Below are 111,889 nucleotides of genomic sequence, written 5' to 3' on the forward strand. Positions count from 1 at the left end.
GCAGCCCGAGAGCGGTGACGGACATCATCGCGGTCTGGTGCCAGAGGAACACGGTCATCGCGGACAGGTTCATCAGGGCCACCTTCGCCCAGCTCCGGGGCCGGAGCCGCATGACCCGCGCCAGCGGCCCGCGCACCAGCAGAGCCAGCCCGCACTGGGCCAGCCCGAAGGCCACGGCGGCGAGCGTCGGAGGGTTCAGATTGGACACCGCCGCCCCGGGCACCCCCACCATCGACGCCGGATACCCGCCCCACAGGACCAGTGCGGCGGTGGCGGCCGCGCCCCCGCCCAGCAGCAGCAGGGCCGGACGGCGCCGCTTGAACGCGCCCCCGGCCCAGGCGGCGCCCAGGGTGTAGGGGACGAGCCAGCCCGCCGCGACATTGACCCAGCCGATCCACTCCGGCCCGCCCAGGCCGAACCTCCACACGTCGACCCCCGCCACCACGGCCACCGGCCACAGTGGGCTGAGCCGGGCCGCCAGCGGGGTGGCAGCGGTCAGTGCGGCGAACACCAGCAGGAACCACAGAGGCGACCACACCAGCCGGAGCAGGGTCCGGACGGTGTCCCACTCCGCGCCGCCCAGCAGCAGCCCTCCCGCCACGACGGCCCACAGCACGAGCACCGCCGCCACCGGACGGAACAGCCGGCCCAGGCGCCGGCGGACCCAGCTCCCGTACGTGGTTCCGCGCGCCCGCGCCGACGCGTAGCCCTGGGCCGCGACATGCCCACCGACCAGGAAGAATACGGCCAGGGTCTGGAAGACCCAGGAGACCGGCGCCAGCCAGGGCATGTGGGCCAGCGGACTCGCCCCGCGCAGACCCCCGTCGGTACTGGTCAGCGAGGTCACCAGCCAGTGCCCGAGGACCACCCCGAGGATCGCCAGGGCCCGCAGGGCGTCCACGGACCGGTCCCGGTGGGCCGGCGTCGCGCCCTCGACGCGGTCGGCGAGGTCCGACCAGCGGCGGTGCAGCCTACGCATGAGGGGCCTCCGCTCCGAGGACGATGCGGGCCAGGCCGGCGAGGGACTCGGTGCCGGGCTTGAGGTAGTCGCTGTGCCCGGCGGAGCCCGTCGCGAAGACCCGCGCCCCGAACGCGGGATCCACGGGATCGGTACCGAACCCGACCCTGCCCAGCCGGACATGGGGAACACCGCCGATCCAGTCACCGGCACCCCGGCCGGCCCACACCCGGGCGGTGGTCGGCAGATCCGACGCGGAGGCCGCTCCCGCGCCCGGACTGCCGTAGAGGGCCATGTCCGTGACCTCGGGGCCGGTACGGGTCCGGCCGCAGACCACCGAGCCGTACGAATGGCAGAGCAGGGAGACACGGGCGCCGGCCGGCGCCAGGCCCCCCAACCGGGAGAGGAACGGCCCCAGTTCGGCTGCGGCCCGGTCGGCGCGAGCGGCGGTCAGCACGGTGGTGCTCACCGTGCCCGGCGTGTCGTAACCCAGCCAGGCCACCACCGCCGCGCGCGGATGCTCGGCCCGGAGCCGCCGCTCGAGGACGAGCGCCCCCTCGCGGAAGCGCTGGTAGGTGTCCAGGTTCGTATCGGAGCCCGGTACCAGCACCGCGATCCGGTCCGCGCTGCCCAGATCGCCGAACACCTCTATCGCGCGGCCCTGTCCGCGGCCGTCGAAGGTGAGGAACTGCGCTCCGGACCCCGCCATCGCCCGCAGTCTCGACGCCCGGCCGCCATGGCCCGTGTCCGCGGCCGTCCGCGCCGCCTCGGTGATACCGGTGAGGGCGGCCGCGTACCGGCGCTGCAGGGTGGCGGACTCGGGGACGGCGCCCGGCGCCGGCGCCGGGATCCGCGGGGACGCGGCGGCGGACACGGGGAGCACGACGGCCGCGGCGACGAGACCGGCGAGCAGGGTGCGGCGGAGGCGGCTGCCAGTGCTCATGTCGGGATCCTCTTCCTGTCCTTCGTTGCCAGGGCGGGCAGGCGCCCGCTCTGGCAACGAAGTTAGGAATCCGAACCCCTCGTCGGCGTCACGCTGCGGAGCGGCCTTCAGAGGTGGCTCTCAGGTATGACCGGCACTACCCGAGAGCCAGCCCACAGCCGTTCTCCACCGGTTCACGAACACCGCGACGGGCACACAGCACCCCACGCCGCACGGTCGCGGACGAACAAACCGGCCTCCAACGCGGTCGGTTAGGGTCTCGGAATGAACGGAACCGACTGGCGGCACGACCGCATCGGCAGCGCCCACCGGGGCGAGAACCCCACCGTCCTGCGCCGCCTCGACGCCGGGTTCGCGGTCATCGGGGACCGGCAGTTCCTGCCCGGGTACTCGGTGCTGCTGACCGACGACCCCGCCGTGACCCGGCTCTCCGAGCTGGCTTTGGCGCGCCGGATCGCGTACCTCACCGACCTGGAGCGGCTCGCCGAGGCCGTCGAGCGCGCCTGCGCGCGGCTCGACCCGGCCTTCCGCCGCGTGAACATCGAGATCCTCGGCAACACCGACCCGTACCTGCACGCCCACATCTGGCCCCGCTACGACTGGGAGCCCGAGGACCTCGTCCGGATGCCGGTCTGGCTCTACGAGGACGAGGAGTGCTGGCGCGGCGACCGCCACGCGCTGGCGCCCCGCCACGACGGGACGAGGGCCGCCATCATCGAGGAGCTCGACCGCCTGCTGGCATAGCCGCCGTGCCCCGGCCCCCTACCCGGGAGCTACGCCGTGGACGTGGCCACGCGCACCCCGAAGCCGATCAGGACGATGCCCGTCACCCGGTCCATCGCCCGGCGGACGCGCGGCCGCGTGAAGAACCGCCGGGCGCGCGACAGGACGTAGACGTACGTGCTCAGCCAGACCAGCGTCAGCAGTACGTGGACCAGGACGAGGAGCGCCATCCCCGCCGCCGGGCTCAGGTCCGGCGGCGCGAGGCTGGGCAGCAGACCGGTGTAGAACACGGCGATCTTCGGGTTGAGGGCGTTGCTGACCAGACCGGTGCGCCAGGCACTGCCGCGGCCGCGCGCGGCGCGTCCGCCCGGCTCGGGGGCGGCGTCGTCCAGGACGGCCCCGGCGCCCGGGCGGCGCAGGGACTGCGCGCCGAGGAAGCAGAGGTACGCCGCTCCCGCCAGCTTGACCACGAGGTACACCTCGGCCGAGGCGGCGAGCAGCGCCGCGAGCCCGGCAACCGTGAGGGCGCCCCACAGCAGCAGCCCGGCGGCGATCCCGCCGACGGTGCGCAGCCCGTCGGCCCGTCCCCTCGAGACGGCCCGTCGGGTCACGATGGCCATGTCGGGGCCGGGTACGAGGGTCAGCAGGGCGAGGACGCCGGTGGCCGCGGCGAGTGGCGTGAGCACACGGCTCAGTCTGCCACCAGGGGTTCGACGTAAACGGCTCTCCAGCGGGGCGCAGGGTCCTGTCCAGGGCTCGTCCAGTACTCGCGGGCTCCGACGACCTGTCCGTCGCGCACCGTCCACAGGGATACGGCCCGGTAGAGGACGTGGTCCTCGGGTATCTCCACCTCGGTGACGACGAGGTCTCCGTCCGCGAGGATGCGCAGGACCTCGACCGAGCCGATGGACCGCTCCTCGGTGCCTCCCGTGCCGCCAGTGCCGCCGGTGCCGCCTGTGGCTCCCGTGCCGTCCGTGCCGCCGGTGCCGTCCGCCTCGTCACTGAGGACGGCGATGAAGTTGGTTCTGCCGACGATCCGCTCGCCGCTGACCGGCCATTCGATGACCGCGTCCTCGGCGACGAGCCCGGCCACGCCGTCCCAGTCGCGTTCCTCGATCCGCTCCCACAGTTGTGCCACTACCTTCAAGGGCTCCATGTGCCGCAGTGTGCGATGGGCGCCTCGTACGCAACAAGGTCTGTTTGCAGGCTTATTGACTTCGACACAAACGGCTTCCGGCTACTCCCTTTCATGCCTGAGAGGGGGATTGGCTCCCCCGTCCAGCTCGCGGAGCAGGCTTCCGTCGGACAGCAGCAGCAGCCGGCTCCAAGCCGCCCGGGGTGCAGGTGGGTGGGGTGCCGGAGGTAACGGTGGAGGCGTCGAGTTCCACCGGGTCCGGGGCACTGCGCAGGGTGGCCCGCCAGGAGCAGGAGTACGCCGGGTTCTCGACCCGCAACGTCATGACGGAGTCGCCGACGGCGGCGGCGGGAGGGAGGTGGTGGGCGGGCGGCCGTGGACGTGGCCGCCCGCCCGGGCTCAGGAGGCTTCCCGGTTCTCCGAGGCGATGGCCGCCAGGGCCGCCGAGAGGCGTTCCAGCGCGGCGGCCGTTTCGGCGAGGCCGGTTTCGCCCAGGGCTGCCGTCAGCCGGCTGGCCAGCGCCGTGTGGCCCGGGTCGATGCGGGCGATCGCGGCGCGGCCCGCCTCCGTCGGGCGGAGCAGCTTCGCGCGCCGGTGGGCCGGGTTCTGGACGTACTCGGCGAGGCCGTCGGCCGCCAGCAGGTCGGCGACCCGTTGCACGCTCTGCCGGGTGATCCCCATGGCCCGGGCGATGCCGGCGACCGGCAGGGGCTCCCGCAGTACGGCGCCCAGCACCTGCCAGCGCGCGGCCGTCAGTCCGGCCGGGCGGGCCAGTTCCTCCGAGACGGAGAGGAACTGCCCGTTGAGCCGGAAGACGCCGAGCGCGGTGCGGCTGAGGAGGTCCTGCCGCGCCGGTACGGAGAGCGGGTCAGGCATCGCCCGCCTCCGCGGCGGCCATGAGGACCGGGAACGCGCTCGCGTCGGAGTCGTGGAAGAGGCGGTACCAGGCGTCGAGCACGTCCGGCTCGTACACGCCGAGCCGGGCGAAGACCTCCCGCGCGAAGGCCACCGGTTCGGTCGGGCCCGCCGTGATCAGGTCGCCCGCCGTCACGGCGTCGGCCTCCACGTACTGCCCCGCGCCGCCGTACCCGGGCTGCTCCGCGAGGTAGAACGCGGCCGCGCTGGTGTGCGGGCGCCCGTCCAGCAGGCCTTCCCGCGCGAGGCCCGCCGTGGCTCCGCAGATGGCCGCGACGGGCACTCCGGCCGCCAGGAACTCGCGGGCCTTGGCCGCGAAGGGGGCCAGGTCGTCGCCGGTGTCCCAGAGCGCGGCGCCGCTCAGGACCAGCAGTGAGGAGTCCTCGGGCCGCAGGTCGGCGAGGGACAGGTCCGGCAGGATCCGGACCCCGCCCATCGTGGTCACGGGGGTGCCGGCGGCGAAGCCGACGGTGCGGATCGCGTGGCCGCGCTGGGCGAGGTGCGCGGTGGTGTGGCCGGTCTCCCAGTCCGCCCAGGTGTCGTAGACCGCGAGGTGGACGGGCTTGGCGGGGGTCTCGGTCATGCTCGCCTCCGGACGCAGGACGAAATGTATGACAGAAGGCTGTCATTTTGGGAGTGTGCTGTCAATGGCGGTGCCGGCAGACAGACTGCCGAGAGCCGCCCCCCACCCCCATACAGTCCGCCGATATCCCTTCCGACCTGCGCACTTCTAGCGTGACCGCATGACCCCTCATGTCACCGGCGCGTCCGTCAAGGCCGCCGACCGCGCTCACGTCTTCCACTCGTGGTCCGCCCAGTCCCTGATCGACCCGCTGGCCGTCGCCGGCGCCGAGGGCTCGTACTTCTGGGACTACGACGGCAATCGCTACCTCGACTTCTCCTCCCAGCTGGTCAACACCAACATCGGCCACCAGCACCCCAAGGTGGTCGCGGCCGTCCAGGAGCAGGCCGCCAGGCTCTGCACCCTCGCGCCCGGTTTCGCCGTGGACGTCCGCTCGGAGGCCGCACGCCTCATCGCCGAGCGCACCCCCGGCGACCTCGACAAGATCTTCTTCACCAACGGCGGCGCCGAGGCCGTGGAGAACGCCGTACGCATGGCCCGGCTGCACACCGGCCGTCAGAAGGTGCTCTCCGCCTACCGCTCGTACCACGGGGCCACCGCCGCCGCGATCAACCTGACCGGCGACCCGCGCCGCTGGCCCTCGGACACCGCCTCCGCCGGTGTCGTCCACTTCTGGGGGCCGTACCTCTACCGCTCGCCCTTCCATGCCGCCACCGAGGCCGAGGAGTGCGAGCGCGCCCTCGCCCACCTCGCCGACACGATCGCCTTCGAGGGCCCGCAGAGCGTGGCCGCGATCATCCTCGAGTCGGTGCCCGGTACGGCCGGGATCATGACCCCGCCGCCCGGCTACCTGGCCGGCGTGCGCGAGCTCTGCGACCGCCACGGCATCGTCTTCATCCTCGACGAGGTCATGTCGGGCTTCGGGCGCACCGGGGCGTGGTTCGCCGTCGACCACTGGGACGTCACCCCCGACCTGATCACCTTCGCCAAGGGCGTCAACAGCGGCTACGTGCCGCTCGGCGGCGTCGCCCTCTCCGCCGCCATTGCCGAGACCTTCGCCACCCGCCCCTACCCGGGCGGGCTCACGTACTCCGGCCACCCCCTGGCCTGCGCCGCCGCCGTCGCCACGATCAACGCGATGGAGGAGGAGGGCATCGTCGCGAACGCCGCCCGCATCGGCGCCGAGGTGATCGCCCCGGGGCTGGCCGACCTCGCCGAGCGGCACCCCTCCGTCGGGGAGGTCCGCGGGCTGGGCGTCTTCTGGGCGCTGGAACTCGTACGCGACAAGGAGACGCGCGAGCCGCTCGTCCCGTACAACGCCTCGGGTGCCGCCAACGCCCCCATGGCCGAATTCGCGGCGGCCTGCAAGGCGTCCGGGCTGTGGCCTTTCGTCAACATGAACCGTACGCACGTCGTCCCGCCCTGCACCGTGACGGAAGCCGAGGCCAAGGAAGGCCTGGCCCTCCTCGACGAGGCGCTGACGGTGGCCGACCGCCACACGGTCGGGGCGTGAGGTACCAGAGGGCGGGCGATATGTCCGCATACCGGTCCTAGACCGCTCGGTTTCAGCCGCGCTGTCTGGCCTAAGGTGTCCGAAGATCTATGGAGGAGCGGACCCCTATGCCAGGCAGCCGGAGCGGAGGTGTCACCCGCAACACCCTTCGGCAGCAGATCGCGGACGCGCTGGGTGACGAGGTGCTCGCGGGGCGTCTCCCGCCGGGGACCGAGTTCACCGTGAAACAGATCGCCGAGCAGTACGAGGTCTCGGCGACACCGGTGCGCGAGGCGCTGGTCGACCTCTCGGCGCAGGGGCTGCTGGAGTCGGTGCAGCACCGGGGCTTCCGGGTGCGGGTCTACACGGTTGACGACTTCCGGGGGATGATCGAGGCCCGGACGCTGGTCCTCGACGGGATCTTCCGGCGGCTCGTCGAGCGCGGCGCCCCGCTCGGCACGGGAGAACCGCTGGTCTCCGTGCGCCGCCGGGCCGAGGAGGCGCGGCGGGCGGCGCGCAGCGGTTCGCTCGAAGTGCTGATCGGCTACGACCTGCGCTTCTGGCGGGAGCTCAGCGAACTGGTCGGCAACACCTACATATCGGACTTCCTGCACCGCATCCGCGTTCAGTGCTGGGTCTTCTCGGTGCCCCACCTCCAGGGGGCCCCGGAGCTGCGGGCCGCGCTCTGGGACGGGCACAACGAGCTGGTGGACGCGGTGACGCTGGCCGACGCCGACGAGGTACGGCGCATCGTGCGCGCGTACAACCAGCACGGGCTGGACTGGGCCGCGAGCCTCTGACCCCGCCGGCCCGACCGGCCGGGTCCTGCGCACCCCTTCGCGGAGCGTGTCCGGAGCATTACCCTGGCCCGATCGGCGGCAACGACTGATCGGAGCCCGCGTGGCCTGTGACCTGTGGCTGGTCCCTCTTGTCGACGTGCTGTGCCACAGCCCCGACAACCCCTTCGCGGAAGAGATCGCCTCGTACGACAAGGCGCTGGGCGAGGCGGGCCTGCCGTCGGTGCCCGTGTTCGCGTACATGCCGGGCCTGAGCGGGGACGTGGCCCCGGTGGCCGGCTTCGACTACGACGCCCTGCACTTCCTGCGGCGGGCGTACCTGCTCCAGATCTGCGGGCTGCCGGTGACGCCGGTGGACGAGCTGGGCGGGGACTACGAGCAGCTGCTGGAGATGTTCGAGGCCACGGCGCAGCAGTCGCACCTGGTGTGGCACTACGACCACGCGGGGGCGTACGTCCCGGTGGACTTCACGGCGCCGCTGGCGAACGAGGAGCTGCTGGCCGGGGGCGGCCCGCTGGGCTCGGCGCAGGGGCTGCTGCGGGAGCTCGCCTTCGTGGCCCCCGCGATCGGGATAGACCCGGCGAACCCGCCCGCCGCTCCGGCGCCGCCCGGGGGGCCGACCTCGCTGGAGGAGCCGGCGGGGCCCGTTCCGTACGACGAGAGTCCCTTCGCCCGGGAGCGGCACGTGTGGCTGGGCCTGCACGCGGCGGCGACCCGCAGCCTGGGCCAAGGCTCGATGATCATCTTCAGCTGACCCGCCTGACCCGCCCCACGGCGCGCCGCCCCGCGAGCGGCGCGCCCCGTGTTCAGCGGGGCTGTTCCGGGGGCCGCTGCCGGGGCATGTTGGGGCGGGTGCCCGGGGGCAGCGGGAAACGGGCCGGGGGGATGCCGGGGTCCGGGCGGGCGGGCGCCCCGGTCAGGGACTGCATGAGCAGCGGCGCCGACCCGGCCCGGAACTCCACCATCCAGTCGGCCGTCTCCGAGCGCACGAGCTCCGTGATGTCCTCCGAGAAGCGGCGCAGCACGGTCAGGCACCGCTCGGCGGCCTCACTGGCGGTCCCCTCGGTGGGCCCCAGGACCTCGCGCACGTTCTCCGAGGCCCAGTCGAACTGGAGCGTCTGCAGGCGCCGCTGCACGGCCTGCGCCGTCGCCACGTCCCGCATCCAGCCGGAGGTCAGCCCGAAGAACCGGTCGCAGGCCAGGCAGGCCGCGGCCAGCAGCAGCGACAGGTAGCCGTACGAGGCCGCGCCCGAGGCGGAGCCCGTCAGCTCCAGCAGCGGCATCGCCGCGCCCGTGACGGCGCCGACGGCCGCACCCGCCCGCAGCGTCCACGCGCCGCGGCGCTTCCACGCCCGGTCGGACAGGTACCACTCGGCCGTGCGCAGCGCATCGGCCTCCACCCGCCGGTAGAGCTCGTCGAGCCGCTCGGCGGGCTCTCCCCAGTCCCCGAGAGGGAACGGCCGCCCGGTGAGGTCGCCGTCCTCTGCGGGATCCCGGGGTGGCCCCTCGGGCTGCATCTCCGGCTGACTCACCCGGCACTCCCTCTGCCTGCGCTGACGTGTGGTGCGCGTGTGCGCAATGGTGCGCATGCTCTTCCTACCTTCGAATGACACGCGATGGACGACGAATCCCCGGTTTTCCGCCCGCAAGGAGGGCTTCATCAGGTGCGCGCACGCCCGGCCTCTCACCCGAAAGAGTTGGTCCTCCCGGCGTAGGGCGCGGCGCCCGGGGAGCACGTAGGCTCGGATTGACCGAGCCTTCCCCGAAGGCGATCCGCAGCCGTTGCGACGTACGGAGTGAGTACCTGTGATTCCCGGTGGTGGCCAGCCCAACATGCAGCAGCTGCTTCAGCAGGCCCAGAAGATGCAGCAGGACCTCGCGGCGGCCCAGGAGGAGCTGGCCGTGGCAGAGGTCGAGGGCCAGGCCGGCGGCGGTCTCGTGAGGGCGACCGTCACCGGTTCCGGTGAACTGCGCGCCCTCGTCATCGATCCGAAGGCCGTGGATCCGGAGGACACCGAGACCCTCGCCGACCTGGTGGTCGCGGCGGTCCAGGCGGCCAACGAGAACGCACAGGCGCTCCAGCAGCAGAAGCTGGGGCCGCTGACCCAGGCGCTGGGCGGCGGCAGCGGCATCCCCGGCCTGCCGTTCTAGTCCCGCCGCCCCGGCACACCCTCCCGCAGCCCCCCTGCGGACACCCCTCCCGCCCGATACGAAAGAAGGCAGTCCGTTGTACGAAGGCGTGGTCCAGGACCTGATCGACGAACTGGGCAGGCTGCCCGGCGTCGGGCCCAAGAGCGCGCAGCGGATCGCCTTCCACATCCTGCAGGCCGAGCCCACCGACGTGCGGCGCCTGGCGCATGCGCTGCTGGAGGTCAAGGACAAGGTCCGGTTCTGCGCGGTGTGCGGGAACGTGGCGCAGGAGGAGCGGTGCGGGATCTGCCGTGATCCCCGCCGCGACACGACGGTCATCTGCGTGGTGGAGGAGCCGAAGGACGTCGTCGCGATCGAGCGGACCCGTGAGTTCCGGGGCAAGTACCACGTCCTCGGCGGGGCGATCAGCCCGATCGAGGGCGTCGGACCCGACGACCTGCGCATCCGTGAGCTGCTGGCGCGACTGGCGGACGGGACGGTGACCGAGCTGATCCTCGCGACCGACCCGAACCTGGAGGGCGAGGCCACCGCCACCTACCTCGCCCGCATGATCAAGCCCATGGGCCTGAAGGTCACCCGCCTGGCCAGCGGGCTCCCCGTCGGGGGAGACCTGGAGTACGCGGACGAGGTCACGCTCGGGCGGGCCTTTGAAGGAAGGCGACTTCTCGATGTCTGACGCAACGCTGCACGCCCAGGGCCAGGATCCGGACGACTTCGCCGTCCAGATCGCGGACCAGATCGAGTCCTTCATCGTCGCGGTCACCGAGGTGGCCAAGGGCGAGGACCCGGACAGCGCCGTTCCCTTCCTCCTCCTGGAGGTGTCCCAGCTGCTGCTGGCGGGCGGCCGGCTCGGCGCGTACCAGGACGTCCTCCCCGAGGAGCGCTACGAGCCCGACCTGGGCCCGGAGCCGGACGTGGACGACCTGCGCGAGCGGTTCGCCCTGATGCTGGAGCCGGTCGACGTCTACTCCGAGGTCTTCGACCCCTACGAGCCGCGCAAGACCCCGGTCGCCCACCGGATCTCCGACGACCTGGCGGACGTGGTCGCCGACCTGCGGCACGGGCTCATCCACCTCCAGGAGGGCCGGGTGACCGAGGCTCTGTGGTGGTGGCAGTTCTCGTACTTCACCAACTGGGGCCCCACCGCCTCGGCGATGCTGCGCGCCCTCCAGTCGCTGATCGCCCACGTTCGCCTCGACCAGCCGCTCGCCGCCCTGGACGGCCTGGACACGGACGAGGACATGACCGAGGACGACCTCGCGGAGCAGGCCGGCGCGGTCATGGCCGAGGAGCTCGGCCAGCTGGGCCGCAAGTAAGCGAGTGCGTGCCGGGTGGTTTCCGGTCGGTTCCTGCTGGTATCGGCCGGTTAGTGGTGTCCGTGGGGCAACCGTTCCGCTGATCTTTTCATCTCATGATGTGGTACGGGGCGGTCGGATCCCGGCCGCTCGTTAGACTGCACCAGCAAATGAGACGGACCGAGCGAGGAGCGCACGTGGGCCTTGTCGTGCAGAAGTACGGAGGCTCCTCCGTAGCCGATGCCGAAGGCATCAAGCGCGTCGCCAAGCGGATCGTGGATGCCAAGAAGAACGGCCACCAGGTGGTCGTCGTGGTTTCCGCGATGGGCGACACGACGGACGAGCTGATCGATCTCGCCGAGCAGGTATCCCCGATGCCTGCCGGGCGTGAATTCGACATGCTGCTGACCGCCGGAGAGCGGATCTCCATGGCCCTGCTGGCGATGGCGATCAAAAACCTGGGCCACGAGGCCCAGTCGTTCACCGGCAGCCAGGCAGGCGTGATCACCGACTCGGTCCACAACAAAGCGCGCATCATCGATGTGACGCCGGGCCGTATCCGCACCGCGCTGGACGAGGGCAACATCGCCATCGTCGCCGGCTTCCAGGGCGTCTCCGCGGACTCCAAGGACATCACCACCCTCGGCCGGGGCGGTTCGGACACCACCGCCGTCGCGCTCGCCGCGGCGCTGGACGCCGAGGTCTGCGAGATCTACACCGATGTCGACGGCGTCTTCACCGCGGACCCCCGCGTCGTGAAGAAGGCCCGGAAGATCGACTGGATCTCCTCCGAGGACATGCTGGAGCTCGCGGCCTCCGGCTCCAAGGTGCTCCTGCACCGCTGCGTCGAGTACGCGCGCCGCTACAACATTCCGATCCACGTCCGTTCGTCCTTCTCCGGACTGCCGGGTACCTGGGTCAGCAACGAGAAGCCCGAGTCGCAAGGGGACGAGCAGGTGGAGCACGCCATCATCTCCGGAGTCGCCCATGACGTCTCCGAAGCCAAGATCACCGTCGTCGGCGTTCCGGACAAGCCGGGCGAGGCAGCGGCGATCTTCCGCGCCATCGCGGACGCCGAGATCAACATCGACATGATCGTCCAGAACGTGTCGGCGGCCTCCACGGGCCTCACGGACATCTCCTTCACCCTCCCCAAGACCGAGGGCCACAAGGCCATCGACGCCCTGGAGAAGGCGAAGGCGCAGATCGGCTTCGACTCCCTGCGCTACGACGACCAGATCGGCAAGATCTCCCTGGTCGGCGCGGGCATGAAGACCAACCCGGGCGTCACCGCCTCCTTCTTCCAGGCGCTGTCCGACGCGGGCGTCAACATCGAGCTGATCTCCACCTCCGAGATCCGCATCTCGGTCGTCACCCGCCAGGACGACGTCAACGCGGCCGTGATCGCCGTCCACACGGCCTTCGGCCTCGACTCCGACAGCGACGAGGCCGTCGTCTACGGAGGCACCGGACGATGAGCCCGCACCGGTCGGCCCCGGCGCTCGCCGTGGTCGGGGCGACCGGAGCGGTCGGATCGATCCTGCTCCAGATCCTGTCCCAGCGGGCGGACGTCTGGGGTGACATACGCCTGATCGCCTCCCCGCGCTCGGCCGGCCGGGTGCTGGCCGTCCGCGGCGAGGAGAACGAGGTGATCGCCCTCACCGAGGACGCCTTCGAGGGCCTCGGCGCCGGCGATGTCGTGCTGTTCCTGGCACCGGCGGAGGTGTCGGCGCGCTGGGCCCCCGTGGCCACCGCGCGCGGTGCCGTCGTCGTGGACCAGTCCGCGGCCTTCCGGGAGGACCCCGGGGTGCCCCTGGTGGTGCCCGAGGTGAACGCCCACGCCGTACGGAACCGGCCGCGCGGGATCGTCGCGGGCCCGGACTGCGTGACGGCCGCGATGATCGCCGCCGTGGGCGCACTGCACGCCGAGTACGGGCTGGCCGAGCTGGTCGTCTCCTCGTACCAGGCCGCGAGCCGGGCGGGGCGGGCCGGTGCGGAGGCGCTGCGCAGGCAGCTGACCCAGGTGGCCGGGAGCCCCCTCGGGGAACTGCCCGGGGACGTACGCCGTGCCGTGGGCGAGGACACCGGGCCGTTCGCGGCACCGCTCGCGCTGAACGTGGTGCCGTGGTCCGGCGAACTGCGGGCGGACGGCTGGTCCTCGCACGAGCTGGCCGTACGGGCGGAGACCCGGCGCATCCTCGGTCTGGAATCGCTGCCGGTCGCGGTGACCTGCGTACAGGTCCCCGTGGTGACCGGGCACTCCCTGACGGTGCGGGCGCGCTTCGAGCGGGAGGTGGCCGCGGTGCGCGCCCGGGAAGTCCTGGAGGCCGCGCCGGGTGTGGTGCTCGTCGACGATCCGGCGGCGGGGGAGTTCCCGACGCCGGCCGACGCGGCCGGTACCGATCCGGCCTGGGTGGGGCGGCTGAGGAGCTCGCTCGACGATCCGAGGGCCCTGGAGTTCTTCGTATGCGCGGACAATCTGCGCAAGGGCGCGGCATTGAATGCGACTCAGATCTCGGAACTGATCGCGGGTGAATCCGCGTAATTCGCTTTGTAGGATCGGTGGCGATCCCTTGATCAAGGTGATGGTCCGACTGCCGCCTGGATGAATGGGGCAATCGGGAAGAGCGGGTACGCATGAAGGCAATCGGGAAATTGCTGAAGACTCTGCCTCGCGCGTACAACCCTGACGGGGGGACGCGTGTCCAACGGGCGTGGCAGAGGCACTGTTGGACGCGGCCGTCCTACCGGCGCGCAGCGGGATCGTTCCCTCGCGGCGGCGCCCAGGCGCGCCCGGCGGCGGTTTCCCTGTGATCGTGCCCGTCCCGCCGGCCAGCGTGCCACACGTCGCACCACCGACCCGGGGCGGCCGCGTGCCCTCGCCCCGCGATAGCGCCGACACCCCCACGAGTCCGCAGACGCCCGGTGCCCTCCCCCCGGAAGCCCTGATACCCGCCGACACCGCAGCCGTCGGCGCGCCCGGTGCCGGAGCCGACGCCGGCACCGTCGGCGACGCCGAACGGCCGCTCGTGGCCGGTACCACCGTCGACCACCTCACCGAGACCTACCAGGCCCACTACCGCTCCCTCCTGGGCCTGGCCGCGCTCCTCCTCGACGACACCGCCTCCTGCGAGGACGTGGTCCAGGAGGCCTTCATCCGTGTCCACTCGGCCCGCAAGCGGGTGCGGGACCGCGACAAGACCCTGGCCTATCTCCGCCAGACGGTCGTGAACCTCTCGCGCTCCGCGCTGCGCCGCCGCATCCTCGGGCTCAAGCTCCTGTCGAAGCCGATGCCGGACATGGCCAGCGCGGAGGAGGGGGCGTACGACCAGCTGGAGCGCGACGACCTGATCAGGGCGATGCGCGGACTCCAGCGCCGTCAGCGCGAGGTGCTCGTCCTGCGCTACTTCGCGGACATGACGGAGGTCCAGGTCGCCGAGACGCTCGGGATATCGCTCGGCTCGGTCAAGGCGTACGGATCGCGGGGCATTGCCGCGCTGAGGGTGGCGATGGAGGCCGCGCAGTCATGAGGGACGACCACAGGAACCCGCCCGGCCCCGCCGGGACGGCCACGGCCGACGAGCAGGCGCTGCGCGGCCTGCTGGCCGGGGCCGTTTGTGGACTGGAGCCTTCCGAGGGGGCTCTGGAGCGGCTGCGGCACGCGGTGCCCGCCCGCCGGGCCCGCAAACGTCAGGCCCTCCTCGCGACCGCCGCGGCGGCGCTGCTCGCCGGCACCGCGGTCCCGGCCGCGCTGCACCTGGGCTCCGACGAGGGGACGGCGGCCGGGCACTCGGCCATGGCCGGGCACGGGGAGTCGCAGGGCGGCAAGCCGGGTGACCTCTCCGGCCCCCGCCAGAACGACTCCGAGGACGTGGCCGGGCCCCGGCCGGTGGCGTCCGCGGGCAAGGGCCGGGACGCCGGCGCCGGGCGCCCGTCCCCGCAGGCGAGCGGATCCCCTTCGGGCGGCGCGGTGGCTGGTCCCTCCAGCACCGGAGCGGGCGCCCCCACCGGCGGCGCCGGCCACGGCCCGCTGCCGCCGCTGGGGGCCGTGCCCGCAGCGCCGGAGTGCACGGCCGACCAGCTGGGCGTGTCGGGCAGCGCCCGGCCCCCCGGGACCGACGGCAAGGTCTACGGCAGCTTCAAGGTCACCAACGTCTCCGCCCGGGGGTGCACGGTCTTCGGCCCGGACACCGTGACGGCCGCCTCGGTGGCCCCCGCTGGCCCGCCGCCCGCGCAGCCGGCCGCGCCGCCGGTGACGGTGACCGGCCACACGGCGGGGGACCCGGCGAGCGCGCTGCTGCCCGACCCGTCCGCCGAGGCACCGGTCGTGCTGCTCCAGCCGAACAGCGCCTACGAGGTGCGGTTCGCCTGGGTGCCTTCCGCCCGGTCCTGCCCGGCGGCCACGCCCAGCGCGTCGCTCAAGCCCCAGCCGCAGCCCGCCACCAGCGAGCGGGGCGGTACGGCGGACGGTACGGCCGGCGCCGGCGAGACGGCGGGCGCGGACGCGGTGCCGGCCAAGGACCCGCAGAGCGGCTCCGAGGGCACCGGGGTGGAGGTCTCCCACACCCCGGGCGCGGGCGCCCCCGTCACCCAGACCACCATCCCGGAGGCCTGCGGCGGCACGGTCTACCGCACGGGTCTCATTCCGCCGGGCGCGCCGTAGCCGGCGCCGGTGCGGGCTCAGTGAGCGGTTCCGTGGCCGCCTCCGTGGCCGGGCCGGTGCCGGGGGTCGCGTCCGTGGCCGCCCGCGCCGCCGGGGCCGGGCCGCCGGCGGGCAGAAGCCCCGCCTCCGCGTCACGCAGGGTCTCCACCTCGCGCCGGTAGAGCCGGAACCACATGAAGAGCACGAAGACGACGAAGACGAACCACTCGCCGGTGTAGCCGAGGTTCTGGAAGGCCTTCAGGTCCAGCCCGGTGTTGGCCGGTGCCTTCGCCGGCACCGGGGTCATCCCGTCCACCGGCGTCTGCACCGTCAGCCAGGCGTCGTACAGCGGATCGTGCACCAGGTTGACCAGGGTGGCCGCACTGATCACCCCGAGCTGGCCCGGCGGCAGCCCGCCCTGCGCGTGCACGCCCTTGGTGCCCGAGTTCTCCGAGGCCTGCAGGGCCCCCGTCACCTCGACCCGCCCGGCCGGCGGGGCCGGTGCCTTGGCCGGGTCCGCCGTCCCCGGCAGCCAGCCCCGGACCACGGGGATCGTCTTCCCGGAGTCGGCGCGCAGCAGGGTCAGGACGTAGAAGCCGGGCTTCCCGCCGAGTTCCCGTTCGGGGACCAGGAGCTGCTGTCCGTACTCCCCGGCCGTGGAAGCGAGCTGTCCGGAGGTCCTCGTGTCCACCGGGAGCAGCGAGTCCAGCGGGGCGGCCGCGCGGGCGGCGGGACGCTCGGCCGCCGCCTCCTTGTGGCTGCCGACGCGGTCCTCGAACCGGCCGAGCTGCCAGGTCCCCATGAACAGGCAGAAGGGGATGGCGAGCGCGACGAAGATGTTGATCCCCCACCAGCGCGGGGTCAGGAGAAACCGGTGCACCCCACCAACGGTACGGGGGGTGCGCCGGCGCTCCGGTGCCGGGTCAGCGCGGCAGGCCCTGCGGCAGGTGCTTGAGCGCGAATTCGAGGTCCATCCGGACCTGCTTGATGCGCTCCTCCACCACCAGCGAACCGTGCCCCGCGTCGTACCGGTACACCTCGTGCACCGCGCCGCGCGCCGCGAGCCGGTCCACGTAGTTCTCGATCTGCCGGATCGGGCAGCGCGGGTCGTTCACGCCCGCCGCGATGTGCACGGGCGCCTTCACCGCGTCCACGTAGGTCAGCGGCGAGGACGCCTCGAAGCGCTCCGGGACCTCCTCCGGGGTGCCCCCGAAGAGGGTGCGGTCCAGGGCCTTCAGGGCCTCCATCTCGTCGTGGTAGGCCGTCACGTAGTCCGCCACCGGTACGGCGGCCAGCCCGACCGCCCAGTCGTCGGGCCGCATGCCGATGCCCAGCAGCGTCAGGTAGCCGCCCCAGGAACCGCCGGACAGCACCAACCGCGCCGGATCCGAGAAGCCGGAGGTCACGGCCCACTCGCGGACCGCCGTGATGTCCTCCAGCTCGATCAGGCCGACCCGGTGCTTGAGGGCGTCGGTCCACTCACGGCCGTAGCCCGTCGAGCCCCGGTAGTTGACCCGCACCACCGCGAAACCGTGGTCCAGCCAGGCCGCCGGGGTGGCGGCGAAGGCGTCGGAGTCGTGCCAGGTGGGACCCCCGTGGATCTCGAAGATCGTCGGGAAGGGCCCGTCACCGTGGCCCACGGGCCGCTGGGCGAGTGCGTGGATCCGCCCGCCGGGTCCCTCCACCCACACGTCCTCCACCGGTACCGAGCCCGGCGGCCGCATGCCCGGAGGGTCCAGGACGACGCCGCCGGCCGTGGACCGTACGGCGGCCGGTTCGGCCGCCGAGGACCACTGGTACTCCACCGTCCCGTCCGGGCGGGCCGTCGCGCCGGACACCGTCCCCGGCGGAGTGTCCACCCGTACGAGTTCCCGCGCGGCCAGGTCGTAGCGCCACAGCTCGCTGCGGGCCTCGAAGCCGTGCGCGATGAGCAGCGCGGTCCCGTCCGGGTACCACTCGGCGCTCACGTCGCCCGGCAGGTCGATGGCCAGGTCCTCCTCGGTCCCCGTGGCCACGTCCCACACCATCGGCTCCCAGCGGCCGCGCCGCTGGTGCCCGACCAGGAGCCGGGTGTCCCCCGCGACCGGTGCGAAGCCGAGCACCTCGAGGCCCAGTTCCTCGGTGCCGCCCCGGGAATCGTCCAGTTCCGCGACGGTGGCGCCGTCGAGGGTGACCACGCGCAGGGCCGAGTGCATGGCGTCGCCGTGCTCGGTGTGCTCGATCGCGAGCAGGGTTCCGTCGCGGGAGAGGTCGCCCACGCCGGCCGATTCGCGGTGCCGGTAGATCACCTGCGGGGTCCCGCCGCCCGGGCGTACGACGTGGATCGTGGTGCCGTCCTCGTCGGTGGACCGCCCCACGACCGCCGTGCCGTCACGGCCGATGGCGAGACCGGCCGGGTAGGAGGGCTCCAACCCGGGCGCGGCGGGCTCGTCGGGTCCGCCCGCGAAGGGCTGGCGGACCCAGGTGCCGAACTCGTCGCCGTCGGTGTCCGAGAACCACCAGATCCACTCCCCGTCGGGGGAGAGAGCGCCGTCGGTGGTGCCGTTGGGGCGGTCGGTGGCCTGCCGCTGCGTACCGGTGGCCCGGTCCCAGGCGTAGAGCTCGTAGGTTCCGGTGGCGTTCGAGACGAAGAGTGAGCGGTCCGGGGCGTCCTCGGCCCAGTCGGGCAGTCCCACGCGCGGCGCCCGGAAGCGCTTCTCCCAGTCGGGCATCCCGGAACTGGAGTCGGTGCCGGGGGTCAGGTCGCTGTCGCTGGTCATGCGCTCCATTCTCACGGGTCCTATCGCACCGGGCGGCCGGGATGCCGAGTGCGCCGAACGGGCGCATGGTGGTGTGCGTACGACGAGCGTTTCCGAGAGGGTGTTGATCATGGCCAAGAAGGCCCGTACCGGGCACCACGGCCACCAGGATTCCGAACGCGCGCTGGCGAAGAACACGGCGGCCGAGGCACGTGCCAAGGCGGCGGGCAGGGAAGCCCAGTCGCTCTCGGCGAAGACGCGCGGCATGCAGCAGAAGGCACAGGCCAAGCGAGGCTGAGCAGCGGCACGGGCACCGGTCGGCCCGGCGCGTTCCACGTGAAACATGGGGGTGTCGTTCCACGTGAAACGTCCGGGCGGGTGCGTTCCACGTGAAACACCGGGCGGCGTGCGTACGCTGGACCGCATGCGGATGATCGTCCGAGGAGCCCGGCTGCTGCACGAGCACGGCCTGTCCGACGTCGAGGTCGCCGAGGACGGCCGGATCGCCCGGGTGATCCCGCACGACGACCAGAAGGAGCCGCCGGCCACCGGCGTGCTCATCGAGGCCCACGGCGGACTGCTCACCGCCCCCTTCGCCGAGCCCCACATCCACCTGGACACCGCCCTGACCGCCGGTCAGCCCCGCCCGAACGCCTCCGGCACCCTCTGGGAGGGCATCGCCTGCTGGAGCGAGCGTAAGCGGACCCTGACCCGCGAGGACGTGATCGCACGGGCCACCGAGGTGCTGCGCTGGCAGGCGGCCAACGGCGTGCTGCACGTCCGTACGCACTGCGACGTCACCGACCCGTCCCTCACCGCGCTCGACGCGCTGCTGGAGGTCCGCGACCGGGTGCGGGACATCATGACCCTGCAGATCGTCGCCTTCCCGCAGGAGGGCATCGTCTCCTTTCCCGGCGGCGAGGCGCTGCTGCGCGAGGCCGTCGCGCGCGGGGCGGACGTCGTCGGCGCGATCCCGCACTTCGAGGACACCCGCGAGGACGGTGTCGCCTCGCTGCGGACCGCCTTCGCGGTGGCCGAGGAACACGGCCTGCGCGTGGACGCCCACTGCGACGAGATCGACGACGAGCAGTCCCGCTTCGTGGAGGTGCTGGCGACCCTGGCCCTGCGCTCGGGCCTGCGCGAGCGCGCCACCGCCTCCCACACCACGGCCATGGGCTCCTACAACGGCGCCTACAGCTTCAAACTCCAGCGCCTGCTGGCCCGTTCCGGTATCAACCTGGTCGCCAACCCCTTCGCGAACCTCAACCTCCAGGGCCGCTTCGACGCCTACCCCAAGCGGCGCGGACTCACCCAGGTCAAGGAGATGCTGGCCGCCGGGGTCAACGTGGCCTTCGGCCACGACGACGTGATGGACCCCTGGAACGCGCTCGGCACCGCCAATCCGCTCCAGACCGCCCTCGTCGGCCTCTACGCCGCCCAGCTCACCGGCGCCGACGACATCCCGCTGGCCTTCTCGATGGTGACGGACCGTGCGGCCCGCGTCCTCGGTCTGTCCGCCTCCGAGTACGGCATCGTGGCGGGCGCCCCCGCCTCCTTCGTCCTCCTCCCGGCGCCGGGCCCCGAGGAGGCGATCCGCCGGCAGGTCCGGCCCCGGTACGTGGTCTCGCGCGGCAGTGTCCTCGCCGAGACCCCGCCCGCACCGGCCCGGCTGTGGTGGCCGGGGGAGACGGGCCCGTCGCAGGTGGACTTCAGCCCCCGCGTCTAAGGTGCGGTCCATGACGTGGACCCTTCACAACCTTGACTCGGACACGGCCCGTTCGGCCTTCGAGGTCGCCTCGGAGTACGCCGACCCCGCCCTCCTCAACCACTCCGTGCGCTCCTACGCCTTCGGCGCGGAGTACGCGCGCGTGCACGGCCTCACGTACGACGCCGAGCTGCTCTATGTCAGCGCCCTGCTCCACGACCTGGGCCTGACCGCGCCCTTCGACAGCCACACCCTGCCCTTCGAGGAGGCGGGCGGACACGTGGCCCGGCTCTTCACGGCGGGCCTGGGCTGGCCCCCGGCCCGCCGCGCCCGCGCGGAAGAAGTCATCGTGCTGCACATGCGGGACGACGTCACCGCCGCCCAGGACGTGGAGAGCCACCTCCTCCAGGTGGGCACCAGTGCGGACGTGTCGGGCCTGCGCGTGCCCGACTTCGACCCGTCCTTCGTGACGGGCCTCCTGGAGCACTACCCCCGCCTCGGCTTCGGCCCGTCCTTCCTGGCCCTGGTCGAGGAGCAGGCGAGCCGCAAGCCCACCTGCGCGGCGGCGGCCTACGTCGTGGCCGGCGCGGCCAAGCGCATAGCCGCCAACCCCCTGGACGCGTGACGCCCGCGCGGCTGCCGCGCTGAGGGGTGTGTGAACCCCACCCGCCCCTCGGCGCAGTACCTCCGACCCACGCCGTGGCGTCACCACGGGCCACCCACGCGGCGAGCTGCCCGCCCCGCACGCCCCCTCTAGAGCCCCCGCTCGATCATGGTGATCACGTCCTGGCCGGCGTCGTGCGCCTGCTCCGGGGTGATGCCGCGGAGGGGGCCGTCGATGATCAGGGAGGCCAGGCCGTGGACCGCCGACCAGGCGAGGAACTCCGCGCCCGGGCGGCGGGAGTCCGGCAGGACGCCGGTCTCCACGAGGGCGTCCAGCGAGGCGCTGAGCAGCTCGAACGGCGTGAGCCCGCCCGCCCCGGCGGCCGTGGCGTCGGCGGCGTACGTCATGTCGTCCGGGACGTGGAAGGCCGTCCGGAACCAGCCCGGCTCGGTCACGGCGAAGCGGATGTAGCCCGTCCCCACCGCCCGGAAGCGGGCCCGAGCCCGTTCGGCGGGGGTCGGGGCAGCGGGCAGGGCCTCGATCTCCGCCTCCATGGCCAGGGCCACGCGGGCCATCGCGGCCTGCGAGACCCCGTGCACCAGGGCGCCCCGGTCGGCGAAATGACGGTAGGCGGCGTTCGGCGACACCCCCGCGCGCCGGGTGGCCTCGCGGAGCGAGACGGAGTCCGGTCCGCCCTCGCGCGCCAGCTCCAGGGCCGCTTCGAGCAGCGCGTTGCGCAGGTTCCCGTGGCGGTACGTGCTGCGCTTGGGCGGCGGAGGCGGTTCGGTTTCCGCAGGCATGGGGTTGGATTCCTCACTGGATGTGGACGGCGTCAACTTACAGGTATAGCCTACGGGGGAGATGTGGACGCCGTCCACATGATGTCAGGGGGTCAGACCGTGCAGAAGGCCATTTCCCGCGACGGGACCGTCATCGCCTACGACCGCACCGGCGAGGGTCCCGCCCTCGTCCTCGTGGGCGGCGCCTACCAGGTGCGGGAGGACCCGAGGTGGGCCACGCTCGCGGGCCTCCTCGGCGACCGGTTCACCGTGGTGACGTACGACCGGCGAGGCCGTGGCGACAGCGGCGACACCTCCCCCTACGCGGTGGAGCGCGAGATCGAGGACCTGGCGGCCGTCATCGCCGAACTCGACGGCCCCGTACGCGTGATGGGCATGTCCTCGGGCGCCGTCCTGGCCCTGGAGGCCGCCGCGCACGGCGTCCCGATGAAGGAACTGGCTCTGTACGAACCCCCGTTCGTCATCGACGACAGCCGTCCGCCCGTCCCCGTCGACTACGTCGACCAGCTGGACGCGGCCATCGCCGAGGGCCGGCGCGACGACGCCGTCACCCTCATGCTGACCACCGCCGTGGGCGTCCCGGCCGAGTTCGTCGGGCAGATGCGCGCGAGCGGCATCTGGAGCCACTTCGCGGCGCTGGCCCACACCCTCCCGTACGACGCCCGCGTCATGGGCGACACCATGTCCGGCCGCCCCCTGCCGGCGGACCGCTGGGCGGCTGTACGGATCCCCGTACTGGCCATCGGCGGCGGCGCGAGCGACCCCTGGCTCCAGTCGGGTGCCCGCGCCCTGGCGGCCCTGCTGCCGGCCGGCTCGCACCGCACCCTGGACGGCCAGACCCACGACGTGGACCCGTCCGCCCTGGCCCCAGCCCTGGCCCAGTTCTACGCCCCCACCGGCCCCACGGCCTGACACCTGCGGCAACCCGACCCACGGCCGGCAGCGGCCCGATAGCCGCTGCCGGAACTGGCGCGAACACCAGACAGGGGCCTGATCAGCCGAGCGCATCAGGCCCCTGACCTAGCACGACGCCCGGACGGGAGGGCCCGTCGATGGCCTCGCTCAGCGAGCCCCAGACCAGATCGCTCAGCCGCCCGCTCCTCCCCCAGCAGCTGTAGCGAGTGGTGCTTCCGTCGGTGGCACAACCGGTCCTCCGGGCTGCCTTGATCACTCTTCGGAGTGGATGTGTGCCTGCTGGAGAGTCCACCAGCCATCTGGAGGAGTTCCGCCCTCTGCAAGGACAATCCGTCGGAAGGGCACCAGACATGGTCGGCCATCTCGCAGTCCGCGTCACCACAGCCATCGCCGCAGCCGCCGCACTCGCGTTCTTAACCCCGTTGCAGGCACACGCCGGTGCCATCGGCTCCACCCCCGTGGCCACCTTCGACTACCAGGTCGGAGGCGTCACCATGAAGGTCCCCACAGGGTGCATGTTCACGCACATCATCCGCGGCGAGGGCAAGAAGATCACGTACCAGAACGCCGGGGTCGACTGTGGGTTCGTCGGAGCCCTCAATGCCGGCTTCTGCAACTGGCGCATCGACTTCACGTACGCCGACACCGACAGCAAGACGTACAAGACCTCTCGCGGCAAAACCCACACGGAATGCAAGATCAACCCCATGCGGGACAACGCGCCCCAGACGCTCCCTCGCTACGGTAAGGCCTGCGCCCACCTCAACGTCAATGGCGTCCGCCGGGTCAGCCAGTGCCACCACATCACGAAGTGAGCAGCACATGACCACCCAGTCCACCCCCGAAGGCCCCGAGCAGGATGCCAGGCGCCGCCGCGCCGGCATCGTCGCGTTCGTGGTCGGAACCGTCGTGTCCCTCGCCTTTTTCGCGTTCTTCCCCGGTCTCCCCCACGTCATCGACTGGGGCGCGATTCTCGTGTCCCTGTCCGTCGGGGCGCTCGCGCGTTGGGCATACCGAGCATGGGCCAGGAAGAGTCGACTGCCTTCGAGGTGATCGGCAACAGCCCGCGCCGTACCGCGGCGCCCGCAGTGGGACGTGGCTCAGTCGTCGAGCAAGCGCCGGAGCTCGTCCAAGGCAAGGCGCGCCTCCTGGGCGGGCGGCAGGGCCTGAGCTGAATTGGACGCCTTCGGTCGTCAGGACGCCAGCGGGTGAGTCCGTGCGGGTGGGGTCGGTCCAGCGGAAGCCGGGGCTGACGTGGCCCGCAGCGTTGAGGACCCGCCAGGCGTTGGGGTACTGGCGGCAGGTTGCCAAGTGACGCCGACCGGGACGGCGTGGCTGCTGATCACGGCTGCTACGTGGCCGCTCTCGCGTCGGCCGCCCCGAGCCTACGTGCGGGACGCTCCCCGGGTCAGTTCGCTGCGGTAGATCGCGGAAGGGTCCGGGAGCCGTCGGGGAGCCGATTCCGTAATGGCTTTTCGACGGCTCCCAAGACAGGGGCAAACGCCAAACAGGGGCCTGATCCGATTTCTCGAATCAGGCCCCTGACCTGGTCTTACGAAGTCGGGGTGGCGGGATTTGAACCCACGACCTCTTCGTCCCGAACGAAGCGCGCTGCCAAGCTGCGCTACACCCCGATCGTCGCCCTGAAGTGTTCCTGTCCTGGCGACATCGATTACTTTAGCGGACCCTCGGCCTGAGACGAAATCCGGTTTCGCGCGGGTCCGGCGCGGGTGGTCAGGCCTTCGGGGCCAGGGTCAGGAGAGTCGCCTCCGGGGGGCAGGCGAAGCGGACCGGGGTGAAGCGGTTGGTGCCGCAGCCGGCCGAGACGTGGAGGTAGGCGCGCCGGCCCTGGGTCTCGTATGTGGAGAGGCCCTTCACCCGCTTGGTGTCGAGGTCGCAGTTCGTGACCAGCGCCCCGTAGAAGGGGACGCACAGCTGACCGCCGTGGGTGTGCCCGGCGAGGATCAGGGGGTAGCGGTCGGCCGTGAAGGATTCCAGCACCCGCAGGTACGGGGCGTGCACGACGGCCATCGAGAAGTCCGCGTCCGCCTCCGGCCCGCCCGCGACCCGCTCGTAGCGGTCCCGCTTGATGTGCGGGTCGTCCAGCCCGGTGAAGGCCAGCTCCACCCCGTTGACCTTCATCCGGGCCCGGGTGTTGGTGAGGTCCAGCCAGCCCGCCGCGTCGAAGGCGTCCCGCATCCCCTCCCACGGGTTGTGGACGGCGCCGACGACCGGCTTGTTGCCGTTCAGCCCGTGCCGGCCCTGCGCCTTCTCGATCAGGTAGCGCCCCGGGTTGCGCAGCCGCGGCCCGTAGTAGTCGTTCGACCCGAAGACGTACACGCCGGGGAAGTCCATCAGCGGGCCCAGCGCGTCGAGCAGCTCCGGCACGCCCTCCGTGTCGGAGAGGTTGTCGCCGGTGTTCACGACGAAGTCGGGACGCAGCCCCGCCAGGGACTGCAGCCAGGCACGCTTCTTGCGCTGGCCGGAGACCATGTGGATGTCGGACACCTGCAGCACCCGGAGCGGCCGTGCGCCGGCGGGCAGTACCGGGACCGTGATCCGGCGCAGCCGGAAGGACCGGGCTTCGAAACCGGCGGCATAGGCCACACCCGCGGCCCCCACCGCCGCGATGGAGGCGGTCACCTTCAGGGGGACTCCGTAACGCGCACGCATGCCCCCATCGTCGCAGACCCGGAAAACGGGTGGGCGCCACGGCCCCGGCACCTGGCAGACTCAGGGACATGACCACGCTCAAGGCCAAGCTCCAGGAAGACCTCACCACCGCCATCAAGGCGCGCGACGAACTCGGTTCGTCCACCCTGCGCCTGACCCTCGCCGCCATCACCAAGGAGGAGGTCGCGGGCAAGGAGGCGCGCGTGCTCTCCGACGAGGAAGTCCTCAAGGTGATCGCCAAGGAGGCGAAGAAGCGCCGCGAGGCCGCGGATGCCTTCGCCCAGGGCGGTCGCGCCGAGCAGGCCGCGCGGGAGACGGCGGAGGGCGAGTTCCTGGACGCCTACCTGCCCAAGCAGCTCAGCGATGACGAGCTGACCGCGATCGTGGCGCAGGCCGTCGAGGAGGCCCGGGCGGCGGGTGCCGAGGGGCCGCGGGCCATGGGTGCCGTCATGAAGATCGTGAACCCGAAGGTCGCGGGTCTGGCGGAGGGCGGCCGGGTCGCCGCCGCCGTCAAGAAGCAGCTTTCGTAGGGACCAGCAGGGACCAGCAGGGACCAAGGGGAGGGCCCCGGTCGGTGATCCGACCGGGGCCCTCCCCTTCGTTCTGCCCTGCCCGTGCGCCTACTGGGTCTCGCGGCCGCCGATCAGGCCCGGCTCCACCGGGACGACCGGGTCGGTCGGGGCCTCGGGGGTCTGGGCGCCGCCTCCGGTGAGGGTCCCGCCTCCGGTGGACCCGGTGGTGGTGCCGCCGGTGCGGGTGTCGCCGGGCTTGCCGTCACCGCCGGGCCTGGTGGGCTTGCCGGGCTTGCGGGGGGTGGCCGGCGGGGTCGTGCCGCCCCGGCCGCCGTTGTTGCCGCCGGTGTTGCCACCGGTGCTGGTGCCGGTGCCGCCGCCCCCGACCGAGGGCTCGGGGACACTGACCCCCGCGAAGCTCGGGGCCTCGCGGCCGGACAGCGCGCCCGTGACCGCGTCCTTCCAGATCGGGCCGGGCAGACCACCGCCGAAGACCTTCGGGTAGTACTGGCCGCCGATGGTGATGTCCTCCATCGAGATCTTCTTCGAGCCGCCGGAGCCCACCCACACCGCGCCGGACAGGTTGGGGGTGTAGCCCACGAACCAGGCGTTGTAGCGGTTGTCGGTGGTGCCGGTCTTGCCCGCGTTGTCGCGGTCGGTCAGGCCGGCCCGCTCACCCGTACCGGAGTCGACCACCCCGCGCAGCAGGTGGTTGATGGTGTCGGCGGTGTCCTGGGACATCGCCCGGTCGCACTTGGCCTTCGGCACCGCGAGCGCCTTGCCGTGTGCGTCGGTGATCGACTCCAGGGCGATCGGGGTGCAGTAGACGCCCCGATTGGCGAAGGCCGCGTACGCGTTGGCCATCGTCAGCGGGGACATCTCGGCGGAGCCGAGCGCGATGGACGGTGTCTCGGGCAGCTTCGAACCGTCGGCCGGGACCACTCCGAGCTTCTGCGTCATCTCCATCACCGGGCAGAGCCCGATGTCCGAGATCATCTGCACGAAGTAGGTGTTGATGGACTTCTCCATCGCCGTCTTCAGCGCGTACGGACCGATCTCGTCCCGGGTCTCGTTCTCGGCCGTCTCCCGCTTGCCGCCCACCGGCACGTTCTGCCAGGCCGGGCCGGAGCACCGCGCCACCGGGCTCGGGTACTCCATCTTGTTCGGGGCCGAGTAGACCTTCGTCGGCTCCATGCCCTGCTCTACGGCGGCGGCCGCGATGAACGGCTTGAACGTGGAGCCCACCTGGAAGCCGAAGTTCGAGCCGCCCATCCGCTTGTCCACGGAGTAGTTGATCTGCGTCTCGTTCTTCCCGAAGCCGTACGGCTTGGACTGGCCCATCGCCAGGACCCGGCCGGTGCCCGGCTGGACCATGGTCACGGCCGTGGCGATCGAGTCGTCCTCGTTGACGTGGTCCTTGATCGAGGCGTTGGCGGCTTCCTGGGACTGCGGGTCCAGGGTGGTGCGGACGGTCAGGCCGCCCTGGTTCCAGACCTTTGCCCGCTCCTCGCGGGTCTTGCCGAAGACCGGGTCCGAGAGGAAGGTGGCGCGCACGTAGTCACAGAAGAAGCCGGCGCCCTTGACGGCGGTGATGCAGCCGTTCTTGGGCCGGGTCACCTTCAGCGTGACCGGCTTCGCCTTCGCCTCGTCCGCCTCGGCCTGCGAGATGTCCTTCACGTCGGCCATGCGCTGGAGGACGACGTTGCGGCGCTTCATCGCCTCCTGGCTGTCGTTCACCGGGTCGTACCGGCTCGGCGACTGCACGAGGCCGGCCAGCAGCGCCGACTCCTCCAGCGTCAGGTCCTTGGCCGGCTTGCTGAAGTAGCGCTGGGAGGCGGACTCGATCCCGTACGCCCCCTGCCCGAAGTAGGTGATGTTGAGGTAGTTCTCGAGGATCTTCTTCTTCCCGAGCTCCTCCTCGACCTGGATCGAGTACTTCAGTTCGCGGATCTTGCGGCCGAGGCTCTTCTCCTGCGCCTCGCGCACCTTCGTCTCGTCGTCGCCGGCTTCCTCGACGAAGACGTTCTTCACGTACTGCTGCGTGAGCGTGGAGGCGCCCTGCGCCGCCCCGCCCTCCTGCGCGTTGCGGTTCACCGCGCGCAGGATGCCCTTGAGGTCGACCGCGCCGTGCTCGTAGAAACGAGAGTCCTCGATGGCGACGATCGCCTTCTGCATGTACGGCGACATGGCCGTGAGCGGCACGACCTGACGGTCCCGTGAATAGACGGTGGCGATCAAGCCACCCTCGGCATCCAGAATCGTGGTGCGCTGGCTCAGCGGAGGCGTCTTCAGATTGGCCGGGATCTCATCGAAACCCTCGACCGTGCCCTTGGCGGCGAGGCCCAGCGCACCGGCGCCCGGGATCGCGATACCGGCAAGTACGACTCCGGAGAGAACCGACACACCGAGGAACTTGGCGGCCTGCTGCGGCCCCGTCAGCCCTGCGCCCGAGCGCTTCTTTCCCATAGAGGGCAGCCTACGTTCTCATTCGCCGGACACGCGCGAATGCCTTGGCCTAAGCTGTCCCCAACTGTCACAGCAGCGCGGTGCGACATCAACCCCTCGGCTTGATTTTCACCCTCCCCGAAGGGGTGGACTCATGTCCGAATCCCGCCCTTCCCTCTGACGGCCGCTTACCGGAGCCTCCCCGATTTCACCCGAATCGCCGGAATGGCCGGGCATGTCGCCGGATCACTCCGTCGGGTGATCTGCCGCTTACCCATAGTCCGTTCGGACCATTCAAGATTGGGCCCGTCGGGGGTGTTGCACTGTGTCCACCTTCCGTAACGTCCTCAACTGGCAGCGGTGAATATGCCGCTACCGCCGTGGGGGAGCCTCGATTCGGGAGAGGACGGCACCGGGATGGGCTGGGTTACCGACTGGAGTGCGCAGGCAGCCTGCCGCACTACCGATCCGGATGAACTGTTCGTTCAAGGAGCGGCACAGAACAGGGCCAAGGCGGTGTGTACCGGATGTCCGGTGCGGACCGAGTGCCTGGCCGACGCACTCGACAATCGCGTCGAGTTCGGAGTGTGGGGCGGCATGACCGAGCGGGAACGACGCGCCTTGCTGCGCAGGCGTCCCACCGTCACCTCGTGGCGGCGGCTGCTCGAAACCGCCCGCACGGAGTACGAGCGCAGTACGGGCATCCTCACCGTGGATGTCGACGCGGAGATCGACGTGACGTACGAGACCTACGCGGCAGCCGGGTAACCACCCGGGCACCGCGTCGGCACCCCTCGTACGCACGCCTACGCTCCGGCCGGCACCCCGGCCGAGAGTCGCTCTCCGATGGCCCGCAGCCCGGCGAGGTCGTGCACATCGCCGGGCAGGGCGGCCACTTCGGCCACCGCCACCTCGGGGTGAAGCGAAGTGAAACGGTCGCGTGTGCGCTGCTCACGCGCGATCACCTGCATCCGCTCGGCATGCAGGCGCAGCAGTCCTGCCGTGATCCGGTCCACGTCGTCCACATCGGCCGTGCCCTCCGCGTCAGCGGTCGTCCCGTCCGTGTGAGCCGCGCCGTTCATGCCGGGGGAGCCGTCGTCGGCGGCGTCACGAAGTCCAGCTTTCCCGGACTCCTGATCGACAATGCCGCCCTCTTCAAGATTCTCCGCGGCGGCCAGCGCCCGCTCCGCCGACAGCTGTTCCGCGTCACTCCCGTGCACCCGGTTCAGCACCAGGCCCGCCAGCGGCATCCGCTCCGCGGCGAGCCGCTCCACGAAGTACGCCGCCTCGCGCAGCGCGTCCGGCTCGGGAGCCGCGACCACCAGGAACGCCGTGCCCGGAGCCTGGAGCAGCCGGAACGTCGCGTCCGCGCGCGTCCGGAACCCGCCGAACATGGTGTCCATCGCCGCCACGAAGGTCTGTACGTCCTTCAGCAGCGAGGCGCCCATCAGCTTGCTCAGCGTGCCGGTCATCATCGACATGCCGACGTTGAGGAACTTCATCCCCGCCCGGCCGCCGACCTTCGCCGGAGCCATCAGCACCCGGATGAACTTCCCGTCCAGGAACGACCCCAGGCGCTTGGGCGCGTCGAGGAAGTCCAGCGCGGACCGGCTCGGCGGGGTGTCCACGACGATCAGGTCCCAGTCGTCCCTGGCCCGCAACTGCCCCAGCTTCTCCATCGCCATGTACTCCTGCGTGCCCGCGAAGCCGGCCGACAGGGACTGGTAGAAGGGGTTCGCCAGGATCGCCCGCGCCCGCTCGGCGTCCGCGTGCGACTCGACGATCTCGTCGAAGGTCCGCTTCATGTCCAGCATCATGGCGTGCAGTTCGCCGTCGCCGCCGGTACCGCCCTCTATGCCCGGCACCCGGCGCGGGGTGTTGTCCAGCGAGTCGATCCCCATCGACTGGGCCAGCCTGCGCGCCGGGTCGATGGTCAGCACCACCACCCGCCGCCCGCGCTCGGCCGCCCGTACGCCGAGCGCCGCGGCCGTCGTGGTCTTGCCGACCCCGCCCGCGCCGCAGCACACGATGATCCGGGTCCCCGGGTCGTCCAGCAGCGCGTCGACCGCCAGCCGCTGCGGCGTGTCCAGCCCCATGCTCTCCCCGCCCTCGCTCATTCGGCGCCCACCTGCTTGCGCAGCTCCGCCGCCAGCTCGTACAGCCCGGCCAGTTCCATTCCCGAGCCGAGCAGGGGGAGTTCGTACGTCGGCACGCGCAGCCCCGCCAGCACCGCGCGCTGCTCCCGCTCGAGCTCGACCCGGCTCGCGTGCTCGGTGGCCTGCGTGAGAAGCGGGTCCACCAGCCGCTCGGCCAGCCCGCCCCGTCGCGCACCGCCCAGCCCGGCCCGGGACAGGGCCTTGGCGATCTCCGTGCGGCGGCCGTCCGCCGCCGCGCGCAGGGTGTCCTCGTCGAGGTGGTGCGGGCGCACCATGTTGACGATCACCCGGCCGACCGGCAGGCCCGCCGCCACCAGCTCGTCGATGCCGTCCGCGGTCTCCTGGACGGGCATCTCCTCCAGCAGGGTCACCAGGTGCACCGCCGTGTCGGGGGACTTGAGCACCTTCATGACGGCCAGCGCCTGGTTGTGGATCGGCCCGAACCGGGCCAGCCCCGCCACCTCGTCGTTGACGTTCAGGAACCGGGTGATCCGCCCGGTCGGCGGCGCGTCCATGATCACGTGGTCGTAGACGAACCGTCCCGCCTTGTCCTTGCGCCGGACCGCCTCGCACGCCTTGCCGGTCAGCAGGACGTCCCGCAGACCGGGCGCGATCGTCGTCGCGAAGTCGATCGCGCCGAGCTTCTTCAGGGCGCGGCCTGCCGAGCCCAGCTTGTAGAACATCTGGAGGTAGTCCAGCAGCGCCCGTTCGGCGTCGATGGCGAGCGCGTACACCTCACCCCCGCCCGCGCCGGGCGCGACGGCGATCTTCCGCTCCTCGTAAGGGAGCGCTTCCGTACCGAAAAGCTGTGCGATGCCCTGCCTGCCCTCGACCTCCACGAGAAGAGTCCGCCTGCCCTCGCGCGCGAGGGCCAGCGCGAGTGCCGCGGCGACCGTGGTCTTGCCGGTGCCGCCCTTGCCGCTGACCACCTGGAGCCTGCTCACAGCGTCCGAGCCTAACCACTCCCGCTCAGGCGTTACGCTCGCCCCCATGACCAAGAAGTTCGAATATGCGACGGTCCCCCTGCTGGTTCACGCCACCAAGCAGATCCTGGACACCTGGGGCGAGGACGGCTGGGAGCTCGTCCAGGTCGTGCCCGGCCCGAACAACCCCGAGCAGCTCGTGGCCTACCTCAAGCGGGAGAAGGCATGAGCGGCGCCGTCGAGGCCCGGCTCGCCGAGCTCGGCCTGACCCTGCCCGAGGTCGTCCCGCCGCTGGCCACGTACCAGCCTGCGGTCCGGTCGGGCGCGTACGTGTACACCGCGGGCCAGCTGCCGATGGTGCAGGGCAAGCTCCCCGTGACCGGCAAGGTCGGCGCCGAGGTCTCCGCGGAGCAGGCGAAGGAGCTGGCGGCGACGTGCGCCCTCAACGCGCTGGCCGCCGTCAAGTCCGTGGCCGGTGACCTGGACCGGATCGCCCGTGTGGTGAAGGTGGTCGGCTTCGTCGCCTCGGCCCCCGACTTCACGGCGCAGCCGGGCGTGCTGAACGGTGCGAGCGAGCTGCTGGGCGCGGTGCTCGGCGACAAGGGCGTGCACGCGCGCAGCGCGGTCGGTGTGGCGGTGCTGCCGCTGGACGCGCCGGTCGAGATCGAGATCCAGGTCGAGCTGACCGACTCCTGACGCCCGGGCCCCGCGGCGCGCGGCGGCGCCGGATCTTCCGGCGTGCCGCCCGCGGGGCAGGGCCCTGCCGGCTCCGCCGCCGCGCGGGGCCGCGTCCGCCGGGGCGGGACCGTCAGGGAGCGGCCGGGGTTCAAGATCGGCCGGCCGGGCCGGGGCCTCGAACATCGGGCCGGATGGCCGTAGCATCCCGCCATGCCGAATGGTCAGCACGGTCAGCCCTCGCCCAGCCAGCCGCCCGCGGGAGGGCAGTGGTACCCCCCGGAGTGGCCGGACCGCATCCGCGCGCTCGCGGACGGGGCCCTCACGCCGGTGGAACCCAGACGAGCCGCCACCGTGATGCTGCTCCGTGACACCTCCGCCGGTCCGGCCGTGCACATGCTGCGCCGGCGCTCCTCCATGGCCTTCGCCGGCGGCGCGTACGCCTACCCCGGCGGCGGCGTCGACCCCCGCGACGAGGACCACCGCATCGGCTGGGCCGGACCCGGCCTGGAGCTCTGGGCGCGGCGCCTCGGCACGGATGCCGCCGGCGCCCAGGCGATCGTCTGCGGAGCGGTGCGCGAGACCTTCGAGGAGGCCGGGGTCCTGCTCGCGGGCGAGACCCCGGACACGGTCGTCGGCGACACCACCGGCGATGACTGGGAGGCCGACCGCGAGGCCCTCGTGGCGCGCGAGCTGTCCTTCGCCGAGTTCCTCGACCGGCGCCGCCTGCTGCTGCGTTCCGACCTGCTCGGGGCGTGGGCCCGCTGGATCACCCCGGAGTTCGAGCCGCGCCGCTACGACACCTGGTTCTTCGTGGCCGCCCTCCCGGAGGGCCAGCGCACCCGCAACGCCTCCACCGAGGCCGACCGGACCGTCTGGATCCGCCCCGCCGAGGCCGCCGCCGGGTACGACAAGGGCGAGCTGTTGATGATGCCGCCGACCATCTCCACCCTGCGCTCCCTGGAGCCGTACGCCAGCGCCGCCGACGCGCTCGCCGGGGCCGGTGCGCGGGACCTGACCCCGGTGCTGGCGGAGGCCTCGCTGGAGGACGGCGTGGTGGTGCTCAGCTGGCCGGGCCACGACGAGTTCACCAAGCGCGTCACCCTCGGGGGCTCCGCATGAGCGATGCAGTGGCCCTTCCCGGCCAGCCCCGCGGAGTCGTCGCCTCCGGGCCCGCCACGGCCCGCGCGGTCAACATCCTGGCGCCCAACCCCTCGGCCATGACCCTGGACGGCACCAACACTTGGCTGGTCTCCGAGCCCGACTCCGAGCTGGCCGTCGTCATCGACCCCGGCCCCCTCGACGAGACGCACCTGCGGGCCGTCATCGCCACCGCCGAGCAGGCCGGCAAGCGGGTCGCGCTGACCCTCCTCACCCACGGCCACCCCGACCACGCCGAGGGCGCCGGCCGCTTCGCCGAGCTCACCGGTACGAAGGTCCGCGCCCTCGACCCCGCGCTGCGCCTCGGCGACGAGGGCCTGGCCGCCGGGAACGTCATCCGCACCGGCGGCCTGGAGCTGCGGGTGGTGGCCACCCCCGGGCACACCGCCGACTCGCTCTGCTTCCACCTGCCGGCCGACCGGGCCGTCCTGACCGGCGACACGGTCCTCGGCCGCGGCACCACCGTCGTCGCGCACCCCGACGGCCGTCTCGGCGACTACCTGGACTCCCTGCGCCGCCTGCGCTCCCTGACCGTCGACGACGGGGTCCACACGGTCCTTCCGGGGCACGGGCCGGTCCTGGACGACGCGCAGGGCGCCGTCGAGTTCTACCTCGCCCACCGGGCGCACCGCCTCGCGCAGGTCGAGACGGCGGTGGAGAACGGTTTCACCACGGTGGAGGCCGTCGTCGCCCACGTCTACGCGGACGTGGACCGCTCGCTGTGGCCGGCCGCCACGTGGTCGGTCGAGGCCCAGCTCGAGTACCTCCGCGATCACGGACTGATCCCGGGGGGACCCGACTGAAAACGCGGAGGGCGACCGGGCGGGGGCGAAGCTCTAGGCCGTCTCTTCCGGATCTTGCTCCCCCAGCTACCGCTGGGAGGTGCCCCCAGACCCGCGGCGTCTGGCACGGCACCTCGCCGCGTTGTCGGCGCAGCCGAGTACGTCCAGTACGCGCGCTGTGCCTCCGCCTTGCGAGGCACCGCACCAGACGCCGCGGGCTTGACCGGCAAGATCCGAAAGAGACGACCTAGGCGCGCGGCGTCTTCGTCCCGAGCCGGGCCGTGTACTCGTCCGCGAGCCACGGCCCGAGGTCGTCGAGGTAGGCCCGCGCCACGGCCGGGTCGTCGACCGGGTCCAGCGCCACGGCGGCGGCGCGCCGCAGCTGTGCGGCCCGCTCCGGGTAGTACGCGCCGAAGATCTCCGCGGACTCGGCGAGGTCGCTGGTCCAGCCGCCCCACCGGGGCATGACCAGGGTGAAGGCGGTCCGCACCAGGTGCCGTGAGAAGAACCGGTTCATCCTGAGGAACTCGGCGGGCTCCGAGGCGGCCTCGAAGCGGGCCCGCCACCGCGGGAGCAGGGCGGCCAGGTCGCCGTTCGCCTCGCGGGCGAGCAGGGCGTCGGGCCGGTACCGGGGGAGGTGCTCGGCCAGGTCGTCGCCGAGCAGCGGGGTGCACAGGCAGGCGAGGAACCAGCCCAGGTCGTAACGTTCCTGCTCGCTCAGCAGCCGCTCCTTGCCGTACAGCAGGATGCCGGCCCCGTCGATCTGCGGGAAGTCCTGGTCGAGGCCCCGCCCGAGCACCTCGGCGGTGTCCCGGTCCTCGTGGCCCGGCTCCCGGTGCAGGGCGATCAGCAGGTCGAGGTCGCTGCGCCCCGGCCGGGCCGTCCCGCGCGGTACGGAGCCGTAGAGGTAGGCGCTGTGCAGCCGGCGCCCGTACGCCTCCGCGACGCGGGCGCGGGCGGCCGCGACCGGGCCCGCGAACTCGGGCTGGACCCGCCCGAGGGCTCCCTCCCGCTCGAAGTAGCCGTCCGCGTCCAGCCCTCTGCGCTCCATGGCCCTACTCTGCACGCCGACGGCCCTGAGGGGCCGGCATTTACGGTCCGGTGTCCCGTCCCCGGGTCCCGCGCCGGAAACGGGCGGAGGGGCCCCGTCCGTACCCGGACGGGGCCCCTCCGCGAAGACCCGAAGGCCGCGCCGCGTCAGCGTCAGCGCGAGCGCTTGGCGAGCCGCTCCACGTCCAGCAGGATCACGGCACGCGCCTCCAGGCGCAGCCAGCCGCGGCCCGCGAAGTCGGCCAGCGCCTTGTTCACGGTCTCGCGGGAGGCGCCGACGAGCTGGGCCAGCTCCTCCTGCGTCAGGTCGTGGACGACGTGGATGCCCTCCTCCGACTGCACGCCGAAGCGGCGCGACAGGTCGAGGAGCGCCCGGGCGACACGGCCGGGAACGTCGGAGAAGACCAGGTCGGACATCTGGTCGTTGGTCTTGCGCAGGCGCCGGGCGACGGCGCGCAGCAGCGCGGTCGCGACCTCGGGCCGGGCGTTCAGCCACGGCTGGAGGTCACCGTGGCCGAGGCCGAGGAGCTTGACCTCGGTCAGGGCGGTGGCGGTGGCGGTGCGGGGGCCCGGGTCGAACAGCGACAGCTCGCCGATCAGCTCGCCGGGGCCGAGGACGGCCAGCATGTTCTCGCGGCCGTCGGGGGAGGTGCGGTGGAGCTTCACCTTGCCCTCGGTCACGACGTACAGCCGGTCACCGGGGTCGCCCTCGTGGAACAGGGCGTCGCCGCGCGCGAGGGTCACCTCGGCCATGGAGGCGCGGAGCTCCGCGGCCTGCTCGTCATCGAGCGCCGCGAAGAGCGGGGCGCGCCGCAGAACGTCGTCCACGAGTCTCTCTCCTATGTCGACCAGCCAGTGGGGACCGCTCCCCATTTTGCCGGACGGCTCAAACAGTGCGATCAATCACAAGGATGCCGGACGGATGGGTGTGCTGTGCGGCGAGAGGCCGATCGGGGTGGTGTTACCTGAGGTCCGGGCGGGTGTCGGCGCCCGGCCTTAGGCTGGTCGGGTGTCCAATAAGCCGGTGAGAGCACAGGCCAAGGGGTCCGCGGGAGTGACGGCGGGCCTGAATTCAGCCGTGGGCGAACAAGCCCGACCAGAGGCGTCCGAAAAGGTCCGACCTGTCCCGTTGGGCAAAGGTTCGGCCAAGAAACCGTCGGCGGCGAAGCCGGAATCCCGTCTGGCGATGGTCCGCCGGGCCCGCCGCATCAACCGCGAGCTCGCCGAGGTCTACCCGTACGCCCATCCGGAGCTGGACTTCCGCAATCCGTTCGAGCTGCTCGTCGCGACCGTCCTCTCCGCGCAGACCACCGACCTGCGCGTGAACCAGACGACCCCGGCCCTCTTCGCCGCCTACCCGACCCCCGAGGACATGGCCGAGGCCGTTCCGGAGGAGCTGGAGGAGATCATCCGGCCGACCGGGTTCTTCCGGGCGAAGGCGAAGTCGCTGCTCGGCCTCTCACAGGCGCTGCGCGACGACTTCGGCGGTGAGGTCCCGGGCCGGATCGAGGACCTCGTCAGCCTGCCCGGAGTCGGCCGCAAGACGGCCAATGTGGTGCTCGGCAACGCCTTCGGAGTCCCCGGGATCACCGTCGACACCCACTTCGGCCGGCTGGTGCGCCGCTTCAAGTGGACCGAGCAGGAGGACCCGGAGAAGGTCGAGTCGGAGATCTGCGCGATCTTCCCCAAGAGCGAGTGGACGATGCTCTCGCACCGCGTGGTCTTCCACGGCCGCCGCATCTGCCACGCCCGCAGGCCCGCCTGCGGTGCCTGCCCCATCGCCCCGCTCTGCCCGGCCTACGGCGAGGGCGAGACGGACCCGGAGAAGGCGAAGAAGCTGCTGAAGTACGAGAAGGGCGGCTACCCGGGCCAGCGCCTCTCCCCGCCCCCGGACTACCCGGGCCTCCCCGCACCGCCGCTGGGAGCCCGTACGGAGCCCTGAGGGCGGCCTGCAGGGGCCGGTACGGCGCCCGGGCCGGCGGACTCCGGGGGCGCGCGGCGGGCGCCGCACGCGCCCCCGGCGGAACGAAACCGGACCCGGGCCGCGTTCAGCGGTGTGGAGACGGTGTCGACAGAGGAACGCGGACAGGGGTGCCCATGACGCGCGGTACGCAGGACGAGACCACGGCAGCCGCCCGGGAGGGCGACGGCCTGGCCCTCACGACGGCGGGTCTGCCCGCCTGGCTCGACCCCGTCGTGGAGGCCGCCCGGAGCGTCCGGCCGCGCCAGCTCAGCCGCTTCCTGCCCCCCGAGGACGGCCGCGGCCGGCAGTCCGCCGTACTGGTCCTCTTCGGCGAGGGCCCGCGCGGCCCCGAGCTGCTGCTCCAGGAGCGGGCCGGAAGTCTCCGCTCGCACGCCGGGCAGCCCTCCTTCCCCGGCGGCGCCCTGGACCCGGAGGACGGCGACCCGCACACCACCGGCCCGCTGCGCGCCGCCCTGCGCGAGGCCGAGGAGGAGACCGGCCTGGACCCGGCCGGGGTCCAGCTCTTCGGGGTGCTGCCCCGGCTGTACATCCCGGTCAGCGAGTTCGTCGTGACCCCCGTGCTGGGCTGGTGGCGCGAGCCCTCGCCGGTCGGCGCGGTGGACCCGGCGGAGACGGCCCGGGTCTTCACGGTGCCCGTGGCGGATCTCACGGACCCCGCCCACCGGGTCACCGTGGTCCATCCGCGCGGGCACGAGGGGCCCGGATTCACCGTGGAGTCGGCCTTGGTCTGGGGTTTCACCGCCGGTGTCATCGACCGGATCCTGCACTTCTCGGGTTGGGAGCGACCGTGGGACCGCTCACGTCGCGTGCCGCTCGACTGGCACGCATGAGACGGTGACCCTCGTGAACGTGCTGGACATCCTGTTGCTGGTCGCCGCCGTGTGGTTCGCGATCGTGGGCTACCGCCAGGGGTTCGTCGTCGGCGTCCTGTCGGTGATCGGCTTCCTCGGCGGTGGTCTCATCGCCGTGTCCCTGTTGCCCCTGATCTGGGACCGGGTGACCGACAACGGCACCCAGGTGTCCACCACCGTCGTGGTGATCGCCGTCGTCGTGATCATCATCTGCGCCTCCATCGGCCAGGCGCTCACCACCCATCTGGGCAGCCGGCTCAGACGCCACATCACCTGGTCGCCCGCCCGCGCGCTGGACGCCACCGGCGGCGCCCTGGTCAACGTCGTCGCCATGCTGCTCGTGGCCTGGCTGATCGGCTCCGCGCTGGCCGGGACCTCGTTGCCCACCCTGGGCAAGGAGGTCCGCAACTCCAAGGTGCTCCTCGGGGTGTCGCGCGTGCTGCCCGAGCAGGCGAACACCTGGTTCTCCGACTTCACCTCCACGCTCGCCCGCAACGGCTTCCCGCAGGTGTTCAGCCCGTTCTCGAACGAGCCGATCACCGAGGTGAAGGCGCCCGACCCGGCGCTCGCCCGCAGCGGGGTCCCCCAGCAGGCCAAGCTCTCCATCGTGAAGGTCGTCGGCACCGCACCCAGCTGCAGCAAGGTCCTGGAGGGCACCGGCTTCGTCTTCGCCCCCGGCAAGGTGATGACCAACGCCCATGTCGTCGGCGGGGTCGTGGAGCCGACCGTGCAGATCGGCGGCGAGGGCAAGCTCTACGACGGCAAGGTCGTGCTCTACGACTGGGAGCGCGACATCGCCGTCCTGGACGTGCCCAAGCTCAAGGCCCCGGCACTGGAGTTCACCGACAAGGACGCGACGAGCAGCAGCGACGCGATCGTCGCGGGCTTCCCGGAGAACGGCGCCTACGACGTCCGCGCGGCCCGCGTGCGCGGCCGGATCAACGCCAACGGCCCGGACATCTACCACCGGGGCACCGTCCGCCGCGACGTGTACTCGCTGTACGCGACCGTCCGCCAGGGCAACTCCGGCGGCCCGCTGCTGACGCCCGAAGGCCGGGTCTACGGGGTCGTCTTCGCGAAGTCGCTCGACGACCCGAACACCGGCTACGCCCTGACCGCGGACGAGATCCGCGAGGACATCCGCATCGGGAAGACCGCCGAGCGCCGCGTCGACACCCAGGGCTGCGCCCTCTGACCCGTACGGGGCCGGGGGCGCCGCTCCGGGATCCGTGATCCCCACGCGCGCGTCCCCGGGTGCCCGTCCCGCGTGTGCGTCCTACATGCGGGGATGGCGCAGCCGGGCCGAGACCCAGCGGGCGCGGCGGCGCAGGATGCGCGGGATCCCGAGCCGGGGGTCCTGGCCGTCCCGGCCGGTCCTGTCGTGCGTGCCCGGCGCTGTGGCCGAGCGGCGTTCGCGTGCGGTGTCACCGTGGTCGTGCGTCCAGCTCATACAACGAGCTGTGCCCGGGCTCCAAGGTCCGTAACCCCGTCCGAGGCGGCCAATTGGCCTATGCGCCGGGCAATTGAATGACCGTAAGACTGTCGTACGCGGCCGGCTGCCGATGCGTCAGGCCCCGCCGGCGGCCCGTCAGCGGTCGGGCTCGGGGTCCTTGAGCCAGTTCAGCAGCTCGGTGGTGAAGCCGTCCGGGTCCTCCTCGTGCGGGAAGTGCCCCAGGCCGTCGAAGAGCCGCCAGCGGTACGGGGCTTCGACGTACTCCCCGGAACCGGCCGCGCTGCGCGTGCGCATCACCGGGTCCAGCGAGCCGTGCAGGTGCAGCGTCGGCACCCGTACGGGCCGCTTCATCCGCCGGTAGAACTGGAGTCCGTCCGGGCGTGCCATCGACCGCATCATCCAGCGGTAGGGCTCGATCGAGCAGTGCGCGGTGGACGGGATGCACATCGCGCGCCGGTACACGTCCAGATCGGCGTCCTCCGGGAGCAGCGGCCCGGACCAGTCCCGGATCAGCTCGGCCACGAGGGCGCCGTCGTCGGCGACCAGCTGCCGCTCCGGGATGAACGGCCGCTGGAACCCCCAGATGTGCGAACTCGCCCGGGTCTGGCCGAAGTCGGCCATCATCGCCGAGCGCCAGCGGCGCGGGTGCGGCATGGAGGAGACGACCAGCCGGCGCACCAGCTTCGGCCGCATCACGGCCGCCGTCCAGGCGAGATAGCCGCCCAGGTCGTGTCCGACGAGGGCCGCGTCCGGCTCGCCGAGGGACCGTACGACCCCGGTGATGTCGAGCGCCAGGTTCGCCGGGTCGTAGCCGCGGGGAGTGCGGTCGCTGCCGCCCACCCCGCGCAGGTCCATGGCCACCGCGCGGTATCCGGCGTCCGCGAGGGCGGCCAGCTGGTGCCGCCACGTCCACCAGAACTGCGGGAACCCGTGCAGCAGCAGCACCAGTGGTCCGTCGCCGGCCTCCGCGACGTGGAAGCGGGCGCCGTTGGCGGCGACGTCCCGGTGCGTCACCGTCCTCCCGCCGGGGAGGTCGAGCCGTACCGCCGTGGCGGCGGTGGGCGGAGTACCGGAGTCGGCCGAGGGCGCTGTCATGAGGACGAGCGTGCCACACCCACAGCCTGGTCACTCACCGCGCGGGGATGCGGCTTGACGGTTCCGACGAGCGCGGCGGTCTGCTTGACCGAGTCCATGGTCTTCACCGGCGGCTTGATCTTCTTGAACTTGGCCACCGCCAGGAGTCCGATCAGCCCCGCCAGCAGCCAGAACGCGCCGCCGACGATGAGGAAGGACCAGGCCAGCCCGAGACCCAGATTGTGGATGCCGTAGGCCGCGGCGAAACTCAGTACGGGGAGGGAGAAGAGCACGAGCACGCCGGCCGCGATCGCGGCGCCGCTGCCGATGCCCGCACGCTTGACGTCCTGCTTGATCTCGACCTTCGCGAGGGCGATCTCGTCGTGCACCAGGGCGGACATCTCGGCGGTGGCCGAGGCGACCAGCTGGCCGAGTGTGCGCTCCGCTCCCGGAGCCCCTTGGTCCTCCACTGCGCTCATCCCTGTCTCCCTCTGTCGTCGTCCGCCGGCGGCTGTCCTCCGTCGTCCCCTCAGATCATGCCGGACGGTTGGCGCGGGTGCTGGACCCGCCCGCCGCTTCGCCTCCGGCCGTGTCCGACGCCGCGGCCCGCCCGAGACCCGCGGCTTCGGCCATGCGGCGGTGTTCGGCGGCCTTCTCCTCGTGGATCCTCGCCATGCGCAGGTGGTATTCCGGGTTGTCCTGCTCGTAGATGTCCGGGATCCCGTCGAGGTCGTCGTCGCGCTCCTCGGCCTCGGTCAGCGCCCGGTACTTGCGGTTGCGCAGCTTGAGCATGGCGCTCGCGACGATCGCCGCGATGAGGGAGCCGATGAGTACGGCGGCCTTGACCTCGTCGGTGAGGACCTCGTCCCCGGCGAAGGCGAGTTCGCCGATCAGCAGGGAGACGGTGAAGCCGATGCCGGCCAGCGAGGCCACGGCTAGTACGTCGGGCCAGGCGAGGTCCTCGTTCAGCTCGGCCCTGGTGAAGCGGGCGGCCAGCCAGGTGCCGCCGAAGATGCCGACCGTCTTTCCGACGACGAGGCCGAGCACCACGCCGAGGGTCTCGGGGCGGGTGAAGACCTGAGCGATCGATTCGTCCGAAAGGGAGACGCCGGCGGAGAAGAGGGCGAAGAGCGGCACCGCCAGTCCGGCCGACAGGGGGCGCACCAGGTGTTCGATGTGCTCGCCGGGGGAGTGCTGTTCGCCTTCCTTGCGGGTGCAGCGGAGCATCAGGCCCATGGCCACGCCGGCGATGGTGGCGTGGACGCCGCTGTTGTACATCAGGCCCCAGATGACCAGGGCGAGCGGGACGTAGACGTACCAGCCGCGGACGCCGGCGCGCAGCAGGAACCAGAAGAGGACCAGGCCCGCGACGGCGCCGCCGAGCGCGGCGAAGTCGAGGTCGCTGGTGAAGAACACCGCGATGATCAGGATGGCGAACAGGTCGTCGACGACGGCCAGGGTCAGCAGGAAGGCGCGCAGCGCGGAGGGCAGCGAGGTGCCGATGACCGCGAGGACGGCGAGGGCGAAGGCGATGTCGGTGGCGGTCGGGACGGCCCAGCCGGCGCCCGATCCGTCCCCCAGGGTGTTGACCAGCAGGTAGACGAGCGCGGGCACCGCCATGCCGCACAGGGCGGCGATCACCGGGAGGGCTGCCGCCTTGGGGTCGCGCAGGTCGCCCGCGACGAGTTCGCGTTTGAGTTCGATACCGGCGACGAAGAAGAAGACGGCGAGCAGGCCGTCGGCGGCCCAGTGCTGGAGCGAGAGGTCCAGGCCGAGGGAGGCGGGGCCGATGTGGAAGGACCGGACGCGGTCGAAGCTCTCCGCCAGTGCGGGGATGTTCGCCCACGTGAGGGCGGCGATCGCGGCCACCAACAGGAGGACGCCGCCGACGGTTTCCGTGCGCAGAGCGTTCGCGATGTAACGGCGCTCGGGCAGCGAGAGACGGCCGAGGAGCTTGTTCCGGCGGTCGGGGCCGGGCGTGTGCGTGGGGCTGGCCACGGTGGAGAACCTCCGGGTGGTCGACGGCATGGCTGTGCAGTTGCCGACCAGACTTCCCGGCGCACCCTGGGGACTTTCGTACGTCAGTCCTTGACGTTTCTTTGATTTTACAGGGTGTGCCCGGTCGTACCAGATGATCTTCATCGTGAACGGACGGAGGGCGTCCGGCGCGCTGCGTGCCGGACGCCCTCCTCAGGCCGTGGCTTTTCGGTCTCAGTCCTCGTCGGAGCTGCTGGGCAGCTTCGTCTGAATCAGGTCCATCACCGAGGAATCGGCCAACGTGGTGACGTCGCCGACCGCGCGGTTCTCCGCCACGTCGCGCAGCAGGCGGCGCATGATCTTGCCCGAGCGCGTCTTCGGCAGCTCGGCCACCGGCAGGATGCGCTTCGGCTTCGCGATGGGGCCGAGGGTGGCACCGACGTGGTTGCGCAGCTCCGCGACCAGGCCCTCCGTCTCCGAGGCGCTGCCGCGCAGGATCACGAAGGCCACGATCGCCTGTCCCGTGGTCTCGTCGGCCGCGCCGACCACCGCCGCCTCGGCGACCGAGGGGTGCGAGACGAGCGCCGACTCCACCTCCGTGGTGGAGATGTTGTGGCCGGAGACCAGCATGACGTCGTCGACCCGGCCGAGGAGCCAGATGTCGCCGTCGTCGTCCTTCTTGGCGCCGTCCCCCGCGAAGTACTTGCCCTCGAAGCGCGACCAGTAGGTGTCGATGAACCGCTGGTCGTCACCCCAGATGGTGCGCAGCATCGACGGCCACGGCTCGGTGAGGACCAGGTAGCCGCCCCCGCCGTTCGGGACCTCGTTCGCCTCGTCGTCCACGACGGTGGCCGAGATTCCGGGCAGGGCGCGCTGTGCCGAGCCGGGCTTGGTCGCGGTGACGCCCGGGAGCGGGGAGATCATCATGGCGCCGGTCTCGGTCTGCCACCAGGTGTCGACGATCGGGCAGCGGTCGCCGCCGATGTGCTTGCGGTACCAGATCCAGGCCTCGGGGTTGATCGGCTCGCCGACCGAACCCAGCACGCGCAGGCTGGACAGGTCGAACTTCGCGGGGATGTCGTCGCCCCACTTCATGAACGTACGGATCGCGGTGGGCGCGGTGTAGAGGATGGTGACGCCGTACTTCTGCACCACCTCCCAGAACCGGCCCTGGTGCGGGGTGTCGGGCGTGCCCTCGTACATCACCTGGGTGGCGCCGTTGGCGAGCGGCCCGTAGACGATGTAGGAGTGCCCGGTCACCCAGCCGATGTCGGCCGTGCACCAGTAGACGTCGGTCTCCGGCTTGAGGTCGAACACGGCGTGGTGGGTGTACGAGGCCTGGGTGAGGTAGCCGCCCGAGGTGTGCAGGATGCCCTTCGGCTTCCCCGTGGTGCCCGAGGTGTACAGGATGAAGAGCGGGTGCTCGGCGTCGAAGGCCTGCGGGGTGTGCTCCGTGGACTGGCGGCCGACCAACTCGTGCCACCACACGTCCCGGCCCTCGGTGAAGGCGGTGTCCTGGCCGGTGCGGCGTACGACGAGGACGTGCTCGACCTGCGGGCACTTGCCGACGGCCTCGTCGATGGCAGGCTTGAGCGCGCCGGGCTTGCCGCGGCGGTAGCCGCCGTCGGCGGTGATCACCAGCTTGGCGTCGGCGTCCTGGATGCGGGAGGCGACGGCGTCGGCGGAGAAGCCGCCGAAGACCACGGAGTGGGCGGCGCCGACCCGGGCGCACGCGAGCATCGCGACGACCGCCTCGGGGATCATCGGCAGGTAGACGGCGACGCGGTCGCCCGCCCGGACACCGAGCTCGGTGAGGGCGTTGGCGGCCTGCGAGACCTCGTCCTTGAGCTGGGCGTAGGTGATCGAGCGGCTGTCGCCGGGCTCGCCCTCGAAGTGGATGGCGACGCGGTCGCCGTTGCCGGCCTCCACGTGCCGGTCCACGCAGTTGTACGCGACGTTCAGCTTGCCGTCGGCGAACCACTTGGCGAAGGGCGGGTTGCTCCAGTCGAGCGTATGGGTGGGCTCGGTGTCCCAGCTCAGCCGGCGTGCCTGTTCGGCCCAGAAGCCCAGCCGGTCCGCGTCGGCCTGTGCGTACGCGGCCTCGGTCACGTTGGCGGCGGCGGCCAGATCGGCGGGCGGGGCGAACCGCCGCTCCTCCTTGAGCAGATTGGCCAGGCTGTCAGTGCTCACGACATCTCCCTTTCCCAGAGTTCTCGTTGTCCCCGGGCATAGCTGTGTCTCCGGGCATAGCTCATCAGTCGGATGTCCAGGTGACAAGGGGTAGCCGAAAATTGGTTTAGACCTATATCACGACTGGGGGCGTCCGCCGTACGTCCGCCGCATGCGAACGAACGGCCCCTTCCCGCCGCGGGTGCGGGAAGGGGCCGTCAGCTTGCACGGATACGGGAGGGTATCGGTTCAAGCGGGTCGTGGATCAAGCGTTCTGGCCGACGCTGTCGAAAACCCGACAGTCGAAGAAGTCCTCTCCCTCGGACAGCAGGTAGGCCTGCGCCTCACCCACGTGGAAGTACATCCCGTGCAGCTCCAGCGTCCCCTCGGCGAGCCGGCGGGCCACCGACTCGTGCGCCCGCAGGTGTTCCAGCTGCTGCACCACGTTGGTCAGGCAGAGCTGTTCCACGGCGTCCGCCGGGAGCCGCCCGGAGATCCGGGCCCAGGGGTGGTGCCGGCTGCCCATCCGCTCCAGGCTGGGGCGGCCGTGCCGCAGCCAGCGCATCAGGGGGGTCATCGGGGCTTCCGGGTGGGAGTTCAGCAGGGCTTGCATGGCCCCGCAGCCCGAGTGCCCGCAGACCGTGATGCTGGCGACCTCGAGCACGTCCACGGCGTACTCGATGGCCGCGGCGACCGAATCGTCGGTGGCCTCGGCGCCGGGCAGCGGGACCAGGTTGCCCACGTTCCGGACGGTGAACAGGTCACCCGGCCCGCTTCCCGTGATCATGCTGGTGACCAGCCGGGAGTCCGCGCAGGTCAGGAAGAGCTGGGAGGGCCGCTGCCCCTCACGGGCCAGCCGTGCCAGCTCGTCGCGGACGTGCGGGGCGGTGTCCCGCTGGAAGGTGCTGATCCCACTGGCCAGTTGGCCGGCGCCGCGCCCCCGGGGCGCCACCGCCGCGCCGGCCGCCCCGGCGGCCCCGGCGGCCCCGGCGCTCGTACGTCCGCCCGTGCCGCCGGGGTGGGCCGCGTCACCGTGGCCGGCCGACGGGCCGGCGGCATGCGCCGCGCGGTGGTCGCAGTGGTTCTGCCAGGGCGTCCAGGGGCGGCAGCACTGGTGCGCCGCGCGCCCGGAGTCGCTCCGGTGGTGCCCGCCTCCGCCGCCCGCACCGGAGAGGAGGGGGACGGGGCTGGAGACCGGGTCCCCTTCCGTGCCCTCCCCCGGACCCGTGCCCGCGAGCGCTCGCCCGCCGCGTCCGGTGAGTTCCAGCGATCCGCCGTGTGCCCGGTGGGAGTTCTGCCAGTCGTGCAGGGTCTCGTAGGCGGCGTGGTCCATGAACGAGCCGTCCAGCTCGAGCACCACGTGCCCGCCGTGCGGGATCTGGCTCAGCACGCGGCTCAGCCTGGGTACGGCCAGGAAGGTCAGCTGGCCGCGGGCGCAGACGTGGTGTCCGCCGTCCAGCTGCGCCAGCGTGATCCGGGTCCGGGCCAGCCGGTGCAGGGCCAGGGCGACGGCGACCGCGATCCCCACGGCCACGCCCTCCAGTACCCCGCCCAGCACCACGGCCGCGATGGTCGTCGCGTAGACCAGGACCTCGCGGTGCCGGTTGACCGTACGCAGGTGGGTGATGCTGACCATCTGCACGCCGACGGCCATCACCAGGGCGGCCAGCGCCGCGAGCGGGATGAGGTCCAGGACGGGTACGAGCAGCCCGGCCGCGAGCACCACCCACAGCCCGTGGAACATGGCTGATTTTCGGCTGACGGCACCGGACTTGACATTGGCCACGCTGCGCACGGCCACGCCCGTGATGGGCAGTCCGCCCAGCAGCCCGGAGACGATGTTCGCCGCGCCCTGGCCGCGCAGCTCGCGGTCGAGGTCGGCGCGGGGCGGACGGTTGTCCGTACCGCGCTCGGAGGCGATCAGCTTGTCGGTGGCGACCGAGGACAGCAGGGACTCCACGCTGCCGACCAGGGTGATGGTCAGGACGGCGGCGATCAGTCCGAGGACCGGCCCCTCCGGCAGCTCGGGCAGCGCGTGGCTGCGCCAGGACGGCAGGTCCACCCGGGGCAGGGAGAGCCCGGCCAGCGTCGCGAAGGCGGTGGCGGAGGCAACGGCCGCGAGCGCGGCGGGCACCTTGCGCAGGGCGCGCCCGGCCCGCCCGGGCAGCCGGCTCCAGCCCAGCAGCACGCAGATCGTCAGGGCGCTCACCGCGAGCGCCGCCGGATGCGGATCGGCCAACTGGGCGGGAAGACCGAGAACATTGGCCACGGCGGAGCTCTGCGGGCTGCCGCCGAGCACGATGTGCAGCTGGGCCAGCGCGATGGTCACGCCGATTCCGGCGAGCATGCCGTGCACGATCGCCGGACTCACCATGAGGGCCGACCGGGCGGTGCGCAGGAGCGCGAGCCCGAGCTGGCAGACGCCGGCGAGCACGGTGATGGCACAGGTGGTGCGCCAGCCGTAGCGCTGGATCAATTCGGCGGTCACCACGGTGAGTCCGGCGGCCGGTCCGCTCACCTGGAGGGGGGCTCCGCCGAACCGGCTGGCCACGATCCCGCCCACGGCCGCGGCCACCAGCCCCGCCTGGAGCGGGGCGCCGGTGGCCAGCGCGATGCCGAGGGAGAGAGGCAGGGCGATCAGGAAGACGGCGATGGATGCGGACAGGTCGGCGGGAAGGTCCTTGAGGGGACCGCGCGCCTGCGGGGTGGTCGGGGCTGGGGCTGGGGCTGGAGCTGGCGTCGTGGCTGTCATGGGTCCCGTCTCCTCTGAGGAGGGATGAAGCGGCGGGAGTCTCAACACTCGGTAAATGAACGGTAATGGAGAGTAAAGAGCCGTGGTGGACAATACAGGCAAATAGCCCAGGAATTAGCGCTAAGGGATGAATAAGCATTTTGTCGGGCTTGTCGCGTCTTCTTCTTTGGGGACCGCATGGGACGTTGCCTCGCGGAAGTCCTGCGATGGAACTGCGAGGGAGAGGTGTGCGGATGAGCACCGCCACGAAGAAGATCGCCGGCGGCCTCGTCGCCACGGCACTGGTCCTGTGCGCCGCGGGGTGCAGCGGTTCCGGCTCCGCCGAGCCCGGGGCGTCCGGCCGGGGTGCGCGCAAGGGCCCCGCCGCCCCGCACGCTCCCGGCAGCCTCAACCGCCTGATCGGGGACGGCTCGACGGCCTACACCGGCGCGCAGCCGAACGTGCGGGCGCCGCAGAAGCTGAAGCCCGGCGAGAAGCCGCCGCAGTTCGTGGTGTTCTCGTGGGACGGCGCGGGCGAAGACAGCCAGAAGCTGTTCTCGCATTTCCGCGAGGTGGGCAAGCAGTACAACGCCCGGATGACCTACTTCCTCAGCGGTGTCTACCTGCTGCCGGAGGAGAAACGTTCCCTCTATACGGCGCCGCAGCACGCGGCGGGCCTCTCCGACATCGGCTTCGGAGACCTCCAGGGCATCAAGGACACCGCCACCCAGATCCGCGCGGCCTGGCTGGAGGGCAACGAGATCGGCACCCACTTCAACGGCCACTTCTGCGGTCCCGACGGCGGCGTCGGCACCTGGTCCGTGGCGGAGTGGAAGAGCGAGATCAGCCAGGCGAAGTCGTTCGTCAAGAACTGGAAGACGAACGCGGGCCTGAAGGACATGGCCCCGCTCCCCTTCGACTACGACAAGGAGCTGATCGGCGCCCGCACCCCCTGCCTGGAAGGCCAGAAGAACTTCATGCTGGCGGCCAAGGACATGGGGTTCCGCTACGACTCCAGCGGCATCAGCAAGCAGATCTGGCCCAAGAAGACGGACGGACTTTGGGACCTGCCGCTCCAGCTGGTGCCCATGCCGGGCCGTGCCTTCGACACGCTGAGCATGGACTACAACTACATGGTCAACCAGTCCGGTACGACGACCCAGGGCGACCCGTCGCAGCACCGGTACTGGGGCGACCAGATGCGCGACGGACTGCGGCAGGCCTTCGACCGCGCCTACCAGGGGAACCGCGCCCCGCTGATCATCGGCAACCACTTCGAGTCCTGGAACGGCGGCACCTACATGCGGGCCGTCGAGGAGTCCATCAAGCACATGTGCACCAAGCCGGAGGTGCGGTGCGTGCCCTTCCGTGAACTGGCCGACTGGCTGGACGCCCAGGACCCGAAGACGCTGGAGTGGTTGCGCACCCTCGACGTCGGCGAAGCGCCGAAGGAGGGCTGGACGAAGTTCCTCACCGCGGGGCCGCCGGCGGCTCCGGCCGCCCCGCCGGGCACGGACAAGGTCAAGCCGGCTGAGGAGCGGGCAGCGGAGCAGGACGAGGGCTGACCAGGGCCTCGTGGAGGACGAAGCCGGGGTCGATCTGGGCCGCCAGGTCGACCCCGGTCTTGGCGTTCCCCCAGCTCTCGGCGTTGCGCAGGTGGAAGTGCACCATCTGCTCGGTGTACCGGCCCCAGTCGCGGGCGGCGTAGGAGTCCTCCGCCGCGTCCTGGAGCGCCTGGAGCGCGAGCCGGTTGCCGGCCTCCAGCAGGTCGAACCCGGCCGGGCGGCCCCGCTCCATCGCCCGCACCCAGTCGGAGTGCCCGAAGGTGACGAGCAGGTCCTCACCGACCTCGTCCTGGAGGAACTCGATGTCCTCCGGACCCTGCACCTTGTTCCCGACCACCTTCAGCACCACCCCGAAGTCGCGGGCGTACTCCTTGTACTGGCGGTAGACCGAGACGCCCTTGCGGGTCGGCTCCGCGACGAGGAAGGTCACGTCGAAGCGGGTGAACATGCCGGACGCGAAGGAGTCCGAGCCGGCCGTCATGTCGACGACGACGTACTCGTCCGGGCCGTCGACCAGGTGGTTGAGGCAGAGCTCGACCGCCCCGACCTTCGAGTGGTAGCAGGCCACGCCCAGATCGGACTCGGTGAAGGGGCCCGTCGCCATCAGCCGGACGGAGTCCCCGTCGTCGAGGGGCACCGTACGCGCGCAGGCCTCGTAGACCGGGTTGTCCTCGGTGATGCGCAGCAGACGGGAGCCGGCGCCGGGCGGCGTGGTCTTGATCATGTTGTCGGCGGAGGCGATCCGGGGGTTGGAGCCGCGCAGGTACTCCTTGATCAGGGGCAGGTGCGCGCCCAGGGCGGGCAGGGCGGCGGCCTCCTCGTCGGTGAGTCCGAGGGCGGCCCCGAGGTGCTGGTTGATGTCGGCGTCCACCGCGACGACGGGCGCTTCATTGGCTACGAGGTGGCGGATGAAGAGGGACGACAGCGTGGTCTTGCCGCTGCCGCCCTTTCCCACGAAAGCGATCTTCATGTTCACCAAGAGTAGCGGCACGATAGCGACGAGTGGTGAAGGTGAGTGAAGAAGACCACTCCAAGGAGGGGTCGGTGCCGAGGCCGCGCAGTGCGTAGGCTCCCTACTTATGAGTAGCGCTTCTGACCCGCTGGCGGCCCTCGGATCCCTCCCGGGAGTCCCAGAGTCCGTGGATTCCGTACGCAAGGCCGTGGACCGGGTCTACGGGCACCGGGTGATGCGCCGGCGCAGCGGTGAGATCACCTCGGAGGCCGCCCTGCGGGGCGCCCGGGGCAGCGCGGCGCTGTCGGGTGCCGACTGGGCGCTGGAAGAGGTGCGCCGCCGCACCGACTTCGGCGCGGAGGACGAGGCCCGGACGGTGGGCGCCGCACTGCGCCTGACGGCCGAGGCCGGGCAACTGCTGAGCATCTGGCGCCAGTCGCCGCTGCGGGTGCTGGCGCGCCTGCACCTGGTGGCGTGCGGGGCCACGGGCTCGGACGGCCAGGATGACGTGGTCGGCCGGCCGCGGCTGGCCGGCGAGCCGGTGGACGAGCCCCTGGTGGTCCTGCCGCTCCCGGATGCCGAGGAGGTGGCGGGCCGGCTGGACGGTCTGTCCCGGCTGGTGATCGCGGGGGGCTCCGCTCCGGCGCTGGTGACGGCCGCGGTGGTGCACGGGGAGCTGCTGGCCCTGCGGCCCTTCGCCTCGTACAACGGGCTGGTGGCGCGGGCGGCCGAGCGGATCGTGCTGATCAACAGCGGGCTGGACCCGAAGGCGATCTGCCCGGCGGAGGTCGGCCACGCGGAGCAGGGGGCCGAGGCCTACCTGAAGGCCTTCGAGGGCTACGTCTCGGGCACCCGGGAGGGGATGTCGGCGTGGATCGCGCACTGCGGGCGCTCGATCGAGCTCGGCGTGCGCGAGTCGACGGCGGTCTGCGAGGCGCTCCAGCGGGGCGCGGCCTAGGGTCGCGCCGGGCGGCCGGCCCGGGGTCGCGCCGGGCGGCCGGCCCGCGTCAGCGGGTTTGGCCGACTGGGTTCCGGACGGGCGGGGGAGCCGGGCTGGGCGCAGGGTTGCGGCGACACCGTGTTGCTTTGGTGTCGCCGCTGGCATTCACGCCCAGTTACCAAGCGTCCTCGATAGTTGCCCATCAGGCCGGGAACTTTGCCCGTGGCCTGGTGCGGCTGGCCCGTAATCGACGGGTCGACGTCGCGTGGGTGCTCGGCGTTCCTGCTTCGGTCCGTGGGCCTTACTGCGTTTTAAAGATGATCCTCTCGGATGTTCTTTGGTCTCGCGGGCCGTGACTCCTTTCTACTCCGCTTCGGCGCCGAGCGAAACCCCTGACCGGAGTTCTTTACTTTCTGGTGCGAACAAGGGCAGATCGGGCACTGCATATCGGCCCAGGCCGGGACGTTTCCATGGTCGGCGGTGAGGGCCCCGGCGAGGGCGGTGAGGCCCTCGCGTGGGAAAGGCTTTCGCCCGCCCCGCCGGGTTGCAGCCGGGGCGGGGATTCAGGCCGAGGCGAGGGAGGCGCCCACGCGCCGCCGGCTCGCGTACCAGACCAGCCCGGCCGTGGCCGCCGCCGCACCGATCGCGGCCGCGGCGACGAGCGCCGGCCGCGTCGGCATCGACAGTCCGGGCAGGCGCTGCTTCAGCCGCACCGGCTTGTTGAACATCAGGACCGGCCACTCCCGCGCGACCGCTTCCCGTCGCAGCGCACGGTCGGGATTGACCGCGTGCGGGTGCCCCACGGCCTCCAGCATCGGCACGTCGGTGACCGAGTCGCTGTACGCGTAGCAGCGCGCGAGGTCGTACCCCTCGGACTCGGCGAGCTCGCGGACGGCTTCCGCCTTCGTGGGGCCGTAGGCGTAGTACTCGATCTCCCCGGTGAAGCAGCCGTCCTCGCCGACCACCATGCGGGTGGCCACCACGCGGTCCGCGCCGAGCATCGAGCCGATCGGCTCGACGACTTCGGCCCCCGAGCTCGACACGATCACCACATCGCGGCCGGCCGTGTGATGGGCCTCGATGAGGGAGGCGGCCTCGTCGTAGATGATCGGGTCGATCAGGTCGTGCAGCGCTTCGGCGACGATCTCCCGGACCTGCTGGACGTTCCATCCCTTGCAGAGGGCGGACAGGTACTCCCGCATCCGCTCCATCTGGTCGTGGTCGGCACCGCCGGCCAGGAAGATGAACTGGGTGTACGCGGTCCGCAGCACGGCCCGCCGGTTGATCAGGCCACCCCGGTAGAAGGACTTGCTGAACGTCAGAGCGCTCGACTTCGCAATGACCGTCTTGTCCAGGTCGAAGAAGGCGGCGGTCCTGGGCGAGGAGTGCGGCAAGGGCTGATTTTCCACGAGCCGAGCATATGCGCCCACCATTCGGCGTAAGGTGTGGCGCGTGGGTTTGCCTGAGAAGGCTCTCGGGTACACCATGGAAGTCACGGATCGTTCGCGACCGTGCTAACCCGGTCTGGCTCCTCCCCCCCCGAGTCGGACCGTGGGGACGACCCCCGCTCTCCCCCCCGGCGGGGGTCGTCGCATGTCCGGACGCGGTTCGCGTCCCGTCGCCCGGCCTTCGGTAGTCATCTCCCCGGCCCTCCGTCCTCAACGGGCCCGCCTGGCACAGGCCTTCACCCCCTCAAACCCGTCACACTGCGTAGTGGTTCCACAGCGCTCCGGAAGTCACCTGATGGTGTGGCGAAGTTATTCACAGGCGCCTTCTTGTCCACAGTTCTCGAGGAAGATCCACTTCTTTTTCCGGATCCCTCCACCGTGATTCCAGCCGCGAAGTCCGCGGCTCGTGGATTTGCTGTGAGAAGGGGGCGGAGATCGTGGCTGGATCGAAGTCGTGTGAAGCGCAGGCACCCGTGGTGGCCGGTGGAGGAGGACCGCCCGCCCGTGCCGCGGGGGTCGTGCCTGGAGGCGGGCGGCCGCTGATCCTCACCGAGGACCCGCTGCTCCTGGACGATCTGCTGCGGCTGTGCGCCGCTGCGGGCGCCGAGCCGCATGTGCACCATGCGGTGCCGGAGCAAACGGGAGCCGGCGGTCCCGGGGGCGACGGGGGTGTTGCCGGCGTGGCGGGTGCTGGCTGGGATTCCGCACCGCTCGTCCTGGTCGGCGACGACGCCGCCCGCCGGGTGCGCGGAGCGCCGCGCCGGGACGGGGTGTTCCTCGTCGGCCGGGACCTCGACGACCCCTCCGTGTGGCAGCGGGCGGTGGAGATCGGCGCCCAGGAGGTCCTGCGTCTCCCCGACGCCGAGAGCCTGCTCGTCGACCGCATCGCCGATGTGGTGGAAGGCGCCGGGCGGCCCGCCCTGACCGTCGGGGTGATCGGCGGCAGCGGCGGGGCCGGGGCGTCCACCCTCGCCTGCGCGCTCGCGCTCCGGGCGGCCAAGGCCGGCGAGCGCACCATCCTCATCGACGCCGACCCGCTCGGCGGCGGCGTGGACGTGCTGCTCGGCGGCGAGAGCGCCGAGGGACTGCGGTGGCCCGACTTCGCCGCCTCGCGCGGCCGGGTCGGGGCCGGAGCCCTGGAGGAGTCCCTGCCCGAACTGCACGCGCTGCGGGTGCTGAGCTGGGACCGCGGGGAGCGGGTGGTCGTACCGCCCGCCGCGATGCGGTCGGTCGTGGCCGCCGCCCGCAGGCGCGGCGGCGTCGTGGTGGTCGACCTGCCCCGGCGGGTGGACGAGCCCGTGGCGGAGGTGCTGGCCCAGCTGGACCTGGTGCTGCTGGTGGTGCCGGGCGAGCTGCGGTCGGTCGCCGCGGCGGGGCGGGTGGCCGCCGGGGTGCGCATGGTGGCCCGCGACGTCCGCGTGGTCGTGCGGGGCCGCTGTCCCGACGGGCTCGACGCCGAAGCCGTGGCGGGGTTGCTGGGGGCGCCGCTGGCCGGCGAGGTGCCGGTCGAGGTGGGGCTTCCGGGGCGGGTGGCCGAGGGGGAACCGCCGGGCGCGCGGGGCACGCTGGCCCGCTTCTGCGACGGCTTCTGGCAGCGGGCTCTCGGCTCCGCCCAGGGGGTGCCGGCATGAGCGCGGTGCTGCTGGACGCGGTGCGCCAGCACCTCGCCGAGAGCGGGGCGGAGCCCACGCCCGCCCGGGTGGCGGCGGCCCTGCGCGCCCAGGGGCGGCTCCTCGGGGACGCCGAAGTGCTGGGAGTGGCCGCCGAATTGCGGTCCGAGCTGGTGGGTGCCGGGCCGCTGGAACCGCTGCTCGCCGACCCCGGGGTCACCGACGTGCTGGTGGCCGCCCCCGACCGGGTGTGGGTGGACCGCGGTGGCGGGCTGGAGCTGACCTCGGTGACCTTCGCCGACGCCGAGGCCGTGCGCAGGCTGGCCCAGCGGCTGGCCGCCGTCGCGGGACGGCGGCTGGACGACGCCCGGCCCTGGGTGGACGCCCGCCTGCCGGACGGCACCCGGCTGCACGCCGTGCTGCCCCCCGTGGCGGTCGGCTCGGCGTGCCTGTCTCTGCGGGTGGTGCGGCCGAAGGCGTTCACGCTGGACGAGCTGGTCACCGCCGGGACCCTGCCGCCGGGCGGACACCGGCTCCTGCGGGCGATGGTCGAGGCCCGGCTGTCGTTCCTCGTCTCCGGCGGCACCGGGACGGGCAAGACCACCCTCCTCAGTGCCCTGCTGGGGCTGGTCGGACCGGGTGAGCGGATCGTGCTCGCCGAGGACTCCGCGGAGCTGCGCCCCGACCATCCGCACGTGGTGCGGCTGGAGACCCGGCCCGCGAACCAGGAGGGGGCCGGGCTGGTCACCCTCGCGGACCTGGTCCGCCAGGCCCTGCGGATGAGGCCCGACCGGCTGGTGGTCGGGGAGGTGCGCGGCGCCGAGGTCGCCGACCTGCTCGCCGCCCTGAACACCGGGCACGAAGGCGGCTGCGGCACCGTCCACGCCAATGCGGCGGGGCACGTTCCCGCCCGCCTGGAGGCCCTCGGGACGGCCGCGGGGCTCGACCGGGCGGCCCTGCACAGCCAGCTGGCGGCCGCGCTGACCCTGGTGGTCCACCTGGTCCGGGACCGGTCCGGGAAGCGGCGGGTGGCCGAGGTGCACGTACTGGAGCGGGACGGAGCCGGGCTGGTGGTGACCGTGCCCGCCCTGCGCTGGGGAGCGCGCGGCTTCCTGCGGGAGGCGGGCTGGGCGCGGCTCGCCCCGCTGCTGGGAGGTGCGCGGTGATCAGCGGACCGCTCGGTTCGGTGCCCGTGTTCGCCGGGGTGCTGTGCGCCGGGGCGGCCGCGTGGGGGCTCGCCGGGGGTGAGCGGCTGCCCCGGCGGGCCAGGCTGGTCCTGGCCGGCGGCGGACCGCTGGTGCCGGGCGGGCCGGCGCCCGGCCGGCGGCTGGCGGCCGCGGTGCGGATCCGGGCCGCCGGGTGGCGGGAGTGGGCCGGCCTGGTGGCCGGGACGGTGGTCGCCGTACTGGGCGGGTCGGTGATCCCGCTGCTGCTCGGCGCGGCTTCGGTGCCGCTGCTGCGGCGCTGGCTGCGCGCCAGGGAGCGGGAACGGGCGCGCGCCGCCCGTGCCGCGGGGGTCGTGGCGCTGTGCGGGGCCGTCGTGGGGGAGCTTCGGGCCGGCGCCCAGCCGGGACGGGCGCTGACCGTGGCGATACGCCGTACGGCGGCCGGCCCCGGCGGCCCGGGCGCGGCGGAGGCGGGGGTGCTGGCCGCCGCGGCCTTCGGCGGGAACGTGGCCGAAGCCCTGCACCAGGCGGCGCGTGAGCCGGGCGCGCGGGGGCTGGCCGGGATGGCGGCCTGCTGGCGGGTGTCGGTGGACGGGGGAGCGGGCCTGGCGGCCGGCCTCGACCGGCTGGAAGGGGCGTTGCGGGCGGAGCGGGACCGGGAGGAGTCCCTGCGGGCCCAGCTGGCGGGGGCCAGGTCCACGACGGTGGTGCTCGCCCTGCTGCCGCTGGTGGGGCTGCTGATGGGCACCGCGCTGGGAGCGGATCCGCTGAAGGTGCTGTTGCACTCCCCGGTCGGGTGGGGCTGCCTGCTGGCCGGCGGGGTGCTGGAGGCGCTGGGGCTGCTGTGGTGCCGGCGGATCGTGCGGACGGGGGAGCGGTGATGGACGGTTCCGCGGTCCACAGGCTGGGGACGGCGTTGTGCGTGGCCGCGCTGGTGTGGTGGCCGGCCTCGGCGGTGGTGGCACGGATGGGGAGGCGGGCGGTCCGGCGCAGGACCGCGGTCCTCTTCCGGGCCGGGCCGGTGCGGCGGGGCCCGGTGTGGGGGCCGGGCGTCCGGGCCGCGGCGCTGTCCTGGGCGGGGCCGGCCGGAGCGCTGCTGGCGGGCTGGGTGCTGGTCGGCGGGACTGCGGGGGTCCTGGTCGGGTGCGGGGCGGCGTTCGCGGTGCGGTGGGCGCTCGCGCGGGCCCGGCCGTCCGCCGGTGCGGACCTGCGGGAGGCGGAGGGGCAGTTGCCGTTCGCCGCGGACCTGCTGGCGGCCTGTCTCGCGGCGGGCGCGGGACCGGTCGAGGCGGCCGAGGTCGTCGGGGAGTCGCTGGGCGGTCCGGTGGGCGAGCGGCTGGCGCTCGCGGGTGCGGAGCTGCGTCTGGGCGGCGAACCGGGGGCGGCGTGGGGGAGGTTGGCGGAGATACCGGGTGCTCGGGGGCTGGCGGAGTGCCTGGAGCGCGCCGCGCGGACCGGGGCGCCCGCCGCGGAGCCGGTCTCCCGTCTCGCGGCGGCCTTGCGGGCGGACCGCTCCCGGCAGGCGGGTGCGCGGGCGCAGCGGGCGGCGGTGCTCGTCACCGCCCCGGTGGGGCTGTGTTTCCTGCCCGCGTTCCTCGCGGTGGGAGTGGCGCCGGTGGTGATCGGAATGGCCTCCGGACTGCTGTCGGAACGGTGAAGCGCATCGGCCGGAGCAGCGGAATCGAAAAGCTGAAATCAGATCAAGAACGTAATCCCACAGGAGGGTGTCATGAGGATCATCCGGATTCGGGTGCGGGCGGTGCTGAAGGGCCGTGGGGGTGATGCGGGAATGTCGACTTCGGAATACGCCATGGGCACGATCGCGGCGTGTGCGTTCGCCGCGGTTCTGTACAAGGTGGTGACGAGCGACGTCGTCTCGGCGGCACTCCAGTCGACCATCGGCAAGGCGCTCGATGTGCCCTTCTGAGCGAAAGCGGCGGGTCTTCGAGGACCGCGGATATGTGACGGCTGAGGCGGCTGTGGTCATTCCGGCTCTGGTGCTGTTCGCGGCGCTGCTGGTGTGGGCGCTGATGGCGGCGGCCGCGCAGATCCGGTGTGTGGACGCCGCGCGGGCGGGCGCCCGGGCGGCGGCCCGGTCCGAGCCCGTGGAAGTGGCGGTCGCGGCGGCCCGGGAGGCCGCCCCGGCGGGGGCGGAGGTGCAGCTGGAGCGTTCCGGCGACCTGTGGCGGGTCCGGGTGGCCGCTCCGGCGCCTGGCCCGGCCGTGCTGCCGGTACGGCTCGGGGCGCTCGCGGTGGCCCTGGCGGAGGACATCGTGGGGCCGCCGCCATGAGCCGGGGCGGGGACGGGCGTCCGGGGCGGGGGCCGGGTCTGCGCGGGTGCCCGGGGGACCGGGGCGTCGCGACGGTGTGGGCCACCGTGGTGGCCGCGGTGCTGGTGGCGGTGTTCGGGGGTGTGCTGCTGCTCGGGCAGGCGGTCGTGGCCCGGCACCGGGCGGGCGCGGCCGCCGATCTGGCCGCCCTGGCGGCGGCCGCGAGCTGGGCGAACGGCCCCGAGCGGGCCTGTGCGGCGGCCCGGCGGGTGGCCGGGGCCCAGGGGGCGGTGCTGCCCGCCTGCCGGGTGGGCGGCGAGGTGGCGGAGGTCCGGGCCGGGGTCCGGGCCGGATCCTTCACCTCCGAGGTGTCGGCCCGGGCGGGGCCGCCGGTGGCCTCCCCGGCCTCCCCGGCCTCCCCGGCCTCCCCGGCCTCCCCGGCCGGGGAGGCGGTCAGGGAGCCGTGGAGAGGAGGCGGGTGAGGAGCCGTACGGCGCCGCGCTTGTGCAGGGGGTCGTTGCCGTTGCCGCATTTGGGGGACTGGATGCAGGAGGGGCAGCCCGCCTCGCACTCGCAGGCGGCAATGGCGTCCCGGGTGGCGGTCAGCCAGGCCTGGGCCGTCTGGAAGGCCCGTTCCGCGAAGCCGGCGCCGCCCGGGTGGCCGTCGTACACGAAGACCGTGGGCAGCAGGGTGTCCGGATGCAGCGGGATGGAAACCCCGCCGATGTCCCAGCGGTCGCAGGTGGCGAACAGCGGGAGCAGGCCGATGGAGGCGTGCTCGGCGGCGTGCAGGGCGCCGCCGAGGATCTCCGGGCCGATCCGGGCCTCGTCCAGCTGGTCCTCGGTCACCGTCCACCACACGGCCCGGGTGCGCAGGGTGCGCGGCGGCAGGTCGAGCTTGGCCTCGCCGAGCACCTCGCCGGTGATCAGTTTGCGGCGCAGGTAGGAGACGACCTGGTTGGTGACCTCGACGGAGCCGAAGCAGAGCCTGGCCTCGCCCCAGGGGATCTCGGTCTCGGTCTCCAGGATGGAGATGGAGGTGGTGTCGCGGGCCGTGGTGGAGAAGGGCGGGTTCGCCTCCTCGACCAGGGCGGCGGAACCCTCCAGGTCCAGGTGTTTCACCAGGTAGGTGCGGCCTTGGTGGAGGTGGACGGCGCCGTCGTGGACGGCGGTGTGGGAGGCGGATTCGTCGACGGTGCCCAGCAGCCGGCCCGTCGAGGCCTCCACGATCTGCACCGGGCGGCCCCCGCCGCCGCGGATGTCGGTCAGGTCCGACGCCCGCTCCCGGCGGGTCCAGTGCCAGGCCGTGGCGCGGCGCCGCAGCAGTTTCGCCGCCTCCAGCTGCGGCATGAGGCCGCGGGCCGCGGGGCCGAAGAGGTCCAGGTCGGCTTCGGTCAGGGGCAGCTCGGCGGCGGCCGCGCACAGGTGCGGGGCCAGCACGTACGGGTTGTCGGGGTCCAGGACGGTGGCTTCCACCGGCTGGCGGAACAGGGCCTCGGGGTGGTGGACCAGGTAGGTGTCCAGCGGGTCGTCGCGGGCGATCAGCACGGCCAGGGCGCCCTGGCCCGAGCGCCCGGCACGCCCGGCCTGCTGCCACAGCGAGGCCCGGGTGCCCGGGTAGCCGGTGATCAGCACGGCGTCCAGGCCGGACACGTCCACGCCCAGCTCCAGGGCGGTGGTCGCGGCCAGTCCCAGCAGTTCCCCGGAGTGCAGGGCCCGCTCCAGGGCCCGCCGTTCCTCGGGCAAGTAGCCGCCCCGGTAGGCGGCGACCCGCCCGGGCAGGGACCGGTCCACCGCCGCGAGCCGTTCCTTGGCGATCACGGAGATCAGCTCGGCCCCGCGCCGGGAGCGGACGAAGGCCACGGTCCGTACGCCCTGGACGACCAGGTCGGTCAGCAGGTCGGCCGTCTCGGCGGTGGCCGTCCGGCGCACCGGGGCGCCCTTCTCGCCCTTGAGCTCCGTCAGCGGCGGCTCCCACAGGGCGAAGACGACCTCGCCGCGCGGGGAGGCGTCGTCGGTGATCTCGGTGACCGGGACGCCGGTCAGCCGGGACGCGGCGGCGGCCGGGTCGCTGGCGGTGGCGGAGGCCAGCAGGAAGACCGGCTCGGAGCCGTATCGGGCGCACAGCCGGCGCAGCCGTCGCAGGACCTGGGCCACGTGGGAGCCGAACACGCCGCGGTAGCTGTGGCACTCGTCGATGACGACGTAGCGCAGGGCCTTCAGGAAGGAGGACCAGCGGGGATGGGAGGGCAGGATCCCCCGGTGCAGCATGTCGGGGTTGGTCAGCACGTAGTTGGCGTACTGGCGCACCCACTCGCGTTCCTCGACGGGGGTGTCCCCGTCGTACACGGCCGGCCGTACGGCGTTCTTCAGCGGTGCGGCGAGCTTCCGGACGGCCCGCAGCTGGTCGGCGGCCAGAGCTTTGGTCGGAGCCAGGTAGAGGGCGGTCGCACCCCGCCCGTTGGGCGCTTCGGCGCCGTCCGCGAGCGCGGACAGCACGGGCGCCAGGTAGGCCAGGGACTTCCCGGAGGCGGTTCCGGTGGCGACGACCACGGATTCGCCGTCCAGGGCGTGCTCGGCGGCCGCCGCCTGGTGTTCCCACGGATGGTCGATCCCCGCGTCCCGGATCGCGGCCACGACATCCGTTCGGATGCGATGCGGCCAGACCGCATGACGACCCTCCCGAGGGGGCAAGTGCTCCGTATGGGTGATGCGCGCAGCCCGGGAAGGCCCCCGTGACAGCCGGTCCAGGACCGTGCCGGGAGCGGGTCGTGGATCGGCGGGTGCCGTGGGCGGACCGGGGCGGTGAGTGTTGGCCATTGGAACCGAGTGTGTCACTGGCGTGCGGGACAATGGTCCCAAGGCGTCGTGCGCGCCTGCCGGTAAGTGATTGAATGCCATCGCGGCAGCCGATCCCCTCCCCTACCTTCGGACGGGGAGGCCCCTGGGGGGCGCCGCTCGATAGCAAGGTGCTGGAGGATCCGTGGACCTGTCCCTGTCGACTCGCACTGTCGGCGACCGCACGGTCGTAGAGGTCGGTGGCGAGATTGATGTGTATACCGCGCCCAAGCTGCGCGAGCAGTTGGTGGAGTTGGTGAACGACGGCAGCTACCACTTGGTTGTCGACATGGAGCGAGTGGACTTCCTCGACTCCACCGGCCTCGGTGTGCTCGTGGGAGGCCTCAAGCGCGTGCGCGCGCACGAGGGCTCGCTGCGTCTGGTCTGCAACCAGGAGCGCATCCTGAAGATCTTCCGGATCACCGGTCTGACCAAGGTGTTCCCGATCCACACCACGGTGGAGGACGCCGTCCAGGCCACCGACTGACGTACGGCTCCGGATACCGAGGAGCCGTCCAGGAGCGGGGGTGCCGGGCCGTGGACGGTCCGGGCCCCTGTCAAGGCACGCCCGTAGTCCGAGGGGGACGCACATGGCCACCGTTGAACTGCGCTTCAGCGCCCAGCCCGAACACGTCAGGACGGCCCGCCTCGTCGCGGCCGCCGTGGCGCGCCGGGCGGGGGTGGAGGAAGCCGTACTCGACGAGGTGCGCCTCGCCGTGGGGGAGGCCTGTTCGCGTGCCGTCGGACTGCACCGCAGCAACGGCCTGACCGCGCCCGTGCGCGTCGTGCTGACCGAGGAGGAGAAGTCGTTCTCCATCGAGGTCGGCGACGAGGTGCCCGGACCGGCCGGCGGCTCCGCCGAGTCGGTGCCGGGCATCGCCGCCGTCCTCGACCCGGACACGGAAGAGGAGGACGAGATGGGTCTCGCGGTGATCAGCGGGCTCGTCGACGACGTCTCCGTGACCAGTGGCGAATCGGGCGGGACGATCCGGATGAGCTGGCCCGTCACGGCGGTGCCCCCGCTTCCGTAGGACCGTTCCCGCCCTATCTTCCGATCTTCATCAATTTCTTCTGATCTTTGCCAAGGCCCTGCTGAGCAGGGCCTTTTTCGTTTTCCGGGAAAATTCTCTAGATCGCTGATCAATCGTCAATGCCTTTGTCCCGTTACCTCTTTCGAGGGTAATGGAGTGACGTGATCTATTGCTGAGGAGCCAGAGTCCGCCAATTCCGTTTGACGCGCACTGTTTTGATCAGGTCCCGCTCCCTACAATCCGTCCACATCTTGAGCTCATCACGTCAAGGAGGACGAATGACGGGGCTCTTCACCCCTATCGCTCCGGATCACGCCCATGATCTGGCAGCCGCGGTACTCACTGATGACAACCGCATCATCGTGTTCGTCATCGCGGGCGTAGCCCTGGCCGCGCTCGTCGTCGCGCAGATCCTGGTCCGCCAGGTCCTCGCCGCCGACGAGGGCACCGACAACATGAAGAAGATCGCCGCAGCCGTGCAGGAAGGCGCCAACGCCTATCTCGGCCGCCAGTTGCGCACCCTCGGCGTCTTCGCCGTGGTGGTCTTCTTCCTGCTCTTCCTGCTCCCCGCCGACGACTGGACGCAGCGCGCGGGACGTTCCGCCTTCTTCCTCGTCGGGGCCGTCTTCTCGGCCGCCACCGGCTACATCGGCATGCGCCTCGCGGTCCGCGCCAACGTCCGCGTCGCCGCGGCCGCCCGCGAGGCCACTCCCGCCGAGGGCGAACCCGCCAAGGACCTGACCGACGTGGCCCACAAGGCCATGAAGATCGCCTTCCGCACCGGTGGCGTGGTCGGCATGTTCACGGTCGGACTGGGCCTGCTCGGCGCTTCCTGCGTCGTCCTGGTCTACGCCGCGGACGCCCCCAAGGTCCTCGAGGGCTTCGGTCTCGGCGCCGCCCTGATCGCGATGTTCATGCGCGTGGGCGGCGGCATCTTCACCAAGGCCGCCGACGTCGGCGCCGACCTGGTCGGCAAGGTCGAACAGGGCATTCCGGAGGACGATCCGCGCAATGCCGCGACCATCGCCGACAATGTGGGCGACAACGTCGGCGACTGCGCGGGGATGGCGGCCGACCTCTTCGAGTCCTACGCCGTCACCCTCGTGGCCGCGCTCATCCTCGGCAAGGCCGCCTTCGGCGACCTGGGCCTGGCCTTCCCGCTGATCGTGCCCGCCATCGGCGTCATCACCGCCATGATCGGCATCTTCGCGGTCGCCCCGCGCCGCTCCGACCGCAGCGGCATGACCGCGATCAACCGGGGCTTCTTCATCTCCGCCGTGATCTCCCTCGTGCTCGTGGCCATCGCCGTCTACAGCTACCTCCCGGCCACCTACAAGGAGCTCGTCGGCGTCGAGGACGCCGCCATCGCCAACCACAGCGGGGACCCGCGCGTCCTGGCCGTCGTCGCCGTCGCCATCGGCATCGTGCTCGCGGCCCTGATCCAGCAGCTGACCGGCTACTTCACCGAGACCAACCGCCGCCCCGTCCGGGACATCGGCAAGTCCTCGCTGACGGGCCCCGCCACCGTGGTCCTCGCCGGCATCTCCGTCGGTCTCGAGTCCGCCGTCTACACGGCGCTCCTCATCGGCCTCGGCGTCTACGGGGCCTTCCTGCTCGGCGGCACGTCGATCATGCTGGCGCTCTTCGCGGTGGCCCTGGCGGGCACCGGCCTGCTCACCACCGTCGGCGTCATCGTGGCCATGGACACCTTCGGCCCCGTCTCGGACAACGCGCAGGGCATCGCGGAGATGTCCGGTGACGTCGAGGGCGCGGGTGCCCAGGTCCTCACCGACCTGGACGCCGTCGGCAACACCACCAAGGCCATCACCAAGGGCATCGCCATCGCCACCGCGGTCCTCGCCGCGTCCGCGCTCTTCGGCTCGTACAACGACGCCATCACGGGCGCGGTGAAGGAGGTCGGAGCCAAGGCCGGGGAGATGAACCTCAGCCTCGACATCGCCCAGCCCAACAACCTCGTCGGCCTGATCCTCGGCGCGGCCGTCGTGTTCCTCTTCTCGGGCCTGGCCATCAACGCCGTCTCCCGTTCCGCGGGCGCCGTCGTCTACGAGGTGCGCCGCCAGTTCCGCGAGCACCCCGGGATCATGGACTACTCGGAGAAGCCCGAGTACGGCCGCGTCGTGGACATCTGCACCAAGGACGCGCTGCGGGAGCTCGCCACGCCCGGCCTGCTCGCCGTGCTGACCCCGATCGCGGTCGGTTTCACCCTCGGCGTCGGCGCGCTCGGCTCCTTCCTGGCGGGGGCCATCGGCACCGGCACCCTGATGGCGGTGTTCCTCGCCAACTCCGGCGGGGCGTGGGACAACGCGAAGAAGCTCGTCGAGGACGGCCACCACGGCGGCAAGGGCAGCGAGGCCCATGCCGCGGTCGTCATCGGCGACACCGTCGGCGACCCCTTCAAGGACACCGCCGGCCCGGCCATCAACCCGCTGCTGAAGGTCATGAACCTGGTGGCCCTGCTGATCGCCCCGGCGGTCGTGCAGTTCAGCTACGGCCCGGACACCAGCCCGGTGGTGCGGGCCGTCGTCGCGGTGATCGCCCTCACGGTGATCGTCGGCGCGGTGTACATCTCCAAGCGCCGCGGCATCGCCGTCGGTGACGACACGGGGAGCGCGAGCACCGAACGGGTGGCCCAGCCGGCCGGCCCGGCGGTGGTCTCCTGACGCTCCAGGGCCCCTGAGGCCGGTTCCCGCGGCACTCGCGGGCCGGCCCGGCTCGAAGATGCGCCCGAACGGCGGACGGGCGGCGCGGACTGACGCGCCGTCCGTCCGCCTTTGCGCATGCGCTGTTGGCAGGCGTGTATCTTCCGGCCGAGAGCCTTCGAAGGGACCAATCCGGTGAACAAGAAGCTTGCGGCCGCGGTGTCCGGCGGTGCGGTACTGATGCTCGTCCTGTCCGGCTGCGGCGGTGGGGACGACGGCGACAAGAAGGCCGACGCCTGGGCCAAGAAGGTCTGCGACAAGTGGGAGCCAGAGCTCACCAAGATCAAGACGACCAACGACGAGCTGAAGCGCGTGGCCACCCAGAGCAGCAAGCCCGAGGAGGTCCAGAAGACCGACTCGGCCGCCTTCCAGACCCTCTCCGACGCCTACAAGACCATGGGCGGTGCCTTGACGGCGGAGGGCGAACCCCCCGTCAAGGACGGCAAGGCCGCGGCGGATTCCGTGGTCAAGAGCTACGGCGAGATCTCCAAGCGGTACACCGATCTCAAGACGAAGATCGACGCGCTCGACCCCAAGGACCAGGGCAAGTTCGCGGACGGTCTCCAGGAGGTCGCCGGCGGACTCACCGAGGTCGCGGCGAACGAGACGGCGGCCAAGGAGAAGCTCAATTCGAGTGGACTCAAGGTGATCTACAGCCAGAAGGGTTGCCAGGTCAAGACGCCCGCCAACGGCTGACCGGCGCGATTTCAGGCCACCCCGCGTCGCGCGCGCCGTACCCGCCCCCGGGCCGTGCGCGGCGCGGGCGGCCGGGCACCCCGCGCGGCCGAGGCCGGCCGTCTCCGGGCTCGCCGGGGCCGCGGCGGTCGAGCAGGCGGGTCCACGGCGCCGGCAGTTCGTGTCCCGCGCGCGGGGGCTCATACGGATCGCCGGTCCCAGCGGCCACAATGGTCGGGTGAGTACCACCAGCCTTCCCAAGCCCGACCGCGCCGCCGAGCTCCGCGAGGCCTTCCTCGCCGCGGGATTCACCGCCGACGGACTGCTCGACCTGCTCGGAGCCCCCGCCTACGCCGCGCTGGCCCGCAGCGAGACGGTCCCCGCCCTGCGGGCCACCCGCGGGGCGGGTGACGAGGCGCTCGCGGCTCTGATCCGGCTGTTCCTGCTCCAGCAGCCGGAGCCGTACGTGCACGCCGCCGCCGCGCTGCCCGTCGAGGCCGCCGTCGCCGACGGCTGGCTGCGCCGGGAGGGCGACGAGGTCCACGCCACCGTCGACGTGCGCCCGTACGGCGGGCCCGACGGCGAGGACTGGTTCATCGTCTCGGACCTCGGCTGCGCGGTCGGCGGCGCCGGCGGGATCGGCAGCCGTGAGGAGGGCGTGGTGCTCGGCGTCGGCGGTGCCTCCACCACCCTGGCCGGGATCACCGTGCGCCTCCCCGTCGCCTCGGCGCTCGACCTCGGCACCGGATCCGGGATCCAGGCGCTGCACGCCGCCCAGCACGCCACCCGGGTCACCGCGACCGACGTCAACCCGCGCGCCCTGGAATTCACCCGTTTGACGCTGGCGCTCTCCGGGGCGCCGCAGGCCGAACTGCTCGCCGGCTCGCTGTTCGAGCCCGTGGGCGAGGCCACGTACGACCTGATCGTGTCGAACCCGCCCTTCGTGATCTCGCCCGGCGCGCGGCTCACGTACCGGGACGGCGGCATGGGCGGTGACGACCTGTGCCGGACCCTGGTCCAGGAGGCGGGTGCCCACCTCAACCCGGGCGGGTACGCGCAGTTCCTCGGCAACTGGCAGCACGTGGAGGGGGAGGACTGGCGCGACCGGGTCCGCTCCTGGGTGCCGCGCGGCTGCGACGCCTGGATCGTGCAGCGTGACGTGCAGGACGTCACGCAGTACGCCGAGCTGTGGCTGCGCGACGCGGGCGACCACCGCGGCGACCCGGCCGAGTACGCGGCGCGGTACGAGGACTGGCTGGACGAGTTCGAGGCCCGCAAGACCAAGGCCGTCGGCTTCGGCTGGATCACGCTGCGCCGCTCGGACGCGGCCGAGCCCTCGATCGTGATCGAGGAGTGGCCGCATTCGGTGGAGCAGCCGCTCGGCGACACCGTCCTCGCGCACTTCGCCCGCCAGGACTACCTGCGCGACCACGACGACGCGGCCCTGCTGGCGGGTTACTTCCAGCTGACCGCGGAGGTCGTCCAGGAGCAGGTCGGCGCGCCGGGCGCGGAGGACCCCGAGCACGTGGTGCTGCGGCAGAACCGGGGGATGCGCCGCGCCACCAAGGTGGACACGGTCGGCGCGGGCTTCGCCGGGGTGTGTGACGGCTCACTCAGCGCGGGCCGGATCCTCGACGCGATCGCGCAGCTGGTGGAGGAGGACCCGGTCGTCCTGCGGGACCGGACTCCGGACGCGATCCGGATGCTGGTGGAGCAGGGGTTCCTGGAGCCCGTGCAGGGTCCGGCCCGGTAGCCGGCGCCCCTCCGGCACCGTGATGTAACCCGGGGTTCGCCCGCCGTACCCCCTCGGCTGGCAGGCTCCCGGGCAGCGGGGATCCGGGGGGATCCCCGGGCGGCCCGGGGGAAAAGGGGAACGGCATGGAACGCGGTCCGGCGGTCTTCGCGGCGGCCGTGTTCCTGCTGTTCGGGGCCGCCCTGCTGGCCTGGACGGGGGCGCGGACCCGGCACGGCGCGCCGGTGGCCGAAGGCGCGCGCCCCGGGGCGGCCGTACCGGTGGCCGTACTGGCCGGGGCGGGCTCAGTGGCCCTCGGCGTCTGGTGTCTCCAGCGGTTCTGAAGCGGGCGCCGGGGACGATCTCCGCCGGGGTGTGAAACCCGACGTCGGGACGGGTTCCGGTGCGGGGCCAGACGGCCCCCCGGCCACCCTGCCCGGTGACCGCGAGGGTCCCGGCGCGGCATCCGGGCGGCAGAAATGGCACTTGTCGGGTTACCGTTCGAGTGGCCGTTGCGGGCTTCTGCCGTTTGACACGGGGGCGGGTTGTACCGTCACACTCCGCAGCGTCGCCGTACCGCGACCGAGTGCCGACCGGAGAGAAGAGCCAAGTTGTCCCCGACTAGCGAGACCGCAAAGGGCGGCCGCCGACTCGTCATCGTCGAGTCCCCTGCCAAGGCGAAGACGATCAAGGGCTACCTCGGCCCGGGATACGTCGTCGAGGCGAGCGTCGGGCACATTCGCGACCTCCCCAACGGCGCGGCCGAGGTCCCCGACAAGTACACAGGTGAGGTCCGCCGTCTCGGCGTGGACGTCGAACACGACTTCCAGCCGATCTACGTCGTCAACGCGGACAAGAAGGCGCAGGTCAGGAAGCTCAAGGACCTGCTCGCCGAGTCCGACGAACTCTTCCTCGCCACCGATGAGGACCGCGAGGGCGAAGCCATCGCGTGGCACCTCCAGGAAGTCCTCAAGCCCAAGGTTCCCGTCCACCGGATGGTTTTCCACGAGATCACCAAGGACGCGATCCGCGACGCCGTCGCCAACCCGCGCGAGCTGAACCAGCGGATGGTCGACGCCCAGGAGACCCGCCGCATCCTCGACCGCCTCTACGGCTACGAGGTCTCGCCGGTGCTGTGGAAGAAGGTCATGCCGCGGCTGTCGGCCGGCCGCGTCCAGTCCGTGGCCACCCGCCTCGTCGTCGAGCGCGAGCGAGAGCGCATCGCCTTCCGCTCGGCCGAGTACTGGGACCTGACCGGAACCTTCGGCACCGGCCGCGCCGGTGACGCGTCCGACCCGTCGACGCTGGTCGCCCGCCTGAACGCGGTGGACGGCAAGCGCGTCGCGCAGGGCCGTGACTTCGGCCCGAACGGGCAGCTCAAGAGCGAGGTGCTGCACCTCGACGAGACCGGTGCGCGGGCGCTCGCCGCCGCGCTGGCCGAGACCTCGTTCGCCGTCCGCTCGGTCGAGTCCAAGCCGTACCGCCGCTCCCCGTACGCCCCGTTCCGCACGACGACGCTCCAGCAGGAGGCCTCGCGCAAGCTCGGCTTCGGCGCGAAGGCGACGATGCAGGTGGCGCAGAAGCTGTACGAGAACGGCTTCATCACCTACATGCGTACGGACTCCACCACGCTCTCCGACACCGCGGTGACGGCGGCGCGGGCGCAGGTCACCCAGCTCTACGGGGCCGACTACCTGCCGGAGAAGCCGCGCGTCTACGCGGGCAAGGTCAAGAACGCGCAGGAGGCGCACGAGGCGATCCGGCCTTCAGGTGATCGTTTCCGCACCCCCGCCGAGACGGGCCTGACCGGCGACCAGTTCCGCCTGTACGAGCTCATCTGGAAGCGGACCGTCGCTTCTCAGATGAAGGACGCGACCGGCAACTCGGTGACCGTGAAGATCGGCGGCCGCGCCGCGGACGGGCGGGACGCCGAGTTCAGCGCCTCCGGCAAGACGATCACCTTCCACGGCTTCATGAAGGCGTACGTCGAGGGCGCGGACGACCCGAACGCCGAGCTCGACGACCGCGAGCGCCGGCTGCCGCAGGTCGCGGAGGGCGACGCGCTGACGGCCGAGGAGATCACCGCCGACGGCCACTCCACCAAGCCGCCGGCCCGCTACACCGAGGCCTCGCTGGTCAAGGAGCTGGAGGAGCGGGAGATCGGCCGCCCGTCGACGTACGCGTCGATCATCGGCACGATCCTCGACCGCGGCTACGTCTTCAAGAAGGGCACGGCGCTCGTGCCGTCCTTCCTGTCGTTCGCCGTGGTCAACCTGCTGGAGACGCACTTCGGGCGGCTCGTCGACTACGACTTCACCGCCAAGATGGAGGACGACCTCGACCGCATCGCGCGGGGCGAGGCCCAGTCCGTGCCGTGGCTGAAGCGCTTCTACTTCGGCTCGGAGGAGGCCTCGGAGGTCGTACCGGCCGACGGCGACCACCTCGGCGGCCTGAAGGAGCTGGTCACGGACCTCGGCGCGATCGACGCCCGGGAGATCTCCTCCTTCCCGGTCGGCGACGGCATCGTGCTGCGCGTCGGCCGCTACGGCCCGTACGTGGAGCGCGGCGAGAAGGACGCGGAGGGCCACCAGCGGGCCGACGTACCGGACGACCTGGCGCCGGACGAGCTGACGGTCGAGTACGCGCAGGAGCTGTTCGCGAAGCCGAGCGGCGAGTTCCAGCTCGGCACCGACCCGGTCAGCGGCAACGAGATCGTCGCCAAGGACGGCCGCTACGGGCCGTACGTCACGGAGATCCTGCCCGAGGGCACGCCGAAGACCGGCAAGAACGCGGTCAAGCCGCGGACGGCCTCCCTCTTCAAGTCGATGTCCCTGGACACGGTCACCCTCGACGACGCCCTCAAGCTGATGTCGCTGCCGCGCGTGGTCGGCACCGACGCGGAGGGCGTGGAGATCACCGCGCAGAACGGCCGCTACGGCCCGTACCTGAAGAAGGGCACGGACTCGCGGTCCCTGGAGACCGAGGACCAGCTGTTCTCGATCACCCTGGACGAGGCCCTGGCGATCTACGCGCAGCCGAAGCAGCGGGGCCGGGCCGCCGCCAAGCCGCCGCTGAAGGAGCTGGGCACGGACCCGGTGAGCGAGAAGCCGGTCGTGGTCAAGGACGGCCGCTTCGGCCCGTACGTGACGGACGGCGAGACGAACGCGACGCTGCGGCGGGACGACGACGTCGAGACGATCACGCCGGAGCGGGGCTACGAGCTGCTCGCGGAGAAGCGGGCAAAGGGCCCGGCGAAGAAGACCGCGAAGAAGGCCCCGGCCAAGAAGGCCCCCGCGAAGAAGGCGACGGCGACGAAGACCGCCACCGCGAAGAAGACCGCGGCGAAGAAGACGACGGCCGCGAAGGCGACGACGGCGACGGCGGCCAAGAAGGCGACCGCCGCCAAGAAGGCGACCGCCACGGCCAAGACGGCCGCGAAGAAGGCGGTGGCCGCCCCGGCGGACGAGTAGTCGCCGCCCGCATGCGGGCAGGCCGAGGGCCCCGCGCGATGGGCGCGGGGCCCTCGGCGTACCCGGCTCCCCGCCCAGTCCGCCCCTGCCGCCCGCGTCGGCGCGACGGCGGCGCGGACGCTGCCCGGGAGGGTGGGTGGCGGGTCACAACCCGGCGTCGTCCACAGGCCTCCGCAGCGGCCGGGCGCAGCGGATAGGCTGGGCGGATGACGCGAGCCGAGCAGCCGACGGTCGTGACCGACTCCGAGAACACCCCCTACGACGAAGCCCTGGCCGCGGATTCCCGCGAGCGAGCGGTGCGCGCCCTGCTGCGCACCCCCGGGCTGCGCCGGCTGTGGAGTGCCCAGCTGGTGAGCGGCATCGGTGACGCCCTCGCCCTGCTGGTCCTGGTACTGCTGACCCTCCAGGCGGCCGTCACGGCCGGTACGGAGAGTCCCTTCGGCGGCGGCTACCGCGGCGCGGCGTTCGCCGTCGCCGCCGTGTTCGGGGTGCGGATCCTCGCCACCGTCCTGTTCGGCGCGGTCCTGCTGGGCCCGCTGGCCCAGCTCACCGCCCCCGGAGGCAAGCTGGACCGCCGCTGGACGATGGCCGGTGCCGACGCGCTGCGGATCGGGCTGTTCGTCGTCGCCCCGCTGTGGCTCGACTGGATCCCGGCGCACGCCACGACCGCGCTGCTGGCCACCGTGTTCGTCTCCGGCGCCGCCGAGCGGGTGTGGACCCTGGCCAAGGAGAGCGCCGCGCCCGCGCTGCTGCCGGCGCCGCCGCCGGAGGGGGCGACCGTACGGCCCCTCCCGGACCACCTCGACGCCCTGCGGCGGCTCACGCTGCGCACCGCCTTCGCGGCGATGCCCGTGGCGGCCGCCGCGCTGCTCGCCGCGACCCTGATCGGGCGGGCGCTGGGCCTGGGCGTGGACTGGTTCGCCGCGAACCAGGCGGCGCTGGGCTCGTACGTCGCCGCCGGCCTGTTCGCCGCGTCCGTCTCGCTGCTGGTGCCGCTGGCGGTGCCGGCGGTCAAGACCCCGAGGCCGCGATCCCCGCTGGAGGGCCTGCGGGCCCCCAGGGCGGGCGACCGGCCCGAGAAGGGCCGTACGGGCGCGATCCGGCTGCTCGTGGTGGCCTGCGCCGCCGTCGCCGCGGCCGTCGCGCTCGCCGCCTCCGTCTCCGTGCTGCACGCCTTCGACCTGGGCGGCGGCCCGTCCGCGTACGCCCTGCTGGTGCTCGCCCTCGTCGGCGGTACCGCCCTGGGGATCCGCGCCACCCAGGCCGGCAAGGTGCTGCCCGCGCTGTCGCGACGGCGGCTGCTGGCCCTGGCCATTGCGGTGACCGGCATCGCGCTGCTGCTGACCGGGCTGGTCCCGGACACGGCGACCGTCCTGTTCCTGGCGCTGCTCGCGGGCACCGCCGCGGGCGTGGCCGCCAACACCGGGCACACCCTGCTCGACCAGGAGACCGAGGAGTTTCGCCGGGCCCGGGTCACCGAGCACCTCCAGGCCGTGGTCCGGGTGGCCGTCGCCCTCGGGGCGGTCGCCGCCCCGCTGCTGGCCGCGGCGATCGGCCCGCACCGGCTGGGCGGGGGCCAGGTCGCCCTCGCGCACGGCGGCGCCGCCTACGCGCTGATGCTGGCCGGCGTGCTGCTGCTGCCCGTCGCGGTGGTGGTCCTCGCCAAGGCCGACGACCGCAAGGGCGTACCGCTGCGCCGCGACCTGCGCGAGGCGCTGCGCGGCGGGGAGCCCGTACAGGCCCCCGCCACGACCGGGTTCTTCATCGCCCTGGAGGGCGGCGACGGGGCCGGCAAGTCCACCCAGGTGCAGGCGCTCGCCGACTGGATACGGAGCAAGGGCCACGAAGTCGTCGTGACCCGGGAGCCCGGCGCCACCCCCGTCGGCAAGCGGCTCCGCTCGATCCTGCTGGACATCTCCTCCGCCGGGCTGTCGAACCGCGCCGAGGCCCTGCTGTACGCCGCCGACCGCGCGGAGCACGTCGACACGGTCGTCCGGCCCGCCCTGGAGCGCGGTGCGGTGGTCATCACCGACCGGTACATCGACTCCTCGGTGGCCTACCAGGGCGCCGGGCGCGACCTGTCCCCGACCGAGATCGCCCGTATCTCCCGCTGGGCCACCGGCGGTCTCGTGCCGAACCTGACCGTGCTGCTCGACGTGTCCCCGGAGACCGCCCGGGAGCGGTTCACGGAGGCGCCGGACCGGCTGGAGTCCGAGCCGACGGAGTTCCACCAGCGGGTGCGGGCCGGCTTCCTGACGCTCGCCGCGGCCGACCCCGGCCGCTACCTCGTCGTCGACGCCGGCCAGGACCCCGGCTCGGTGACCACCGTCGTACGCCACCGCCTGGACCGGATGCTCCCGCTCTCCGAGGCCGAGGTGGCCGCGCAGATCGAGGCCCGGCGGCTCGCGGAGGAGGAAGCCCGGCGCAGGGCCGAGGAGGAGGCCGCGCGCAAGGCGGAGGAAGCCCGGCTGAAGGCCGAGGAGGAGGCTCGGCTGGCCCGGGAGGCCGAGGAGGCCCGGCTGCGCGCCGAGGCCGAGGCGGCCCGCCGGGCGGAGGAGGAGCGGCTGAGGGCCGAGGAGGAGGCCCGGGCGCGGGCTGAGGCCGAGCGGCTGCGGGCACAGGCCGAGGAGCGGGCGCGCGCCGCCGAACGGGAGCGGATCCGGCTCCAGGAGGCGGAGGAGGCCCGGCTGCGCGCCGAGGCCGAGGAGCGGCGGCTGGAGAAGCAGCGCCGCGCCGAGGAGGCCCTGCTCCGGGCGGAGGAGGCGCGCCGGCTCGCGGAGGCGTCGGCCGCCGCGGCGGCCGCGGCCGCGGCAGCGCAGGCGCCCGCCGCTGCCCAGGCGCCCGCCGCGCGGGAGCCCGCCGCTGCCGAAGCGCCCGCGCCCAAGGTCGTGATGCGCAAGGAGCCCCTGCCGGACGAGGCCGTCACGGTCGAGACCCCGGTGGTCCGCCGGTTCGTGCGGCCCGACGACGTGACCCAGACCGTCCCGGTGCCCAAGATCGACCCGCGCGCCCCGCGTCCCGTGGACGAGACGGCGGTCCTGCCCCCCGTACGGCCCGACGGCCCCGGTCAGGACGCGGCCCGTCCGGACCCGTCCGCGCGGACCCGTCCGGCGGAGCGGCCGACGGCCCCGCACTCGCAGGAGGCCCCGGCCGACCGGGTGCCGCCGGGCATCTTCCGGGACTCCGGGAACGACGTGACCCGCGAGCTCCCCGTCGTCGGCGACGACGGCCGCGAGCGCCGGACCCCGTCCGACTGGGCCGAGGCCACCCCGATGGACGACCTGCCGACGCTGGCGGACGAGCTGCTGGGCCCGCGCCCCGACGACGAGGACGGGCACGACGGCCCGGGCGGGGGCCGTCCGCGCCGCCGCCGTCGCGGCTAGGAGAACGGTTCACGGTCCGTGATCGCGGACCATGCGCGGGCGGGATTGTCAGTGGCAGGCGCCACAATGTGAGCAGGCAGTATCCACGGAGAGTGAAAGGCGGTGGGCGGCATGCCCGTGTGGGAAGACCTGGTCGGTCAGGAGCGCGTGCAGACGCAGCTGGCCGCCGCCGCCCGCGACGCCGACGCCCTCGTCACCGCCGTCGAGCAGGGGGAAGCGGCGCCGCCCACTTCCAAGATGACCCACGCCTGGCTCTTCACGGGCCCGCCCGGCTCCGGCCGGGCCACCGCGGCCCGCGCCTTCGCCGCGGCCCTCCAGTGCGTCAGCCCGGACCGGGCCCTCGGCGGTGAGCCGGGCTGCGGATTCTGCGACGGCTGCCACACCACCATGGCCGGGACCCACGCCGACGTGGAGATCGTCCGTACCGATCTCCTGTCCATCGGCGTGAAGGAGACCCGCGACCTGGTCCGCCGCGCCCAGCTCTCGCCCGCCGTGGGGCGCTGGCAGGTCATCGTCCTGGAAGACGCCGACCGGCTCACCGAGGGCGCGGGGAACGTGCTCCTCAAGGCCGTGGAGGAGCCCGCTCCGCGGACGGTGTGGCTGCTGTGCGCGCCCTCTCTGGAGGACGTGCTGCCCACCATCCGCTCCCGCTGCCGGCACCTGACCCTGACCACCCCGTCCGTGGCGGCGGTGGCCGAGGTGCTGGTACGCCGGGACGGCGTGGAGCCGGCCGCCGCCGCGGCCGCCGCCCGCGCGACCCAGGGCCACATCGACCGGGCCCGCCGGCTCGCCACCGACGAGGCCGCCAGGACCCGCCGCGCCGCCGTCCTGAAGCTCCCGCTGCGCGTGGACGACGTGGGCGCCTGCCTCAAGGCCGCGCAGGAACTGGTCGACGCCGCCGCCGAGGACGCCAAACAGGTCGCGGAAGAGGTCGACACCAAGGAGACCGAGGACCTGAGGGCCGCGCTCGGCGCCGGAGCGGGCGCCGGTGGCCGGCTGCCGCGCGGCACCGCCGGGGTGATGAAGGAGCTCGAGGACCGCCAGAAGCGCCGCCGTACGAGGACCCAGCGCGACAGCCTCGACCTCGCCCTGACCGACCTCATCGGCTTCTACCGGGACGTGCTGGCCCTCCAGCTCGGCTCGGCCGTCGCCATCGCCAACGAGGACATACGCCCGGACCTCGACCGGATCGCCCGAGCCTCGGGCCCCGAGCGCACGCTGCGGCGCATCGAGGCCGTCATCGCCTGCCGGCAGGCCCTCGACCGGAACGTGGCGCCGCTCCTCGCGGTGGAGGCCATGACGATGGCCCTGCGCGCGGGCTGACCGTCCGCGCGCCGGCACCCGACCCGGTTCACCCGTACGAGCGGTCCCGGCCGGGCGCCGGGGGAGCCGGGGGGGGGGGGGGGGGCCGCCCCCCCCCCCCCCCCGGGGGGCCGCCCCCCCCCCCGCCCCCCCCCCCGGGGGGCCCCCCCCCCCCCCCCCCGCCCCCGCCCCCCCCCCCCCCCCCGGGGGGGGCCCCGCCCCCCCCGGGCCCCCCCCCCGCCCCGCCCCGCCGGGGGGCGGCCGGGGGGGGGGGGGGGGGGGGGGGGGCGGGGGGGGCCCCCCCCCCCCCCACGGCCGGAGGGCGTCCGCCCGGATTCCGCGCACCGGACGGGGGCCGCCCGCAGCACGTACGCTCGCCGCATGGACACCAGGCGCCTGCTGCGTACCGCCGGAACCGTGATCGCAGCCGCCGGGCTGCTGATCTCCGGGTGCACCACCGGGGGGCCGCCGGAGGTGGCGGCCTCGGCCGAGCCCGCCACCGTCCCGGACGCCCTGCGCCCGTACTACGACCAGAAGCTGAGCTGGCGGGACTGCGGTGTCCCCGGCTTCCAGTGCTCCACCATGAAGGCGCCGCTGGACTACGCGGACCCCGGCTCCGGCCAGGACATCGAGCTCGCCGTGGCCCGCCGCCCCGCCACCGGCCCCGGCAAGCGGCTGGGCTCCCTGCTGGTCAATCCCGGCGGCCCCGGCGGTTCCGGCATCGGCTACCTCCAGGCGTACGCGGGCATCGGCTACCCGGCCCCCGTGCGCGCCCAGTACGACATGGTGTCCTTCGACCCGCGCGGCGTGTCCCGCAGCAGCCCCGTCGAGTGCCTGACCGGCCCGGCGATGGACCGCTTCACCCAGGTGGACCAGACGCCGGACGACCAGGCGGAGCGGGCCCGCCTGGTGGCCGCGTTCAAGGAGTTCGCGGCGGCCTGCGAGACGCGCTCCCGGCGGGTACTGCCGCACGTCTCCACCGTGGACGCCGCCCGGGACATGGACGTGCTCCGCGCGGTCCTGGGCGACGAGAAGCTGAGCTACGTCGGAGCCTCGTACGGCACCTTCCTCGGCGCCACCTACGCGGACCTCTTCCCGGCCCGGGTGGGCCGGCTGGTCCTGGACGGCGCGATGGACCCCTCCCGGCCGTCCCTCGACCTGAACCGCGACCAGACCGCGGGCTTCGAGACCGCGTTCCGCTCCTTCGCGAAGGACTGCGCGAAGCAGTCCGGCTGCCCGCTGGGCCAGGGCGGCCCCGACACGGTGGCAGAGCGCCTGAAGGAGTTCTTCCGCAAGGCCGACGCCCAGCCGGTCCCCTCGGGCGACCCGGCGCGCCCGCTGGGCGAGGCCCTGGCCACGACGGGCGTGATCGCGGCGCTGTACGACGAGAGCGCCTGGCCGCAGCTGCGCGAGGCCCTCACCGACGCGCTGAACGGTGACGGCGCCGGCCTGCTGGCCCTCGCCGACAGCTACTACGAGCGCGAGGCGGACGGCACGTACGCGAACCTCATGTACGCCAACGCCGCCGTGAACTGCCTGGACCAGCCGCCGGCCTTCAGCGGCCCCGAAGCGGTGGACGCCGCGCTGCCGTCCTTCGAGAAGGCCTCCCCGGTCTTCGGGGCGGGGCTGGCCTGGGCCTCGCTGAACTGCGCGTACTGGCCGGTGAAGGCCACGGGCTCGGCGAAGCCGCTGAAGGCGGCGGGCGCGGCCCCGATCGTGGTGGTCGGCACGACCCGCGACCCGGCGACCCCGTACAAGTGGGCCCAGGCCCTGGCCGGCCAGCTCGACTCGGGCACGCTGCTCACGTACGACGGCGACGGCCACACGGCGTACGGCCGCGGCAGCGACTGCGTCGACACGGCGATCAACCTCTACCTCCTCGAGGGCCGGCCCCCGGCGGACGGCAAGCGCTGCTGACACCCCCGGCCCGACCCGGTTCGGGGCACCCGGATTGACCCTGTAGACTTGGCGCCGCTGCTGATGAGAGCGTCCTTCCGAGGAAATTCTTGTCTTCCCAGCGGTGCCGCCTTAGCTCAGTTGGCCAGAGCAACGCACTCGTAATGCGTAGGTCTCGGGTTCGAATCCCGAAGGCGGCTCTGTAGAAGCCCCAGGACTCACTCGCCGTGACCTGGGGCTTTTGCTTTTTCTTCGCTACGTGCGGGGGCATGTGGCGGCCGGAGCCTGGAACCCCGTGCATGAGATGCGCGAGCGCCGGAGCGGGGATTGGCTCTGAGTTACCGGCCGGCACGAAGGGCGGCGGCCGACTCCAAGAGGCGGGGGCGGGCGGCTCCGGGAAGTCCGGGGCGTTCCAGGAACCGGCCCACGCGCCGGCCAGGGTCGGTGGTCAGGTCGAGCACGACGGGGCTCTCCTCGGGGGAGCCGGATTTCACCTGCCACCCGTAGTGGACAGGCTCCAGAAGCGACCGGACTCGAAGGTCAGCCGACCGCCGGTGGCCGTCTGTACCTCCAGTTGGCGGTCGGCCGTCTGCGGCTCCCAAGACCCCGCGGTCAATGCTCGATCCCGGAGGACGTCGGCGCGATCTGGGGAGGTGCGGGCTCGCTCACTCCGTGGCCGGTGAGGACGCTGCGGGGCGCGCGGATGATGCCGTGGCCTAGGTTCACACCGGGTATGAAGGCACTCATGTGCTCCCTCCGCTTCGCCTTGGCGGTCGTCGGGTTCAGTTCCTCGTAGGAGTTGACCGTCGACAGCCGGTCGACGATCGCCGCATGGGCGTCCTTCTGGTCCTCGGGGACATCGATGGCGTGCAACTTCATGGCGAATTCCTCGGGGGACTTCCCGGGGTCGTCGTCCCCCATCCGCAGTTGGCAGCGGATGGGGGGATCGGCCATGAACGCGTTGATGTCGGGCGGAAGGTGTGCGTGCCGAGGCAACGGCGTCGCGAACTTGATGCCCTCCTTGCCGACGTCGGTGTTCTTGAGGAGGGCCGGCATCTCGGTCTTGCCGAGGACCGAGCCTGCGGTGATGTCGGCGGCGAACCCGATCACGAGTCCCTTGGTCGCGATGGCGTACCGGTCCGAGAGGGTGTCCCAGGCGGCACCGTGAGCGGCGTCCAGTTCCTCCGGATCGAAGTCGAAGTGTCGGGCGAGCGCATCCACCACGAATTCGTTGCCGAGGAAATAGCCGTTGAGCTGGTGTCCGGCGGGGGTGTCCTCCAGCACCTGCAGACCACGCGACCGGCCACACGCCTTGGCCAGGAAGCGATTGGGCACGGGTGTGTCCACGCCCTCGAGCTCGGACTCGTAGGACCAGAACGCGCGATGGGGGCCGCGGTCCGCGTTGGTGACCGATTCCTTCGCCGCAAGTTTCTCGATGAAGTCCACAAGACCGGGCTTGGGACCTTCCGCCTCCGGATCGAGCGTCGACAGGTAGTCGCCGTACAGCCTGCGGGCTATCGCGGCCCCGGACTGTCTGTCACGTGGTTCCGCCGTGGCATGTTCCTGCTGGAGGGCAAAGGCCCGGGCTATCTCCTCCGGGGTCGGAGGAGCGTCGGGGGTCACGGGGTCCTCCGTGAACCTTCAGGGGCATTCACGGTCAGCTGGATCCGCGAACCGCCCGGCGTGTCAGTGGCCCACGCTGTGAACGACACCGACTGCGCCAGCACGATGAGGGCCTGCCCGGGGTGGTCACCCACCGGCTTCCAGTACGCCATCCGGTAGGGGGTGCGGGTCTCGAGGCGGTATTCACGGCTCTCCCAGAACGCCGGTTCCATCGGCTCCGGGAAGTCTGGTGCATCCCAGGGGCCGGTCCATGCCGCAGGCCCCAGCACACTTTCGGCCGCCTTGACGAAGTCGGGCCATTCGTCGGCCGCGCGTCTCAAGAGACCGGGGTTCTCGGACGCCTCGTCTGCCTTGAGGTGCCACGCCCAGTGGGTCAGGCGGCGTACGGGATGCCAGTTGCCGCCCGCTTCGAAGGTCCACCTGCCGCCGGCCCCGCTGCGCACCGCCAGGTTGCGGTCGGCCGTCAGTGGCTCCCACCCGTAGCGCTCGCACCACGTGCGGCATTCTGGGGAGCCGCCCTGCGGCGGACCCGCCCAAACAGATGCCCAGTCCACCCCCCGCAGGCCCTCAAGCTCGGCGGCAAGGTCCTGGGCCGTGCGGCCCGACGTCTCAGTCAGCATCGTCTCAAGCTCCTCGCCCGGTGGATGTGCGGGCATCATGACATGCCGTCAGTACGGGGCGATCCCCGGTATCAGCAGGCAGACGACCACCGAGCCCACGATGAAGCGGACCCGCGAGTCCCCTTCCTCCCACAGGTCGTGGACCACGGCCCAGCCCGTGAGGCGGGCGGCGCGGCGGTCGTGGAGGCTGATGCCCTGTTCCACGGCCTGGCCGGGAGCAGCCGGCACTTCCGTCCGGCCCGCACCCGGGACTCGCCGTGACCTGGGGGTTTTGCTGTTTCCGGGGTCGGTCGGCGCGTGCGTCGGCCGGGATCCGATATCCGGTTGGCCGGTGTCCTGTCCTGGCAGGGCAGTCGGGGGGGCGGCCGAAACGGTCTTGTACGCCTCTCCGGTCGACGGGCGTTCCTTGCTCTGGCGCGGAGGCGCGGGACATGATCACGGTGCCTTGTTCACGTCGTTCCTTCGGACGACCACCGTGAGGAGAGGGGAACGTGACCGTGGGGGAGGGCGTTGAATTCAGTGTGCTCGGAGCTGTGTCGATCCGCGTGAACGGGGCGGACGTACCGGCCGGGCCACGACAGCAGCAGGCCATGCTCGCCGTGCTGGCGTTGCGGGCGGGGTTCGCGGTGCCGCTGCATGAGCTGGTCGGAGCCGTGTGGGGGCAGCGGCCCCCGGAGTCCGCGGTGACGATCCTGCGTACCTACGCGTGGCGGCTGCGCCAGCGCCTCGGCTCCGACCTGGTGGTCTCCGCCGGTGACGGATACCAGCTGGCGGTGCCGGCGTCCGCGGTGGACGCGCACCGCGCCGAGCAGCTGGCGGCCGCCGCCCAGGCTCACGGCGCCGAGCGGCTGGAAGAGCGTGCGGCGCTGCTCGACGAGGCAGTGGAGTTGTGGCGGGGGGAGCCGTTGGCTGGTATTCCGGGGCCGTTCGCCGACAGTGAGCGCTCTCGGCTCCGGGAACTGCATCTGATGCTCCAGGAAAGGCGGTTCGGGCTGCAGCTGCTGATGGGCCGCCACGAGAGTGTGATTCCGAATCTGACCGCCTTCACCTGGGAGCATCCGCTCCGGGAGCGGCCCCACGGGTACCTGATGCGCGCGCTGTACGCGTCCGGGCGGCAGGCCGACGCGCTCGCGGTGTTCACCCGAGCCCAGCAGGTGCTGAATGAGGAGCTGGGGCTGGACCCCGGGCCCGAGCTGCGCGATCTGCACGAGCGGATCCTGGCCAATGATCCGGACCTGGATGCCCCGTCCTGTGCCCACGATGTGGCCGAGCCGTCGCCGCGGCAGATCACGCCTCCCCCCGTGCGCGTCCTGCGACGGCCGGCCCAGCTTCCTCCGGATGTGGGCGATTTCAGCGGCCGGACCGGGCTGGTGGCCGACCTGTGCGCGGGCTTGACGCTGCCCGGCCGCGACGCGCTGGCGGTGGCGGCCGTCAGCGGTATGGGCGGGATAGGCAAGACCACCTTGGCTCTGCACGTCGCGCACCTGGTCAAGGAGCACTTTCCCGAGGGGCAGCTCCATGCCGATCTCCGGGGCACGGGAGTGGACGCGGCCGAGCCCGGCGCGGTGCTGGGGAGCTTCCTGGCGGCGCTGGGGGTTCCGGGGCAGGAGATCCCGCGCGATCCGGAGGACCGGGGCCGCCTGTTCCGGACCATGCTGGACAACCGCAAGGTGCTGTTGCTGCTCGACGACGCGCGGGACGCGACACAGGTCATGCAGCTGCTTCCGGGCTCCGCCGGCTGCGCGGTGATCGTCACGAGCCGCCCCCACCTCGCCGGGCTCTCCGCGTTCGCGCACGTCCCCCTGGAGGTCTTCAGTCCGGACGAGGCGCTGGCCCTGCTCCAGCGGATCACCGGTGAGGAGCAGGTCTGCCGGGAGGCGGAGGCGGCCAGGGAGCTGGTGGCCGCGTGCGGTCATCTTCCGCTGGCCGTGCGCATCGTGGCCGCCCGGCTGGCGGCCCGGCCCGGCTGGTCGGTGGCGGACCTGCTGGCCAGGCTGGGCGATGAGCGGCGTCGGCTGAGCGAGCTGCGGGCCGGTGACATGTCCGTCACGGCCGCCTTCGAGTTCGGCCACGGCCAGCTCACCGAGGTGCAGGCCTCGGTATTCCGGTCGCTCGCGCCCTTCGCCCGGTCGAGCATCTCCCTGGAGGGAGCGGCGGCGGCCCTGGGGATGGCCGAGGAGGAGACGGAGCGCGTACTGGAGTCGCTGGTGGACGCCGCGCTGGTGGAGTCCCCGCTGCCGGGCCGTTACCGCTACCACGACCTGGTGCGGGTTTTCGCGTTGCAGGTCCGCCCGGCCGACCCGGAGAGGACGGCCGTCATGATGCGGCGCCTGCTCGCCCATCTGCTGGGGGCGGCCTCCTCGGCCTTCCAGCGGATGGCCCCGGGCGATCCGGTGCACACCACTTTGATGCCGGGCGCCCCGGAGGGTCCGCGCTTCACGGACGTGACGGAGGCCCGCGCCTGGATGGCGGCCGAGTTCGACGGGGTGGTCCACACGCTCCTGCTCGCGGCGGCCGACCGGACCGGCTCGGGAACCGACGTGCTGAACATGGCGGCCGATCTCCTGATCGCCTACAGCGCGTTCGGCCGGGACGTCCCGTACGCACGGCTGGCCGCGACCGCCCGGACGGTGGCCGACGCGGCCGAGGCCGCGGGGGACGACCGGGCCGCGGGGCGCGCCTTGTTCGTGTGCGGCAACGAGGCGCTCCAGGCGACACGGCTGGCCGAGGCGGGGGACCTGGCCGGACGGGCCGCCGAGGCCTCACACCGCGCCGGGGACACGGTCATCCTGTACCAGCACTTCAACGATCTCGGTGTCATCGCCAAGTTCGAGCACCGCTACGAGGACGCGGTCGGTCACTTCGACCGGGCCGTTGAACTGGCACGCGCGGCGGGTCACCGGTCCGGGGCACTGACGAGCTTGCTGAACGCGGCTCTGGTGCGGGTCCGGGGCGGGCACGCCGAGGAGGCGGTACGCGCGTGTGACGAGGCGCTGGTGGCGTTGCGCGAACTGGCCGGTGAACGCGACACCGCGCACGCGTTGTGCGTGCGCGGACAGGCCCTGCACGCGCTGGGGAGGTACGAGGACGCGCTGGCCTCCTACCGGCAGTGCCTGAGCGTGGCCGCGCGGGTGCGGCTTACCGGGCACGAGGCGCGGGCCCGGTTTCGCAGTGCGGAGACGCTGCTGGCCACGGGGCGGCCGACGGAGGCGTTCGCCGAGGCGCAGCGGTCGGTGGACCTGCTGGAGCAGACCGCCGAGCACAGTCGCGACCACGGCTACGCCCTGCTGGCCCTCGCCCGGACCGAGTCCCATCTCGACCTGCGGGAGCAGGCCCACACCCACGCCCGCCTGGCGTACGAGGTCTTCGCCCAGGCCGGCCTGCCCGAGACGAGCCAGGCCCAACGGCTCATGACGGGCACGCGCGCCCCCGGTCCGGGATTCCCGGTGCCCGAGGACGGCCCGGGCCGGGACGCCGTGGGCGTATAGCCCCGGGGCAGTCGGCGGGGCGTGGCCCGGCCGACTGCCCCGGCGCCCCCGCCCTACGCCAGCGGCTTCGGCCGGCTGCCCGCCTGGCTGCTCCAGTCCAGCGGGTCGGATGCCAGCACGGGACGGTGGTCGGCCTGGGTGCTCCACTCGGTCGGGAACTGCTCGTCCTGCACCCCTGCCCGGTCGTACGCCGTCGCCCCGTGCCGGTCCGGTCCCTCGTGCGCCGAGACGGACGGGACGGCGGACGCGATCGCGGCCACGAGAGCGGCGGTGACGGCGGCACGGCAAAGACGCGGGAGCGGGATGCGGCTCATGAGGACTTCCTCTCTACGTGCCCGGGACGGGCCGGCTGATGCCTTCATCCTGCTTCGCGGGCATCTACATCCCATCTACGGGACGTCCGCGCGGCGGTCAGCGGGCGAAGGAGCGGTGCCGGCGCGGCCGGCTTCCCCAGCGCAGGAGAGCGGCGGCGGCGACCAGGACCACCCCCAGCTTCAGCCATTCCAGGAGGAAGTCGCCGCGCAGCGAGAAGCCGCCTGGGAAGAGCAGCAGCGCCCCGGTGGCCTCGTTGCCGAAGAACGGGCCGGGGCCGAAGCCGAGGACCCAGGTCACGGAGGCCAGGAAGTTGTTGACGGCCTTCTCGTGGCGGAAGCCGAAACAGTATCCGAGGGCCGTCCCCAGGAGGAGGAAGACGCAGAGCATCAGGGTCGCCGTGATCAGATGCCGGCGGCGGTCCGGCACCGGTACCACCAGGAGGAGGGTCAGGAACAGGGCGAACGGGGCCAGGGACTCCGTCAGCCCGACCAGGACCCGGGCGGCCATGACGCGCGCGGGGCGCAGGATGTATTCGTCGGCCACGCCCGCGAACAGTTCCACTTCCCAGGTGCCGACGGCCGCGGACAGCGCGGTCAGGGGGATGAAGTAGCCGTACTGCAGGGCAAGGGCGTCAAGGTCGGGACCGCGGCCGCTCGCGCCGGTGAAGATCGCGAACAGGAGCAGGACGTTCCCCAGGCTCAGTGGGACCAGGCGCGCGGCGTACTGCCAGCCGCCCTCCTGCCGGGCCCGGTTGAGCAGGATGAGGTGGGTGAGGGTCAAGGTCTTCACAGGGCGGCCCGGCCATCGGTGAGGGTGCGTTCGACGCGGCGGCCCACGGAGTCGCGGAAGACGAGCCACAGGGCGACCGTCCACGCGACCGCGACCACCAGGAACATCAGCACCGTGGCCGACCCCCGTGTCTCCCCCGCGAACCGCAGCACCCAGCCGCACGGCAGGATCAGCGCCGCGGTGTCGGCGCCGGGGAACGGAACCACCGACAGCCCGATGACCAGGAGGACCATGCGGAACCAGGGGACCGCCGCCGCGGGCCGGGTGAACTGGCAGAGGGTCAGGGTGGACTGGTAGCAGATGGCCGCGAGGCAGACGTAGACCATCGCGATGAGCACGGCGGTACGCGGGGCGACCAGTGAGGGGAATTTCACCGCCGCACCGATGTACGGCACCACGATCGCCGGGGAGGTCACGACCGCACAGGCGGCCGCCCTGATCGCGAGGAGCCGGAACAGGGAGAGCCGCCCGAGCAGGACGCTCTCCATCGTTCCGTAGCGGAACTCGTTCTGCACGCTCGACATGGCCGAGAGGAGCACGATGGTCACGCAGGTCAGCAAGGCCGCGCGGGTGGCCAGCACCAGCGCGTGGCCGGCGTCCGTGGCCCGGCCGTGCAGGGCGACGGTGAGCATCAGGGTCTGCAGGGTGATGCCGATCAGGAACGACGAGGTCGCCTTGCGGTCGATCCACTGCACTCGGACGAGGAAGAGCGAGAACCTGATCACGTCACCCGCCCGCCGTCGAGTACGAGGGTGCGCGTGGCGACCCGGGCCAGGAAGTCCTCGTCGTGGCTGACGAGCACCTTCGTCTTCCCCGGTGTCTCGGTCAGGAGCTCCTCCAGCAGCCGCAGACCGTCGCCGTCCAGCCCGTTGGTCGGCTCGTCGATGATCCACAGCTGGGACGGCTCCAGCAGGAGCCGGGCCAGGTGCAGCCGCTGCCGCATGCCGAGCGAGAACGTCGCGTAGGTGGTGTCGGCGCTGTCGGACAGGCCGACGCGGGCCAGCAGGTGCCGCGCCTGATGGGCCGAGTACATCCGGCCCTTCATGCCCGAGAAGAAGCGGAGGTTCTCCACGGCGGTCAGCCGCGGGTAGAACCCCTGCGGGGCGCCCGCCGAGTAGCCGACGCCCGCCCGGTAGCGGGCGGGCGCCGGCCCGAGGCGAAGCCCCTGGTGCAGCAGGTGGCCGGAGGTCGGACGGAGCACCGTTGCGAGGATCTTGAGGAGGGTGCTCTTGCCCGAGCCGTTGCGCCCGACGACGGCCAGCGTCTCCCCCTCGTAGAGGCAGCCCTGGACGCCGCGCAGGACCGGGTCGCGGTGGCGTCCGGCGTGCGGGTAGGCGTACCAGAGGTCCGACATCTCCAGCAGGGGGGTCATGCCAGTCCCTGCGTTTCCAGCCACGTGCTGCGCTTGCGCAGCGAGAGCGGCACGTGGTCGGCGTACAGGCCGGCCTCCGCGTCGGGCTCCCCGGCCCGCGGCAGGTAGAGCGGGACGTCGCGCTCCGGCGGCTTCACGCACTGGTTCTGTTCCCGGTAGGCACGCATGATGATCCTCTGCTCGCGGGGGAGCCGCTCCGCCCACGCGGGGTCCGAGACGACGCGGTCGCTCGCGGTCAACCAGGACGGGCCGTACTCCAGGAACAGGTTCTGCCGGGTGGTCGTGCTGGAGTTGACGTCGACCCGGTGCCACAGCCCTCCCCACATCAGGGTCATCGCGCCAGGCCGTACGAGCAGGCGCTTCTCCTCGGGGTGCGGGTCATGGGTGTGGTACTGGGGCAGGTGGTCCCAGCGGTGGCTGCCCGGGATGTAGACGAGGTTGCCCATGCCGGCCTCCGGCAGCGGAGTGAGCCAGTAGCCGATCTTGATGCGCAGCGGGACCCGGTCCCCGAAGACCTGGAACGGCAGCAGGCGCGGACCGTCGAAGTGCCAGTCGTTACGGGTCACCTGTCCCGGAGCGCGCTTGAAGTACTCGCTCCTGAGCAGTTTGAGCATGTCGCCGTAGACATCGTGCATGTAACCGATGTGCGCCGGGTGATCGATGAGACCGGCGAATCGGGGGTCGCCGGCGACGATGTTGCCCTCGTGGTTCTTGGCCTGGTCGTCGATGGTGGCGCGAAGGGCCTCGACGGTGGCGCTCGGAAGTGCGTCGTCGATCACGAGAAGGCCGTCGCGCGCGAAGGTCTGCCAGGTTTCCGCGCTGAATCCGGCGGGGGCGACGGCGAGCCCGTTCGTGTTCCGTTCCATGGTCATCCTTGGGTCTCAGTCCAGTGCGATGGGCCGGATGCCCGGGAACGGTGTCGTTCCCGATTCGAGGTAGTCCGCCGTCTCGAAGAGTCCGATCGCCGTCATCGGCAGGCGGGCTCCCGTCTCCGCCGCGAACACGCAGGGGAGTACCTTCTTGCGCTCGGCCACCCCCGGTTCGCCGCTGGCGCGGATGTGCTTGTGCGTGTGGACGAGGATCGGCATGAACCCGCCGCCCAGGAACGAGCCCTGCTGCAGCACCGCCCCGCCGACGCAGTCGACGACGCAGCCCTTGCCCAGAACGGCGTCGCGCCCCATGTAGAAGTACGAGGGGTGGGCGGCCGAGCCGTGCTCGACGTGGAAGACACCGGCGCTCAGGCCGATGATCGAGCGCCCGGAGATGCGCAGCACGGACCGGTAGAAGGAGACGAGCGCCGGGCGCACCCGTGCGTCGGGCAGCTTGAATTCGGGGCAGAGCAGGGTGATGCGCAGCAGTTCGGCCAGCGTCAGGGCCTGGCCGTCCGACGAGGCCAGTTCCTGGTCCCAGGGCACCAGGTAGTCCGAAGGGCGGATGAGGGCCGCGTCGGCGTCCTTCGCGATCAGCTGCTCCGCCTCGGCGCAGAGGTACGGGCCGACGACGGCGTGCTGCTCCGGGAGTTGCAGCACCCTTGTGGCGATGAGATGCCGGCTCTCCCTGACCTTGAGGTCGCAGGCCTGGTCCAGCAGCGCTAGCCGCTCCTCGGCCGTCCCGGGAATCGGGAAGAGGTGGTCGATGCCGTCGGTGCGGGTGGCGGCCTTGGCGCGGAGCGACCGCAACGGCAGCGGCGCGTGCTCCGCGGCCGCCTCCGCGAAGTCGCGCCGGAAGTCGCCGATGCCCAGGCGGAGAAGGCGTTCGGCGGCCATGGCGCGATAGTCGTACGGCAGCGCGGTGGAGGTGGACAACGCGACGCGGGCGAGCAGGGCCCGGTGCCGGCCGGTGTCGAGGGCCTCGGACGCCACCTCCAGGGAGAGGTACGCCTCGGTGGTGCCCGGTGCGTGGATCCAGCTCTCCCCGAAGGGGGCCTCGAAGCAGCAGGCCCGGGTGAAGACCTCGTCCGCGGCGGGATCTCCGCGCAGTTCGTCCACCACGCGCCTGCGGACCGCGTTGCGGCTCTCCTCGCTCGCGGCGACCTCGGCGAAGATGTCCGGGGTCAGCCGGAGCAGGGTGGACAGGTCGTCGAGGGTCGTGTCGTCCAGGATGGCGTCGGTCACGCCGTCACCTCATCAAGGTTTCGGAGGGTCTGTGTGGGCAGATGCGCGGTGCGGGGCGCGACCCGGCGGGCCAGCTCGGCCATGTACCGGTGTTCCGGGAGGTAGATGCGGGACGTTCCCCCCTCGGCGCCGGTCAGAGCGTCCAACTGCGACAGCAGCGCGTGCTGGAGCTGGTTCCCCAGCACGTCCGTGGTGCGCTTCCTGCCCGTCCTGCTGACCGTGCGGACGACATGGACGTTCTTGTAGTCGGCCACTGCCGCGTGGTACGGCTCGAACACCAGGCTCGCCTGGGCCCCCGACGTGAGCTCCACATGGGCGAAGCGATATCTGAGGTCGGCTCCGTAGGGGATGTGGCCCCGCGCGATGTGGCGCCGGGACCGGGCGTTGGTGAGGGCGTGCCCGGCGATTTCCGGAAATCCGACCAGCCCGTTCATGGACGCGTACAGGTCGACCTGGGGGAAACCCCGTCCGGTGGTGCGGACCCGGATTTCCTGGGTGATCTGCGAGGGCGCACTCTGCAGAAAGGACCGGTACGAGGCGGGGTCGAGGGTTTCGCGCAGGACCGCCAGCATGTGGAACCACTCGTAGCCGACTTCGCCGTAGTGCCGGTCCACGAAACGGCCGGCGTCCACGTCCGCCTGCCGGTTCTTGGTGAATTCGACGGTGACTGCGCGGATCGGGTCGTTCGCGCTCATGGTCCGTACTTCCGCGGCGAAGAGCCGGACGGCGGCGCTGTGGCCGTACACGTTGTTGACCAGGACGCGCGCGCCGGGGTTTTCCCGGATTTCCCTGGTGAGCTCGGGGATCGCCGCGGGGAGGGCAGCCGGTTTCTCCAGCAGGACCCGGGCGTCCGGCGAGGTCCGGAGGATCCGGCGCAGCACGTGGAGATGCGTTTCGGTCGGCGTGGACACGATCCAGGCGTCGATGTCCGACGCCAGACGCCGGGGGATCTCGGCCACGTCCGCGAAGTCCGATGCTCCGCGCGGGTCCACGGTCACGGTCGTGTGGCCGGTCCTGCGCAGATAGTCCGCGTAGTGGGATCCGATGCTGCCGACGCCGATGACTGCGATTCTCATGTGCGCCTCACCAGCTGGAGGTCCCGGAGGCGACCGCGTCGCTGAGCGCGTGCTGGGTCGCGAGCAGCCGGAAATGGGGGGCCTTGCCGCTCGCGGTGGCCAGCTCGCCCAGCTCCACCGGGCGCACGGTGAGCTCTTTGAGGCTCATCGTGCCGGCCAGCTGCGCGAGGAGCCGCTCCGTCATGCGCGGGGCGTGCTCGGGCGCCAGCGGCACGATGAGGACCTCCAGCTTCCCGGTTTCCTCCTGGCGTACCTGCCAGCGGTGCAGCGGCTCGTTCTCCAGGATCAGGCGCAGCGGCTTGATGTTGACCAGCTGTCCCTCGGCGTCGGCGATCAGGGCGCGCTTGCGTCCGTCGATGCGTGTCAGCCGGACGTGCGGCCGGCCGCAGGGGCAGGGCTCGCGCAGCAGCTGTCCGCCGTCTCCGGGCCGGTAGTTCAGCAGCGACATCGCCGTGTTGGTCAGGGAGCTCAGCAGGATCTGTCCGTCCTCGCCGACCGAGACCGCTACGCGCTCCTCGTCGATGTGGTACGTCCCGGGACCCTGCGGACACTCCCAGCCGACGCGGCCGAACTCCTGCAGCCCGTACAGGTCGTAGTGCGGGCAGCCGAACGCCTGGAAGATGGTGTCCCGTGCATTCGCGTCGAGACTGTCGCCGTGTGTGAGGACGGCCTTCAGCTGAGGTATGCGCAGGGTGCCCTCACGCCCGCGCAGGGCCGCGAGCAGCACTTCCAGCGGCTGGCCCCAGAGGATGTCGGGCTTGAAATCGGCGCACAGCCGCTCGACGTAGTCGGCGTCCCGGGCGGTGAGGGTCGACACGTTGATCTGCAGGACCTTCGCCCCGCCGAAGTAGGGCAGCGTCTCGAACTCGAACGGGGCGTGCCGCAGATCGGCGGTGGCACGGATGACCCGCAGGCCGGGCTGGAGCCCGTACGCTTCCAGCATCCGCAGGTTGGAGGCCGTCGCTTCGGTGAGCTTGGTCTCGTCGTGGGTGATCCAGACGGGTTCTCCGGTGGTGCCGGACGTGTGGACGATGAGTTCGTCCCAGTCCTTGACCAGCCCGGTGGTGATGGCCTCTGGGGTGTGGCGCAGGACGCCCTTGTCCAGAACGGGGAGTGAGGCGAGAACGTCCTCCGCGTTCTCGGGCGTCACGGCCCGGTCCTTCAGGTGCGCTTCGAAGTGTTCGGTGCGTGCCGCGCGTTCGAGGGACTCCACGAGCCTGGTGCGCCGGATCCGTTCCAGTGCGCCGCTGTCGTACTGAGTGGGCAGGTAGATCTCCTGGAAGAGCCGCCATCCCTCGCCGACTGCCGCCGAGGTACGCAAGCTGGCGTTGTGCCACCAGTCGTGGCCGGTCATTGTGCCTCCGTCGTTGCGGATGTCGATTGGTCGGTGCGGGGCAAGCGGGCGGATGCAGATGCCGCGTGGGCATCTGCACCCGCCTATCCCGCGGTCACATTCAGCTGACGCCCTCGAAGAGAGTGATCTTCATGGTGTTCCACCTCCATTTCTGTTCCGCCGTGTCGCCGTGGACCGTTTTCACGGCCGGGATTACGAGACGCCCTCGAAGAGAGTGATCTTCACGGTGTTCCACCTCCTTTCCTGTTCCGCCGTGTCGCCGTGGACCGTTTTCACGGCCGGGATTACGAGACGCCCTCGAAGAGAGTGATCTTCACGGTGTCCCACCTCCTTCTCGCTGGAATCGGCCGAGAGGGGGCCGGCCCCTCGATCCCGCGGCCCGGATCAGGAGACGCCCTCGAAAAGCGTGATCTTCATCTGGCCCACCTCCTTTTCTCCGGTTTCCGTCGTGAGGGGCTGGCCCCCTTCGACACACCTGAGCTTGGACCCTGTGGATCGGCGGCGAATCCGCAGCCGATCTACAGCTGTTCTACGTGCGGGACATCGCCGTTCCGCCGCCACGGAGAAGGGCGCCGCCCAGCCCGTCACCGGGCACTGAGAACGGCGACCGGATGGGTCCCGGGCGGTCGAACGCCCCTCGGCGCCGCGCACAATGGAGCCGGGCGCGCGAGTGGATCAAGGAGAGACGCATGTTCGGTCGGGTGGGAACGCAGGGCGGCACGGTCACGGACGGGGGCTCCGGCGTCGTTCTGCGCGTGGCGGGCGAGGCGGACCTGGACACGGCCGCGGAACTGTTCCGCGGATACCTCGACTTCTACGGGGTGACGGTCGAGGACCCGGGCGCCCCGAGGGAGTTCCTCGCGGAGCGCATCGCCAAGGGCGAGTCCCTGGTGCTGCTGGCCGACGCGCCCGGGGTCACCGGTACGGTCGGTTTCGCGCAGGTCTACCAGGCCTTCTCCTCCCTCACCCTGCGCAGGGCGTGGATCCTCAACGACCTGTACGTGGCCCCGTCCGGCCGCCGTACCGGCGCGGGCCGGGCGCTGCTGCGCGAGGTGCTGCGCCGGGCACGGGAGGCCGGGGTGGCGGGGGTGCAGCTGGAGACCGCGTACGACAACCGCGTCGCGCAGGGGCTGTACGAGTCCGAGGGCTTCGTGCGCGAGGAGTTCCACGTGTACTTCCACGACCTCGGCTGAGGCCGCACCGGCCGGGAGGACGCCGTCATTTGGCGTCGGCGTAGCACTCCACGACAGCCGTGGTGAAGGGGAAGCGCACCGGGGTGTCCCCGAAGGTGATCCGGCCGGCCCGGTCACCGGCGGTACGGATCGCCTCGGCGACGGCCTCCGCCTCCTCGGCGGGGCAGTGCACGATCACCTCGTCGTGCTGGAAGAACACCAGCTCCGCGCGCATCCCGGCGGTCGCCTGGCGCAGCGCCGCGAGCATCAGCAGGGCCCAGTCGGCGGCGCTGCCCTGGACGACGAAGTTACGGGTGAACCGGCCGCGGGCGCGGGTGTTGGTGGAGGAGTGGCCAGGGGTCCAGCCGGTGTCCTCGGAGTCGGCGCGCTCCTGTTCCTGCGGGATGCCGGCCTCGTCCGCCTCGGCGGCGCCGGCCGGGGGCGGGCAGGTGCGGCCCAGCCAGGTCCGTACGAGGCGCCCCTCCTCGCCCGCGCGGGCCGCGTCGTCGACGTACGCGACGGCGCGGGGGAAGCGGCGCCGGAGGGCGGCCAGGTTCTTCAGGCCGTCGCCGGAGGTCTGTCCGTAGACGGCGCCCAGCACGGCGATCTTGGCCTTGTCCCGGTCGCCGGAGAAGCCCTGGCGGGAGATGGCCGTGTAGAGGTCCTCGGGGCGGCCGGCCACCTCCATGAAGGCCGGGTCGCGGGAGATCGCGGCGAGGACGCGGGGTTCCATCTGGTCGGCGTCGGCGACGACGAGCCGCCAGCCGGGGTCCGCGACGACCGCCCGGCGGATCACCTTGGGGATCTGGAGGGCCCCGCCGCCGTTGGTGACCCAGCGGCCGGTGAGGGTGCCGCCGGGGATGAACTCGGGCCGGAAGCGGCCGTCGCGGACCCAGTCCGCGAGCCAGGACCAGCCGTGGGCGGTGTAGATCCGGTACAGCTTCTTGTACTCGAGGAGCGGTGCGACGGCGGGGTGGTCGATCTCCTGGATCGCCCAGCGGCGGGTGGACTTGAGCTTGAAACCGGCCTCGGCGAAGGCCTTGATGACGTCGGAGGCCAGCTCGGGGCGCACGCGCCGGCCGAAGGCGGCGGAGATCCGGTCGGTGAGCTCGGCGAGGCGGCGCGGCTCGCCGCCGCCGGCGTAGCGCTCGCCGAGCAGCTCCGTCAGCAGGGCGCGGTGCACGTCGGCCCGCCAGGGCAGGCCCGCGCGGTGCATCTCGGCGGCGACGAGGAACGCGGCCGACTCGGACGCGATGAGCAGGCGCATCCGGTCGGGGTGCGCGGTGGCGGCCGTCCGGCGGGCCTGGTCGGCGTGGACGGCGAGCAGGGCGTCGAGGGGCAGGGGGGCGGCGGGCTGCGGGGCGAAGTCGAAGAGGGAGTCCTGCGCGGCGGCCCGGGCCGGCTCGGCGGCGCGCTGCGGGGGGTCCGGCGGGACGGGGGCGTTGGTGAGCCGGGCCCAGGCCGCCGCCGCCGAGCGGGGCTCGCCGGAGCGGCCCTCGTGGGCGAGGAGCAGCAGCTCGGCGTCCTCGATGTCGTAGCACCGCTCGACGCGGGTGCCGGCGGCGAGCAGGCGGGGGTAGACGGCGGCGGTGGAACGCCAGATCCAGCGGGTGCCGGGGGGCGCGGAGCGGATCGCTTCCGCGGGGGTGGCGTTGGTGATGGGCCGGGCGCCCGGGTGCAGGGGGGTGGCGTGCCACTGGCCGTCGGCGGCTTCGGCGAGGGCCCAGGGGGTGGTGGGGTGGTCGCTCACGGGTGCGAGTGTCCCACCGGGGTCTGACAACGGGCCCGCGCCCGGCCCGGGCGGTGTACGCGGCCCCGCGCGGGGGACCGTCCCGCCGGGCGGGTGCCGGTCCGGTGTACGCGGACCCGTGCGGGGGACCGCCTCGCCGGGCGGGGTGTCGGCGGGGCCGGGTGCGCGGACCCGTGCGGGGGACCGCCCCGCCGGGCCGGGTGTGGGCGGGGCGCCGACCCGGGTCCCGCTCCCCGGGGGCTCGGCCCCGGACGCGGCGTACGGCGAATGGCCCGGGCAGGCGGGTTGGTGCTGCGGAGCCGCGCCCCGGGCTCCTGTCCGGGCGGGCGGGGTAGCGCTGCGGGCCGGTCCCCGCTCAGGCCTCCGCCCCGCTGGGGCTGTGCGCATGCGCGGGTGCTCCCCGCCGCCGTTCGCCTGTTGTGCGGCGGCTCGGGCCCCCCCGCGGCCCCGCACCGTGGCCCCGAACGCCGCCGGCCGGCCGCTCCGCACACGCCAGGCGTGGGGCCCGGTATCGCGACCCGCCCGCCTCCGGGCCGGCCCCCGCCCGCCCCCGGCCGGGGGCGGGCGGGGGGCGTGTAAAGCTGAAGGGGTGAGTCAGTGTGCCGAGATCGTCGACCGGGCCTTCGCGGCCGCCCTCTACGCCCAGGACGACGCCGGGCTCGACACCGGTGCCTCCGTGCTCGCCGCCGACGGCGGGCTGTGGGGCGGCGTCGGGCGGGAGTTGCTCGCGCGCGGGGAGGCGTACGTACGGCAGGCCTGGGAGCGGGGGTGGCGGCCCGCCGACGTGCTGCGGCTGGTGCGGCGGGACCTGGAGGCCGTGCACCTCGGGATCGCCGGTGACGTGATCGCCGCCGAGGCCCGGCGGTACGCGCGGCTCCCGGAGCGGTGGGGCGCGCCGGAGGCGTGGTGGGGGGCCGACGAGGAGTACGCCGACCGGCTCGCGCGCCGTGAGAGGGCGGACCGGTTCACCCTGGCCACCGCCGTCCTGGAGCTGTTCCGGCTGCTGGTCCGGCTGCCGTCCGTCGAGCCGGTGGGGCCGGTCCCGGGGGACCCGGCCGGTGATGCCCTGGAGCACGCGCACATCGAGCCGCGCATGCTGGGCCGGATCCGGGCGCTGCTCGCGAAGGCCGAGGCGACGACCTACCCCGAGGAGGCGGAGGCGCTCAGCGCCAAGGCGCAGGAGCTGATGGCCCGGCACACCGTGGACGAGGCGCTGCTGGCGGTGCGCGGCGGCGCTCCGGCGCAGGTGCCCGGCGCCTGCCGGATCGGCGTCGAGGCCCCGTACGAGGAGGCCAAGGCGGTACTGCTGGACGCGGTGGCCTCCGCCAACCGCTGCCGGGCGGTGTGGAACAGCGGGTTCGGGTTCTCGACCGTCGTGGGGTTCGAGAGCGATCTGGAGGCGGTGGAGCTGCTGTACACCTCGCTGCTCGTGCAGGGCACGGCGGCGATGACCCGGGCCGAGGCCGCCCAGCGGGCCGGCGGGCGCAAGCGGACCAAGACCTTCAGGCAGTCCTTCCTGCTCGCCTACGCGAGCCGGCTGGGGCGCCGGCTCGCCGAGACCGCCGAGCACACGGCCACGGAGGCCCCCGACAACCTGCCCGCCCTGGTGGCCCGGGACGTGGCGGTCGGCGCGCGGGCCGACGAGATGTTCCCCCGGACCACGACCACCCGGCTGCGCGGGGCCACCGACCACGCGGGCTGGGAGGACGGTACGGCGGCCGCCGACGCCGCCCACGTGGGCGGGCGGCGCCCCGCACTGCCCTAGGCCGCATGTTTCCGGCTTGATCGGAAGAAAAGCTGGAAAACGGGACGAACGGTTACGCTCGACGCCATGAGCTGGCTGCGCGCGCTGAAGGACACCGCGCGCGCGGGCATGACGGTCGAGCGGGCCCGCCTGGAGCCCCTCGTCGCCGTCCGGGCCGCCGTGGGGCTCGCGGTCGTCATCGGCGCCGCGCTCGCCCTCCTCGGGCCGGGCGCGGCGGTCAGTTCCGCGTTCGGGGCCTTCATGGCGGCCATCGCCACCTTCCAGCAGAGCTGGCGCCCGCGCCCCGTGCTCGCCCTCGCCTCCGGGCTGACGCTGGCGGTCTCCACCTTCACCGGGTACCTGGTCGGGTCGGCGGACACCGGGCTGTTCCTGCCGATGCTGGCCGTCTGGGCCTTCGCGGCGGGCTTGTTGTGGGCCGCCGGTCCCACGGCCGGGATCATCGCCTCCGGCAACGTCGCGGTCATGCTGGTCACCGTCACCCTGCCGACCTCCGTCCCGCAGGCCGCCGGGCACGCCGCGATGATCGCCGCCGGAGGGGTGGTGCAGGCGCTGCTCATCGTGCTGTTCCCGGTCCGCCGGTGGGGCGCCCAGCGCGACGCCCTGGCCGACGCCCTCGCCGCCGAGGCCGACTACGCCCGCCGGCTGCGGCACGACCCGGTCAGCTCCTTCGACCCCGCGCCGCTGATGAGGGCCCGGGACGCCGCCGCCGTCACCGTCCGGCAGGCCCGGCGGCGGCCCGCCGAGCTGCACGGGGCGCGGGGGCTCGCGGAGCGGGTCCGGCCGGTGCTGGCCTCGCTCGCCGACCCGGCCGTCGGCGCCCCCGCCGGGGGGCCGGCCCGCGAACGGGTGCGGGAGCTGCTGGACGCCGCCGGGGCGGTGCTGGACGCCGCGGCGCACGCCATCCGCCACGGGGACCCCGTACGCCTGCCCGCGCCGGCGCTGGCCGTGCTGAAGGCACCCGATCTGCCGGAGGTCTTCACCGGCGCGCCGCTGCGGGCCGCGCGCAGGCTCGCCGCCCTGCTGGACGACGTACTGGAAACGGCCGAGCCGGGTTCCGGGCGCACCGCGGACCCCGCCGAGGCGAGGCTGCGGCCCACCGTGCCCGCCCTGGTGCCGCTGGTGCTGAAGGCCGTACGGGCCGAGCTGCGCCCCGGCTCGCCCGTGCTGCGGCACGCCGTGCGGGTGACGGCGGCGGCGTGCGCGGGGTACCTGGTCGGGCAGGTGCTGCCGTTCGGGCACGGCTACTGGGCGCCGATGGCCTCGGTGATGGTGATGCGGCCCGACTTCACCCAGACCTGGTCCCGGGCCGTCGCCCGTTTCGGCGGCACCCTGGCGGGCGTGGGGGTGGCCACCGCGATCGTGCGGCTGGCGCAGCCGGGGACGTACCTGTCGGGGCTGCTGGCGGTGGCCAGCGCGGGCCTGATGTACGTGCTGATGCGCACCGGTTACGCCGTCGCCCAGGTCTTCGTCTCGGCCTACGTGGTGTTCCTGCTCGGGATGGGCGGCGTCCGCTGGGACCAGACGGTGCCCGACCGGATCGCCCTGACCCTGGTCGGCGGGGTCCTCGCGATGCTCGCCTACGCGCTCTACCCGGCCTGGGAGACCCCGAGGCTGCGCACCCGTCTCGCCGACTGGCTCGCCGCCGACGGGCGGTACGCGGCCGCCGTGCTCGGGCAGTACGCCGACCCGGCCGGGGCCCGGCGGGCGGACGTGCGGGAGGCGCTGCTGGCGGCCCGCGACGCCCGGATCGCCTGGCAGGAGGCGCTCGCGCGGGCGGAGGGGGAGCCGGTGCGGCACCGGGGGCTGTCCCGGACGGCCGCCGAGGGCGCGGGAGACGCACTGGCGGCGCTGGGCCGCACCGCCATGCTGCTGGAGGCGCACCTCCCCGACCGGGCCCACCCGCCCGTGCCGGGGGCGGCGGAACTGGCGCGGGTGCTGCGGGAGGCGACCGAGGCGGGCGCGAAGGCGGTGCGGGAGCGGAAGGTCCCCCGGTGGGACGGGGTCCGGGAGCTGCTGGCGGCCGGGGAGGCCCCCGGACCGGGTGTCCTGCGCGGGGCGGCGGAGCAGCTGCTGGACGCGCTGGACGAGGTGTCGGAGGCGCTGCGGCCTTGACACGGGCGGGCCGACGGCCCTGACGGGCGGGCCGACGGCTGTGACGGGCGGGCCCGATCGGCCCCGCGCCGCACCGAAACGGAGGGCCCGGGTCCTGGACCGCGGTCCCCTGGTGATCAACAGTGATGAGTGGAGCACCCCGCGTGCACGTGCATCTGCCCATGCATGCGCTCATGAACACAGCTATGATCCGGTGCAGTTGACATCTGCACTATCGGGGGCTTCCTGTGGACCACGCGTACAACGGGATGGCAGCTGCAGAACTCACTTCCTTGTACGAGCTGACCTGGCAGAAGAGCAGACACAGCAACTCGCAGGGGTCCTGCGTGGAGTTCGCCAGGCTGCCCGGGGGCGACATCGCCATGCGCAACTCGCGCTTTCCCGAGGGACCGGCGCTCGTCTACACGCCGGCCGAGATCGAGGCCCTGTTGCTGGGCGTCAAGGACGGCGAGTTCGACCATCTGATCGGCTGATCGGCTGATCGGCTGATCGGCTGATCCGGCCGACGGCGGCCGAACGGGGGAAACGGCGCAGCGATCAAGCCATGCACGTGCACCGGCCGGGACCGATCGCACTGATCGGTCCCGGCCGGTCGTTCCGACGGCACGGTGCGCTCGGCGGGTGCGGAGCGTCGGGTCAGTCCTGGAGCATGAACAGCGCCCAGACCACCTTGCCGCTGAGGCGTCCCGCGAGCGGGTGCCAGCCCCAGCTGTCGCTGTAGGCGTCGACCAGGAACAGCCCGCGCCCCGACTCCAGGTCGCAGTTCTCGTCCGTGCGCTCCGGCGCGAAGGAACCGCCCGGCCGGTCCTCGCTGGGGTCCCGCACCGCGCACACGAGCCGCGTGCTCCACCGCATCAGGTGCAGCCGCACCGCCGCCTCCGGCCCGGCGGCCGGCCGCGCCTCGTCCGGCAGGGCGTGGCGCAGGGCGTTGGTGACGAGCTCGGAGACGACCAGGGAGACGTCGTCGAAGCGGTCGTCCAGGTCCCACTGGGACAGGGTCGATCTGGTGAAGGAGCGGGCGCCGCGCACCGCTTCGAAGCGGGCCGGCAGAGCGCAGGAGGCGGATCCGGAGACAGCCGTGGGGTCGACCGGGGGCAGCCCCTGCCGTAACGGCTCGAGCACGGTCGATCCATTCGTCCCCATGCGAGGCACTCCCGGGATTCGCGGACGAAGCGGGCGAGCTCCGTCCAAAGAGAACTGCGGGGTGGGTCCCGCGCCGGCGCGAAGAGCACGCAGGTGCGCGGCACCATCGTTCCGAATGGTGCAGCCGGATGCAAGGGCAGATGCACGTGCACGCGCCCGACCCGTCCCTTCCCGTGACGGTTCTTGCTCATTTCTTCCTACGCATACTTACGGACTTCTTTTCCGGGACGCCGGATTCCGTTACAGAACGAGTACGGGCCGATGCGTTTTGGTGGCAGACTGCGGCCCGGGGTGCGGGGCCCCGCCGAGGCACGCGCACACCACGCGCACACCATTGCGATGGGGAGGGCAGTACTAGTGACCGCAGAAGCCAGCGGTTCTGTGGTGCGCCGCATCCTCCTGGGCTCACAGCTCAGGCGACTCCGAGAATCCCGCGGCATCACCCGTGAGGCGGCCGGCTACTCGATCCGCGCATCCGAATCGAAGATCAGCCGCTTGGAGTTGGGAAGGGTGAGCTTCAAGGCCAGGGACGTGGAGGACCTCCTCACGCTCTACGGGGTCACCGACGGCGCCGAGCGGGAGTCCCTGCTCGGTCTGGTCCGCGAGGCCAACGCGGCGGGCTGGTGGCACAGCTACGGCGACGTGCTCCCCGGGTGGTTCCAGACGTACATCGGCCTGGAGGGCGCGGCGTCCCTCATCCGGATCTACGAAGTGCAGTTCGTGCACGGCCTGTTGCAGACCGAGGCGTACGCCCAGGCGGTCGTGCGCCGCGGCATGCCCGGAGCCGGCGCCGCCGAGATCGACCGCCGCGTCGCGCTGCGCCTGGAGCGCCAGAAGGTCCTGGTGTCGGAGAACGCCCCGGTGTTCCACGCGGTCCTCGACGAGGCCGCGCTGCGCCGCCCGTACGGCGACCGGGACGTAATGCGCGGCCAGCTGGAGCACCTCATCGAGATCAGCCAGCGGCCCAACGTGCGGCTCCAGGTGATGCCCTTCTCCTTCGGCGGCCACGCGGGCGAGAGCGGCGCCTTCACACTGCTGCGCTTCCCCGAGTCCGACCTTCAGGACATCGTCTATCTGGAACAGCTGACCAGCGCGCTCTACCTGGACAAAGAAGAGGAAGTGGCGCAGTACGCGCGGGCGATGGAGCGGCTCCAGGCCGACTGCCCGGATCCCGGCCAGACCCGTGACCTCCTCCGCGGGCTCCTCCAACTGTCCTGATCCGCACGTACTATGACGTCGGATCAGTGCATGAAGACGACCGATCGGTCTCCGGTGCAGCGCAGGGGTGCGCGCTCGCAGTAAGGGATGGCATGTCCATATTCACCGACCTGGCTCACCAGTACATCGACGGCGAATGGCTGGCCGGCACCGGTTCGTGGGACATCATCGACGTCAACCCGTACAACGGGGAGAAACTCGCCGCGATCACCGTGGCCACCGTCGAGCAGGTCGACCGGGCCTACCGCGCCGCCGAGCGGGCCCAGCGCGACTGGGCGGCCACCGGCCCCCACGCGAGACGCACCGTCCTCGAACGTGCCCTGCGCATCACGCAGGAGCGCCAGGAGGAGATCGTCGAGGCGATGATCGACGAGCTCGGTGGGACCCGTCCCAAGGCCGAGTACGAGGTCCACCTCGCGATGGAGTTCCTGCGCGAGGCGGTCCAGCTGGCCGTCCGCCCCGAGGGCAGCATCCTGCCCTCGCCGGTCGAGGGCAAGGAGAACCGGGTCCAGCGCCTCCCGGTCGGCGTGGTGGCGGTGATCAGCCCCTTCAACTTCCCCTTCCTGGTGACCCTGAAGTCGGTGGCCCCGGCACTGGCCCTGGGCAACGCGGTCGTGATCAAGCCGAACCAGAGCGCCCCGGTGGCCGGCGGCGGGATCATCGCCAAGATCTTCGAGGACGCGGGCCTGCCCGCCGGACTTCTGAACGTGCTGGTCACGGACATCGCCGAGATAGGCGACGCCATCCTGACCCACCCCGTCCCCAAGGTCATCTCCTTCGCCGGCTCCGACCGCACCGGCCGGCACGTCGGCTCGGTCGCGGCCCGCCACTTCAAGCGGACCGTCCTCGAACTGAGCGGCAACAGCGCCCTGGTCGTCCTCGACGACGCCGACGTCGACTACGCGGTGGACGCGGCCGTCTTCAGCCGCTTCGTCTTCCAGGGCCAGGTCTGCATGGCGGCCAACCGGATCCTCGTCGACGCGAGCGTGGCGGAGGAGTTCACCGAGAAGTTCACCGCCCGCGTGCGCGCCCTGAAGACCGGCGACCCACGCGAGGCCGACACCCACATCGGCCCGCTCATCAACTCCTTCCAGGCGGACGCGCTGACCGCGCTCGTGGACCGCGCCCTGGAATCGGGGGCACGGGCGCTCGTACGGGGTTCTACGCGCGGCAACCTGGTCGAGCCGACCGTCCTCGCCGGGCTGCCCGAGGACTCCCCGCTGCTGGGCCAGGAGATCTTCGGGCCGGTCGCGCTGCTGGTGGTCTTCGACGGGGAGGAGGAGGCCGTACGCCTGGCCAACGCCACCCCGTACGGGCTCAGCGGTGCGGTGCACACCCGCGACGTGGAGCGCGGCGTCCGCTTCGCCCGGCGCATCGAGACGGGCATGATCCACGTGAACGACTCCACGATCGGTGACGAGCCGCTGGCCGCCTTCGGCGGCGAGAAGGCCTCCGGTCTGGGGCGGCTGGGGGGCGAGGCCACCGTGGAGGCCTTCACCACCCAGAAGTGGATCTCGGTCCAGCACGGCCGGACCCGGTTCCCGTTCTGACCGCCGCCTCCTGCCCGCCCCCGCCGCGCCGCGCGGCTTTTCCCGTCCCCTCGCGAGTTGCGGACAGGAGCTGACCGCAAGCCTCCGTAGCGTAGTCCTCGTCAGCGGGGGACGGCCCCGCTCAGGGGATGAAGAGGTGGTCGGTCATGGCACAGATTTCCGGTGAGGTCCTGGGTGACGAGCGCGGCACCCTGCTGGCCTTCGTCGAGTCCCAGCGGGCCGCGATCCGCGAGGCCGCGGCGGGACTGACCGAGGAGCAGGCCGCGAGCCGCCCGAGCGCCAGCGAGCTGTCGCTGTCCGGGCTGCTCAAGCACGTCGCCGAGGTGGAGCTGGCCTGGCTGCGGATGGCGCAGCAGCGGCCCAACGAGAGCGCCCGTACCCAGGAGGACTACGCCGAGGCCTTCCGGCTCGTCGGCGACGAGACCATCGCGTCCGTCCAGATCTTCTGGGACGGGGTGAGCGCGGAACTGACCGCCTTCGTCGCGGAACTGCCCAGCCTGGACGAGACCTTCCCGCTGCCGCCGGCGCCCTGGTTCCCCGAGAACGCCAAGGTCTCCATGCGCTGGATGCTCCTGCACCTGATCGAGGAGTTCGCCCGGCACGCGGGCCACGCGGACGTCATCCGGGAGTCCCTGGACGGCACCAAGGCGATGGGCTGATCCTCTTTCCGCGGGCCCCTCGGGAAATGGGGCTTGCACCTCACGTGGCGTGAGGAACCACAGTGGGGGGCGTACCCAACCAGAGGAGCGGAAAGCGATGGGCTACTCCGTGGGCCAGGTCGCCGGGTTCGCCGCAGTGACGGTGCGCACCCTGCACCACTACGACGAGATCGGGCTGCTCCGACCGAGCGGCCGCAGCGGCGCGGGACACCGGCGTTACGACGACGCCGACCTGGACCGGCTGCAGCAGATCCTGTTCTACCGGGAGCTCGGCTTTCCGCTCGAAGAGGTCGCGGTCCTGCTGGACGATCCGCGATCGGACCCGAGGGAGCACCTGCGCCGGCAGCACGCCCTCCTGTCCGACCGGATCGCCCGGCTCCAGCAGATGGCCAAGGCCGTTGAGCACGCCATGGAGGCGAAGAAGATGGGCATCAACCTCACGCCCGAGGAGCGGTTCGAGGTCTTCGGGGACGAGGACCCGGAGCAGTACGCGCAGGAGGCCGAGCAGCGCTGGGGCGGCACCGAGGCCTACGCGGAGTCACAGCGCAGGGTCTCGACCTACACCAAGGACGACTGGAAGCGGATCCAGGACGAGGCCGCGGACTGGAGTGCCCGGTACGCGGCCCTGGTGGCGGCTGGCGAACCGGCCGAGGGCGGGGCCGCGATGGACATGGCCGAGGAGCACCGCCTGCACATCGGCCGCTGGTACTACGACTGCCCCTACGAGATGCACACCTGCCTCGGTGACATGTACGTCGCGGACGAGCGCTTCAAGGCGTACTACGACGCCATGGGCACGGGCGTCGCCGAGCACCTGCGGGACGCGATCACGGCGAACGCCGTGCGCAAGGCGTAGCCGGTCCCGCACCCGTACCGCCCCCTCCGGTCCCTGGAACCCGGTGGGGGCGGTGTGCGTTCATAATTAGACCGCCTGCCTCGTCGCGTCCCCCACCGCAGACGTCCCCCTGATCCAGGAGAGCCCGGAAACGTGGAACCCCTCTACACGCTTGCCCTCGGCCCCGAGTGGCTGTCCCCGGAGTACCTGATCGGGCACTTCGGCCTGATCGGCATCCTGGTCATCGTCTTCGCGGAATCGGGCTTCTTCGCGTTCCTGCCCGGCGACTCCCTGCTGTTCACGGCGGGCCTCTTCGTCGCCAGCGGCGACATCAGCCAGCCGCTGTGGCTGGTCTGCACGCTGATCGCGGCCTCCGCGATCATCGGTGACCAGGTCGGCTACCTGCTCGGCAAGTTCTTCGGGCCCAAGCTGTTCAACCGGCCGAACAGCAAGGTCTTCAAGAAGGAGAACCTGGACGCCGCGCACGACTTCATGGAGAAGCACGGCCCCAAGGCGATCGTGCTGGCCCGCTTCGTGCCGATCATCCGCACGTTCGCGCCCATGGTGGCCGGCGCGAGCGCGATGAAGTACCGCACCTTCCTGACCTTCAACATCGTCGGCGGCATCCTCTGGGGCGCCGGCGTCACCGTCCTCGGCTACCAGCTGGGACAGTTCGAGATCATCAAGAAGAACGTCGAGCCGATCTTCATCGGCATCGTGCTGATCTCGGTCATCCCGGTGATCTTCGAGGTGCTGAAGGCCCGCAAGACCAAGAAGGCCGAGGCGGCCGCGGGCCCGGCGCAGCCCGGTTACCCGCAGCAGGAGCAGCCGCCGGGCCCCGGCCAGCGCGGCCGCCACGCCAAGCGCTGACACCCGGCCGCCCCCCGAACCCCCGTACGCCCCGGAGACCGCCCGTCTCCGGGGCGTACGCGTACCCGTGGTCACGCGGGCCGCGCCGGGCCGCACGGGCCGCCCACGGGCCGCCTGCGGGCCCCAGGCGACCCACGCGCCTCAGAAGCCCCGGGTCCGCTTCGCCGCGGCCCGGCGCTTGGCCGCGCTGCGCGCCCCCGGGATCCGCATGAACAGCCGTGAGGTCTCGGAGCCGAGGTTCACCCCGATCGCGATCGCGAGGGCGATGGCGGCGGCGTTGGTGAGGGAGGCGAGGCCCGCGTCGAGCCGGTTCTCGGCGATCGAGAGCAGCCCGTAGTACGTGGCCGAACCGGGCAGCAGCGGCCCGATGGCCGCCGTCACGTACGGCAGGGCGGAGGCGAAGCGGTAGCGCGAGAAGAGCTGCCCGAACAGGCCGACCAGCCCGGCCGCGATGGCCGTGGACGGCACGGGCGGCAGCTCGGCGGCCCGCAGCGCGCCGAAGGTGACCCAGGCGACCCCGCCGTTGAGGGTCACGATCCACACCGTGGAGCGCTCCTGCTGGAGCAGGATCGCGAAGGTGAACACCAGAACCATCGAGGCGAGGATCTGCAGCACCGGGCGGTGCGGGATCTGGAGCACCTCGTCCGGGTTGGGCGAGGCGCCGAACTGGAGGCCCACGTAGATCACCACCAGAACGCCCACGATGATCCCGATGAAGAGGTACATGACCTCCAGCAGGCGGGCTGAGGCGGTGATGTAGTAGCCGGTCAGCCCGTCCTGCACGGCGGCGACCAGGGCCCGTCCGGGCAGCAGCGCGAACAGGCCGCCGGTGATCACGGCGGAGGCGCGGACGTCGAACTCGGCGATCTTCAGGGCCACCCCGATGGCGGCCGGGGGCATCGCGGCGACCACGAACTGGTAGAACTCGGGCAGTCCCCGGCCGGCGAAGTACCAGGCCAGGCGGTCGCCGAGGACGGCGCCGAGGGCGGCGCAGAAGAAGACGGCCACCCCGCCGCCGACCAGCGTGGAGGCGGCCCCGGCGAGCAGCCCGGCGGCGGCGGTGAGCACCCAGGTGGGGTACGGGTGGCGGTTGCGCCGGATCACGGCGAGACGGCGGTAGGCCTCTTCCAGGGAGACCTCCACGTCAGGCGCGCAGATGTCGTCCACCAGCCGGAACACGGCGGCGAGGCGGGTGTAGTCGGTGCCGCGGCGCCGCACGATGCGGTTCGCGGAGACGGGGTCGTCCACCAGGGAGGGCTGGTGGGTGATCGACAGCAGGGTGAAGGTGACGGTGGGCTCGCAGCGGTCGAGCCCGTAGGAGCGGGCCACCGCGAACATCGCTGCCTCCACGTCCTCGGCGCCCTCGCCGCCCGCGAGCAGCAGCTCGCCGATGCGCAGGGTGAGGTCGAGGACGCGGCCCACGGCCGGGCCGGACTCGGTCTGCCGGTGCAGCGGTTCGGGTACGGGGCGGACGTCCACCGGCATGCGCAGCATCGTGCGCATCCGGTCCTGCCAGGGGGAGGAGGCGGGGAAGCCGGGGGCCGGCAGGGGGGTGTAGGCGGGCGGGGACTGGCTGGCGCTGTAGGTGGCCGGGGCGGCGAACGCGGAGCCCTCGGGGCCGGGGGAGAGGGTGGTCGCGCCCTCGGGGAGGGCGAACTCCGAGGTCGGCTGGTCCTCGTCCGGGACCTCCGGCTGCGTCCCGGGTGGGGGAGTGAACGCGCTGTGCGCCTCGTCGGACTTCGGCTTCCGGTCCTCGGGACCGTGCCCTTCGGCCTCCGCCACGCATCCTCCCACCCTTGATCACCTGGCGGTATCAGTATGCGGAATCGTTTCGTCCGTGGCGAAGGGAGCCGCGAAGGGAGCCGCGAAGGGAGCCGCGAAGGGAGCCGCGAAGGGAGCCGCGAAGGGAGCCGCGAGGGGAGCGGCGAAGGGAGCCGCCCGCCCCGGAAAAAACGCCGCTGCGGGCGGCTCCCCGGCATGGGGGAGCCGCCCGCAGCGGTAGGTGTTACCGAGCGGCGGAGCTCAGTGGTGGCCGCCCTGGGCCTCCAGGCGCTTGTACGAGGCCTCGATCTCGGCCTCGGCCTCGGTGCGGCCGACCCAGTTCGCGCCCTCGACCGACTTGCCCGGCTCCAGGTCCTTGTAGACCTCGAAGAAGTGCTGGATCTCCAGGCGGTCGAACTCGGAGATGTGGTGGATGTCGCGCAGGTGCTCGACACGCGGGTCGGAGGCCGGCACGCACAGCAGCTTGTCGTCGCCGCCCGCCTCGTCCGTCATGCGGAACATGCCGATCGCGCGGCACTTGATCAGGCAGCCCGGGAAGGTCGGCTCGTCAAGGATGACCAGCGCGTCCAGCGGGTCGCCGTCCTCGCCGAGGGTGTTCTCGACGAAGCCGTAGTCCGTGGGGTAGCTGGTCGAGGTGAAGAGACGACGGTCCAGACGGATCCGGCCGGTCTCGTGGTCCACCTCGTACTTGTTCCGCGAACCCTTGGGGATCTCGATGGTGACGTCGAACTCCACGTCCTGCTCCTCCATGATCAGCTCCGGCCTCGTGCCGAAGCTTGATTGCTTCGAGTGATAGCGCGTCCGGCCCAGCCTCCCCCGGCCGGAGGCTGGGGGAGTACCCCCAGCCGGGTGGGGTGCCATGCTCGCGGCAAGACGCAGTGGTTAAGTGTCCCTCACGCATATGTGTGATCGCGAAAGGGGCTGGTTGAGGTGCCATTGGTCAAGACGTGGCAGCTCATCGTGGGGTCGGCCGTCGCCGGCCTCGCCCTCTCGGCGGCGGCGGTGGCCACCGCCGGTCCGTGGGACTCCGGCCAGCGTAAGGCCGAGCGGGCGAGGGCCGCCTCCTGGGGCCGTACGGGTGGCGCAGATCACGCCGCCGGGGCCCTGCCACAGGCCGCGCCCAGCGCCCCCGGAGTGCTGGCCGGGCTCGGCGGGCGCACGGCCGCCGACGGCGGGGCGCTCGCCGGGACGCTGGCCCCGCTGCTGGCGGACCCGGCGCTGGGCACCGTACGCGCGGCCTCGGTGGTCGACACCGCGACAGGCCGGGTGCTCTACGAGTCCGGGGCGGGCGAGGCCATGACCCCGGCCTCCACCATCAAGATCGCCACCGCGAGCGCCGCCCTGGCCGCGCTCGGCCCCGAACACCGGATCCGGACCACCGTGGCCCCCGGAGCCGGCCCCGGGGAGATCGTCCTGGTCGGCGGCGGCGACCCCTCCCTCACCGCCAGGAAGAAGAGCCCCGCCGGCTCCGGCGGCAGCCTCGTCGCCCTCGCCGCCGACACCGCCCAGGCCCTCAAGGCCGCCGGCACCGACACCGTCACCCTCGGGTACGACGACTCCCTCTACACCGGCGCCGTCCGCCACCCGATCGGCCGCAACGACAACATCGCCCCCGTCACAGCCCTCACCGCCGACGAGGGCCGCCCCGTGAGCGCCTCCCAGGCCGGAGCCCTCGGGGCGGACGCCGCCGCCGGACCCGCCGCACGCACCGACGACCCCTCCGGGGACACCGCCCGCGCCTTCGCCGCCCTGCTGCGCGACCGCGGCATCAAGGTGAACGGCGAACCCGCCAGGGCGAAGGCCCCGGCCGGGGCGCAGCCGCTGGCCACCACCCTCTCCACCCCGCTCGCCGGGCTCGTCGAGCGGATGCTGACCCACAGCGACAACGACATCGCCGAGGCCCTCGCCCGCCAGACCGCCCTCGCCGCCGGCAAGCCCGCCAGCTTCGAGGGCGCCGAACAGGCCGTCTCCGAGAAGCTGGCCTCCCTCGGCGTCGACCTCACCGGCTCCCGCTTCGCCGACGGCAGCGGCCTCAACCGCGCCGACAAGGTCAGCCCCCGCCTCCTGACGGGCCTGCTCGCCAAGGCCGCCGACCCCCGCCACCCCGAGCTGCGGCCGGTCCTCACCGGACTGCCCGTCGCCGGCTTCACCGGGACCCTGCGCGCCCGCAACGCCGGCTCCTCCCCGGCGGCCGGCCTGCTGCGGGCCAAGACCGGCACCCTGACCGGCGTGAACTCCCTCGCCGGGACCGTCGTCGACCCGTCCGGGCGCCTGCTCGCCTTCGCCTTCCTGACCGCGAACGCCCCCGACGGACCCGCGGCGGAGAAGGGGCTCGACAAACTGGCCGCCGCCGTCGCGGTCACTTCCTAGCGCATCGGGCCGCGGAGGGGGGTCCGCCGCGGCGCGGGTCCACGTACGGTTGACGCATGACGAGCATCGGTGGTGCGGAGATGGTCGACTGGAACCTCGCGGTGGCGACCGCGACCCGGATCGTACGGCCGGGTCCGGAGGTCAGCCGCGACGAGGCCCGGGCCGTGGTGGCGGAGCTCCGCCGGCACGCCAGGACCTCCGAGGAGCACGTGCGCGCGTTCACCCGGATGATCCCCGAGGGCTCGCCCCTCCCCGACACCCCCGTCCTCGTCGTCGACCGGGCCGGCTGGGTCAGGGCCAACGTGGCGGGCTTCCGCGAACTGCTCGGCCCGCTCCTCGGCAAGATGCAGGACCGGCGCTCCGCCACCCCCGGTGGCGCCGTCATCGGCGCGGTCGGCGGCAAGGTCACCGGTGTCGAGCTGGGCATGCTGCTCAGCTTCCTGGCCTCCCGGGTGCTCGGCCAGTACGAGACCTTCGCGCCCGCCGGCCCCGACCTGCCGGGCGGCGCCGCCACCGGCGGCCGGCTGCTGCTCGTCGCGCCGAACATCGTCCACGTGGAGCGCGAGCTCGAAGTGGACCCGCACGACTTTCGGCTCTGGGTGTGCCTGCACGAGGAGACGCACCGCACCCAGTTCACGGCGGTGCCCTGGCTGCGCGCCCACCTGGAGGGCGAGATCCAGACCTTCCTCGCCGCCACCGAGATGGAGCCCGGAGCCGTCCTGGAGCGGCTGCGCGAGGCCGTCCAGTCCTTCGCCGGAGCCCGCGCCGAGGGCGAGCGGGGCGACGAGGCCCCCTCCCTGGTGGAGCTCGTCCAGACCCCCGAGCAGCGCGAGGTGCTCGCCCGGCTCACCGCCGTCATGTCCCTGCTGGAGGGGCACGCCGACTTCGTCATGGACGGGGTCGGACCGGAGGTGGTCCCCTCCGTCGCCGAGATCCGCGAGAAGTTCCAGCAGCGCCGGGCCAGCGGCGCGGGCCGCCTCGACGTCGCCCTGCGCAAGCTGCTCGGCCTCGACGCCAAGCTGCGCCAGTACCGCGACGGCGAGCGCTTCGTACGGGCCGTCGTCGGCCAGGTCGGCATGGACGGCTTCAACCGGGTGTGGACCTCGCCGAACACCCTGCCCACCAAGGCCGAGATCGCCCGCCCCGCGGACTGGGTGGCCCGCGTCCACCGCAAGGGGGGCGCGGGGAGCGAAGAAGGATGAAGCCGGAGGCGTAAACATGTCTCACTGGGGGAAGCAGCATCACCCTTCCGAGGGACCGTGAGGCGTGGAAGGGCGTGCGATGCTCGGGGAACGGCTCGGTTCTGTCACCATCGACGCACTCTGAGTGACATTCCGCATCTTCCCGCGCAACACCCGAAGCCTCCGAGCATCCGAACTCCACGAAGGGCACCGGACATGGGTCCCCATCCTGCGGTCGCGGCGATACGCCTGGCGGTCCGCCGCGTACTCCACGACGTCCTCACCGGCCTCACCGACAGTTCCTCCCCCCGCGCCACGGCGGGCACCCCGCCGCTGGTCCTCGTCGCCTGCTCCGGCGGCGCGGACTCGATGGCGCTCGCCTCCGCCCTCGCCTTCGAGGCCCCCAAGCTCGGCATCCGGGCCGGCGGCATCACCGTCGACCACGGCCTCCAGGCCGGCTCCGACCTGCGCGCCGCGGAGGTCGTCACCCGCATGACCGCGCTCCGCCTCGACCCGGTGGAGTCCGTCGCCGTGCGCGTCGGCCGCGAAGGCGGACCCGAGGCCGCCGCCCGCGACGCCCGCTACGCCGCCCTGGACGAGGCCGCGGACCGGCTGGGGGCCTGCGCCGTGCTGCTCGGCCACACCCGCGACGACCAGGCGGAAACCGTCCTGCTGGGCCTCGCCCGCGGCTCCGGCATCCGCTCGCTGTCCGGCATGGCCGAAGTCAGCGGAGGCCCCGGCCGCACCCACCGCTACCGGCGCCCCTTCCTCCAGATCGACCGGCAGACCGCACGCAAGGCCTGCATGGTCCAGTCGCTGCCCGTCTGGGACGACCCGCACAACATCGACCCCGCCTACACCCGCTCCCGGCTGCGCCACGAGGGACTGCCCGCCCTCGAGAAGGCGCTCGGCAAGGGAGTCGTGGAAGCGCTCGCCCGCACCGCCCAGCTCTCCCGGGACGACGCCGACGCCCTCGACGCCTGGGCCGCCGACGCCGAGGCGGGGGTGCGCGACGAGGACGGCCGCCTGGAGTGCGCCAAGCTGTACGCGCTGCCCCCGGCCGTCCGCCGCCGGGTGCTGCGCCGGGCCGTGGTCGCGGCGGGCTCTCCCGCCGGCTCGCTCTTCGCCCGGCACATCGAGGAAGTCGACCGCCTCATCACCGGATGGCGGGGCCAGGGCGCCATCAACCTGCCCGGCCGCGTCGAGGCCCAGCGGCAGGGTGGCAGACTTGTCATCCGGCAGGGCTGATTGGTGCTGAAACACGGCTGAGTCCTCCGGGGGCACCCCCGGAGCCCCGGCCGACAACGAAAGTGATGCGGGTGGACGAGAAGGACATGGGCAACGACCTCCAGTCGGTGCTCATCACCAAGGAAGAGATCGACGCGAAGCTGGCCGAGCTGGCCGCGAAGATCGACGCGGAGTACGCGGGCAAGGACCTGCTCATCGTCGGTGTGCTCAAGGGCGCCGTGATGGTGATGGCGGACCTGGCGCGCGCCTTGTCCACCCCGCTCACCATGGACTGGATGGCGGTGTCCTCGTACGGCGCCGGGACCCAGTCCTCGGGCGTGGTGCGGATCCTGAAGGACCTCGACACCGACATCAAGGACAAGCACGTCCTGATCGTCGAGGACATCATCGACTCCGGCCTGACCCTGTCCTGGCTGCTGTCGAACCTGGGCTCCCGCCAGCCGGCCTCCCTGAAGGTCGTCACGCTGCTGCGCAAGCCCGAGGCCGCGAAGGTCGCCATCGACGTCGAGTGGGTCGGCTTCGACATCCCGAACGAGTTCGTCGTCGGCTACGGCCTCGACTACGCGGAGAAGTACCGCAACCTGCCGTTCGTCGGCACGCTCGCCCCGCACGTCTACGGCGGCTGACCCCGTCCTTCGCGGACGTCGTCACCGGCGGCGCCCCCGGGGAACCCGGGGGCGGCTTCCGACGTTGGAGCTTGGGAAGGCGGGTCTGTCAGCCGTCCCACGAGGCCGCGGGTGACAATTCAGGGGTACATTCCGAAGAACAGTCTTTACTCACAGCAGCATTTACCTACGGGCAGGAGGGACGGGGTGCCCGGCACCCCGTATGGATGGACGTGAAGCGATACTTCCGTGGGCCGGTCATGTGGATCGTGCTGGCCGTCCTCGCCGTGGTCGTGTTGATGAACGTCGTCGGCTCCGGCGGCGGCTACAAGTCGGTGGAGACCAGCGAGGTCATCAAGGCGATCAACAGTGGCCAGGTGGACAGCGCCAAGCTGACCACCGGTGACAGCCAGATGATCAAGATCGAGCTGAAGAAGGGCCAGAAGCTCGACAACAACAGCGGCACCAAGTTCCAGGCCAACTACATCGGGGATCAGGGCGTCCAGCTCGCCCAGAACCTCCAGACCAAGTTCGAAGCCGGTCAGATCCCGGACGGCTACTCCGTCACGCCGGACAAGACCAGCCCGTTCCTGAGCGTGCTGCTCTCGCTCCTGCCCTTCGTCCTCATCGTCGTCGTCTTCCTGTTCCTGATGAACCAGATGCAGGGCGGCGGCTCCCGGGTCATGAACTTCGGCAAGTCCAAGGCGAAGCTCATCACCAAGGACACCCCGAAGACGACGTTCGCCGACGTCGCGGGCTCGGACGAGGCCGTCGAGGAACTCCACGAGATCAAGGAGTTCCTCCAGGAGCCGGCGAAGTTCCAGGCCGTCGGCGCCAAGATCCCCAAGGGTGTGCTGCTCTACGGCCCGCCCGGCACCGGCAAGACCCTGCTCGCGCGTGCCGTCGCGGGCGAGGCCGGCGTTCCCTTCTACTCGATCTCCGGTTCCGACTTCGTCGAGATGTTCGTCGGTGTCGGTGCCTCGCGTGTCCGCGACCTGTTCGAGCAGGCCAAGGCCAACGCGCCGGCGATCGTCTTCGTCGACGAGATCGACGCCGTCGGCCGGCACCGCGGTGCGGGTCTCGGCGGCGGCCACGACGAGCGCGAGCAGACCCTCAACCAGCTGCTGGTCGAGATGGACGGCTTCGACGTGAAGGGCGGCGTCATCCTGATCGCCGCCACGAACCGCCCCGACATCCTCGACCCGGCGCTGCTGCGCCCGGGCCGCTTCGACCGCCAGATCGCGGTCGACCGTCCCGACATGCAGGGCCGTCTGGAGATCCTCAAGGTCCACCAGAAGGGCAAGCCGATCGCCCCGGACGTCGACCTCTCGGCCGTCGCCCGCCGCACCCCCGGCTTCACGGGTGCCGATCTGTCCAACGTGCTGAACGAGGCGGCCCTGCTCACCGCCCGCTCGGACAAGAAGCTGATCGACAACCACATGCTGGACGAGGCGATCGACCGCGTCGTGGCGGGCCCGCAGAAGCGGACCCGGATCATGTCGGACAAGGAAAAGAAGATCACCGCGTACCACGAGGGCGGACACGCCCTGGTCGCGGCGGCCTCCCCGAACTCCGACCCGGTCCACAAGATCACGATCCTGTCCCGCGGCCGGGCCCTGGGCTACACCATGGTCCTGCCCGACGAGGACAAGTACTCGACCACGCGCAACGAGATGCTCGACCAGCTCGCCTACATGCTGGGCGGGCGCGCGGCGGAGGAACTGGTCTTCCACGACCCGACCACCGGCGCCGCGAACGACATCGAGAAGGCCACGGCGACGGCCCGCGCGATGGTCACCCAGTACGGCATGACCGAGCGCCTCGGCGCCATCAAGTTCGGCGGGGACAACACCGAGCCGTTCCTGGGCCGCGAGATGTCGCACCCGCGGGACTACTCGGAAGAGGTCGCGGCGCTGGTCGACGAAGAGGTCAAGAAGCTCATCGAGACCGCGCACAACGAGGCCTGGGAGATCCTGGTCGAGAACCGGGACGTCCTGGACAACCTCGTCCTCGCGCTCCTGGAGAAGGAGACGCTGGGCAAGGAGGAGATCGCGGAGATCTTCTCCACGATCGTGAAGCGTCCGGCCCGCCCGGCGTGGACCGGTTCCTCCCGCCGTACCCCCTCCACCCGCCCGCCGGTGCTCTCGCCCAAGGAGCTCCAGCTGACGAACGCCGCGAACGGCACCTCGGCGGCCGCGGCCGCCGCCGCGCCGGTCTCGACGGAGAAGGGCATCGAGGTGGCCCCGGAGGACCGCCCCGAAGCCTGACCCACCCGGAATGGAAGCCGCGCCCCCCAGGTTCTAGCCTGGGGGGCGCGGCACATTTGCACGAGGGCCGCGCGTGCGCACAGGAACGAGGATGAGATGACCGACCCAGTGACCCTGACCGGTGGCGAGGGCACGATCGGCGAGTTCGACGAGAAGCGCGCCGAGGCGGCCGTCCGAGAACTCCTGATCGCGGTCGGCGAGGACCCGGACCGGGAAGGCCTCCTGGAGACCCCGGCGCGCGTGGCGCGGGCGTACAGGGAGATATTCGCCGGCCTCTACCAGAAGCCCGAAGAGGTCCTGACCACGACGTTCGACCTCGGCCACGACGAGATGGTCCTGGTGAAGGACATCGAGGTCATGAGCTCCTGCGAGCACCACCTGGTCCCCTTCCACGGCGTGGCCCACGTCGGTTACATCCCGTCCACCGACGGCAAGATCACCGGACTGTCCAAGCTGGCCCGCCTCGTGGACGTGTACGCCCGCCGCCCCCAGGTCCAGGAGCGGCTGACCACGCAGATCGCGGACTCCCTGATGGAGATCCTGGACCCGCGCGGCTGCATCGTGGTCATCGAGTGCGAGCACATGTGCATGACCATGCGCG

At 72.4% G+C, this 111,889-nt stretch carries 101 protein-coding genes and 2 tRNA genes (2 of these 103 running past the window's edge); 62 read left to right on the top strand and 41 right to left on the bottom strand.

Features of this window, described 5'->3' with window-relative positions:
- Both ACFY7H_RS05410 and ACFY7H_RS05415 read right to left on the bottom strand, forming a co-directional pair.
- Nucleotides 1-979 carry the 5' portion of an acyltransferase gene (locus ACFY7H_RS05410; protein WP_388933375.1) on the bottom strand. 233 nt of this gene lie to the left of the window's left edge, so 979 of the gene's 1,212 nt are visible here — the first part of the coding sequence; its start codon is at nucleotides 977-979; its stop codon lies beyond the left edge, outside the window.
- Entirely contained in the window at nucleotides 972-1,901 is a 930-nt protein-coding gene (locus ACFY7H_RS05415; protein WP_388933378.1) for an alpha/beta hydrolase, read from the bottom strand. The genes ACFY7H_RS05410 and ACFY7H_RS05415 overlap by 8 nt, the downstream gene beginning before the upstream one ends.
- A 264-nt stretch (nucleotides 1,902-2,165) precedes the next feature.
- Between ACFY7H_RS05415 and ACFY7H_RS05420 the strand changes: the two genes are divergently transcribed.
- Nucleotides 2,166-2,645, top strand: coding sequence for an HIT family protein (locus tag ACFY7H_RS05420; protein WP_388933380.1), 480 nt, complete (start codon nucleotides 2,166-2,168; stop codon nucleotides 2,643-2,645).
- Nucleotides 2,646-2,674: 29 nt separating this feature from the next.
- On the opposite strand, the gene ACFY7H_RS05425 is transcribed toward ACFY7H_RS05420, so the two are convergent.
- The 4 genes from ACFY7H_RS05425 to ACFY7H_RS05440 form a co-directional block, all read right to left on the bottom strand.
- Nucleotides 2,675-3,310 (bottom strand): LysE family translocator, encoded by a 636-nt coding sequence (locus tag ACFY7H_RS05425; RefSeq protein ID WP_388933383.1) that lies wholly within the window; start codon nucleotides 3,308-3,310, stop codon nucleotides 2,675-2,677.
- A 5-nt stretch (nucleotides 3,311-3,315) separates the two neighbouring features.
- Nucleotides 3,316-3,780: a nuclear transport factor 2 family protein gene (locus tag ACFY7H_RS05430; protein ID WP_388933386.1), complete on the bottom strand. Its 465-nt coding sequence runs from the start codon at nucleotides 3,778-3,780 to the stop codon at nucleotides 3,316-3,318.
- Nucleotides 3,781-4,158: 378 nt separating this feature from the next.
- A complete protein-coding gene (locus ACFY7H_RS05435; protein WP_388933389.1) occupies nucleotides 4,159-4,635 on the bottom strand; it encodes a MarR family winged helix-turn-helix transcriptional regulator in 477 nt (158 codons plus the stop codon).
- Nucleotides 4,628-5,257 carry a DJ-1/PfpI family protein gene (locus tag ACFY7H_RS05440; protein ID WP_388933391.1) on the bottom strand — a complete coding sequence of 210 codons (630 nt, stop codon included), beginning with the start codon at nucleotides 5,255-5,257 and terminating at the stop codon, nucleotides 4,628-4,630. Before ACFY7H_RS05440 ends, ACFY7H_RS05435 begins: the two co-directional genes overlap by 8 nt.
- 160 nt (nucleotides 5,258-5,417) lie before the next feature.
- On the opposite strand from ACFY7H_RS05440, the gene ACFY7H_RS05445 reads away from it, so the two are divergent.
- The 3 genes from ACFY7H_RS05445 (at nucleotide 5,418) to ACFY7H_RS05455 (ending at nucleotide 8,300) form a co-directional block, all read left to right on the top strand.
- Nucleotides 5,418-6,770: an aspartate aminotransferase family protein gene (locus ACFY7H_RS05445; protein ID WP_388933394.1), complete on the top strand. Its 1,353-nt coding sequence runs from the start codon at nucleotides 5,418-5,420 to the stop codon at nucleotides 6,768-6,770.
- Nucleotides 6,771-6,877: 107 nt separating this feature from the next.
- Nucleotides 6,878-7,549, top strand: a complete 672-nt coding sequence (locus tag ACFY7H_RS05450) for a GntR family transcriptional regulator (protein WP_388933397.1) — start codon at nucleotides 6,878-6,880, stop codon at nucleotides 7,547-7,549.
- 100 nt (nucleotides 7,550-7,649) lie between these two features.
- Nucleotides 7,650-8,300 (top strand): hypothetical protein, encoded by a 651-nt coding sequence (locus ACFY7H_RS05455; protein WP_388933400.1) that lies wholly within the window; start codon nucleotides 7,650-7,652, stop codon nucleotides 8,298-8,300.
- Between the two features lie 52 nt (nucleotides 8,301-8,352).
- Here the strand turns inward: ACFY7H_RS05455 and ACFY7H_RS05460 are convergent, their stop codons facing one another.
- A complete protein-coding gene (locus ACFY7H_RS05460) occupies nucleotides 8,353-9,078 on the bottom strand; it encodes an SLATT domain-containing protein (RefSeq protein ID WP_388933402.1) in 726 nt (241 codons plus the stop codon).
- 274 nt (nucleotides 9,079-9,352) lie between these two features.
- Between ACFY7H_RS05460 and ACFY7H_RS05465 the strand changes: the two genes are divergently transcribed.
- From ACFY7H_RS05465 to ACFY7H_RS05495, 7 genes are all read left to right on the top strand, one after another.
- The gene (locus ACFY7H_RS05465) at nucleotides 9,353-9,697 is read left to right on the top strand and encodes a YbaB/EbfC family nucleoid-associated protein (protein ID WP_388933403.1); all 345 of its coding nucleotides are present in this window, start codon (nucleotides 9,353-9,355) and stop codon (nucleotides 9,695-9,697) included.
- Between the two features lie 76 nt (nucleotides 9,698-9,773).
- Nucleotides 9,774-10,373 (top strand): recombination mediator RecR, encoded by a 600-nt coding sequence (recR, locus tag ACFY7H_RS05470; RefSeq protein ID WP_363057095.1) that lies wholly within the window; start codon nucleotides 9,774-9,776, stop codon nucleotides 10,371-10,373.
- The gene (locus ACFY7H_RS05475) at nucleotides 10,366-11,013 is read left to right on the top strand and encodes a DUF5063 domain-containing protein (protein WP_388933407.1); all 648 of its coding nucleotides are present in this window, start codon (nucleotides 10,366-10,368) and stop codon (nucleotides 11,011-11,013) included. The genes recR and ACFY7H_RS05475 overlap by 8 nt, the downstream gene beginning before the upstream one ends.
- Before the next feature lie 176 nt (nucleotides 11,014-11,189).
- A complete protein-coding gene (locus ACFY7H_RS05480; RefSeq protein WP_007264986.1) occupies nucleotides 11,190-12,470 on the top strand; it encodes an aspartate kinase in 1,281 nt (426 codons plus the stop codon).
- Entirely contained in the window at nucleotides 12,467-13,537 is a 1,071-nt protein-coding gene (locus ACFY7H_RS05485; RefSeq protein ID WP_388933410.1) for an aspartate-semialdehyde dehydrogenase, read from the top strand. Before ACFY7H_RS05480 ends, ACFY7H_RS05485 begins: the two co-directional genes overlap by 4 nt.
- Nucleotides 13,538-13,802: 265 nt before the next feature.
- Nucleotides 13,803-14,522, top strand: coding sequence for a SigE family RNA polymerase sigma factor (locus ACFY7H_RS05490; RefSeq protein WP_388933413.1), 720 nt, complete (start codon nucleotides 13,803-13,805; stop codon nucleotides 14,520-14,522).
- A complete protein-coding gene (locus tag ACFY7H_RS05495; RefSeq protein ID WP_388933415.1) occupies nucleotides 14,519-15,655 on the top strand; it encodes a hypothetical protein in 1,137 nt (378 codons plus the stop codon). The genes ACFY7H_RS05490 and ACFY7H_RS05495 overlap by 4 nt, the downstream gene beginning before the upstream one ends.
- On the opposite strand, the gene ACFY7H_RS05500 is transcribed toward ACFY7H_RS05495, so the two are convergent.
- Both ACFY7H_RS05500 and ACFY7H_RS05505 read right to left on the bottom strand, forming a co-directional pair.
- Nucleotides 15,633-16,514, bottom strand: a complete 882-nt coding sequence (locus ACFY7H_RS05500; RefSeq protein WP_388933417.1) for an SURF1 family protein — start codon at nucleotides 16,512-16,514, stop codon at nucleotides 15,633-15,635. The genes ACFY7H_RS05495 and ACFY7H_RS05500 overlap by 23 nt on opposite strands.
- Nucleotides 16,515-16,557: 43 nt before the next feature.
- A complete protein-coding gene (locus ACFY7H_RS05505) occupies nucleotides 16,558-18,393 on the bottom strand; it encodes a prolyl oligopeptidase family serine peptidase (protein ID WP_388933419.1) in 1,836 nt (611 codons plus the stop codon).
- 109 nt (nucleotides 18,394-18,502) lie between these two features.
- Between ACFY7H_RS05505 and ACFY7H_RS05510 the strand changes: the two genes are divergently transcribed.
- From ACFY7H_RS05510 to ACFY7H_RS05520, 3 genes are all read left to right on the top strand, one after another.
- The gene (locus ACFY7H_RS05510) at nucleotides 18,503-18,670 is read left to right on the top strand and encodes a hypothetical protein (RefSeq protein ID WP_388933421.1); all 168 of its coding nucleotides are present in this window, start codon (nucleotides 18,503-18,505) and stop codon (nucleotides 18,668-18,670) included.
- 126 nt (nucleotides 18,671-18,796) lie between these two features.
- Complete coding sequence (gene codA / locus ACFY7H_RS05515) at nucleotides 18,797-20,098, top strand: cytosine deaminase (RefSeq protein ID WP_388933423.1); 1,302 nt, start codon at nucleotides 18,797-18,799, stop codon at nucleotides 20,096-20,098.
- A 10-nt stretch (nucleotides 20,099-20,108) separates the two neighbouring features.
- The gene (locus ACFY7H_RS05520) at nucleotides 20,109-20,702 is read left to right on the top strand and encodes an HD domain-containing protein (protein WP_388933426.1); all 594 of its coding nucleotides are present in this window, start codon (nucleotides 20,109-20,111) and stop codon (nucleotides 20,700-20,702) included.
- Between the two features lie 128 nt (nucleotides 20,703-20,830).
- On the opposite strand, the gene ACFY7H_RS05525 is transcribed toward ACFY7H_RS05520, so the two are convergent.
- Nucleotides 20,831-21,481: a WHG domain-containing protein gene (locus ACFY7H_RS05525; RefSeq protein WP_388933428.1), complete on the bottom strand. Its 651-nt coding sequence runs from the start codon at nucleotides 21,479-21,481 to the stop codon at nucleotides 20,831-20,833.
- Nucleotides 21,482-21,580: 99 nt separating this feature from the next.
- Here ACFY7H_RS05525 and ACFY7H_RS05530 point away from each other — a divergent pair, with 99 nt between their 5' ends.
- From ACFY7H_RS05530 to ACFY7H_RS05540, 3 genes are all read left to right on the top strand, one after another.
- Entirely contained in the window at nucleotides 21,581-22,393 is an 813-nt protein-coding gene (locus tag ACFY7H_RS05530) for an alpha/beta fold hydrolase (RefSeq protein WP_388933430.1), read from the top strand.
- Nucleotides 22,394-22,746: 353 nt separating this feature from the next.
- Nucleotides 22,747-23,211 (top strand): hypothetical protein, encoded by a 465-nt coding sequence (locus ACFY7H_RS05535; protein ID WP_388933433.1) that lies wholly within the window; start codon nucleotides 22,747-22,749, stop codon nucleotides 23,209-23,211.
- A gap of 7 nt (nucleotides 23,212-23,218) precedes the next feature.
- Complete coding sequence (locus tag ACFY7H_RS05540) at nucleotides 23,219-23,449, top strand: hypothetical protein (protein ID WP_388933435.1); 231 nt, start codon at nucleotides 23,219-23,221, stop codon at nucleotides 23,447-23,449.
- 507 nt (nucleotides 23,450-23,956) lie between these two features.
- Here the strand turns inward: ACFY7H_RS05540 and ACFY7H_RS05545 are convergent.
- Both ACFY7H_RS05545 and ACFY7H_RS05550 read right to left on the bottom strand, forming a co-directional pair.
- A tRNA-Pro gene (locus ACFY7H_RS05545) sits at nucleotides 23,957-24,030 on the bottom strand.
- A gap of 100 nt (nucleotides 24,031-24,130) precedes the next feature.
- Nucleotides 24,131-25,069 carry a metallophosphoesterase gene (locus ACFY7H_RS05550; protein ID WP_388933438.1) on the bottom strand — a complete coding sequence of 313 codons (939 nt, stop codon included), beginning with the start codon at nucleotides 25,067-25,069 and terminating at the stop codon, nucleotides 24,131-24,133.
- Nucleotides 25,070-25,137: 68 nt separating this feature from the next.
- Here ACFY7H_RS05550 and ACFY7H_RS05555 point away from each other — a divergent pair, with 68 nt between their 5' ends.
- Nucleotides 25,138-25,599, top strand: a complete 462-nt coding sequence (locus ACFY7H_RS05555) for a GatB/YqeY domain-containing protein (RefSeq protein WP_388933441.1) — start codon at nucleotides 25,138-25,140, stop codon at nucleotides 25,597-25,599.
- Between the two features lie 90 nt (nucleotides 25,600-25,689).
- Here ACFY7H_RS05555 and ACFY7H_RS05560 read toward each other — a convergent pair whose 3' ends face one another.
- The gene (locus ACFY7H_RS05560; RefSeq protein ID WP_388933443.1) at nucleotides 25,690-28,047 is read right to left on the bottom strand and encodes a transglycosylase domain-containing protein; all 2,358 of its coding nucleotides are present in this window, start codon (nucleotides 28,045-28,047) and stop codon (nucleotides 25,690-25,692) included.
- A gap of 396 nt (nucleotides 28,048-28,443) precedes the next feature.
- Here ACFY7H_RS05560 and ACFY7H_RS05565 point away from each other — a divergent pair, with 396 nt between their 5' ends.
- Entirely contained in the window at nucleotides 28,444-28,794 is a 351-nt protein-coding gene (locus tag ACFY7H_RS05565) for a WhiB family transcriptional regulator (protein WP_361602800.1), read from the top strand.
- Nucleotides 28,795-28,832: 38 nt separating this feature from the next.
- Here ACFY7H_RS05565 and ACFY7H_RS05570 read toward each other — a convergent pair whose 3' ends face one another.
- Both ACFY7H_RS05570 and ACFY7H_RS05575 read right to left on the bottom strand, forming a co-directional pair.
- Nucleotides 28,833-30,143, bottom strand: a complete 1,311-nt coding sequence (locus tag ACFY7H_RS05570; RefSeq protein WP_388933446.1) for an ArsA family ATPase — start codon at nucleotides 30,141-30,143, stop codon at nucleotides 28,833-28,835.
- Entirely contained in the window at nucleotides 30,140-31,126 is a 987-nt protein-coding gene (locus ACFY7H_RS05575; RefSeq protein ID WP_388933447.1) for an ArsA-related P-loop ATPase, read from the bottom strand. The genes ACFY7H_RS05570 and ACFY7H_RS05575 overlap by 4 nt, the downstream gene beginning before the upstream one ends.
- 46 nt (nucleotides 31,127-31,172) lie before the next feature.
- Here ACFY7H_RS05575 and ACFY7H_RS05580 point away from each other — a divergent pair, with 46 nt between their 5' ends.
- The 4 genes from ACFY7H_RS05580 to ACFY7H_RS05595 all read left to right on the top strand — a co-directional run bounded on the left by ACFY7H_RS05580 (nucleotide 31,173) and on the right by ACFY7H_RS05595 (nucleotide 33,744).
- Nucleotides 31,173-31,334, top strand: a complete 162-nt coding sequence (locus ACFY7H_RS05580) for a DUF4177 domain-containing protein (protein WP_007264966.1) — start codon at nucleotides 31,173-31,175, stop codon at nucleotides 31,332-31,334.
- A complete protein-coding gene (locus ACFY7H_RS05585; protein WP_388933450.1) occupies nucleotides 31,331-31,801 on the top strand; it encodes a RidA family protein in 471 nt (156 codons plus the stop codon). The genes ACFY7H_RS05580 and ACFY7H_RS05585 overlap by 4 nt, the downstream gene beginning before the upstream one ends.
- A gap of 192 nt (nucleotides 31,802-31,993) precedes the next feature.
- A complete protein-coding gene (locus ACFY7H_RS05590) occupies nucleotides 31,994-32,902 on the top strand; it encodes an NUDIX hydrolase (protein ID WP_388933453.1) in 909 nt (302 codons plus the stop codon).
- Complete coding sequence (locus ACFY7H_RS05595; protein WP_388933456.1) at nucleotides 32,899-33,744, top strand: MBL fold metallo-hydrolase; 846 nt, start codon at nucleotides 32,899-32,901, stop codon at nucleotides 33,742-33,744. The genes ACFY7H_RS05590 and ACFY7H_RS05595 overlap by 4 nt, the downstream gene beginning before the upstream one ends.
- A gap of 226 nt (nucleotides 33,745-33,970) precedes the next feature.
- On the opposite strand, the gene ACFY7H_RS05600 is transcribed toward ACFY7H_RS05595, so the two are convergent.
- Nucleotides 33,971-34,774: a nucleotidyltransferase domain-containing protein gene (locus ACFY7H_RS05600; RefSeq protein WP_388933458.1), complete on the bottom strand. Its 804-nt coding sequence runs from the start codon at nucleotides 34,772-34,774 to the stop codon at nucleotides 33,971-33,973.
- A 152-nt stretch (nucleotides 34,775-34,926) separates the two neighbouring features.
- A complete protein-coding gene (locus ACFY7H_RS05605; RefSeq protein ID WP_007264960.1) occupies nucleotides 34,927-35,601 on the bottom strand; it encodes a Crp/Fnr family transcriptional regulator in 675 nt (224 codons plus the stop codon).
- A gap of 358 nt (nucleotides 35,602-35,959) precedes the next feature.
- Between ACFY7H_RS05605 and nth the strand changes: the two genes are divergently transcribed.
- The 3 genes from nth (at nucleotide 35,960) to ACFY7H_RS05620 (ending at nucleotide 38,803) form a co-directional block, all read left to right on the top strand.
- Entirely contained in the window at nucleotides 35,960-36,715 is a 756-nt protein-coding gene (gene nth / locus ACFY7H_RS05610) for an endonuclease III (protein WP_388933725.1), read from the top strand.
- Between the two features lie 155 nt (nucleotides 36,716-36,870).
- Nucleotides 36,871-37,587 (top strand): NUDIX hydrolase, encoded by a 717-nt coding sequence (locus ACFY7H_RS05615; protein ID WP_388933461.1) that lies wholly within the window; start codon nucleotides 36,871-36,873, stop codon nucleotides 37,585-37,587.
- 13 nt (nucleotides 37,588-37,600) lie between these two features.
- Entirely contained in the window at nucleotides 37,601-38,803 is a 1,203-nt protein-coding gene (locus ACFY7H_RS05620; protein WP_388933729.1) for a MarP family serine protease, read from the top strand.
- A gap of 81 nt (nucleotides 38,804-38,884) precedes the next feature.
- On the opposite strand, the gene ACFY7H_RS05625 is transcribed toward ACFY7H_RS05620, so the two are convergent.
- The 6 genes from ACFY7H_RS05625 to ACFY7H_RS05650 form a co-directional block, all read right to left on the bottom strand.
- On the bottom strand, nucleotides 38,885-39,058 hold the full coding sequence (locus ACFY7H_RS05625) for a hypothetical protein (protein ID WP_388933463.1): 174 nt from the start codon (nucleotides 39,056-39,058) through the stop codon (nucleotides 38,885-38,887).
- A gap of 138 nt (nucleotides 39,059-39,196) precedes the next feature.
- The gene (locus ACFY7H_RS05630) at nucleotides 39,197-40,156 is read right to left on the bottom strand and encodes an alpha/beta fold hydrolase (protein ID WP_388933466.1); all 960 of its coding nucleotides are present in this window, start codon (nucleotides 40,154-40,156) and stop codon (nucleotides 39,197-39,199) included.
- Entirely contained in the window at nucleotides 40,153-40,614 is a 462-nt protein-coding gene (locus ACFY7H_RS05635; RefSeq protein ID WP_388933468.1) for a phage holin family protein, read from the bottom strand. The genes ACFY7H_RS05630 and ACFY7H_RS05635 overlap by 4 nt, the downstream gene beginning before the upstream one ends.
- Before the next feature lie 55 nt (nucleotides 40,615-40,669).
- On the bottom strand, nucleotides 40,670-42,163 hold the full coding sequence (nhaA, locus tag ACFY7H_RS05640) for a Na+/H+ antiporter NhaA (RefSeq protein ID WP_388933471.1): 1,494 nt from the start codon (nucleotides 42,161-42,163) through the stop codon (nucleotides 40,670-40,672).
- Between the two features lie 183 nt (nucleotides 42,164-42,346).
- Nucleotides 42,347-44,302 (bottom strand): acetate--CoA ligase, encoded by a 1,956-nt coding sequence (gene acs / locus ACFY7H_RS05645; RefSeq protein ID WP_388933474.1) that lies wholly within the window; start codon nucleotides 44,300-44,302, stop codon nucleotides 42,347-42,349.
- A 244-nt stretch (nucleotides 44,303-44,546) separates the two neighbouring features.
- Complete coding sequence (locus ACFY7H_RS05650; RefSeq protein ID WP_388933477.1) at nucleotides 44,547-47,033, bottom strand: SulP family inorganic anion transporter; 2,487 nt, start codon at nucleotides 47,031-47,033, stop codon at nucleotides 44,547-44,549.
- 233 nt (nucleotides 47,034-47,266) lie between these two features.
- Between ACFY7H_RS05650 and ACFY7H_RS05655 the strand changes: the two genes are divergently transcribed.
- On the top strand, nucleotides 47,267-48,577 hold the full coding sequence (locus tag ACFY7H_RS05655; RefSeq protein WP_388933479.1) for a hypothetical protein: 1,311 nt from the start codon (nucleotides 47,267-47,269) through the stop codon (nucleotides 48,575-48,577).
- Here ACFY7H_RS05655 and ACFY7H_RS05660 read toward each other — a convergent pair.
- On the bottom strand, nucleotides 48,534-49,547 hold the full coding sequence (locus ACFY7H_RS05660; protein WP_388933482.1) for an ATP-binding protein: 1,014 nt from the start codon (nucleotides 49,545-49,547) through the stop codon (nucleotides 48,534-48,536). The genes ACFY7H_RS05655 and ACFY7H_RS05660 overlap by 44 nt on opposite strands.
- Before the next feature lie 109 nt (nucleotides 49,548-49,656).
- On the opposite strand from ACFY7H_RS05660, the gene ACFY7H_RS05665 reads away from it, so the two are divergent.
- Nucleotides 49,657-50,487 carry an oxidoreductase gene (locus ACFY7H_RS05665; protein WP_388933485.1) on the top strand — a complete coding sequence of 277 codons (831 nt, stop codon included), beginning with the start codon at nucleotides 49,657-49,659 and terminating at the stop codon, nucleotides 50,485-50,487.
- Nucleotides 50,488-51,032: 545 nt separating this feature from the next.
- Here the strand turns inward: ACFY7H_RS05665 and ACFY7H_RS05670 are convergent.
- Nucleotides 51,033-51,902: an HAD family hydrolase gene (locus ACFY7H_RS05670; RefSeq protein ID WP_388933488.1), complete on the bottom strand. Its 870-nt coding sequence runs from the start codon at nucleotides 51,900-51,902 to the stop codon at nucleotides 51,033-51,035.
- Nucleotides 51,903-52,435: 533 nt separating this feature from the next.
- On the opposite strand from ACFY7H_RS05670, the gene ssd reads away from it, so the two are divergent.
- The 7 genes from ssd (at nucleotide 52,436) to ACFY7H_RS05705 (ending at nucleotide 57,445) form a co-directional block, all read left to right on the top strand.
- On the top strand, nucleotides 52,436-53,548 hold the full coding sequence (gene ssd, locus ACFY7H_RS05675; protein ID WP_388933491.1) for a septum site-determining protein Ssd: 1,113 nt from the start codon (nucleotides 52,436-52,438) through the stop codon (nucleotides 53,546-53,548).
- The gene (locus ACFY7H_RS05680) at nucleotides 53,545-54,693 is read left to right on the top strand and encodes a TadA family conjugal transfer-associated ATPase (protein ID WP_388933494.1); all 1,149 of its coding nucleotides are present in this window, start codon (nucleotides 53,545-53,547) and stop codon (nucleotides 54,691-54,693) included. The genes ssd and ACFY7H_RS05680 overlap by 4 nt, the downstream gene beginning before the upstream one ends.
- Nucleotides 54,690-55,574, top strand: coding sequence for a type II secretion system F family protein (locus tag ACFY7H_RS05685; protein WP_388933497.1), 885 nt, complete (start codon nucleotides 54,690-54,692; stop codon nucleotides 55,572-55,574). The genes ACFY7H_RS05680 and ACFY7H_RS05685 overlap by 4 nt, the downstream gene beginning before the upstream one ends.
- Nucleotides 55,574-56,350 (top strand): type II secretion system F family protein, encoded by a 777-nt coding sequence (locus tag ACFY7H_RS05690; RefSeq protein ID WP_388933500.1) that lies wholly within the window; start codon nucleotides 55,574-55,576, stop codon nucleotides 56,348-56,350. Before ACFY7H_RS05685 ends, ACFY7H_RS05690 begins: the two co-directional genes overlap by 1 nt.
- Before the next feature lie 72 nt (nucleotides 56,351-56,422).
- Nucleotides 56,423-56,620: a DUF4244 domain-containing protein gene (locus tag ACFY7H_RS05695; protein ID WP_388933502.1), complete on the top strand. Its 198-nt coding sequence runs from the start codon at nucleotides 56,423-56,425 to the stop codon at nucleotides 56,618-56,620.
- A 34-nt stretch (nucleotides 56,621-56,654) separates the two neighbouring features.
- On the top strand, nucleotides 56,655-56,984 hold the full coding sequence (locus ACFY7H_RS05700) for a TadE family type IV pilus minor pilin (RefSeq protein ID WP_388933505.1): 330 nt from the start codon (nucleotides 56,655-56,657) through the stop codon (nucleotides 56,982-56,984).
- Nucleotides 56,981-57,445 (top strand): Rv3654c family TadE-like protein, encoded by a 465-nt coding sequence (locus ACFY7H_RS05705; protein ID WP_388933508.1) that lies wholly within the window; start codon nucleotides 56,981-56,983, stop codon nucleotides 57,443-57,445. Before ACFY7H_RS05700 ends, ACFY7H_RS05705 begins: the two co-directional genes overlap by 4 nt.
- Here ACFY7H_RS05705 and ACFY7H_RS05710 read toward each other — a convergent pair.
- Nucleotides 57,417-59,864, bottom strand: coding sequence for a DEAD/DEAH box helicase (locus tag ACFY7H_RS05710; protein WP_388933511.1), 2,448 nt, complete (start codon nucleotides 59,862-59,864; stop codon nucleotides 57,417-57,419). The genes ACFY7H_RS05705 and ACFY7H_RS05710 overlap by 29 nt on opposite strands.
- Before the next feature lie 82 nt (nucleotides 59,865-59,946).
- Between ACFY7H_RS05710 and bldG the strand changes: the two genes are divergently transcribed.
- From bldG to ACFY7H_RS05765, 11 genes are all read left to right on the top strand, one after another.
- Nucleotides 59,947-60,288 carry an anti-sigma factor antagonist BldG gene (bldG, locus tag ACFY7H_RS05715; RefSeq protein WP_361602310.1) on the top strand — a complete coding sequence of 114 codons (342 nt, stop codon included), beginning with the start codon at nucleotides 59,947-59,949 and terminating at the stop codon, nucleotides 60,286-60,288.
- A gap of 103 nt (nucleotides 60,289-60,391) precedes the next feature.
- A complete protein-coding gene (locus ACFY7H_RS05720; RefSeq protein WP_388933513.1) occupies nucleotides 60,392-60,832 on the top strand; it encodes an ATP-binding protein in 441 nt (146 codons plus the stop codon).
- 278 nt (nucleotides 60,833-61,110) lie between these two features.
- On the top strand, nucleotides 61,111-63,513 hold the full coding sequence (locus tag ACFY7H_RS05725) for a sodium-translocating pyrophosphatase (RefSeq protein WP_388933516.1): 2,403 nt from the start codon (nucleotides 61,111-61,113) through the stop codon (nucleotides 63,511-63,513).
- A gap of 174 nt (nucleotides 63,514-63,687) precedes the next feature.
- On the top strand, nucleotides 63,688-64,248 hold the full coding sequence (locus tag ACFY7H_RS05730; protein ID WP_388933518.1) for a small secreted protein: 561 nt from the start codon (nucleotides 63,688-63,690) through the stop codon (nucleotides 64,246-64,248).
- A gap of 217 nt (nucleotides 64,249-64,465) precedes the next feature.
- Nucleotides 64,466-65,980, top strand: coding sequence for a methyltransferase (locus tag ACFY7H_RS05735; RefSeq protein ID WP_388933520.1), 1,515 nt, complete (start codon nucleotides 64,466-64,468; stop codon nucleotides 65,978-65,980).
- Between the two features lie 125 nt (nucleotides 65,981-66,105).
- Nucleotides 66,106-66,303, top strand: a complete 198-nt coding sequence (locus ACFY7H_RS05740; protein WP_388933522.1) for a hypothetical protein — start codon at nucleotides 66,106-66,108, stop codon at nucleotides 66,301-66,303.
- Nucleotides 66,304-66,570: 267 nt separating this feature from the next.
- Nucleotides 66,571-69,429 carry a type I DNA topoisomerase gene (gene topA / locus ACFY7H_RS05745; RefSeq protein WP_388933524.1) on the top strand — a complete coding sequence of 953 codons (2,859 nt, stop codon included), beginning with the start codon at nucleotides 66,571-66,573 and terminating at the stop codon, nucleotides 69,427-69,429.
- 206 nt (nucleotides 69,430-69,635) lie between these two features.
- Nucleotides 69,636-72,812, top strand: a complete 3,177-nt coding sequence (tmk, locus tag ACFY7H_RS05750; protein WP_388933526.1) for a dTMP kinase — start codon at nucleotides 69,636-69,638, stop codon at nucleotides 72,810-72,812.
- A 111-nt stretch (nucleotides 72,813-72,923) separates the two neighbouring features.
- On the top strand, nucleotides 72,924-74,135 hold the full coding sequence (locus ACFY7H_RS05755; RefSeq protein WP_388933529.1) for a DNA polymerase III subunit delta': 1,212 nt from the start codon (nucleotides 72,924-72,926) through the stop codon (nucleotides 74,133-74,135).
- A gap of 360 nt (nucleotides 74,136-74,495) precedes the next feature.
- Complete coding sequence (locus ACFY7H_RS05760; protein ID WP_388933532.1) at nucleotides 74,496-76,031, top strand: alpha/beta hydrolase; 1,536 nt, start codon at nucleotides 74,496-74,498, stop codon at nucleotides 76,029-76,031.
- 105 nt (nucleotides 76,032-76,136) lie between these two features.
- Nucleotides 76,137-76,210: transfer RNA gene (locus tag ACFY7H_RS05765), tRNA-Thr, on the top strand.
- Between the two features lie 412 nt (nucleotides 76,211-76,622).
- Here ACFY7H_RS05765 and ACFY7H_RS05770 read toward each other — a convergent pair.
- Genes ACFY7H_RS05770 through ACFY7H_RS05780 form a run of 3 tightly spaced genes read right to left on the bottom strand, consistent with a single transcriptional unit; the run spans nucleotide 76,623 to nucleotide 78,481 of the window.
- A complete protein-coding gene (locus ACFY7H_RS05770; protein WP_388933535.1) occupies nucleotides 76,623-77,633 on the bottom strand; it encodes a hypothetical protein in 1,011 nt (336 codons plus the stop codon).
- Nucleotides 77,630-78,253, bottom strand: a complete 624-nt coding sequence (locus ACFY7H_RS05775) for a hypothetical protein (RefSeq protein ID WP_388933538.1) — start codon at nucleotides 78,251-78,253, stop codon at nucleotides 77,630-77,632. The genes ACFY7H_RS05770 and ACFY7H_RS05775 overlap by 4 nt, the downstream gene beginning before the upstream one ends.
- Nucleotides 78,254-78,301: 48 nt before the next feature.
- The gene (locus ACFY7H_RS05780; protein WP_388933541.1) at nucleotides 78,302-78,481 is read right to left on the bottom strand and encodes a hypothetical protein; all 180 of its coding nucleotides are present in this window, start codon (nucleotides 78,479-78,481) and stop codon (nucleotides 78,302-78,304) included.
- A 305-nt stretch (nucleotides 78,482-78,786) separates the two neighbouring features.
- On the opposite strand from ACFY7H_RS05780, the gene ACFY7H_RS05785 reads away from it, so the two are divergent.
- On the top strand, nucleotides 78,787-81,741 hold the full coding sequence (locus ACFY7H_RS05785; protein WP_388933543.1) for a BTAD domain-containing putative transcriptional regulator: 2,955 nt from the start codon (nucleotides 78,787-78,789) through the stop codon (nucleotides 81,739-81,741).
- 53 nt (nucleotides 81,742-81,794) lie between these two features.
- Here ACFY7H_RS05785 and ACFY7H_RS05790 read toward each other — a convergent pair whose 3' ends face one another.
- From ACFY7H_RS05790 to ACFY7H_RS05825, 8 genes are all read right to left on the bottom strand, one after another.
- A complete protein-coding gene (locus ACFY7H_RS05790; RefSeq protein ID WP_388933545.1) occupies nucleotides 81,795-82,055 on the bottom strand; it encodes a hypothetical protein in 261 nt (86 codons plus the stop codon).
- A gap of 97 nt (nucleotides 82,056-82,152) precedes the next feature.
- Nucleotides 82,153-82,845 (bottom strand): hypothetical protein, encoded by a 693-nt coding sequence (locus ACFY7H_RS05795; RefSeq protein WP_388933547.1) that lies wholly within the window; start codon nucleotides 82,843-82,845, stop codon nucleotides 82,153-82,155.
- Nucleotides 82,842-83,570, bottom strand: a complete 729-nt coding sequence (locus ACFY7H_RS05800) for a hypothetical protein (RefSeq protein WP_388933550.1) — start codon at nucleotides 83,568-83,570, stop codon at nucleotides 82,842-82,844. Before ACFY7H_RS05800 ends, ACFY7H_RS05795 begins: the two co-directional genes overlap by 4 nt.
- Entirely contained in the window at nucleotides 83,567-84,217 is a 651-nt protein-coding gene (locus tag ACFY7H_RS05805; RefSeq protein WP_388933553.1) for an ATP-binding cassette domain-containing protein, read from the bottom strand. The genes ACFY7H_RS05800 and ACFY7H_RS05805 overlap by 4 nt, the downstream gene beginning before the upstream one ends.
- Nucleotides 84,214-85,083 carry a phytanoyl-CoA dioxygenase family protein gene (locus ACFY7H_RS05810; RefSeq protein WP_388933556.1) on the bottom strand — a complete coding sequence of 290 codons (870 nt, stop codon included), beginning with the start codon at nucleotides 85,081-85,083 and terminating at the stop codon, nucleotides 84,214-84,216. Before ACFY7H_RS05810 ends, ACFY7H_RS05805 begins: the two co-directional genes overlap by 4 nt.
- A gap of 15 nt (nucleotides 85,084-85,098) precedes the next feature.
- Nucleotides 85,099-86,331 (bottom strand): hypothetical protein, encoded by a 1,233-nt coding sequence (locus ACFY7H_RS05815; RefSeq protein ID WP_388933559.1) that lies wholly within the window; start codon nucleotides 86,329-86,331, stop codon nucleotides 85,099-85,101.
- Entirely contained in the window at nucleotides 86,328-87,407 is a 1,080-nt protein-coding gene (locus ACFY7H_RS05820) for a Gfo/Idh/MocA family oxidoreductase (protein WP_388933562.1), read from the bottom strand. Before ACFY7H_RS05820 ends, ACFY7H_RS05815 begins: the two co-directional genes overlap by 4 nt.
- A gap of 7 nt (nucleotides 87,408-87,414) precedes the next feature.
- Nucleotides 87,415-88,761, bottom strand: a complete 1,347-nt coding sequence (locus ACFY7H_RS05825) for a phenylacetate--CoA ligase family protein (protein WP_388933564.1) — start codon at nucleotides 88,759-88,761, stop codon at nucleotides 87,415-87,417.
- Nucleotides 88,762-89,450: 689 nt separating this feature from the next.
- Between ACFY7H_RS05825 and ACFY7H_RS05830 the strand changes: the two genes are divergently transcribed.
- Nucleotides 89,451-89,954, top strand: coding sequence for a GNAT family N-acetyltransferase (locus ACFY7H_RS05830; RefSeq protein ID WP_388933567.1), 504 nt, complete (start codon nucleotides 89,451-89,453; stop codon nucleotides 89,952-89,954).
- Between the two features lie 25 nt (nucleotides 89,955-89,979).
- Here ACFY7H_RS05830 and ACFY7H_RS05835 read toward each other — a convergent pair whose 3' ends face one another.
- Nucleotides 89,980-91,614, bottom strand: coding sequence for a bifunctional 3'-5' exonuclease/DNA polymerase (locus ACFY7H_RS05835; protein WP_388933732.1), 1,635 nt, complete (start codon nucleotides 91,612-91,614; stop codon nucleotides 89,980-89,982).
- Nucleotides 91,615-92,272: 658 nt separating this feature from the next.
- Here ACFY7H_RS05835 and ACFY7H_RS05840 point away from each other — a divergent pair.
- From ACFY7H_RS05840 to ACFY7H_RS05850, 3 genes are all read left to right on the top strand, one after another.
- Nucleotides 92,273-93,448: a DUF2786 domain-containing protein gene (locus ACFY7H_RS05840; protein WP_388933571.1), complete on the top strand. Its 1,176-nt coding sequence runs from the start codon at nucleotides 92,273-92,275 to the stop codon at nucleotides 93,446-93,448.
- A 66-nt stretch (nucleotides 93,449-93,514) separates the two neighbouring features.
- Nucleotides 93,515-95,560, top strand: a complete 2,046-nt coding sequence (locus ACFY7H_RS05845) for an FUSC family protein (RefSeq protein ID WP_388933573.1) — start codon at nucleotides 93,515-93,517, stop codon at nucleotides 95,558-95,560.
- A gap of 227 nt (nucleotides 95,561-95,787) precedes the next feature.
- Nucleotides 95,788-96,033 (top strand): DUF397 domain-containing protein, encoded by a 246-nt coding sequence (locus tag ACFY7H_RS05850; RefSeq protein WP_388933576.1) that lies wholly within the window; start codon nucleotides 95,788-95,790, stop codon nucleotides 96,031-96,033.
- A 163-nt stretch (nucleotides 96,034-96,196) separates the two neighbouring features.
- Here ACFY7H_RS05850 and ACFY7H_RS05855 read toward each other — a convergent pair whose 3' ends face one another.
- Complete coding sequence (locus ACFY7H_RS05855) at nucleotides 96,197-96,703, bottom strand: ATP-binding protein (RefSeq protein WP_388933578.1); 507 nt, start codon at nucleotides 96,701-96,703, stop codon at nucleotides 96,197-96,199.
- Between the two features lie 339 nt (nucleotides 96,704-97,042).
- On the opposite strand from ACFY7H_RS05855, the gene ACFY7H_RS05860 reads away from it, so the two are divergent.
- The 5 genes from ACFY7H_RS05860 (at nucleotide 97,043) to ACFY7H_RS05880 (ending at nucleotide 101,835) form a co-directional block, all read left to right on the top strand.
- The gene (locus ACFY7H_RS05860; RefSeq protein ID WP_361600797.1) at nucleotides 97,043-97,921 is read left to right on the top strand and encodes a helix-turn-helix transcriptional regulator; all 879 of its coding nucleotides are present in this window, start codon (nucleotides 97,043-97,045) and stop codon (nucleotides 97,919-97,921) included.
- 92 nt (nucleotides 97,922-98,013) lie between these two features.
- On the top strand, nucleotides 98,014-99,471 hold the full coding sequence (locus ACFY7H_RS05865; protein ID WP_388933582.1) for an aldehyde dehydrogenase family protein: 1,458 nt from the start codon (nucleotides 98,014-98,016) through the stop codon (nucleotides 99,469-99,471).
- A gap of 146 nt (nucleotides 99,472-99,617) precedes the next feature.
- Nucleotides 99,618-100,130: a DinB family protein gene (locus tag ACFY7H_RS05870; protein ID WP_388933585.1), complete on the top strand. Its 513-nt coding sequence runs from the start codon at nucleotides 99,618-99,620 to the stop codon at nucleotides 100,128-100,130.
- A gap of 97 nt (nucleotides 100,131-100,227) precedes the next feature.
- Complete coding sequence (locus ACFY7H_RS05875) at nucleotides 100,228-100,986, top strand: MerR family transcriptional regulator (protein WP_388933587.1); 759 nt, start codon at nucleotides 100,228-100,230, stop codon at nucleotides 100,984-100,986.
- Between the two features lie 132 nt (nucleotides 100,987-101,118).
- Nucleotides 101,119-101,835, top strand: coding sequence for a DedA family protein (locus ACFY7H_RS05880; RefSeq protein WP_388933590.1), 717 nt, complete (start codon nucleotides 101,119-101,121; stop codon nucleotides 101,833-101,835).
- 141 nt (nucleotides 101,836-101,976) lie between these two features.
- Here ACFY7H_RS05880 and ACFY7H_RS05885 read toward each other — a convergent pair whose 3' ends face one another.
- Together ACFY7H_RS05885 and ACFY7H_RS05890 are read right to left on the bottom strand one after the other, a co-directional pair.
- Nucleotides 101,977-103,617: a threonine/serine exporter ThrE family protein gene (locus ACFY7H_RS05885; RefSeq protein WP_388933593.1), complete on the bottom strand. Its 1,641-nt coding sequence runs from the start codon at nucleotides 103,615-103,617 to the stop codon at nucleotides 101,977-101,979.
- A 240-nt stretch (nucleotides 103,618-103,857) separates the two neighbouring features.
- Entirely contained in the window at nucleotides 103,858-104,352 is a 495-nt protein-coding gene (locus ACFY7H_RS05890) for an inorganic diphosphatase (RefSeq protein ID WP_361600844.1), read from the bottom strand.
- 195 nt (nucleotides 104,353-104,547) lie between these two features.
- On the opposite strand from ACFY7H_RS05890, the gene dacB reads away from it, so the two are divergent.
- The 6 genes from dacB to folE all read left to right on the top strand — a co-directional run.
- A complete protein-coding gene (dacB, locus tag ACFY7H_RS05895) occupies nucleotides 104,548-105,987 on the top strand; it encodes a D-alanyl-D-alanine carboxypeptidase/D-alanyl-D-alanine-endopeptidase (RefSeq protein ID WP_388933596.1) in 1,440 nt (479 codons plus the stop codon).
- A gap of 56 nt (nucleotides 105,988-106,043) precedes the next feature.
- The gene (locus ACFY7H_RS05900; protein ID WP_388933599.1) at nucleotides 106,044-107,189 is read left to right on the top strand and encodes a zinc-dependent metalloprotease; all 1,146 of its coding nucleotides are present in this window, start codon (nucleotides 106,044-106,046) and stop codon (nucleotides 107,187-107,189) included.
- Between the two features lie 195 nt (nucleotides 107,190-107,384).
- Nucleotides 107,385-108,416 (top strand): tRNA lysidine(34) synthetase TilS, encoded by a 1,032-nt coding sequence (tilS, locus tag ACFY7H_RS05905; RefSeq protein ID WP_388933601.1) that lies wholly within the window; start codon nucleotides 107,385-107,387, stop codon nucleotides 108,414-108,416.
- Nucleotides 108,417-108,481: 65 nt separating this feature from the next.
- On the top strand, nucleotides 108,482-109,042 hold the full coding sequence (gene hpt / locus ACFY7H_RS05910; RefSeq protein ID WP_007264874.1) for a hypoxanthine phosphoribosyltransferase: 561 nt from the start codon (nucleotides 108,482-108,484) through the stop codon (nucleotides 109,040-109,042).
- Between the two features lie 206 nt (nucleotides 109,043-109,248).
- Nucleotides 109,249-111,288, top strand: coding sequence for an ATP-dependent zinc metalloprotease FtsH (ftsH, locus tag ACFY7H_RS05915; RefSeq protein ID WP_388933605.1), 2,040 nt, complete (start codon nucleotides 109,249-109,251; stop codon nucleotides 111,286-111,288).
- Between the two features lie 96 nt (nucleotides 111,289-111,384).
- Nucleotides 111,385-111,889: the 5' portion of a GTP cyclohydrolase I FolE gene (gene folE / locus ACFY7H_RS05920; protein WP_388933607.1), read on the top strand. It continues 104 nt past the right edge of the window; only the first 505 of its 609 coding nucleotides appear in the window; its start codon is at nucleotides 111,385-111,387; the stop codon falls past the right edge of the window.

This window comes from Streptomyces sp. NPDC012794 (genome assembly GCF_042901085.1).
Taxonomy (GTDB): Bacteria; Actinomycetota; Actinomycetes; order Streptomycetales; family Streptomycetaceae; genus Streptomyces.

Bases quoted from the DNA above. Each gene is read 5' to 3' on its own strand.
- ACFY7H_RS05415 (WP_388933378.1), bottom strand. From the start codon at position 1,901: ATGAGCACTGGCAGCCGCCTCCGCCGCACCCTGCTCGCCGGTCTCGTC.
- ACFY7H_RS05420 (WP_388933380.1), top strand. From the start codon at position 2,166: ATGAACGGAACCGACTGGCGGCACGACCGCATCGGCAGCGCCCACCGG.
- ACFY7H_RS05430 (WP_388933386.1), bottom strand. From the start codon at position 3,780: ATGGAGCCCTTGAAGGTAGTGGCACAACTGTGGGAGCGGATCGAGGAA.
- ACFY7H_RS05435 (WP_388933389.1), bottom strand. From the start codon at position 4,635: ATGCCTGACCCGCTCTCCGTACCGGCGCGGCAGGACCTCCTCAGCCGC.
- ACFY7H_RS05440 (WP_388933391.1), bottom strand. From the start codon at position 5,257: ATGACCGAGACCCCCGCCAAGCCCGTCCACCTCGCGGTCTACGACACC.
- ACFY7H_RS05445 (WP_388933394.1), top strand. From the start codon at position 5,418: ATGACCCCTCATGTCACCGGCGCGTCCGTCAAGGCCGCCGACCGCGCT.
- ACFY7H_RS05450 (WP_388933397.1), top strand. From the start codon at position 6,878: ATGCCAGGCAGCCGGAGCGGAGGTGTCACCCGCAACACCCTTCGGCAG.
- ACFY7H_RS05475 (WP_388933407.1), top strand. From the start codon at position 10,366: ATGTCTGACGCAACGCTGCACGCCCAGGGCCAGGATCCGGACGACTTC.
- ACFY7H_RS05485 (WP_388933410.1), top strand. From the start codon at position 12,467: ATGAGCCCGCACCGGTCGGCCCCGGCGCTCGCCGTGGTCGGGGCGACC.
- ACFY7H_RS05495 (WP_388933415.1), top strand. From the start codon at position 14,519: ATGAGGGACGACCACAGGAACCCGCCCGGCCCCGCCGGGACGGCCACG.
- ACFY7H_RS05505 (WP_388933419.1), bottom strand. From the start codon at position 18,393: ATGACCAGCGACAGCGACCTGACCCCCGGCACCGACTCCAGTTCCGGG.
- ACFY7H_RS05510 (WP_388933421.1), top strand. From the start codon at position 18,503: ATGGCCAAGAAGGCCCGTACCGGGCACCACGGCCACCAGGATTCCGAA.
- codA (WP_388933423.1), top strand. From the start codon at position 18,797: ATGCGGATGATCGTCCGAGGAGCCCGGCTGCTGCACGAGCACGGCCTG.
- ACFY7H_RS05520 (WP_388933426.1), top strand. From the start codon at position 20,109: ATGACGTGGACCCTTCACAACCTTGACTCGGACACGGCCCGTTCGGCC.
- ACFY7H_RS05525 (WP_388933428.1), bottom strand. From the start codon at position 21,481: ATGCCTGCGGAAACCGAACCGCCTCCGCCGCCCAAGCGCAGCACGTAC.
- ACFY7H_RS05535 (WP_388933433.1), top strand. From the start codon at position 22,747: ATGGTCGGCCATCTCGCAGTCCGCGTCACCACAGCCATCGCCGCAGCC.
- ACFY7H_RS05540 (WP_388933435.1), top strand. From the start codon at position 23,219: ATGACCACCCAGTCCACCCCCGAAGGCCCCGAGCAGGATGCCAGGCGC.
- ACFY7H_RS05550 (WP_388933438.1), bottom strand. From the start codon at position 25,069: ATGCGTGCGCGTTACGGAGTCCCCCTGAAGGTGACCGCCTCCATCGCG.
- ACFY7H_RS05555 (WP_388933441.1), top strand. From the start codon at position 25,138: ATGACCACGCTCAAGGCCAAGCTCCAGGAAGACCTCACCACCGCCATC.
- ACFY7H_RS05560 (WP_388933443.1), bottom strand. From the start codon at position 28,047: ATGGGAAAGAAGCGCTCGGGCGCAGGGCTGACGGGGCCGCAGCAGGCC.
- ACFY7H_RS05565 (WP_361602800.1), top strand. From the start codon at position 28,444: ATGGGCTGGGTTACCGACTGGAGTGCGCAGGCAGCCTGCCGCACTACC.
- ACFY7H_RS05570 (WP_388933446.1), bottom strand. From the start codon at position 30,143: ATGAGCGAGGGCGGGGAGAGCATGGGGCTGGACACGCCGCAGCGGCTG.
- ACFY7H_RS05580 (WP_007264966.1), top strand. From the start codon at position 31,173: ATGACCAAGAAGTTCGAATATGCGACGGTCCCCCTGCTGGTTCACGCC.
- ACFY7H_RS05585 (WP_388933450.1), top strand. From the start codon at position 31,331: ATGAGCGGCGCCGTCGAGGCCCGGCTCGCCGAGCTCGGCCTGACCCTG.
- ACFY7H_RS05590 (WP_388933453.1), top strand. From the start codon at position 31,994: ATGCCGAATGGTCAGCACGGTCAGCCCTCGCCCAGCCAGCCGCCCGCG.
- ACFY7H_RS05595 (WP_388933456.1), top strand. From the start codon at position 32,899: ATGAGCGATGCAGTGGCCCTTCCCGGCCAGCCCCGCGGAGTCGTCGCC.
- ACFY7H_RS05600 (WP_388933458.1), bottom strand. From the start codon at position 34,774: ATGGAGCGCAGAGGGCTGGACGCGGACGGCTACTTCGAGCGGGAGGGA.
- nth (WP_388933725.1), top strand. From the start codon at position 35,960: ATGGTCCGCCGGGCCCGCCGCATCAACCGCGAGCTCGCCGAGGTCTAC.
- ACFY7H_RS05615 (WP_388933461.1), top strand. From the start codon at position 36,871: ATGACGCGCGGTACGCAGGACGAGACCACGGCAGCCGCCCGGGAGGGC.
- ACFY7H_RS05625 (WP_388933463.1), bottom strand. From the start codon at position 39,058: ATGAGCTGGACGCACGACCACGGTGACACCGCACGCGAACGCCGCTCG.
- ACFY7H_RS05630 (WP_388933466.1), bottom strand. From the start codon at position 40,156: ATGACAGCGCCCTCGGCCGACTCCGGTACTCCGCCCACCGCCGCCACG.
- ACFY7H_RS05635 (WP_388933468.1), bottom strand. From the start codon at position 40,614: ATGAGCGCAGTGGAGGACCAAGGGGCTCCGGGAGCGGAGCGCACACTC.
- nhaA (WP_388933471.1), bottom strand. From the start codon at position 42,163: ATGCCGTCGACCACCCGGAGGTTCTCCACCGTGGCCAGCCCCACGCAC.
- ACFY7H_RS05650 (WP_388933477.1), bottom strand. From the start codon at position 47,033: ATGACAGCCACGACGCCAGCTCCAGCCCCAGCCCCAGCCCCGACCACC.
- ACFY7H_RS05655 (WP_388933479.1), top strand. From the start codon at position 47,267: ATGAGCACCGCCACGAAGAAGATCGCCGGCGGCCTCGTCGCCACGGCA.
- ACFY7H_RS05660 (WP_388933482.1), bottom strand. From the start codon at position 49,547: ATGAAGATCGCTTTCGTGGGAAAGGGCGGCAGCGGCAAGACCACGCTG.
- ACFY7H_RS05665 (WP_388933485.1), top strand. From the start codon at position 49,657: ATGAGTAGCGCTTCTGACCCGCTGGCGGCCCTCGGATCCCTCCCGGGA.
- ACFY7H_RS05670 (WP_388933488.1), bottom strand. From the start codon at position 51,902: ATGGTGGGCGCATATGCTCGGCTCGTGGAAAATCAGCCCTTGCCGCAC.
- ACFY7H_RS05680 (WP_388933494.1), top strand. From the start codon at position 53,545: ATGAGCGCGGTGCTGCTGGACGCGGTGCGCCAGCACCTCGCCGAGAGC.
- ACFY7H_RS05690 (WP_388933500.1), top strand. From the start codon at position 55,574: ATGGACGGTTCCGCGGTCCACAGGCTGGGGACGGCGTTGTGCGTGGCC.
- ACFY7H_RS05695 (WP_388933502.1), top strand. From the start codon at position 56,423: ATGAGGATCATCCGGATTCGGGTGCGGGCGGTGCTGAAGGGCCGTGGG.
- ACFY7H_RS05705 (WP_388933508.1), top strand. From the start codon at position 56,981: ATGAGCCGGGGCGGGGACGGGCGTCCGGGGCGGGGGCCGGGTCTGCGC.
- ACFY7H_RS05710 (WP_388933511.1), bottom strand. From the start codon at position 59,864: ATGGCATTCAATCACTTACCGGCAGGCGCGCACGACGCCTTGGGACCA.
- ACFY7H_RS05720 (WP_388933513.1), top strand. From the start codon at position 60,392: ATGGCCACCGTTGAACTGCGCTTCAGCGCCCAGCCCGAACACGTCAGG.
- ACFY7H_RS05725 (WP_388933516.1), top strand. From the start codon at position 61,111: ATGACGGGGCTCTTCACCCCTATCGCTCCGGATCACGCCCATGATCTG.
- ACFY7H_RS05740 (WP_388933522.1), top strand. From the start codon at position 66,106: ATGGAACGCGGTCCGGCGGTCTTCGCGGCGGCCGTGTTCCTGCTGTTC.
- tmk (WP_388933526.1), top strand. From the start codon at position 69,636: ATGACGCGAGCCGAGCAGCCGACGGTCGTGACCGACTCCGAGAACACC.
- ACFY7H_RS05755 (WP_388933529.1), top strand. From the start codon at position 72,924: ATGCCCGTGTGGGAAGACCTGGTCGGTCAGGAGCGCGTGCAGACGCAG.
- ACFY7H_RS05760 (WP_388933532.1), top strand. From the start codon at position 74,496: ATGGACACCAGGCGCCTGCTGCGTACCGCCGGAACCGTGATCGCAGCC.
- ACFY7H_RS05775 (WP_388933538.1), bottom strand. From the start codon at position 78,253: ATGCTGACTGAGACGTCGGGCCGCACGGCCCAGGACCTTGCCGCCGAG.
- ACFY7H_RS05790 (WP_388933545.1), bottom strand. From the start codon at position 82,055: ATGAGCCGCATCCCGCTCCCGCGTCTTTGCCGTGCCGCCGTCACCGCC.
- ACFY7H_RS05805 (WP_388933553.1), bottom strand. From the start codon at position 84,217: ATGACCCCCCTGCTGGAGATGTCGGACCTCTGGTACGCCTACCCGCAC.
- ACFY7H_RS05810 (WP_388933556.1), bottom strand. From the start codon at position 85,083: ATGGAACGGAACACGAACGGGCTCGCCGTCGCCCCCGCCGGATTCAGC.
- ACFY7H_RS05820 (WP_388933562.1), bottom strand. From the start codon at position 87,407: ATGAGAATCGCAGTCATCGGCGTCGGCAGCATCGGATCCCACTACGCG.
- ACFY7H_RS05825 (WP_388933564.1), bottom strand. From the start codon at position 88,761: ATGACCGGCCACGACTGGTGGCACAACGCCAGCTTGCGTACCTCGGCG.
- ACFY7H_RS05830 (WP_388933567.1), top strand. From the start codon at position 89,451: ATGTTCGGTCGGGTGGGAACGCAGGGCGGCACGGTCACGGACGGGGGC.
- ACFY7H_RS05845 (WP_388933573.1), top strand. From the start codon at position 93,515: ATGAGCTGGCTGCGCGCGCTGAAGGACACCGCGCGCGCGGGCATGACG.
- ACFY7H_RS05855 (WP_388933578.1), bottom strand. From the start codon at position 96,703: ATGGGGACGAATGGATCGACCGTGCTCGAGCCGTTACGGCAGGGGCTG.
- ACFY7H_RS05860 (WP_361600797.1), top strand. From the start codon at position 97,043: ATGGGGAGGGCAGTACTAGTGACCGCAGAAGCCAGCGGTTCTGTGGTG.
- ACFY7H_RS05865 (WP_388933582.1), top strand. From the start codon at position 98,014: ATGTCCATATTCACCGACCTGGCTCACCAGTACATCGACGGCGAATGG.
- ACFY7H_RS05870 (WP_388933585.1), top strand. From the start codon at position 99,618: ATGGCACAGATTTCCGGTGAGGTCCTGGGTGACGAGCGCGGCACCCTG.
- ACFY7H_RS05875 (WP_388933587.1), top strand. From the start codon at position 100,228: ATGGGCTACTCCGTGGGCCAGGTCGCCGGGTTCGCCGCAGTGACGGTG.
- ACFY7H_RS05900 (WP_388933599.1), top strand. From the start codon at position 106,044: ATGACGAGCATCGGTGGTGCGGAGATGGTCGACTGGAACCTCGCGGTG.
- tilS (WP_388933601.1), top strand. From the start codon at position 107,385: ATGGGTCCCCATCCTGCGGTCGCGGCGATACGCCTGGCGGTCCGCCGC.
- hpt (WP_007264874.1), top strand. From the start codon at position 108,482: ATGCGGGTGGACGAGAAGGACATGGGCAACGACCTCCAGTCGGTGCTC.
- ftsH (WP_388933605.1), top strand. From the start codon at position 109,249: ATGGACGTGAAGCGATACTTCCGTGGGCCGGTCATGTGGATCGTGCTG.